Source organism: Ruegeria discodermiae, assembly GCF_030758345.1.
In the GTDB taxonomy this organism is placed as follows: Bacteria; Pseudomonadota; Alphaproteobacteria; order Rhodobacterales; family Rhodobacteraceae; genus Ruegeria_C.
Genome location: NZ_JAVAMO010000008.1, coordinates 1 through 113,198 on the forward strand (window position 1 = coordinate 1; position 113,198 = coordinate 113,198).

Consider the following 113,198-nt stretch of genomic DNA (forward strand, 5'->3'; position numbering starts at 1 on the left):
GATGAGCACTTTGCAGTGGCGAGGCAAAAGAAGCCGGGCGGGTAGCGCAAGCTGGATTTTTGCTGTCATAAATAACGCGGTCGCAGCCAGCAGCGTTTTGCGCCTGCAGTGAACGGACCGCGTTGCACGCATAGCGCTTGGGCCGCATTTGCCCCTTTCCCCGGTTCGTTAGGCGATTCGTTCATAGGTCTCACGACCGAGATGAGTCATGCGGTCGAGAGCTTTGACAGCGACCTTGGTTTCGGTTGTCTGGGTCTCCAATTTTCGGCTGTGCAGCTCTGATCCATTGACTTGTTTGTAAAGCCCAATCTGGGCTTCGCCGCGCGATCTTTGGCCATAGCCAGTGGCCTTCTGCTAGCAATACGAGCGCCCTTGGCGATCATGTCGATATGGGCGTTGCGGGCGGCGCACTCCCCGGGAACGGCGTTCTTCGGAGGCGGAATGATCAGCTCGACATCCGTACCGAAAGCCTGTCAGATCGTTGCGGCGGTTGGTGTACCGTCATAAGCACCGTCTGCGATGAAACGGTGAACAGGACCGGCCACCTCGGCAAGAAGATCAGGCAATGCGCCGGGATCTCCGACATGCTCGGTTGTTAGGCGTGACGCGACGATCTCGCCGCTCTCCGGGTTGAATCCGATATGCAGTTTTCGCCATGTACTGCAAGCCTTTGGCAGCCCACGCTTCTCCCGCATCCAGTCGCGGCCACCGCGGACACGCAACCCGGTGCTGTCCACAACCAGCGTGATCGGGCCACCGGCCATGCGGATGTCAGGCGCGATCAGAAGTGTTTGCGCACGTCGGCAGAGCGTCGAGTAATCCGGCACGGGGAGATCCAGTTCCATGAGCTGCAGCAGACTGCGCGCAAAGCCCCGAGTCTGCCGAAAGGGCAGGCCGAACACCACTCGCAAGGTAAGACGCATCTTGATCGCCAGATCGGATTGTTGCTGCTGACCGCCACGCTAGTCTGAACGCGTTACGCACCATCCAGATACCGCGTTCTCGCCAAACCAGACCGTCATGTTACCACGCTGGCGGGGCGCTTCGTTGCATTCGGCCCAGTTCTTCACACGGTATTTTGCCTTCGCAAACTTATCCCGCCGCGACGCTTTGAATTTGAAAGGCATCCCAGCATCCCGCAGTCAATCCGAAGGACCAGCGACGCATCGGAAACAATTTGGGCAACGCGCTCGGTGCAAGCTCTCAACGGAATGACCGAACTTGGCCGCGCTAAGTTCGAGCGTGTCGGCTGAGCAACTGCATGGGTAATGGCGATCTGTGCTTGTTCGCTGGTCCCTGCAACAAGGCCTTTCCATCCAAAAACCTACCAGATGAAAGATCAGGGGATGTCCATTCCATCAGAGCCCAAACGCTATCCAATATGCTCGGCTCCTGAGACATTGATAGCCGCATGCGCTAAGGCACGCGGCATCTACCGAGCCGCCAACCGGGGCGTTGCGCCTGCGGGTGCGGGACATCCTTCGCCAGGTCTGCCGCGAGAATGAGGCCGACATCCTGCGCCGGCTGCTGTCATCAGACCATGTCCATATGTTCGTATCGGTGCCGCCGAAGACCGCCGTCTCGGATCTGGTGCGCAGGATGAAGGGCCGTTCGTCTCATAAGGTGCAAAGGGAGTTTCCCGCGTTGCGCAGGTGCTATTGGGGCCGTCGGTTATGTTCCGAATAGTCTGCACCATATTTACGTTGTTGGCCCTAGCCGTGATCAATCTGTTTTCATCGCCTCAGTCTCGATGTTGATACTGACTTCATCCCCCACCAGTTCGTTTGCCACGGCATAGGTCATGCCGAAGTCGCTACGTTGGATCGTAGCGGTCATCGAAAGGCCCAGAACCTGGTGCTGGTGGCCGAACGGGTAGTCCGCGACCTTGTTCAGCGTCACGTCAAGTGTCACGGGTCGCGTCACGCCGAGGATCGTCAGATCGCCGGTGACCGTGCCCGACATATCGCTGACCGGTGTGCCGCCACTCGCGACGAATGTGATTTGGGGATGTTCCGCAGTATTCAGGAAATCGCGGTTGCGCACATGTCCGTCGCGCGCTTCGTTGAACGTATTGACCGAGGCTGCATTAATTGTCACAGCGACATCGCCCAGTTCCTGGGTGTCGACGTCATACATGAAGCTGCCGTCAAGATCGGTGAAGATACCGAGCGTCTTGGCGAAGCCAATATGATCCACGGTGAAGTAGATGGCAGTGTGTTCGGGATCGAGCTTATAGCGCGCCATGTCGGCCTGCGCGGTTGCGGTGAAGGTGGCGAAGAAAGCCATCGTGGCGAGGAGGGTACGCATCATGTCATCTATCCTGTTCCGCGCGCGCCCAGAGCCTGGGCGGTCGAAAACACCGCTTTAGGGTGTTTGTGATTAAACTTCTGTATCGTGTCATATAGGGCGCCTAGGAAACAAGGCAGGTTTGAACGGATGCCGGCTGAGCAGTTGAGATGCGCAACTTGGAACGTCCACCGTGCAAAGGGAAGCGATGGCCGCGTCGATCCCGGGCGGGTTGTAGAGGCAATGGATCATGCGCTGACGCCTCTGGATTTGGATGTTCTTGCCCTGCAGGAGGCCGACGAGGAGCGCCCGCCTCACGCAGGTATCCTTGATGTGCGCGAGATAGCCGCGCGCACGAAGCTCACATACATCGACGATCCCGCTCTACGATGGGGGCCCGATAGCGACGGATTTTTGGGAACCATCCTGTTTATTTCACCGTCGCTGCGACGCATGCAGGCCGATGTGATCGATCTGCCGGGCCATTGTCATCGTGGCGCAGTGTCTTTCGAGGTAACCTCCGATAAACGCCCGGTACGGCTCATCAGCACGCATCTGTCCCTGTCGCAGCCATTGCGCATCATTCAGATGAGGGTCATTGGGCAGTATCTGCGCCGACGCCCTCCCATGCAAACCATCCTGCTGGGAGACCTGAACGAATGGCGACCCTGGGGCGGGCTGATGCTCAATCGCAGGCTGTTAGGCACAGCGCTCCGCGGTCCTGTTTGCCGCAGCTTTCCCAGCACGCGACCGATCTTGCCGCTGGATCGTATCCTGACCGACGCGCCGGGCGAGGTTAGGCAGCTGCGCGCCGTGGCATCGGCCGAGGTGGCCCGCGCCTCCGATCATCTGCCGCTGGCGGCGACGGTCACAGTTCCGTGATATGGTTGCATAGCCCGGTTGGCCATGGGCTATCCGAGGTGTCGAACGCCGCGTAGTGAGCTAGGTTAGAAAAAGAATTGAGTGAAAATGCACATGTTTCGCAATGCACCACACCTTGTCGCGCAGACGCCTGAGACCCGCAAACCGCTGGTCGATTTGCTGGGTGTTGCCGCTGTTCTGGGCGCGGTGCTGGCGCTGGCGGCGCATCTAACACTCGGCGCGGCTGTGGTGCCCCTTCTGGTGTTCGTCGGCGCCGTGACTCTGGTGGGCTATGCTATGGCGGTCAGCTATCCACACCCGGTTCTGGGCGCGTGCAACGCTATTACTCTGATGCGCATGACCATGGTCGCTTTTCTGGCCGGAGCTCTTGTTTCGCCTAGCGTATCCGTCTGGGTGGTGTTTGGCGTGGCAAGTGTGGCCTTTGCGCTGGACGGCGCTGATGGCTGGCTGGCCCGGCGGGCTGGCCTCGTGTCAGATTTCGGTGGGCGGTTCGATATGGAGACGGATGCCGCTTTGGGTGCGGCCATCTCCTTGTGGCTTCTGACCAGCGGAACCACCGGACCTGAAATCCTGATCCTCGGCTTCATGCGCTACGCCTTTGTCGGCGCATCTTTCGTCTGGCCAGCATTGCAAGCGCCCCTTCCGCAATCCTTCCGCCGCAAGACGATCTGTGTGATTCAGATCGCGACGCTGATCATGTTGATCTTTCCTCTGACGCCTCAGGCTGCCGTCACCCCAGTCATTGTGATCACAACCCTGTTGCTGAGTTGGTCGTTCTTGGTGGACATCTTTTGGCTCGCAAGGCGCGCTGCATGAGACGCGTCGCGGCACTTGCGATGGCGGCGGGGCTGATCTTTGCCGTTCTTGTCCTGCCGAACCATCCCGACGCTATGGGGTGGAATACACTGAAGCGCTGGCCGCTGGAACTGCCGCTGCTACTGCTGGGGATGGTGGCCATTGGGCGGCGCTGGGGCGCGAGTTACATCTTCGCGCTTTTGCTGCTGGTGGCCGTTGTCATCAAAGTCGCCGACTTCGCGATGTTCAGCGCCTTTGACCGGACGTTCAATCTTGTCCTCGATACCTTCCTGATAGGGGCGGGCCTGTCCCTGCTGCGCGATAGCATCGGGGGCGTGCTGACCGTGCTGGCGGTTATCGGCACTGCGGGACTGCTTGTTCTCCTCTTCCTGGCGCTTGAGCGCAGTCTGCGCGTCTGGGCCAGCCTCGCGCCCCCCCGACCGTTGCGCGCATCGGCGGCGGTGCTGGCGGTCATGGGGGCAGGCTGGGCGGCAGCGGATGTGGGGCACCACCTGGAATACTGGCGCTTTGACAAAAGCCCGCCGGGCAGCGCGTGGACCACACGCCTGACGCTCAAACGCGGGATCGAGGTAGAACAGACCGCCACCGAACTCGCCCGATTTACCGCCGAGGCGCAGGGCGATCCCTACGCTGACACCACAGGCTTTTTGAACGCGCTTGAAGGGCGGGACGTTCTACTGATCTGGATCGAAAGCTATGGACGGGCCAGTTTTGACAATCCGCTCTATGCGCCGACTCATCTGGAAACACTGCGCGAGGCCGAGGCCGAGATCGCGTGGTCAGGCATGGCGATGAAAAGCGGTTGGCTGACCTCACCCACCTCGGGCGGTCAGAGCTGGCTCGCGCATGGAACGTTAGCCAGCGGGCTTTGGACATCGGATAACGGGCGCTACAACGCAATGCTGGCCAGCGACCACAAGTGGCTGTTTCACTTCGCTCAGGATGCGGGCTATCGCACAACCGCGATCATGCCGGCGATCACGATGGCATGGCCGGAAAGCCGTGTTATGGGCTTTGATAAGATTATCCCTGCAGCGGATATCCCATATAGGGGCGCGCGCTTTCGCTGGGTCACGATGCCCGACCAGTTCACGCTGGCCACCTACCCAGCACTTCTGCCCACCGACGCGCGCCCTGATTTCGTGCAAATTGCTCTGATCTCTTCGCATGCGCCCTGGACACCGATCCCCGATATGGTCCCGTGGGAGGAGATCGGAGACGGAACGATTTTCAACGAAATGGCAGATCGCGGACCCACACCAAAGGACCTCTGGCGGGATCGGGGCGCCGTGCGCGATGCTTATCGCCAGTCGGTCGATTACACGTTGCGGGCCACGTTCTCGCATGTGGCGCGCCTTGGCGATGATGCGCCGCTGGTGATCGTCATGGGCGATCACCAGCCTGCAGGCTTTGTGGCAGGCAGCGACAACAAGGATATCGCCGCGCATATGATTGGCCCCCCCGGCCTGCTAGGCCTGATTGACCACTGGGGCTGGACCGATGGGCTCGTTCCAGCCGCCGACGGTCCGGTGCGGCGCATGGACAGTTTCCGGAATGACTTTCTCGACGCGTTCACACATGCGCGGGTTTCAAATGTGGTAAGCCAATGAAGACCCGCGTGATCAAGCTTTTGGTTTCTGTTGGCTGCCTGGCCGCGTTGCTATGGTGGACCGATGCGGCAGAGGTGCTGGCGCGGCTGCGCGGCGCAGATATCAGCTGGATCGCATTGTCCCTGCTGGCCGTCACGGCTGCCACCTTCTCGATGGCAAGCCGCTGGAAAATCACCGCCGACACATTCGGCATGCAGTTCAGCTATGCGTTTGCCCTGCGCGAATACTATCTCGCACAGTTGATCAACACGGTTCTGCCGGGCGGCGTGGCAGGTGATGTGGCGCGTGCGGTCCGGGCCCGCGGCACGGCGGACTTGGTCAGCGCCGCGCAGTCTGTGATGGCCGAACGGCTGCTTGGCCAGATCGCCATTCTCGGGCTAATGTTCGCGGGCTTTGCCATGGCGCTCTTAATGCCCAGTGGGCCTGACTGGGCTGGGTTGGGCTGGATAGTGTTGGCGGTACTTACAGGATGCGCTTTGGTGGTATGGGCCGTTTCACGGCGCGATCATGCGACAGGGCGCTTTGTCCAGATGATCCTCGGGCTGATCCACCGACCTGTCTTTCTTTTCCATGGTACAATCACAACGCTGTGCCTGATCTTCGGCTTCTATGCCTGCGCGCGCGCGACTGGCACCGTCCTCCCGGCCGAGACCTGGGCGACACTGATCCCGCTGGTTCTGTGCGCGATGATGGTCCCGCTATCGGTCGGTGGCTGGGGTTGGCGTGAAGGGGCCGCTGCGGCGCTCTTTCCGATCATCGGCGCGCCCGCTAGCGCGGGCATCGCAACCGGGATCACCTATGGTGTTGTGCTCTTCATCGCGGCACTGCCCGCCGCTGCCATCCTGTTCGCCCAGAGCTTTTCCGAAAACCTCTCAACCAAGGGGAAACCAGACTTACCATGACCCAGCCAGTTCATCTTACACGCCGCTTCTTTTTGCAAACCAGCGCTGCGGGAGTGGCCACCACGGCTGCAGGCGTGCCCGCTTTCGCGGCCACATCGGTCAATTTTCAGCTTTCGTGGCTGCATTCAGTACAATTCGGCGGCAGCTATATCGCGGTGCAAAAGGGATACTGGACAGATCAGAACCTTGATGTCTCGCTCAGTCAGGGCGGGCCCAACGCTCCGGTAGAGCCGCCGGTGGTCTCTGGCGCGGCGCTGGTCGGAATCTCTGCCGCCGACTATACCGCTGCTGCCGTCGCCGAAGGTGCTCCGTTTAAGATCATCGCCGTGGCCATGCAGAAGAACCCCTTCGCCATCGCATCGCTGGCGGACAACCCGGTGAACTCGCCCGCCGATCTTGTGGGCAGGCGGATTGGCATGGCGGTCGCCAATACTCCGGTGTTGGATGCGCTGTGCACGCTGAACAATGTCGATATCAACGATATTGAGATCGTGCCGACACAATACGACCCCGCCCCGCTGGTCAGCGGGCAGGTTGATTGCCTGCTCTGCTGGGAAACGGATCTGCCCGTTGCGATGACGGTGCAGGGGGTCGACAACACGACCATGCTTATGGCGGATCACGGCTATGCCCTTCATTCCCAAACCTATATCGCGACCGAGGACGCTCTCGCCAACCGGCGTGCCGATCTGGTTGCGCTGCTTAGAGGTGAGGTGAGGGGTTGGAATGACTATCTGGCCGACACGGATGCTGCTGCGGCGCTGACAGTCGAGATGTTCCCCGATGCGGGTCTTGACCCGCAGACGCAGAAGCTGCAGGCGGCGCGGCAAGTCCCGCTGATGTTCTCGGATCTGACAGCCGAAAAAGGCTTTGGTTGGTTCACCGAGGACACGGTGGCGGCGAACATCGAAACACTGGCCTTGCTCGGGCGCGAGGTGTCGGCGGACCTCTGGGATCGTTCGATCCTGGAAGAGGTGCATGGCTGACCCAGCGCGAGGATTGCTGCGGCATGGCCTGCGTGGACATTCATTGCGATAACATCACCAAACGATTTGGCGCAACGGAGGTGGTTGCGCCGTTTTCTGTGACGCTCGCCGCAGGGCACACCACGGCCCTCGTGGGTCCCTCGGGGTGCGGAAAGTCCACCATATTGCGGATCATTGCCGGGCTCGACACGCCTGATGGCGGGACGGTCGCGCTGGGGGGTGACCCGCCCAAGACCCTGGCCAAACGGGGCGCATTGGCCATGGCTTTTCAGGATCCGTCGCTGCTGCCCTGGCGCAGCGTGCGTGCAAACATCGCGCTTGGCGCCGAGTTGGCGCGCAAGCCGGCGGGCGATGTCGACGCGTTGATCGATCTTGTAGGGCTCAGTAGCTTTGCAGATCACCGCCCCGCAGAGCTTTCTGGCGGTATGCGCCAGCGCGCTGCAATTGCGCGCAGCCTGATCTCGGCACCCGAGGTTTTGTTACTGGACGAACCTTTCGGCGCGGTTGATGCGATGACGCGCCGACGGCTGAACGAAGAACTGCCGCCTCTTTGGCGGTCCCGGGGTGCGACTGTCGTGCTGGTCACACATTCGGTACAGGAGGCGGTGCTCTTGTCCGATCGCGTGTTGGTTCTGTCACCGCGTCCTGCCCGCCTCGTGGCGGACATACCCGTAGATCTGAGCGGCCCGCGCGAGAACACCCTTGCTCAGACGGACAAATTCGCCGCCTTGTCGCGGCGGGTCTTTGCGGCATTGGAGGAGTGCGCATGACCATGCTGCGCCCCCTGCTGTGGATGGTAGCTGTTCTGGCAGTGTGGGAATGTGCTTTGCGCGTGGCACCAGACAACCTGCTGATCAGCAGCCCGTCGGCAATTGCGGGATATGTGTCAAACAATGCCGCGTTGCTGGCCCGTGCCACGTTGGAAACCTCTGTCAACGCTGCATGGGGCTTTGTCTGGGGGAACCTTGTGGCGGTGATACTGGGCACGACGATCATCGTCTTTCCCCGGAGCGAGCGGACGCTGTCTGCCCTTTCCCTGCTTGTGTTTTGCGTGCCGCTGATCGCGAGCGGCCCCATCCTGCGTGTGTTGTTCGGACCCGGTTCAGGGCCGCAGATCACGCTCGCCGCTCTGGCAGTGTACTATACGACCCTGCTTGCGCTGCTTGTCGGCTTGCGCGCGGTGTCGCAATCGTGGACGGATCTGATGCGTATCTATGATCGGGGGCCGGTATCGACCCTTATCCGTGTACGGGCGCGGGCCAGTCTGCCCTATCTCTTTGTTGGCCTACAGATTAGCGCGCCCGCCGCATTCCTAGGCGCTATGATCGGCGAATTCACGGGCGCAGAACGCGGGCTGGGTGTGCTGACCTTGCGCGCCATGCGGGGGCTGGATACGGATGCCACTTGGGCGCTTGCGTTTTTTTCGGCGATGATCGCGATGGCCGCCTATGGCTTGATGGGTTGGCTTGGCCGGCGTTTGGTTGGATACAGGCCGGTCATTTTGTTATCCGCGCCTGCAGCACCCACACACCGGAGCGCCTGCATGCGTGTGAGCGAGATAGGGTTCATCATCGCCCTTGTGCTGATCCTGTGGCAGCTGTCGATGGACGCGTTCGACCTCAACCGCTATTTTGCGAAACGCCCCGGCGATGTATGGATCTTCCTGACGGATGCAGCAAACCGGAACACGCTTCTGTCGGCCTTAGCTGAAACTATGTCTTTTGCCGCGCCCGGATACCTTGCAGGCCTCGCCCTGGGTGCCGGGCTGGCCGCAATGCTGGTTTTGTGGCCTGCATTGAACCGAGCGGCAATGCCCGTCGCTGTTGCCCTGCGCGCCGTGCCGATCATCACGACAGCCCCTCTGCTGGTGCTCGCCTTCGGGCGCGGTCTGATCGGGACAACGGTCGTCGTTGCCGTGATGATCTTCTTCCCTACATTTGTCGCCTGCCATCAGGGTCTGCGTCAGACGCCCGGTCAGATTGTCGACCTTTTCAGAAGCTATGATGCCGGTCGCTGGCACCTGCTGCGCGCGGCGCAATTCCCAGCGATGCTGCCGGCCCTCTTCGCCTCGGCCCGCATGGCGGTTCCAGCGGCTTTGCTGGCAGTCACCACGGTGGAATGGCTTGCCACCGGCAAGGGGGTCGGCGTTCTGATGGCCATGACCGCAAGCACATCCAACTACAACATGCTGTGGTCCTGCGTCGCCATCCTCGCGGTTGTGGCCATGGCCGTCTATTCCGCCGTTGCAGCGTTGGAGCGAGCGGTTCTGCGCGTTTATGCCAGCGAGCAGCTCTCATGACCCAAGCCGTTTTCGCCATTCCCGGAGATAAGGATCGCCGCACCGGAGGTTTCATCTACGAAGCCCGCGTGCTGCGTGAACTGAACGAGATGGGCTGCACAACGATGCACCTGCAATTGCCCGACAGCTTTCCCGATCCGACAACAGCGGATATGGCAAAGGCGCTGGATGCATTGTGTTCTGTTCCGTCGGATCAGCCGATCATTCTAGATGGTCTTGTCTTCGGCGCAATTGATCCCGAGGGTCTCGCCAGGGTCCGCGCGCCAGTCATCGCGATGATCCACCATCCCCTTGGACTTGAAACCGGACTGCCCAAAGCGCGTTCAGCCTTTTTGCTGCAAAACGAAGCCGCCGCTTTGTGCCACGTCGATCACATTCTTGTTCCAAGCCCTGAAACAGCGCGTGTTCTGTGCCGCGACTTCGGCGCTGATGCACACCGGATCACCGTCGCGCCGCCCGGTTTTGACAGGCCGGTTGTTAACCGTCAGCCCGCTGACCCGCCGCTGATTCTTTCGGTCGGGCTATTGGCACCACGCAAAGGCCACGATGTCTTACTCAGCGCTTTGGGACAACTCAGCGCGCTGCGCTGGCGGGCCGAAATCGTCGGCAGAGCACACGACCCAGACTATGCCGCCGCCTTACACGAGCAAGCCCGCGCGCTGGACATCGACGAACGGGTAACTTTCTCGGGTGAGATCGAGACTGACGCCCTCACGGCCCGTTTCAACGCGGCATCGGTGTTTGCCTTGGCCACGCGCTACGAGGGCTACGGCATGGTGTTGAGCGAAGCGATGATGTACGCGCTGCCAATCGTCTCTTGCCGCGTCGGAGCCGTACCAACAACGGTTGGCAAGGCAGCGATCCTTGTTCCACCCGACAATCCCAATGCGTTGGCAGATGCCTTGCGGCGGATCATCCAGAACCCGCGCGCGGCAGAAAGACTCTCTCAATTATCAGCCCGACGGTCTGGCACGCTGCCCCGATGGCGAGACACGGCTCAGTTGTTTTTATCAACGATTGAGAGGATACGCCGCGCAGGCGTGGCCACGAAATTGTCGTAGAGTGGGCTGCTCCACTTACGAGGACATCTGACAAAGAAGATGTTACTGCCGAGGCTAAAGAACACAGCTTTTTATTCGGAAATGCACGGCGGTCAACTCATTCAATCGCCGTTGTCAAAGACGCCATTTGCCGCTGCGGCGAATGTCTTGTGTGGATGGCTCCTGCATAGCAAGACTTTTTTGAGTTGATTTGTGCGTTTGTCAGAAACAGTCGTGGGTCCGGCCTGTTTGCGCGGTGTCGACCGCGGGCCCTAATGGGTTCCGCAAACCAGGTCCCTAACGGCTTAGCGAGCTGTAACGCCCGAGACATTCGGCGGGGTGTCCTGGTTTTAGCGGCTGACTTATGCACCATCATTTCGCTGGTCTTGCTAACTCGTGTTTATTCTCTCATCAGGCCATATATGGGTTGTAAGGTGTGTTGCGTTTGAGAACGGCCCAAACGATCCGGGCCGTCTTGTTGGCCATAGCGACCGTCGCGACGCGCGCTGGTTTGCGTTCGAGCAGAAACGTTAGCCATTTGCTGGCGCGTTCAGGGTGTGATCGGGTTTGTCTGACCAGCGACTTCATCCCGACAACAAGCAGTTGTCTGATATACTGGTCTCCCATCTTGGTGATCCGCCCAAGCTTCTCCTTGCCGCCGCTGGACTTGTTCGCCGGTGTCAGCCCCAACTACGCAGCAAACTCGCGGCCATTCCTGAACTGATGCCCGTCTCCGATACTGGCGATGATGGCGGAGGCTGTGACCGCCCCGACGCCTGGGATGGTTCGTAACAACCGCACCCGCTCGTCCTCCTTAGCGACCTGCTTCAAGCGCTCTTCATACCAACGGATCCTAGTGTGGAGCGCCATGAGCTGCTCAGATAGATTACAGATCACCGCGTTGGCGACGTCAGGTAAAGTGGCGCAGCTGCTTCGGGTCGAGGGCTGGCGTGTCAACCACAAGAAGGTAGAAAGGCTATGGCGGGAGGAAGGTCTGCAGCTCCCGCAGCGGCACAAGAAGAAGCGTCGCCTCTACCACAAGGACAGCTCGATCATTCGGCTCCGACCGACGCATCCCAACCATGTCTGGAGCGTCGATTTCGTTCACGACAAGCTGAGCAATGGGCGGAGCTACAAGATGCTCACGGTTCTGGATTAATACACCCGCCAGGCGCTTGCAGTGGAAGTTCGGACCCGCATGGGCTCTGAAGATGTGCTGGAGGTTCTCTATGGGCTGTTCCTGCGCCACGGAAAGCCTGATTTCGTTCGAAGCGATAACGGCCCAGAGTTCTCTTCGCGGGCAACCCAGAGTTGGCTCGAAAAGGTCGGTGTGAACCCGATCCGGATCTACCCGGGCTCTCCCTGGGAGAACGGATACAACGAGAGGTTCAACGGAACGCTCCGCCGCGAGGTTCTCAATTCCGAATGGTTCACAACGACCAAGCAGGCACAGATCGTGATCAATTGTTGGCTCAGGCAATACAACCACACCCGACCCCATCAGGCCCTCAACATGCGCCCACCAGTCCCCGAAACTCTAGTCCGAAATGGCCCAGAACATGGGGGCTAAACAGAATGGCAAAACTTGCGTGCGCCGCAGTGGCTTGTTGAAGATGACACTTTCATCCTCGCCAATTCCGTGGACCTGAAACACGTTCTTCGCCAGATCAACGCCGATTGTTGTAACTTGCATGGGGTGGCTCCTCTCATAAGCAGATTTTGCTACCTGCACTATGGCGCATTGCGACGCCGGTTGGAGCAGGAGCCATCCACCCCATCGGCTTTGTGGGCTGCGACCGCAGCATTTCGGTTGGCTGCTGGATGTCAGCTCTGGGCCGTCCTCACTACGATGAATGCCGGTTTGTTGGCAAGATGTCGAGGATTCACAGAGGTGAGATGTGAGCCTATTCTAACCGATACTGCTTTTCAGAACCAATTTTGACACTTCATTGTGCCCATTTGGGTTGATCTCGAGCCTGGGTGGGCAGTGGCGGCATCGACCGACCGTGGTCGCCCGGCGCCAAGCAGGAAACGTATTCCATTGCGATTGTCCGGGATTCGACGTCTCCGCCCGAACACAAAGACGTGGCGGCTCGCACTCATTTTGCTGCGAGCTCTGAGTCCGGCTTTCGTCCCATGACCTGCGCAGCCATCGAGGCGCTGATGACATAGTCCCTAACGGGTCTTGCAAGCTCGAAAACGATCTCGTCTATCTCCTTCTCAGTCGCAATTTCCAAATCAATGAGGTTTTGCTTCATCTCATTTGAAAGGGCAATTTGAAGCATATTGACGACTTTCTGCTGGCCCTCGAGTGGCCAATAGGCTGATGCCTGAATGTCTGCGAAACCAGCGTCCAGCATATCCGTCGCCAGTTGACTGACGCCGTAATTTGCGTCGCCTCCGCCGACCTCGATCAGCCTCGCAAACCAAGATGACATCTGTTCGTACCATTCCGTTCGACCGTGCCTGATGTAGATTTGAGCAATCTCCTCTCCCAGAAAGATGCCTGAAGGTTTCAAAGCGTTGAGAGTTTTGCGCAGAATGTCGCCTGCATCAGATAGTTAGGATAGGACGTAACGCGTGTGGGCAAAGTCATACCGATCTGATGGGAAGGGAAAATCCTGAACCTTGGCGCAAACAAACGTGACATTTTTTAAGTCCAGTTCGGCGGCACGACGATTGGCAATTTCGATAAGGTCTGGAGATTGGTCGAAAGCTGTCACATGGCCATCCGGGACAAGGGCTTCCGCAAAGTAGCAGGCGGTATCGCCAATGCCGCAGCCTATCTCCAAGATTTCCATATCCGGGTTTGTCGGAAAGTCGGAGAGGCATCGCTTTGTTCCCGGCAAATAGACCTCGTTGAACAGTCGATAGCGTAGAAGAGTGCCAGCCTCGCTACCCAGCAGATAGGTAATTGTTTCGCTCTTCTGGGTCATCATTTTTCTGTCCTAGATCATGGCAGTAAAACTGGCTTGGACTCTATCCGGGGTCAGGACACATATCCAACAGACCAAGTTCACCGCGCGTGCAATGACGGAAAGAAACACATTCGCTAAAGCAAGTGTTGAATCCGACCCTTCTTTATAGCGGGTCGAGTGTCGATTTGTCCTGCGCTGTTTGAGTTCACGTTACTTCCGAGTGGGTATGTGCAGCGAAGGCCAGCAAAGAGGGTTGCAATTGCAGCATTTAGGTAAAGTGTCGAGTGACCGGAATGGGCCGTTGGAACTCAGTGAGATGGAGATGGATCTGCCGACAAGATGTTGCGCAAGCTCCGATGTCCGCCGTGAGCCCAGTTCCATATATCGGGTACTTAGCCAACGACCGTAAGACGCCGTTCTTGGCCCAGTTATTCTTCGATTTTGGGCGGTGCTCTGTGTAAACTATGCGCTCTAGCTGCCAACCCAACTACAACTGGAGGATTGAATGAATGATAAGAGCAGTCCAACTGAGGGAATGATAGATTATGCAGGAAATTCCCTCCCGCAGAAGCATTCGATTCAATCCCGCGCAGACGACGTTCGGGAGATGGCCGACAAGGTTTTGGCCTCATCAGACGACATTCACATTGCTGACTATGGATGTGGGACTGGGTCGAATGCGATATTGTCTGTTAATCCTGCGGTAAAATCCTTTGCAGACCGCTATCCAGATCGCTCCATCTACGTCCACCACGTCGACCAAGCGGAAAACGATTGGAATACTTTATTCGACTGTGCTGCTGGCCAAGACGGCTACGCTAACATCTCTGCAGGTGTTCGCCCTGTCGCAAGTGTGGGTAGTTTTTTCTCGATGGTCGCACCGGCATCTTCCATTGACGTTGGAACTTCGTTTGGTGCAAGCCATTGGCTCAGCAAACAGCCCGTTATCTCTTCAGCAGGCACGCTTTGGTTCGCAGATTTGCAGGGTGAAGCTCGCTTGACGCTGAAAAGGCAAGCGCAGCGAGATTGGGAAACCTTTTTGGCTTTGCGACTTCGGGAGTTACGGAGCGGCGGCAGGCTTATGGTCTCGACGCTGGGTGCCATCCCGGATGAGAGCGAAGTCAACGGAATTTGCAGCTCTGGTCGACATACCTATCGCGCGATGTACAAGGTCGCCGAAACGATGGTGAGTGACGGATTGATATCAGAGCACGCGCTTCGGGACTTCGTTATCCCAATCTGGTTTATGTCCAGGGAAGAGGCGCTTGAACCATTTCAACGCAACAAGGAATTGGAAGATGGCTTTGTGCTGGAAAGAGCGGAGGTTGCTCCGGCTCTGCAAAACCCGGAAGACATCTTCTCAGACAAAATCAAAGCACCACAAGACTACGCGGCAAGCTACAAGGGTTTTGTTCGTTCCTTTACCGAATCCACATTCAGGCAATCTTTGTTATGCGGTGAATCTGCTCATTCGGCCGAAACTCTTCTGAACGAGTTTTACGACCGTTTTGAAGCGTTCATCAAAGACGGAGAAGGCAAATACGCCTTTGAAATTTGGTTGTTGACGATTGAGCTTAGAAAACAATGAAGGGATATCGATGCCGCTCTGCTTTGAACTTACTCTTTCGCAACACTTATCTAACCAATTCGTTCAGCCCTTCTTGATATAGGAGTGTCAAAATGCGTTTTCTTGCCATACAGCACGATAGAGTTACACTCATTCACCGCGAACCTTGAGATAGGTCTCATCCATACGCCAGGATTCAGCGGCGCTGGTCTTCCTTTTCTGCGCCGCGCGAGCGGCAAAGGGTGAACACTTCACGACCCAGCGGTTCAGTGTTGCATAGTCAACCGATACGCCGCGTTCCGCCATGATCTCTTACAGATCGCGGTATGAGACACCGTAGCGCACATAGAAGTAGACCGCGTATAGGATCACCGACTTTGGCTAGCGCGCGTCTTTGAAATCGATCATCGGGCAGTCCCAAATAGTATTACAGACCAAGCACCAGCTTGATTAAACCGGGCGAAGACGCAACAGGCCGACCAAAGTTTGAGACAGAACCGACAAGCTCCAACTCCGCCATATTGCTAACCTCCCGATGGCTTCCATTCCAAAAACCGACCAGATGAAAGATCAGAGGATGTCCATTCCATCACAACCTTTTGGTGCGAAGTTGGAAAGGATCAAAGGCCCGCAATTGGGTTGGTCCGGCCGAGCCCGGAGACCGGCCTCGGTCGATTTGGCCGAATTACTCAGCTTTTAATTTCATGTCGGCCGGATCAAATGTAGTGACCTGTACGTACATTAGACCATCGCGAGTTACGTAAGCATCCGCACCTTTGTAGGGTTCTTCGAGCCAATCTGCTTCAACACGCCAGGACACATTCACGGTGTCGCCAATGGTCTTCACTTTCTCAGCAATGAAGGTCGCTCCGATAAAGCCTCCATCTTCGCGGGGCGTGCAAAACCCAGCGAACACGTCGCCAATGGCGGAACGTCCCTCAACCCAAACGCCGTTTGGGAGAATGATCAAGACTTCTTCTGGGTACTGTGCCATAAGGCGGCCCCAGTCGCATGCATTCAATGCGTCAATGTGTTCGAACGTCACCCGCTCTGCGTTTGGCTGCATAACCAGCGGCGGCAGTTCTTTTGTGTGACCGTCAGCCAAAACAGATGTGCCCAAAGCCACAACTAGAGCAGCCGACCCAAGTGCAGTCAATTTCATGGTTTCCTCCCATTTTACTCATGAGTTTACCAAAACATGAACGCCTCCAACGACAAGCACTGTAGATTGCCGTATATCACCTCAGGTCTCATTATTCAGCGATGGCGTCGCTCGCGGAGGAAGCAAGCATTCGTTCAAAGTGCAGCATCCACCAACTTGTTTCTATCCCGATCTATGCAACACGGTCGCGTCGAAGTGTTAACCCAACCGAACGTGAATTCCGAACGTTGTCATGATCTTAAATTGCGGCGATGAAGGAGGTTACCGTGATCTTACCGAAGCCAGGACGCGACGTAAGAGTTCGACAATTCGCCGCGATCTAACCAACCAACAAGAAACCTTGCAACAGATTCGCCGCCGGCATGTTTGATACGTCGTCCTCAAGGATGCCTTTTGTGCGCTGACTAGGCACCCGGGCAACGCTTGATCATCTGCGGCCCGGGGACTGCTCTGGTGGATGTACATCCCCTGCACTCCTCTCTGGTGGATTTTGGGGGTGGAAATCATCTTTGCCCAGAAAAACAGACCGGAGGTTACATCACGTCACTCTCTGTGACGGGGAATCCTTGAAGCGTGGCGCAGGCTTGAACGGTCCGCTGCGCGTGTTCCGCGCTTGAGGCCAACTAAAATGTCGCTGGGAGGAAAATATGCGATTTAACTACCTGACATCTATATCCGTGGCCGCGCTCTTGGCTGCCGGGGCTGCCCAAGCTGAACCGCTTAAGGTCGGCGTCCTCGCAACGCTCGAAGGCACATATACGGTTCTTGGCGAAGATGGCGTTCGCGGCTTGAAAACAGCACTGGCGGAGTGGAAAGACACCGCTGGAGGGCGCGAGATCGAACTGGTGATCGGCTCGACCGATGCCAGCCCTGACAGCGCGGTTCGAGCGGCGCGCAAGCTGGTGGAACAGGATGGCGTTGAAATTGTGATCGGGCCGCTGTCAGGCTCGGAAGGCATCGCAATCCGGGACTATTCCAAGACGCAACCCGGTGTCACCTTCTTGAACGGGATTTCCGGCGCACAGGAAACGACCTATGTGACCCCATCGGACAATTTCTTCCGCTTCAATACGGATGGCGCGCAGTGGTCGACCGGTCTGGGTGACTATGTCTTTAACGAAAAAGGCTATGAAACCGTCGCCACGGTGGGTGAGGACTATTCCTTTATCTACACGCAGGTCTTTGGCTTTGCGCTGGAATATTGCGCTGCAGGTGGTGAGATTACAGAGCGCTTTTGGGTTCCGCTGGGAACCAAAGACTTTGGTTCAATCATCGCGGCATTGCCGGACGATGTGGATGCGATCTATCTTGGCCTTGGCGGCGGCGATGCCGTCAACTTCCTGAACCAGTATCAGCAGGCTGGTGGTGAAGCGAACCTGATCGGCGGGTCGATCATGGTGGATGGCACCGTTCTTTCGTCAAAAGGGTCGGCAAAAGACGCGCTGATTGGCGTCCCTTCATCAGGTCCGCAAGCAGATACATGGGACGACGAGAAGTGGCAGACCTATGTAAAATCCTATCAAGACACCTTCCCGCCGGATCAGCGTTTTCCCAGCCCATCGCTACTAGCGACCGGGTACTACAACGCGACCACTGCGGCGATGTCCTGCCTTGAACAGGTGGAGGGCGATCTGAGCGATGGTCAGGCGGCTTTCCGCAGTTGCCTAACCGACCTGACGCTTGAAGCGCCCAATGGGACGATCAAGCTGGATCAAAACCGGCAGGCAATCGGGTCGAACTTTGTCACCGAAGTTGTCGAACTGGATGATGGGACACTGGCCAACAAGCTGGTCAAAAAGGTCGATGACGTGAACCAAACTCTCGGCATCGAACCCGAGAAATTTGCATCGATCGGGCTGCCCAGTCGCGACGTTCCGGTCTGCAAGAAGTCATATTGAGCAGATTTGAATCTGGGTTCGAGCCTTGGTTGGCCCGGACCCTCTGCTTTTAACTATCCTCATGCACACCTCAATCCCGGGGAGGGACAGTCATTGGCTCTGATCGACTACCTGAACCGGGTGCATTTTGCCGATAACATTCTGGAAGATGCATTATGGGCCGAACTGGATCAGCGGCGTGCCACGAGACTGTGTCTTCTTTCCAACGACGAAAGCCACGAAGGTGAATTGGGCGAGCGCATCCGTGCGGGTCTGCCGCAAGGGTTGCGCATCAGTGAGTTTCGTACCAGTGGCACGGTCCCGACCGAGGCCGAAGCGCAGCAGGTCGCGGCATTTTATGAAAACGAAAACTGTGGTCTGATACTAGCTTACGGGCGTGGGTACTGCATCAATCTGGCCAAAGCGGTGCGCATTCTTGTGAGCCATGATCGGCCCTTAGCCAAGTTTGCCGACTCATTAGGTGGCGCCGTAGGTATCAAGTGCACCCTGCCTGATCTGATCGCTGTCCCTGCTCTGCAAGGCTTTTCAACGGGATTCAACGGCTTGCTTTCTGTCTTTTTGAACGAAGGCGCAATGATCGACATAGCCAGTCGCAGCCTGCTGCCGACGGTTACGATAGGCGATCCGACCATCGCACTTCAGGATCCGATTGAGGTACAGGCAAGCGCCGGGATCAGCGCGGTGACCTTATGTGTCGAGGCACTGCTTTCGCCCAACTACAACCCGCCCGCACATGGCATTGCTCTTGATGGCCTGACCCGCGGCTTGCAGGCACTGCAATCCGTTTCAGACACAGCCGATCTCGAAATCTGCCGCGAGTTGATGGCGGCCTGTATGAACGCTGCTATGGTCCAGTTGAAGGGATTGGGGCTTGCCCACGCGATCACCAGTTCCCTCTGCGCGACCTCGCAACTTCCGCTGGACAAAGGCGCGATTAAGGGCTTGCTGCTGCCGGAAATCCTGTGTGCGTACAATAGGATTGATCCGGCCGCTTGTTTGCCCTTGGGAAAAGCCCTTGGGGTAGCGCGCGCAGGCGATGTGGTGGACACCATCGCCTCAGCCTTCGAAGGTTTTCCATTTCCCTCTCGATTGTCCGAAATGGGAATAACTGCTGAACATGTCGGCGAATGCGCGGAGCGAGCGTCACGACACCGCGCCATGGCCAACAGCCCATGCCATCTTGCAGCCGCAGATATCCTCAAGATCCTGAATTCCATCTACTAGTCACCGGAGACATCCATGAAACCCCTACTCATCGACGGCGAGTGGATCACGACGAGCGCCAGCATCGAAAACATCAACCCATCTGATTTGGGCGATGTTGTGGATGTTTATGCCGAGGCCGGTGTCGCGGAAACGCAGGCCGCGACAGATGCAGCCAAACGGGCGCTCCCAAACTGGGCGCATTCCACGCCCCAACAACGCCACGATATCCTGAAGGCCACATCGGACGAAATACTGGCCCGAAAGGCGGAATTGGGAGAATTGCTGGCGCGTGAAGAGGGCAAAACCCTGCCAGAGGGGATCGGTGAAACCGTGCGCGCGGCGCAAATCTTTGACTTCTTCGCAGGCGAGGCCTTGCGCTTGGCTGGAGAAACGCTCCCGTCCGTTCGCCCTAGCGTTGGTGTCGATGTTACGCGCGAGCCAGTGGGCGTGGTGGGCATCATTGCGCCTTGGAACTTCCCCATCGCGATACCCGCATGGAAGATTGCTCCGGCGCTTTGTTACGGCAACACAGTAGTGTTCAAACCGGCGGAGCTGGTGCCCGGCTGTTCCTGGGCACTGGCCGAAATTCTCGATCGTGCTGGCGTTCCGGCAGGTGTCTTCAATCTGGTCATTGGTCCCGGACGGGTGGTGGGCCAAGCCATGTTGGACAGCCCTGACATTGACGCGATTACCTTTACCGGCTCGGTTGCTACCGGTCATCACGTTGCCAATGCCTGCATCGCGCAAATGCGTAAATTCCAACTGGAAATGGGCGGCAAAAACCCATTGGTGGTGCTGGATGATACGGACCTGGAAGTAGCGCTGGATTGTGCCCTGAACGGAGCGTTTTATTCCACCGGCCAGCGCTGTACTGCTTCGTCTCGCCTGATCGTGACTGAGGGTATTCACAACCGTTTCGTCGAGGAATTGGCCGAACGCACCCGCAATTTGCAGGTCGGACACGCGCTGCGGGAAGATACTCAGATCGGTCCGGTGGTGGATGAGACACAACTCAAACAAGATCTCGATTACATCCAGATCGGTATTTCACAGGGCGGAAATCTGCGTGCGGGTGGCGGTCTGGTTGAACGGGATACCAAAGGTCACTTCATTCAACCGGCATTGATAACTGACACAACCAACGACATGCGGATCAATCGGGAAGAGGTGTTCGGGCCGGTCGCCTCCGTGATCAGAGTAAAGGATTACGACGAAGCTCTTCACGTGGCAAACGACACCGAATTTGGTTTGTCATCAGGCATTTGCACGACATCGCTGAAACATGCCACGCATTTCAAGCGCAACGCTCAGGCTGGTATGGTCATGGTCAATCTGCCAACGGCAGGGGTCGACTATCACGTCCCGTTTGGTGGCACCAAAAGCTCTTCTTACGGGGCTCGTGAACAGGGCAGTTACGCGCGCGAATTCTTCACCACGGTGAAGACCGCGTACACGCTCGCCTAGGGCACGAGAACGATACCGAAATTAATGCATACATAACCGACAGTCTCTTTATTGGGGCCGGAGTCTTGCTTTTTGACGACTTCGTTTCCGATAATCGCTTCCCACGGGCGCATGTGCCGAAAGAGCCATGCCTCGTTATCTTTGGGAGGAGATAGCATGAGTGAAGCCGTTGCGGTTCACCATGGTGCGTTTGGGAGGGCGGCCCTTTATGAATTGGATCGTCCGTTCGTCACCCATGCACATCGTGAAGGCCACCTGATTTTTTACGTCGATGGGAGCAGGGCCAAGGTCCAGGTGGGCGACACCTTGATGCGGATAGACGACGCCCATGCTGCGGCTGTCAGCCCTTGGGAACCGCATAATTTCGACGGCGTAGCCTGTGACAATCCGTGCTTGTGCCTGGTGATGTATATCAAGCCAATGTGGTTTCTTGAAAACTGCAAAACCGCGCAAGGCGTACTGGATTTTGGTCATCCGGTCGTAAAGGTGAACGACGAGATCAGGCTCTGGATTTTGCGGCTTACCTCGCTGTTGCTTGAACCAGAAGATACGGAGGCGATGGACGGGTATCTGTTTGAAATGACACGTATCTGCTATGATCAAAGCTGGGCGAGAAGCAAAAGTAGTACGCCGCTTGTGCGCCTGAAATCCCGATTCAGTGACTTTCGTGTTCGCCGTAGCTTGCGCCTGATGCAAGAGAATTTTGCCGAAGAAATGCAGATGGATGACCTTGCCCGGAAGGTCGGCCTGTCGCGCCCGCATTTCTTTAAGCTGTTCAAAAGGCAGATGGGTATCACACCGAACCTGTTTCTAAATACACTTCGCGCGGAACACGCAATCTCCGAGCTCTTGACGACCGAGAAAACTGTAACTGATATCGGTCATGATCTGGGCTTTTCGTCGCAAGCCAGCTTTACCCGGTTCTTTGCATCCAATGTCGGCATCCCGCCAAGTGAGTATCGACGGGTGGCCCACAAAACGTGACCGCGTTTTCCGATGCGGGGTGAAGTGAGGAGACTGAGGGGTATGCCGATTCGCTGACCGCTCTTCTAGCCTTCTTAAAGGATGAAACCGGGCAAATACGATCCGGACATCCGCTGGGAGGGCACCAGGAATGGCAACTTACTGCTGTGCAGACGATGTGGAACTGCACGTGCCGGTGGCGCGATGAGGCAATTCGTTGACAGACATCCGATCTGGTCAATCGTTCTGTTTGTGGTTGCAGCGATCCTATTGTGGATGATCTTTGCGGTCTGGCCCGATTGGCTGAAGGACCTTATCGGTCGCAAGAAAGTATTTTTGAACGCCTTGTTCAACGGCATAACACTGGGAGGCCTCTACTTTCTGGTTGCCAGCGGCTTTACCCTGATTTTCGGCCTGATGCGCAATGTGAATCTGGCGCATGGATCTCTTTATTTGCTGGGCGGTTATATCGGTTTCATGACCGCCGAAATCACTGGGTTCTGGCTTTTGGCCTTTCCAGTGGCGTTCATCGTTGTCGGAGCATTGGGCGTGCTGTTGCAGATTTTTGTGTTCCGCCGGATGGAGGGGCAGGATCTGCGTCAGACGCTGGTCACGATCGGCATTTCGATCGTAATGGCGGATCTGATGCTCTGGGCCTGGGGTGGCGACTTCTACAACATCACGCCACCAGATTGGCTGAGCGGCCCGATGAGCACCTTCTTTGTGACCTCGGTCAAACGATCAGGCGAGTTGGTCTATCTGAAGTACCCCTTTGTGCGCATCGTGATCTTTGCAGCCTCGATTGTAGTTGGTGTCGGCATGTGGTTGCTGCTCAACCGCACCCGGATCGGAATGCTGATCCGTGCGGGCGTGGATGATCGCGACATGCTGTCGGCCACCGGTGCGCGCATTCAATTGGTCTTTGTCGCGGTCTTCGCTTTTGGAGCAGGGCTTGCAGGCGTCGCTGGCGTAGTTGGCGGCACGTTTCAATCGGTTGCGCCGGGTGAAGACGTGCGGTTTCTGCTGGCTTCACTCGTGGTTGTGATTGTTGGCGGCATGGGCTCGATCTCTGGCGCTGCGATTGGTGCTCTGCTGATCGGCCTCGCCGAGCAATTTGGCTCGGTCTACTTTCCGACATATGCCGTCGTCCTGACATTCCTCATCATGGTGGTCGTGCTTGCCTTTCGCCCCCAAGGCCTGATGGGGAGAAGCTGAGCAATGGCGGTGATCGAGGATAAGATAGGGGCCGTGGCAATCGAACCAAAAACGTGGTTCGAACGGATACCGGCCGCCTATTGGCTGGTCGGGTTTGTCTTGCTTGTCATGCCCACCTTCGCCTCGAACTTCGTGCTGTTCCAGATTTTCGGTTGGACCTTCATTCTGGGAATCATTGCTCTCAGTTTGATGTTTCTGGGCGGCTATGGCGGTATGGTCAGCATGGCGCAGATGACCATCGCAGGCTGCGCGGGCTATATGATCGCCATCTTCGGGTCCAGCGCGATCACCGGCATTTCGATGGGTTGGCCATGGTTTGTGGCGATTCCCTTCGCGTTGATCATTGCCGTCTTGCTGGGCACGCTGATCGGTTGGTTGGCGGTGCGCACCGAAGGCATCTACACCATCATGATCACGCTGGCGATTGCCGCCGCCTTTTTCTACTTCACCCGGCAAAACTATGTTATTTTCAACGGGTTTTCCGGTTTCAACGGTGTACTGCCGCCGCAGCTTTTCGGCGTCGACTGGCGTGGTCCGATTGCGTTCTACTACCTGACATTGTTCTGGGCCGCTCTGTGCTACTTCGCGGTGCTTTACATCTCGCGGGCCCCCTTTGGCCTCGCGCTGCAAGGCGTGCGCGACAACCAGCGCCGCATGTCCGCTCTGGGCTACAATGCGACGGCGCATCGGGTGGCCGCCTATGCCTTTGCCGCGCTGCTCGCTGGGATCGGGGGCATTCTTCTCACTTGGCAATCGGCCCAGATTTCGCCCGGCACTGCAGGCATCGGGCCAGCCATCGACATTCTGGTTGTGGCGGTGATCGGCGGGATGCGCCACCCGATCGGGGCCTTCATCGGAGCCTTCATCTACGTAATCCTTAAGACTTTTGCACTCGATGCGCTGGTCGCTTTGGGCCTGTCGGGTGAGCGGTTTCAGTTGCTGATCGGTCTTGGCTTTCTGGTCATCGTGTTCTGGTCTCCCGATGGCATCCTCGGCCTGTGGGAAAAGTGGAAGGAAAGCCGAAACAAAGACCCGCTGGTCGATCGCGGAGGGGATGCGCCATGAATGCGCCTGTCTCTGTTTCGGAACGGCTCAACGCGACCGGCACGGCCAATGCGCTGGAGTTGCGCGGCGTTTCGAAACTATTTGGTGCGCTGGCGGCCCTGCAGGACATCAACATTTCTGTTAAGCCCGGCGAACGCCGCGCGGTTCTGGGCTCGAACGGGGCGGGAAAGACAACCCTCTTTAACTGCATCACCGGGGATTTTCTGGCGACCTCCGGCAGCATTCGGTTTTTTGGCGAGGATATCTCGGCCTTTCCACCGCATGAGCGCATCCGGCGGGGTCTGCGCCGTACCTATCAGATTTCGCTTTTGTTCACCGGGCTCAGCGTGCGCGACAACATTTATCTTTCCTGTGTGGGCGTATCGCGCAGCCGTTTTTCCTTCTTGCGTCCTCGGCGCAACGACGCGCTGGTCGCTGCCGCCGATAACCTGGTGGACATGGTCCACCTCTCGGATGAGCGCGACACGATTGTCTCGAACCTGTCCTATGGCCAGCAGCGACAGCTTGAAATTGCCGTGGCACTGGCCGGAGCACCCCGCTTCATCCTGTTTGACGAACCTGCCGCCGGATTGTCGCCCACCGAACGGCGCGAACTGGTCGAGATTCTGAACGGTCTACCCGGCCATATGGGGTACATCATCATCGAACATGACATGGATGTTGCCCTGCGCGTCGCCGAAAGCGTGACGATGATGCATAACGGACAGATCTTCAAAGAAGGCAAACCCGCCGAGATCGAAGAAGACCCCGAAGTTCAGGCGCTTTACCTGGGAGGAGTTGATGGCTGAGCGCGGCGGCCCTCCGGCGCTGGAAGTGCGCGATCTGAATGTCTATTACGGGCATTCCCATGCGCTTCAGGGGGTTGATCTGCGGCTGGGGCGCGGTGTTCTGTCCGTGGTCGGACGCAACGGGATGGGCAAGACCACCTTGTGTCAGGCGATCATGGGGCTAGTCCCGGTCGCATCAGGCGACATTTCGTTTGGCGGTCAGTCGCTCGTGGGAAAGACCCCGGCTGAAATTGCCCGTCTCGGGGTCGGATATGTTCCACAAGGTCGGCGGTTGTGGCGGTCTTTGACGGTTGATGAGCATTTAAGACTTGTCGCCAAACGGGATGCCGCCTGGAGCGTTGAGCGCATCTATTCGACCTTCCCGCGTCTGGCAGAACGCAAATCCAATGGCGGCGCGCAATTGTCTGGTGGTGAACAGCAGATGCTGGCGATTGCCCGTGCACTGCTGCTGAACCCGAAGCTGCTGGTGATGGATGAGCCGACCGAGGGGCTCGCCCCAGTAATCGTGCAACAAGTCGAAGATATGCTGGTCCGGCTGGGTCAGGAAGGCGACATCGAAGTTCTGGTGATCGAACAGAATATCGGCGTCGCCTGCGCCGTGGCCGAAAGCGTCGGCATCATGGTCAACGGTCAGATCGACCGTATCATGGATAGCGGGGTTCTCGCTGCTGACCGCGACTTGCAGCAGGCAATGCTTGGCGTTGGCCGACATGCCCATGATGAGACACCCGACGCCACGCCGCAACGCGAGGCGAAGGGGGAAGAGCAGCACCGCGGCGCAGTCACCCGCATATACATGTCCAACCCATCGACGCCAACGCGCTGGTCGCGGCATGTGCCCGTGCGAATTATCGAAGGTACCGCTAGGACGGTGACGCCCGCCCCTGCTGCCGTCTCCTCTGCAGGAGCCACCATTTCTGTTCAGCCTCGTCAGCGGGGCGCTGGCACGATCCTCGTCTGCGGGACACTCGACACCAAAGGCCCCGAGCTGCGCTTCATGCGTGACATTATTCGGGCCGAGGGGCTGGCGGTACGGCTGGTCGATCTGTCTACCTCGGGGAAACCGTCCGGGGCTGAAGTGCCACCTCATACCGTTGCCGGGTTTCACCCGCGCGGGGTCAGTGGGGTCTTTACCGGAGATCGCGGCACGGCGGTGGCCGGGATGACGCTGGCCTTCGAACGCTGGATGGCACACCAGCATGATGTGGCCGGTGTGATCGGCGCGGGTGGTTCGGGCGGAACAGCTTTGGTCGCGCCTGCTTTTCGTAGCCTGCCTGTCGGTATCCCCAAGATGCTGATCTCGACCGTCGCCAGCGGCAATACCGAGCAATATGTCGGACCGTCGGACATCACCATGATGCACTCGGTTGCCGATGTGCAGGGCATCAACTCGATCACGCGTGAGGTGCTTGGCAACGGTGCACATGCGTTGGCTGGCATGGTCAAGGGGCGGCGGTTGGTGCAGCCCCATCATATCGACAAACCAGCGGTCGGGATGACCATGTTCGGGGTGACGACACCTTGCGTGCAGATGGTCTCGCAAGCGATCGAAGAAGACTATGACTGTCTGGTCTTCCATGCCACCGGAACCGGTGGGCGGTCGATGGAAAAGCTACTGGATAGCGGCATGCTGAGCGCCGTTCTCGACCTGACCACAACCGAGATCTGCGACATGGTGGCAGGCGGCGTATTTGCAGCGAACGAAGATCGCTTTGGTGCCTCGATCCGCGCAGGGCTGCCTTATATCGGTGCCTGCGGCGCGCTCGACATGGTGAATTTCAACGCCCCCGAAACCGTGCCCGCCCGATACCGGGACCGGCTGTTCTATGAACACAACCCCCAGATCACCCTGATGCGCACCACGGCCGAGGAAAACACCCGGATGGGGCGCTGGATCGGAGAGAGACTAAACGAGATGTCCGGGCCTGTGCGCTTTTTCCTGCCCGAGGGCGGCGTGTCGCTGCTAGATGCCCCTGGTCAGGCGTTCTGGGACCCCGAGGCCAATGCCGCGCTTTTCAGAGCGCTGGAAGAAACCGTGCGCCAGAATTCCACCCGTCAGTTGGTGCGGGTGCCCCATAACATCAACGATCCCGAATTTGCGGATCTTGTCGTTCAAACCTTCCGGACATTCCACGGCGGTGCCCGGCGCAAAACCTCAGGAGAGTAAGCCATGTATGACCGCTCTGAACTGATGGCGAAATATCGCAAGATGGTGGCCGAGGGTGAGCCGATCATCGGCGGTGGTGCCGGTACGGGCCTGTCCGCAAAATGCGAAGAGGCAGGCGGCATTGATCTGATCGTAATCTACAATTCCGGTCGCTATCGCATGGCCGGGCGCGGATCTCTGGCCGGGCTGATGCCTTATGGCGATGCCAATGGCGTGGTGATGGAAATGGCGGGCGAGGTTCTGCCCGTGGTCAAGAACACACCGGTTCTTGCCGGTGTCTGCGCCACCGACCCGTTTCGCCTGATGGACAAGTTTCTGGACGACGTGAAAGCCGCCGGCTTTTCGGGCGTGCAGAACTTTCCGACCGTAGGGCTGATCGACGGCAATTTCCGGTCCAATCTGGAAGAAACCGGCATGGGGTATGACCATGAGATCAACATGATCGCCATGGCCCATCAAAAGGACCTGCTGACGACGCCCTATGTGTTTTCCGAAGAAGATGCTGAAGCGATGGCGAAGGCCGGTGCCGACATCATCGTCGTGCATCTTGGCCTGACGACCGGGGGCAGCATCGGGGCAGAAACGGCCGTCACATTGGACCAGGCCCCGGCGCTGACAGATGCCTGGGCCGCGGCGGCTTTGGCGGTAAATTCGAATGCCATCGTGTTGGTGCATGGCGGACCGGTCGCCACCCCCGAGGACGCCGATTACGTCCTGAAAAATTCCAAAAACTGCCACGGCTTCTATGGCGCCTCCTCGATGGAGCGTCTGCCGACCGAGGTCGCTTTGACCGCCAAGACAGCGGAATTCAAGAGGATCGGCCGCTAAGGCCGAAAGGAGGAACACAAGATGACCGGGCAAATCATCGGACAATTGATCCTGTGGCTGATCGTTGCAGTGATCGTGATCTTTATCCTCTACTGGGTGATGCATTGGCTCTACCGTCGTTCGACCAAAGAGGTTGCCTTTGTCCGGACAGGTTTTCTTGGTGAAAAAGTTGTCATTGATGGTGGCGCCTTTGTCTGGCCGATCATTCACGACATCACGCCGGTCAACATGAACTCGATGCAACTGGCGGTAACGCGGGACCGTGATGATGCGCTGATCACCAAGGACCGGATGCGCGTTGATGTGGATGCTGAATTTTATGTCCGCGTCGCCCAGACTGCGGATGCCGTTAGCCTCGCTGCTGCTACGCTGGGTCGCCGCGCGCTGGAACCGGAGCGGCTGCATGCCTTGCTCGAAGGTAAATTCGTCAGCGCAATGCGCACGGTCGCCAGCGAAATGACGATGGAAGAGCTGCACGAGAACCGAAACGACTATGTTGCCCGCGTTCTGGATGCCGCGCAGAGTGGGTTGGACAAGAACGGTCTGGAACTGGAAAGCGTCGCCGTCACCGATATCGACCAGACGGATATCGAGTATTTCAACCCGTCCAATACCTTTGATGCCCAAGGCCTGACCAAAGTCATCGAGTCAATCGAAGAGCGCCGCAAACTGCGCAACGACATCGAGCAAGATGCGATGATCCGCATCCGCGAGCGCAATCTTGAAGCTGAAAAGCAATCGCTGGATATCGAGAAGGAAAGCGAACAGGCCCGGCTGGAACAGGAACGCGAGATCGAATTCCGCCGCGCTCAGCAAAAGGCGGAATTGGCCCGTGAGCGCTCGGAACGCGAGAAGGAGGCGGAACAGGCGACGCTGTCGTCACGTGAGGCCATCGAGACAGCGCGGATTTCCAACGAACATCAGATCGCCGAAGCCCGTATTGCCTCCGAACGTGACATCCGTCAGCAAGAGATCGAGCGTCAGAAAGTCGTGGATGAGGCTGAAATCTCGACCCGCGAAGCCATCGAAAAAGCCCGAATAGGCCAGGAAAAAACACTGACCTCGGAGCGGATCAAAACCAAGAAAGAAACCGACGCGGCCGAGATCGCAGCAAATGAGGCCATCGAAAAGGCCCGTATCGCGCAGGAAAAGGCCGTCACCGAAGCGCGAATTTCCAAGGATCGTGAAACTCAGGCGCAGGAAATCGAGCGTCAGCGCATCGTGGACGAGGCCGATATCTCTGCCCGCGAGGTGGTCGAACGTGCCCGGATCGCGCAGGAAAAGGTCATTACAGAAGAACGGATCGCCCTTGATCAGGCGACCAAAGAACGTGAAATCGCGCGCAATCTGGCTGTGCAGGAATCCGAAATCGCCAGCCGCGAGGCTGCCGAGAAATTGCGGATCGCTCAAGAGAAGACCGTAAATGCGGAACGCATCGCCTCAGATCGCGATACACGCGCGCTTGAGATCGAGCGCCAGAAGGTGCTGGAAGAAGCAGAGATAGCCTCGCAGCAAGCCACCGAGGCCGCCCGTATTGCGCGTGAAAAGACGCTCAGCGCCGAACGGATATCAGCCGAGCAGGCCACCCGTGCGTTAGAAATCGAACGGCAGAAAACACTGGATGAAGCGCAGATCGCCGCCGCGGAGGAAACCTCAAAATCACGGATCGCGCAGGAAGAGCGTGTGCGCGCGCTTGAGATTGCCCGCAATCAGGCGGTGGACGAGGCCGAGATTGCCAGCCGTGAAGCGGTGGAAAAAGCCCGCATCGCGCAAGACAAGCAGGTCGCCTTTGACCGCATCGCTGCCTCGGAAGCCACCGAAGAGCGCGAGGTGCAAAAAGCCGCTGCATTGGATGCCGCCCAGATCGCCGCAAAAGAAGCGACCGAGGCCAAGCGCATCGCACAGGAAAAGGCCACCACGGCCGAGCGGATTGCCTATGAAAAAGAAACCCGTGAGTTGGAGATCGCACGCAACCGTGCTGTGGAAGAGGCTGAGGTTGCCTCGACCGAGGCCGTTGATGCGGCGCGCATCGCCAAAGAGGCCAAGCTCGCCCTGAAGCGGATCGAAAGCGAAGAGCGTACCCGCGAGCGGGACGTCGCCCGCGCGAAAGCGGTGGAAGAGGCCGAGATTGCCAAGGCCGAAGCCACCGAAGCTGCACGTATCGCCAAGGAAAAGAAGGTTGCAGCAGAGCGTATCGCTTATGAGCAGGACCTGCGTGAACGCGAGATTGCCCGCAACCGCGCCGTTGATGTCGCCAACATCTCGGCTCAGGAGGAGGTCAGCGCCGCCCGCATTTCAGAAGAGATCAGAACGCGGGCTGCCGAAATCGCCAAGGATACCGAGGTTCGGTCACGCGAGATCGAAAAGGATGAGGCAATTGAAGCGGCCGAGATCAGTTCGCGCCGTCTGGTCGAAAGTCAACGCATTGAGAAAGAGGCAGATACCAGCGTCGACAAGATCGCGCGGGACAAAAAGATCCGCAGCCTCGAAATCGAACGCAACAAGGCGCTGGACGCCGCCCAGATCGCTGCGGACGAAGCCATCGAAGCCGCCAAGGTTGCCAAGGAGAAAACGGTCGACGCCGAACGCATCCTTGCCGAGCAAGAGCTCGACGCAAAAAAGCTGGAACGCAAAAAGATGTTGGAGCAGTTGGAGATTGCCCGAGTTCAGGCGCTGCGCGAGGCCGAGATTGCCAGCCAGGAAGAGGTCGAGCGCGCTCAGATCGCCTCGGAACGCGGATTGGACGATGCCCGGATCGGACACCAAACCGAACGCCGCAAGCTGGAGATCGAGCGCGAAAAGACAGTCGAAGAAGCGGCGATGGACAAGGCCATCACGCTCTATCAGAAGTCGCTTGAGGAAAGTGCGGCAGCAGCAGAGGCCGATGTTGCCCGCGCCCGAGCGGCCGAGGCTGCTGAAAAGGTTGTCACCGCCAAAGAGACAGAAGAGGCCGCGCGCCGCAAATCAGTCGATGTGGTCTTGGCCGAGAAGGAAGCAGCAGAGAAACGCATCGCCGCCGAGGCCGAACAAGTTCGCGCTGCTGTCGAGGCCGAGGCCCAGAAGCTTATCAATGAAGCCGAGAACGTGCTTACCGACGCGGCCCGCCACTCACTATTCAAGCGCAAGATGCTGGAACATGTCGAGGGTATCGTCGCCGCGAGCGTCAAGCCGCTGGAGAAGATCGACGAGATCAAGATCATGCAATTGGGCGGCAACGGCACAGCCGGTCTGGGCATGGGCAATGGCGGGTCAGGAGGATCCGGCAGCGGTGCTGGCGACGGCGGCAGCCCTACCGACGAGGTGATCAACTCGGCCCTGCGCTATCGCGTTCAGGCCCCGATGATCGACAGCTTACTGTCGGATATCGGCGTCAATGGCTCGAACCTGGCGAAATCCAGCGTTTTGCGGGATGCGCAGGATCTGGCCCGCGCCGGGAATGAGGCCAAACGGTTGAAAGGCCAGGGTGACGGTAAGTCAAACGAGGGGAAGAAATAGATGCCGCGTGTCTACGTATCCTCTGTGATTGACGCCAGCGCTGCAAAGGTCTGGGAACGGGTTCGCGACTTTAACGCCCTGCCTCGCTGGCATCCGCGCATTCGGGAGAGTCGGATCGAAGATGCGCTGCCCTCGGACAAGGTTGGCTGCATTCGCAACTTCAACCTGCAGAACGGCGACAATATCCGCGAACAACTGGTTGGTCTCTCCGATTATGACATGTTCTGCAGCTACTCGATGCTAGAGGGGCCAATGCCGTTGTCGGAGTATGTGGCCACGCTGCGTCTGACGCCCATCAGCGATGGGGACCGCTGTTTCATCGAATGGTCTGCCGAGTTCGAATGCGACCCTTCAAACGAAGAGGATCTCGTAAACGGCATCTCAACCAATGTGTTTCAGGGCGGCTTTGACGCGTTGAAGCGGCATTTCGGGGGTTGAGATGGTCCGGGTGGTTCGTAGCACCGTTCTGGACGCCCCAGTCGAGGCGGTTTGGCAGGTCATTCGCGACTTCAACGGGCATGACCAGTGGCATCCTGCCGTGGCCAGCAGCCACATCGAACGGGGCAATGCCGCTGACCGCGTCGGCTGTGTGCGCTGCTTCCGTCTGGAAGACGGCTCGGAACTTCGCGAGCAGCTTTTGACGCTTTCGGATATAGAGCAAAGCTTCAGCTACTGTCTGCTCGACACCCCGATCCCGCTGTTCAACTACGTTGCCCATTGCTGCCTTTTCCCGGTCACCGACGGGGATCGCACGTTTTGGGAGTGGGAAAGCCGTTTCGACACTCCTGCCGGACAGCAAGAGGAACTGGCGACCATGGTTGGCGACAATATCTACAGCGCCGGATTCAACGCGATCCGCAGCCATATGGGTCTGGAGGCAGCATGAGCATCACGGTCGAAACCTACGCAACCCTTGCCGAAGCGACGTCAGCCATGCGGGACAAAACGCAGTTCCTGGGGGGTGGAACGATGGTTGTGCGCGGCATCAACTACGGCGCGCAGGATTACAACCGCGTGGTGCGCAGTACCGATGCCGCTCTGCGGGGCATCCGCAACGAAGGCAACCAGATCAGCATCGGTGCAGGCGTCACGATGTCTCAGATCATGGCGTCCTCCAGCACCGATTTTCTGGCCCCGGTGGCGCGGTTGGTCGGCGGCCCGGCAATTCGCAATATGGCGACCGCTGGGGGCAACTTGTTCGTTCGTCCACCTTACGGCGATTTCGGAACTGCCCTGCTGGCGCTGGATGCCAATGTACAAATGTCGGACGGCCAGAGTCTTCCGATTGAGAGGTTTTACGCCCAGCGAGACAGCCAGCGCGGCATCGTTGCGGCCATTCTGCTGCCTCGGCCCGCGCATGGGGTATTCCGGTTTCGCAAGGTCACCCGAACCAAACCCAAAGGAGCATCCGTGTTGTCAATCGCCGCTACCTTGCCAGGTGGCAGCCGCATCACCGAAGCGCGCATTGCGTTTGGCGCTATGGGGCCAACACCGCTGCGCGCCAAGGAGGCCGAACAGGCGCTAGAGGGCGCAAGCCTGGATGCAACCGGCATCCAGCGCGCGTTGGATACCTGTCTGAACGGGCTGGACCCGAGCGACGACTCCCTTGCGTCGGGCTGGTATCGGCGCGCGGTCGCGCCTGTGCATTTGCGCAGGCTTTTGCTGGGTAAGGAGAGTTGAGATGACCAAATCCCCGGTCCAATTCACCCTGAACGGCACCGAAACCGGCGTTTTCGTTAATGGCGGCGCCAACCTGCTAGACGTAATCCGGCGCGAGGCTGGCGATCTGGCGCCGAAACTGGGCTGTGCCCAGGGCGGGTGTGGAGCCTGCACCGTCATGATTGACGGTGAAACCCATCTGGCATGTCTGACTTTGGCGGAAACCGTGGAGGGCAAACGTGTGGAGACCGCGACCAGCCTTGCAAATGGCCCGCAACTGCACCCGCTACAAAAGGCCTTTGTCGAAGGGTTTGCTGCCCAATGCGGGTTCTGCACACCCGGCATGCTGATGGCCGCCAAGGCCCTGCTGGACGCAAACCCGTCGCCCACGCGTGAACAGGTGACGGAGGCAATCGCAGGCAATATCTGCCGCTGCACCGGATATGAACCGATCATCAACGCCATCCTGACCGCCGCCGCCGAACTGCGCGGGAGGATCAGCGCATGAGCAGTATCGAGTTCCGAAAAGACCTGTTCGCAGATGAGCGTGACGACGATCTGAACGAGATCGGCAAACCGACAATCCGGCAGGATATCATCGGCCATGTCACGGGACGGACCAGATTTTACGACGATTATCTGTTCGACGGTCTGTTGCACATGCGTTGTGTCCGGTCGCCCCATCACCATGCCCGTATCCGTTCAGTGGATTTTTCGGCGGCAGAGCGTATGCCCGGAGTGCGCCGGATCATCCGGCCGCAGGACGTGCCGCACAATATAAATACATTGTTGTCGCTGATCAATTTCGGGCGCGATGATGAACAGTTACTGAGTACCGACAAGGTTTCTTATATGGGCGAGCCGATATTGGCGATTGTAGCCGAGACCGAGCGTCAGGCCCGTGATGCGGTGCACGCTGTGCGCGTGGACTGGGAAGAGCTGCCCCACGTGCTGGATGTCGAAGAGGCACTGATACCGGATGCGCCGGTCGTGAATCCAGAATATCCGAACAACACCTTCGACTATCACGCCCTCTACGACCACCAGAAACTGCGCTTTGGCGATGTGGAAGCTGCAATCGAAAAGGCAGACTTCGTCGTCGAGGGTGAATACCAGATGTCACCCATCGAACAGGCTCCGGTGGAAACTTGTGGGGCCATCGCTGCACCGGAACAGAATGGCCGTTTCGTCTGCCACACCTCGACGCAGGCGCTGTTCTTTTCTCTTGGAACCACGGCCAAGCAGTTGGACATGCCGTCATCCCGCCTGCACTTCATCGGCGGCACAGTCGGTGGTGGTTTTGGCGGCAAGGTCGACAGCCATCACGAACCGCTGGCGGTTCTGGGCGCTGTCTTGACCGGATCCCCGGTGAAATACACTTGGGATCGAACGGAAGAGATGCGGGTTGGTGCCCCACGGGGCGCCGAGCGGTGGCGGCTGCGCGATGGGGTGATGCGGGACGGGCGGATCGTCGCGCGTGAATTCACCGGCTTCTTTGACAGCGGCGCCTACACCCGGCTGTCTTCTTACGCCATCATCAAGGGTTCCGGCCACTTGCCCGGACCATACACAATCCCAAATGTCGCCTCGAACGTCTATTGCGTCTACACCAACCGCACGCCCGCCACAGCGATGCGCGGCTTTGGCATTACCGGCGTCGATTTTGCGATCGAATGCCATATGGACAAGGTGGCCGAAACGGTTGGGATGAACCCGATCGAATTGCGCATTCTGAACGCCTATCGCGACGGGGATATGAAGGCCCACCGCCGGTTGGCCAAGAACACTGCCTTGATCGAATGCTGTCAGGTTGCGGCGCAAAAAGCCGGGGTACCACTGTCCGCAGAGGCATCAGCCGCCAAAAGCAGCGAAGGCGGCGGGATAGGAGAACGCGCCGATATCCCCGAGACCATCACCGACGATATGGGCCGTATTGGCGACCGGCGGCAGCGAGAGATACCAACCGAGCCTTTTGGTGGGGCGACCAATCGCGGTCGCGTTCCCGCGGGCACGCGCGGCGAAGCCGTGGTCGCAGCCGAGGTGCAGGATCCCGAAATGCAGATCGATCCGACCCGGATCGGTCATTCGGTTTCGCAAGCCGCCGGGACAGCCGCGCCGGTTGAGCCGCCGCGCCCTGTACAACCGACTCCACCGCCAATACCTACGCCGCAACCGTTGACACCCCCTCCCGCGCCTGTCCCGGCCGCCCCGCAACCAACGCGACCACAATCGGCTTTTGCCGACCCAACGGAAGCGTCGCCCGCTCAGTCTACACCGTATCGCCCGGACAAACCCTTTCAACGCGGTGTGAAACGGCCCGGTGTATCCAGTTTCATCTCCGGCACGAGGAGGCGTTGAGATGACCGTTCACAAAGGTCGCGGCTTTGCCTGCATCAACTACCCTATCGGCATGAATCTGGGCGGCGACCCAAGCCAGGCGCTGGTTCACGCGACGCCGGATGGAAAGTTCATGGTGACGCTCTCGGCCATCGATCTGGGCCAGGGCATGAAATCCGTCACCCGTCAGATCGCAGCCGAGGCGCTTGGGGTGCCCATCGCGGATGTCTATGTCGACACCGCCGACAGCGATACCGGGCCGCATGATATGGGCAGCTTTGCCTCGCGCGGCACGCATCGGATGGGCAATGCAGTGATCCGCGCCGCAACCGAAGCGCGACGCGCCATGCTGGATGCCGCCGCCGATGAGCTTGAGGTCAATGCCAGCGACCTGGAAACCGACGGTCACGGCAATATCCAAGTCAAAGGCGCGCCCAGCCGCGCTATCACCATTGAGGACACGGCCATTGCCGCCCAATTCAAACAGGGACGCACTTTGTCGGGCCGCGGCATCTTTCTCATTCCTCCGTCCGAAGCCGATCCAAACACCGGCGAGATGTCCCCGGTAACCTGCTTTGCACATGCCGCACTGGTGGTTGATCTTGAGGTAGATGACGAGACCGGAGAGGTCACCGTGATCGAGATCAACTCAGCCTATGAAGTGGGCCGCGCACTGAATGAGAAGCTGGTCGAACAGCAGTTGATTGGCGGGGCTTGGATGGGGATCAGCCACGCGCTCTATGAAACCACAGAGCCTTACTACCCGGACCGCAGCCACGCTCCCGGCGATTTCGTCGAATACCTGCAACCTAGCCCCGGCGATGTCGCTACGCACAACATCGCGGTTCTGGAGCGCCCGGCCGAGGATGCCCCCTATGGCGGCAAGGGACCGGGTGAGATGTGTGCCAATCCGGTTCTCCCCGCGGTTGCCAACGCGATCTACGACGCCGTGGGTGTGCGCTGTGACAGGCTGCCGATCACGCCCGAAAAAATCCTGCGAGGCATTCAGAACAATGGCGGGGCGCAGCCCAAAGGGGCGCTCTGATCCATGCCCGTCCGCCCCTCGATATCCGGCATTTCCAGCCCAGCAGAGTTGCAGCACGCCCTGCAAGGCGCGCAATACTTGGCTGATGAGGGCCTCGCCACTGCCGCCTATCTGGCCTTGGCGCTGGGGAAACCTCTGCTGCTGGAGGGCGCGCCAGGTGTGGGCAAGACCGAAGCCGCCAAGGCCATCGCCGCCGTTGTGTCACGTGCGGTCACAAGGTTGCAGTGTTTCGAGGGGATCGACGCAGCCTCAGCCATTTGTGAATGGAACTATCCGCGTCAAATGCTGGCGATCCGGCAGGCGGGTGACAACTATCTCAATATTTACAGTGACGAGTTCCTTCTGGAACGCCCATTGCTGGCCGCTCTGCGCAGTCCGACAGATACGCTGCTGCTGATTGATGAAATCGACCGCTCGGACCATGAGTTCGAAGCCTTTCTGCTGGAATTCCTGTCCGATTTCTCGATTTCGATCCCCGAGACTGGAACCATCCGCGCCCAGCAGCATCCCATCGTTGTGCTGACCTCGAACCGAACCCGGGACCTGCACGAGGCTTTGCGGCGGCGCTGCGTTTATCACTGGATCGACTATCCCGACCCCGCGTTGGAAGCCGAGATCGTCATGGCGCGCGCGTCGAGCGTTGCGCAGGCCACCGCAGCAGCCGTGGTCTATGCGGTTGGCCGCCTGCGGCAGGAACCGCTGGCAAAGCCACCCGGTGTTGCGGAAGCCATCGAATGGGCCGAGGCCGCTACGCTGTTGCACAGTCAGGGCACCCCTTGGCCACAGGCCTTTCTGCGGTCTATCGGCGTGGCGCTCAAGGATCACGATGATCTGGTCTATATGCAACCCAACCTGGGCAGTGTTCTGCCGGGAGAAGCCGCGTGACCCTGCCCCAAGCCACATATCCCTTCGTCGAATTTCCTGCGATCCTGCGCCAGCACGGCTTTGCCGTGGCGCCGGACCAGACCATCGGCTTTATCGAGGCGGTCGGGCTGCTGGGTCCGCGCGGAATTTCTGATATTCACGCCGCTGGGCTAGCCATGTTGGCGATCCCACGCGAACGAATGGCCGAATACGACGCGTTGTTCCGTGCTTATTTTCTAGGGCAGGCCGTCAGCGCACCGGCATCGGGCGAGGACGACGAGGTTCTGGCCTATGAATCCGAGGGCGGTACGCAGGAGATCGACGTGCCTGAAGACGACGGCGACGTTGGCGGTAACGCGGTTGCAACCGAACGCCTGTTCCAGCGCCAATTCAATGAACAGGATGAGGATGCGGTGCTGCTCGGCTTTGTCCGACAGGCCCCGCATAGATTGCCACGGCGTCGATCCTATCGGTGGACACCATCGCGTCACGGGAACCGGCTGAATATGCGCCAAACCCTTCGCGAAGCCGTTCGACGCGATGGCGAGGTGTTCACACTGCCTCAGACGCGTCGCAAGACAAGGCAGCGCAGGATTGTCCTGCTGATCGACGTCTCTGGCTCGATGCAGGACCGGACCGACACTACCTTGCGCTTCGCCCATACGCTGGCTCAATCCGCTGACCGGTTCGAGGCGTTTACGCTGGGCACGCGCCTGACTCGCATCACGCCCGCGCTGAAGCTGTCACAGCAAAGCGAAGCTCTGGCTCGGATCAGCCGTATTGTGGCGGATTTCGATGGCGGCACCCGGCTCGGGGATGCGTTTGAAGCATACCTTTCGGTGCCCCGCTTTGCCGGATTCGCGCGTGGCGCAACGGTAATCGTTCTGTCCGACGGGCTTGAACGGGGCGCACCAGACGCAATGATCCGCGCGGTTCAGAAACTGTCCCGTCTGGCCTGGCGGCTGGAGTGGCTGAGCCCGTTGGCCAACGATCCAAACTACGAACCACGAACCGAGGCGTTGCAGGCCGTTCTTCCATGGCTTGACGGGTTTGGTGATGGCGCAGGGTTATCCGCGATTACCTCTCATGTCCTCAATCTTGAGGCCACGCCATGATCGACGCCCATCACCATATCTGGAAACAAAACGACCTGCCGTGGCTGCTGGGTCCAGAACAGCCGCGTATCTTCGGGCCTTACGCCGCGATCAAGCGGGACTATCTGATCGACGAGTTTCTGGCAGACATCAAGGGCACCGGGATCACCAAATCGGTCTATGTGCAGGCCAATTGGGCTCCTGACCAATTCGCAGATGAGGTAGCCTGGGTTCAGTCGGTGGCCGATCAACATGGCTGGCCGCACGGAATTGTTGGGTATGCGGATTTCACCGTCGAGGATGTGCGACCACAACTGGAGCGGCTGAAGAGCTTTCCGCTGATGCGGGGGATAAGGCAACAGTTTCACTGGCACGAGAACCCGCTGTATAGGTTCGCGTCGCGCCGCGACCTGCCTGCGGATGCCACAGTGCAGAATAACATCGCCAGTCTTGCTGACTATGGTTGGAGTTTCGATTTGCAGGTCTTTTCCGGGCAGATGGAGGACGCAAGCAAACTGGCCCGCGCCTGCCCGGATGTGACCTTTGTCCTGCAACATGCCGGGATGCTTGAAGACACCTCGGTTTTGGGCTGGGCCGCGTGGCGGGATGGTATGCGGCGTTTGGCCGAATGCGAGAACGTCGTCTCGAAACTCTCGGCTTTCGGAACGTTTATCCACCGTAACGACGCCGCTTTCATCAAAGAGATGATCATCGAAACCGAACAGATTTTTGGCGCGAGACGCTGTCTGTTCGGGTCGAACTATCCAATTGAGAAGCTTTGGACCAGCTATGGCGATCTATTCGCAGCCTTCCAATCCGGGGCCGCGCAGCTTTCGAATGCGGCGCAGAAGGCGATTTTTCACGACACCGCCCAGCGGGTGTACAGGCTTTAACCAACGTTGGGCCACGCGCCCGTGACATCAGGGAGTAGACAAAGATGGCATTGACAATTCATGTGCTCGATTACGGCGATATCGAGCTTGAAACCTCGTTTCTGGTGTTGGGCCACGAATGCGGTCGCGTTCGTCGCGTTCCGGTATATGGGTTCTTGATCCTCGGGGGCACGCACCCTGTTCTGGTGGATACCGGCTATCGTGACAATGCGATCATGGAAAGCCTCGGTATGCGCGGGCTGCAATTTCATGACAACATGATCGAAAACCAACTGGCCAAGCACGGGCTGAAACTGGGCGATATCCGCTATATCCTGCATACCCATTTGCACATTGACCACGCAGGCAAGGACGATTTGTTCCCGATGAACACGACGGTCTGCCTGAACCGGCGAGAAATGGAGTTTTCGGTCTCGGGCATCATGTATCCGCAATACCCCAAACCGGACATCAAGCATCTTGTTGACCGGATTTACGAGCCCGAGGCGATGCGGTTCCTTGATCTGGAAATCACTGGCGCCGAAGAGATCATTCCGGGTGTCTGGTGCGAACTGGCCGGAGCCCATACCGAAGGGTCAATGAACGTCATCGTGGAAACCGCCGAAGGGTTGGCGTGCATCTGTGGGGACGTGATTTATGACTTCAACGATCAGATCGTGAACCATGTGATGACCAACAACTTCATGGAACCGCGCGTCACGGGCAACCACTCAGGCAGCAAGCGCGAGGAAAAGGGCGCGATCAAGAAGCTGCTGAACAACTACACGTTCCTGCTGCCGGTGCATGACCGCCCGGCCAAGATCGAGAACCAGCAGGTTGTTGGCCGCCTTGGCATGTCCGTGCCGGGGCCAATGACCGAAAGCCTGCCCGCGCGGCAGTGGTTCCCCGCATAAACCGAACAGGCATTGAGGCAGGATTACCTCCCTGATCCTGCCGCAACCCCGAGGACAGAAATGATGCCGCACAAAGTCGTTGATCCCAGTTTTGTCTCTCTGATGGATGCGCATGCGCCCGTGAACCAACTCGGGTCGGGATTTACCTTCACGGAAGGCCCGATCTGGCATCCGGTGGAAAAGCACCTGCTGTTCTCGGACATGCCGGCAGATGTACGCCGACGCTGGACACCCGATGGACAGGTCAGCGAGGTCATGCGCCCCTCACACAAGGGCAACGGCATGACCTATGATGCCGATCTGAACCTGCTGGTCTGCGAACATGCCACCAGTTCGGTGACGCGGTTTCGTCACGATGGCAGGCGCGAGGTGCTGACCAGCCATTTCGAAGGCAAGGAACTGAACTCTCCCAATGACATCTGTGTCAACGCCAGGGGAGATGTATATTTTACCGATCCCACCTATGGCCGGATGGCCGGTTTTGGTGTCGAACGCCCGCTGCAACAGGGGTTTCAGGGTGTCTATATGCTGCCCGCCGGGCACAGGCCGGGTGATGAACCGATATTGGTCAGTGATCGCTACATGTTCACCCAGCCAAACGGGCTTTGTTTTTCGCCTTGCGAGCGCTTCATGTGGGTGAATGACACCGAGCAAACCAATATCCGCATGTTCGACGTGGCCCCCGATGGCCGCCTGACCAATGCCCGTATCTTTGCCAGCGGCATAAGCGAGGCCCGCCGCGAAGGTGTGCCGGATGGCATGAAAACCGATGTGAACGGGAACGTGTACGTGACGGCTCCGGGCGGTGTCTGGGTCTATTCCTTCCACGGCATCAAACTTGGCGAGATCGAAGTGCCCCAAAAGGCCGCTAATCTTCACTGGGGTGGCGACAATTGGGACAAGCTGTTCATCTGTGCCAGTACCGGGCTTTATTCCGTCCAGATGAAAACGCGGGGACATGTGGAACCCTTCATGGGACCGAAAGCGGACTTGCCGCAGGATTTGCCCGCTCAGCATGCAGCGGGATTGCGGGTCGACGCCAAGCGCACAGCGCTAATCATCCAGGACATGCAGAACGATGTGATCATCGACGGCGGCGCCTTTGCCGAGACCGGTTCTCCTGATCATGCACGGGAACAGAACGTTGTCGAAAACGCGCGCCGCCTGGCGGATGCCGCCCGCAAGGCGGGTGTGACGGTGATCCATGTCTGGCTGGTCTGCGAACCGGGCTATCCGGCCTTTCCGCAGAACTGCGCCTTGTTCAAAGGTCTGAAAGAGGCCGGTGCCCTGCAAAGGGGCACCTGGGGTGTCGCGCCCGCTGCAGGGCTGGAGGCGCAATCTGGCGATCTGGTCGTCGAAAAGATGAGTATGAGCGCCTGGCCGACCTCGCGGCTAGAGGCTCATCTGGCGAGCGCCGGCATAGATACCATCATCAACACCGGTGCTTGGACAAACATGAGCGTCGAACACACCGCCCGCACCGCCGCAGACAAGGGCTACCGCGTCATCTTGCCCGAAGACGCCTGTTCCACGATGAATGCGGACTGGCACAATGCCTCCATCAACTATGCGATGCAGAATGTCGCGGAGGTGACGGATGTGGACAGCGTAATCGCCGCATTGGGTTGAACGATGGGGAACTAGTAGGTGGCCCGTCCGCCCGACAGGTCGAACACCGCACCGGTTGTGAATGAATTCTCTGGCCCCGCCATCCAAACGATCATGGCGGCAGCTTCTTCCACCTCCAAAAACCGTTCGCGTGGGATCTTCGACAACATGTAGTCGATATGCTCTTGGCTCATCTGGTCGAATATCGGAGTCCTTGCCGCCGCAGGTGTCACGCAGTTCACCGCGATGTTGTGGCCCGCCATCTCTTTGCCTAACGATTTGGTAAACCCGATCACCCCGGCCTTGGACGCGGAATAGGCGCAGGCATTTGGGTTGCCCTCTTTGCCCGCGATGCTGGCGATATTGACGATGCGCCCGTAATTCTGCTTTCGCATGCATGGCAACACCGCCTTGTTCACATTGAACGTGCCCGTCAGATTGATGTCGATGATGTCGCACCACGCGTCGTGATCATACTCTTCAACCGGCGCATTGGGCCCAGCGACACCGGCGCTATTCACGAGCCCATCAATGCGCCCAAAGGCATTGAGCGTGGCGTCTGCGGCGTCTTGCACGTGATGCCGGTCAGCGATGTTGCATTCATAAACCAACACTCCGGCGCGGGCCGCATCTTCGGCCATGGCCGCTTGCGCCTGCCCGACATTCATATCCCAGACCGCGACCTTGGCCCCCTTCGCCAGAAACGCATCCACAACCGCAAGGCCGATGCCTTGCGCACCGCCCGTCACAACAACATGTGACTCCGACATCTGCATCTTTGGACCTACCTTTCGGCACGCTTGGCCAACCCTCGGCGTGTTTCCAAATCTTAGGCAACCCTGGCGCTCGGCACATAACCCAAACTCTTTTTTTCTGAAGGTTTGTCGGATCTGCCCCTCGCGCAAGATATTTGCGCAAATAAACTGTCCCAAACACAACAAATCAGAAGGTGGGCATATGGAACCCTTTTTGACGGCCAAGGAACAGGTCGGGAATTTTCTGGGTCGGGTCTGGAACGCCGATGTGCAGGGGCCCTCCGTGGTCACTCTACGAGAGGGCCGGGTCATTGACATTACGTCTCACTCGGCGCCGACCAGCCGTGATATCTGCGAGATGGAAGACCCGGCCCACTATCTGACATCTGCGACGGGCACTGATCTGGGCTCGTTGGAACAGATATCTTCGGCCCCCATCGGGCACATGTCTCGAACACATTTTCTGGCCCCTAGCGACCTGCAAGCGATCAAGGCCTGTGGTGTTACCTTTGCGCAATCCATGGTCGAACGCGTGATCGAAGAACGTGCGGCGGGCGATCCCAGAGCGGCCGAGGCAATCCGAACGCGCGTCGCAGCGTTGATCGGGGATAGCCTGCGCGATATTCAGGCGGGCTCGGAACAGGCGATGCAGGTCAAGGCAGCCCTGATCGAAGAGGGCCTGTGGTCGCAATACCTTGAGGTTGGGATTGGACCGGACGCAGAGGTATTTTCCAAGGCGCAACCCCTGTCAGCAGTTGGCCCGAATGCCGAGGTGGGCCTGCATCCGATTTCGCAATGGAACAACCCCGAACCCGAGATCGTATTGGTGGTGAACTCCAAAGGAGAAATCGTCGGTGCGACGCTGGGCAACGATGTAAACCTGCGCGATGTCGAGGGGCGCTCGGCGCTGTTGCTGTCCAAGGCCAAGGACAATAACGCCTCATGCGCGATCGGTCCGATGATTCGATTATTCGATACCGCCTTCACTCTGGATGATGCCAGGAAGGCCGAGCTCGATCTGACGGTTTCCGGCCCGGACGGATTTCTCATGAAGGGGCAATCCTCAATGTCCAAGATCAGCCGTGACCCGGCTGATCTTGTGGCGCAGACGATCGGGCGCCATCATCAATATCCTGACGGGCTGATGCTGTTTCTTGGCACATTATTCGCGCCGACGCAGGACCGCGATACGCCGGGCGAGGGTTTCACACACAAGCTTGGAGATGTCGTAACGATCTCATCCGCCGGTCTTGGCACACTGACCAACACCGTGCGGCTGTCGACAGAATGCGAACCCTGGAGCTTTGGCATCAGCCATTTAATGCGCAATCTGGGCCGCCGCGATTTGCTCTGAGCCGGCGCAAAAAGAATGCAACTATCGGGTATGCAAGGACCTTCCCTGTTTGAGCGAGACCGCTAGACTTTAGGCCGTGCTCAACCAGCCGGAGGATCAGAATGAGCGGCGAATTCGAGAAAGCGGTGCAGCATGGCGTATCGGCATCCCGCTGGTTGCTGGCTCCGATGTATCTAGGGCTTGCGCTGCTACTGATCGTTCTGCTGATCCAGTTTGTCCGCGATTTCTTCGACCATCTGCCCGTGCTGTTCCAGACCGATGCGCTGAATGCGCTGCCCATTATCCTTTCGCTCGGCATTGTGCTGCTGGCCGCCAACATCGTTCTGAGCATCCTGCACACAAGCTATGAGCTGTTCATCCCCGGTCTCAGGGCTGAAGAGGGAGCAGAAAATAGGCGCAGCGAGGTGGATTTCACAAGGCTGCGCAATCGGTTTTTGGCAATTGCCGTGGCGCTGTCGCTGCTGCTTCTCCTAAAGGAAATGCTGATCTATGCTGGGCAAGCAGACGATCAGGACACCCGGCAGGTTCTGCATCTTGCGGCAATGACGGGGCTTCTGGTGCTTTTTGCGCTGGTGCTAGCGATAGCGGACTGGTTTCTGACACTGGCTCGTCGGTAACCCTATTTGGACGTGTCACAATCTCTAGTGCCCGGTTGACCGACATATAGAATTTGACGTTTGTTCCCGTCGACTAGTTTTCGAGCAGGTATCAGAATGGGCAAATTGAAAGGCGTTGTCAGGTTTACTCACGATACACACAGATATGCTGGTTCTGGGATTTCAAGCGGCTTGAGTGGCGGCATTCCAGGCGTCAAAGGCCACGAGGGGCGTTGACGGAATGGACCGGTACCGGCGCGAAGATTCTTGCCGACCGAAGAGGTCACGCCGGACTAACGGGTTAAGCAGCTAGTTCGCGCCATCGGCTGGGCCAAGGTCAAGACCGACAAGATCGACGCCACTGTTTTCGCTAAGCTTGATGCCAGTGGCTTTTTACCGGAAGTCTGGATGCCAGACTCAGAAAGCCGCTAGTCGGCAGATGACCCTGTGCGAGATCGCAGTTTACTCGATCGAAGACGGAAAGATCGTCCGCGAAGAGTTCTTCATATTGCCGAAACAGGCGCTGCGCTGGGCAAAGCGGTCGGGCTTACTGGTATCAGAAACGCGTCTTTCACAATTGGCGAGAGGCACTTTGGAGCCGACCCTTGGCATCCACACAGGTCTGGCGCCGGACACCTGAAGCCGGTCCGTCAAAACGTGAGTCTTACGTGCATGTTATCTTTGTAAAAACAATGAGTTATCCGGTTTGACCCTCTTAGAATTATGGCCGAGCTGTGGTATAAGATTCGCTATGCCGCAATCGATGCGGGAGGCGCATGATGACTTCACTGCCCCTGAACAGAAGCGTTCTCCGTAAGCGTGAATGGCTCTCGTTCTTATTCTTTACGCTCGTTGCTCTTCCGGCGATCGCGGTTGCTTTCGTCGCTTCCTATGGCTTTGTCGTTTGGATGAGCCATGAGATCATTGGTCCGCCAACAGTTGTCTTCCAGGACGCAACTGGTGTGGCCACCGGATATAAAAGCCAGTTGCCCATCGTTCCGCCGGCCGATGAGGCAAGCAAATGAGCCTGAAATCAACACTCGCAGTTTTCTGGCGCACATTGTCCAGCCCGCCCGCAACAATTTCTCTGGGCGTACTCACCTTCGGCGGCTTCATCACGGGTATTATCTTCTGGGGCGGCTTTAATACCGCGATGGAATTCACCAATACCGAAGATTTCTGCATCTACTGCCATGAGATGGAGGATAACGTGTACGCGGAGTTGCAGGAAACCGTGCACTGGGAAAACCGCACTGGCGTGCGCGCCACCTGTCCTGATTGTCACGTACCGCACGAATGGACCAACAAGGTCGCGCGCAAAATGCAGGCGTCCAAGGAGGTCTGGGGCAAGGTGTTTGGAACGATCAACACACCTGAGAAATTCGAAGCTAAACGAGATGAATTGGCGCGACACGAATGGGCGCGTCTGGAGGCCAATGGTTCGCTCGAATGCCGAAATTGCCACGATTACGACAGCATGGATTGGGCCGCAATGTCGGACGAAGCCGTGTACTACATGCGGCCAGCGGCCGAGTTGAATACTGGGTGCATCAACTGCCACAAGGGCATCGCGCATCACCTACCGCAGAGTTCGGGCGAAAGCCCGGTGCTGGTGGTTCTGGAAAGCAAGGCGGTCACCGATCTTGAGGAGGGCCAGCAGTATTTTGCAATCGATGCCGTAGAGTTATTCGAGGATGAGGCCCTGACGCAGACCGCCGGTTCTCTGGAGCTCGGCGCACCGGTCGAGGTCTTGGCACGCAGTGGCAATAAGATGCAGATCCGGCTTGCCGCCTGGCGGAAAGAAAAGGGCTTTGGGCGGGTGCTCTACCACGACTTCGGCCTGAACATGCGCAAGGCTGTTCTGAACAAGGACACGGCAACAAACGCGGCGATTGTTCATGCATCGGAAACCCGCAATGACGATAATACCGGGCTCGACTGGAGTGAAGTCACGGTGGACCTTTGGGCTGTATCGCGGGGCTTTGTCAAAGACGAACAGGTGCTTTGGGACGTAGCTGCCGAAAGCTATGCATCGGATTGCAGCACCTGCCACGCCCAACCGGACCCGGAGCATTTCTCGGCCAATGCCTGGCCGGCAATGTTCAACGGTATGGTCGGCTTCACCAATTTCGACGAGGCTGAGAGCAAGCTGGTGCTGACCTACTTGCAGAAACACTCGTCCGACTTCGTCGAAGCGCATTGAGGAGATCGCCATGGCAACCCGCAGGGACGTTCTCAAACGCATAGCCGCAGGAGCAACCACAAGTCTCATCGGCCCCGCGCTTCTGGGTCCCGCAGCAAAGGCACAGGTCACGTCCGAAGGGGTCTGGAAGACAACCGGGTCGCATTGGGGGGCAATAAAGGCTTTGATCAAGGGCGGGCAGGTCGTCGATGTCAGGCCGATAGACGAAGACCCAAATCCCACCGACATGATCAATGGGATAAAGGGGCTGATCTATTCGCCGTCGCGCATACGTTACCCTATGGTTCGCGCCGATTGGTTGGACAACCGCGAGAGAGCCGACCGCACGACCCGCGGCGACAACCGCTATATCCGTATTACCTGGGATCAGGCGCTCGACTTGCTCTACGAAGAACTGGAACGCATTCAGACGACGTATGGTTCCTCAGGACTTTATGCTGGGGCCACCGGCTGGCGCGCCACTGGGCAGTTCCATTCCTGCATCAACCACATGAATCGCGCCGTCACAATGCACGGCCCCTATATAAAGAAGGTGGGGGATTATTCGACAGGTGCCGGCCAGACGATCCTTCCATACGTTCTCGGCTCCACCGAAGTCTATGCCCAGGGCACCTCCTGGCCGCTGATCCTGGAAAACACCAAGACTCTCGTTTTCTGGGCGAGCGACCCTGTCAAGAATCTGCAGGTCGGCTGGCAATGCGAAACCCATGAGAGCTTGGAGTACTTCGACACGTTGCGCGAAAAGATCGCCAAGGGTGAGATCAAGGTGATCTCGATCGATCCAGTTCGGAGCAAAACCCAGAACCATATCAATTGCGAGCAACTTTACATCAATCCGATGACCGATGTTGCGATGATGCTCGCCGTGGCGCATGTGCTTTATACCGAAGAGCTCTATGACAAGGCGTTCATCGACATCTACGCGCTCGGTTTCGACCGGTTCATCGACTACGTGATGGGCCGCGATGACGAGGGCATCGAGCGGACGCCGGAATGGGCGGCTGACATCTGCGGGGTCGCCCCCGACATGATCCGTGACTTTGCGCGGCTCATCGCCTCAGACCGCACGCAGTTCATGTTCGGCTGGTCGGTGCAGCGTCAGCAGCACGGTGAACAGCCCTATTGGATGGGGGCAGTCTTGGCCGCCATGCTGGGTCAGATTGGCCTGCCAGGGGGTGGGATCAGCTATTCGCACCACTATTCGAGCGTGGGCGTTTCCACCTCCGGTGCTACAATGCCTGGAGCCTTCCCGCTCAACCTTGATCTCGGCAAGACACCCGAGCACGATGCGAATTTCGGCGAATTCAGCCCGGTGATCCCGACCACGCGCTGGATCGATGCACTGCTGAACCCTGGTGCCAAGATCCAGTACAACGGCAACGAGGTCACGCTGCCTGACCTGAAGATGGCGGTCTTTGTTGGCAACAATCCTTTTCACCACCATCAGGACCGCAACAAGATGCGGCAGGCGATCCGCAATCTGGAAACCATCGTTGCGGTGGATTATACGTGGTCGGCCACCTGTCGGCACGCCGATCTGGTCCTGCCGGGCTGCACCCAGTTCGAACGCAACGATCTGGACATGTATGGCTCCTACGCAAATTCCGGCGTGCTCGCGATGCACCGACTGGTGGATCCGCTGTTCCAGTCTCGACCCGATTTCGATATTTTCGCTGCCCTGACCGAACGCTTCGGTCGCCGCGAGGAGTATACTCGTGGCATGCGCGAGATGGAATGGATCGAGACCCTCTACAACGAATGCCGCGACGCCAATGCCGGCAAGTTCGAGATGCCCGAATTCGCCGATTTCTGGGACGAGGGGTTGATCCGTTTCCCCCGCGGAGAGCACTGGGTGCGTCACGCCGCTTTCCGCGAGGATCCCGAAATCAATGCGCTGGGCACGCCCTCGGGCTTCATCGAGATTTCCAGCCGGACCATCGAAAAGTTCGGTTACGACGATTGCGGCGCTCACCCGAAATGGATGGAAAAGCTTGAACGCTCGCATGGTGGGCCGGGATCGGAAAAGTATCCGATCTGGCTCCAATCCTGTCACCCCGATCAGCGGCTGCACTCGCAGATGTGCGATTCCGAGCCCTATCGCGCCACCTACTCGGTGCAAGGTCGTGAACCGATCTGGATGTCGCCGCAGGATGCAGAGCAGCGGGGGCTGGGCGATGGCGATCTTGTCCGCGTTTTCAATGACCGTGGTCAGTTGCTTGCCGGCGTCAGACTGTCCGATAACTTCCCGCCCGGGGTTGCGCGCATTCACGAGGGCGCTTGGTACGGGCCAGAGGATGCAACGATCGGGGCGCTGGATACTTATGGCGATCCGAACACACTGACCATGGATATAGGTGCCTCGAAACTCAGCCAGGCGACCAGCGCAAATACTTGTCTGGTCCAGATCGAGGAATTCGAAGGCGATGCGCCTGCAGTGACAGCCTTCGGCGGGCCCACTGAGGTCGTCTTCTGAATGGACGATTGTGTGACGATCCACGATGCCGAGCTGTGCCGTTGGTTCGCAACAGTCTTTGCCGGCGAGCTGACCGAGGGGGCGGTCAATGCTTACATGGCTGGTGCCGCAGTTCCATATTTGAATTCAGTGGCAGAACAGTGTGATATCTCCGCCGAACGTGAAACGCTTGAGGCGGCAATCCGGGACTGGTCTCGACATACCAACGCGACGCGACAGTTGGCGACGGATTTCGCAGCACATTTCCTAATCCCCGGCCAGACTGCTGCTATGCCTTACGCCTCTTATTTCGAGGAGCAAACGCTTTTTGGTCACGCCCATGACCGGATGCGCGCAAGACTGAACAATGCCGGGCTTGGGCTAACCGCCTCCGAGAATGGTCCGGCGGATCACCTCGCTGTCATGTTGGAGTATCTTGCGTATCTATTGGACACCAACCGCTTGGATGCGCATTCCTCGGGTTACGTGGAAAGCGAGGTTCTTCCCCTTGCCACATCTGTTTCGCGCCGTCTGGAGGAGCAAAAACCTTCGACCGGCTTCTATCCGACAGTCGCAAGCATCCTGACGCTGTACCTGCAGGCACTTGCCGATAGAAAGCTGACGGCCCGCGTCTAAGGTTCCAACTGACGATGCTGTCAGGGAACTCCCCACGGCCACGCCGCGCAAGCCGGACCACGATGGAGCATTTCCGGTGGCGGCGCAAAGATTGCCAGTGCAGTTGAAATAAGCGGGCCAACCCAAAGGGTAGCTATCAGGCGGCGTGCCATTTATTTGAATCTGCGCAACGGGAAATCTCGGCGTGCAGATGGTCCAGCATCCTGACGAGCCGTTCAAGACAGATGCCTTCGCCACAGATCCTTGTCGACTGATATGTATTGTGCAAGTTGTGAGCCTATTGAAGTTTCCTATGAACAGACGGATTTAGAATCCCTTGAAGTGGACGGTTGATTTTGAACAAGCGGGACTTGTTGGAAGCAATTGAGCTGCTAGAACGTCTTCGGGCGCTCAAAGTGCTTTGGGTCGACGACGCGGGGGCAGATCCAGTTCTGGAGATGTCTTTGTTTTTGCTTGGACGGCATTTGCAGGGCCTTTCCACGACACCGACCAATCTGGCGCAAGCCACGACTGTTCCGTATACAACCGCCACGCGACGAATTGCTGATATGCAGGTGCGGGGCTTGCTTGATTTGCGACCGCGCACCAAGACGGGTAAATCCTTTTCTGTACATCCTAGCGATAAGCTTATTGCTAAGATGACATCATTTCTTGAGGCAACGCGTGTCGCTATTTCGGGCAGCGGGGCGAACCGCCTGCGCCCGACTAAGCGGAGTTCGGGTCAGACCAGCGTCGCTTCACCATCCATTGCGCCAAGCAAGTTGGGGTTTACAGATGGTGTGCACGTGCTTGTTCTGGACGATCCGGCCTATGCTATCAGCAAACCACTGCAGCGTGAGTTAAGCTATCTTATGGGCGGTCAAGTCCGGTTCTCTGAAACATCCATTGATCAGCTTCGCGAGAATGTTTTGGAAAACGCGGCTCTGCCACGATCTAAATACGATATCGTAGCCGTCGATTTACCCATGATTGCTGAATTTGCTGCCCGAGGTATTCTGACCCCGCTAGATGGCGTTGCAGCCGACAGCAATGTCGACAGTGCAGATTTTGTCCCAGCTGCCTGGCGGGGGGTGGTGGTTGCCGACCGGTACTATGCGATCCCCATTTTGATCAATCCGCAGTTGCTGTTTTATCGGCAGGACCTTTTTGCAGAGCTGCAAACGCCGCCGCCTTCGACGACGCAAGATGTTCTTAGGCTAGCGCGTGTTATGCACAAACCCGGTGAAGAGCAATATGGCGTGTCCTGGACTGGAGGGCGCGGTGCGCCCGTTGGCCAGGCCTTTATCCAGTTTCTTGCGGATTTTGGTCAGCCTGTTTTCGAGCTTCAACGCTCGATCGATGGCCACAACCTGACAGTTTCAAACCAACAGACACTTCGTCCGATGATCGACACCGAAAGAGGTCGCGCGACGGCTCGGTTCATGATTGACCTGCTCAAGGTTTCGGCCCCGCACACATTGACCATGGGGTGGGAAGGGCAGGTAAACCTATTGCGTGAAGGCCGGGTCGCTATGGCGTATGAATGGGCCAGTCGGGCTGCACAACTAAGCGGGTTTGCGTCGGCCCGGACACTTGGATTTTTGCCTCATCCGACAGGCCTTTTCCCGAAAGACAAAGCTCCTCGGGCGAGTGTTGCACCGGTTGGTGGATTTGCATTCGGGATCCCGTCCAACATCGCAACGGATAGCCTGACAAAAGCGTGGCACGCAATCGAGTGGCTGGCCTCTCCTGAGGTGATAAAACTGCTTGTGCAGCATGGTGGCCATGTCACGCCGCGTATCAGTGTTGCGGCGGATCCGGATGTTCAGCAATTGTCGCCTATGATTGCTGCAGTTGATCAGATGGCACGGCGTGGTGAAATCAGGCTTTGGCCCAGGGCACCGGTGCCAAGCTATTCAACCGTGGTCTCCATTCTGGGGGAGGAGATACACGACATGCTCTTGGGTCGCCAAACTGTCGAGCAAGCGTTGAAACGTTCCCAGGATCGTGCTGAGGCGATCTAAAAATGTTCATAATGAACTTTTTCTAACTTGAGTGATCTGCTCTTGCGGTATCGACTGGGCCGCAGAGCAAACGGTGCGAACACTGGGGAGGAGTGTATGATTACCGGTCTTTTGCAAGATGCGGGCTGGAACGCTGATGTGCCGCCAAACGGGTTTATCAATCGCCCTAAGACAATTGAAAGCAATGACAACCCAGACGGACTGTCCTCGTCTCAGGCAGAGATTGAGATTGAGACGACGCCCGAACATATGAATCTGGTTTCGGGCGATCCGTCCTGCGCGGCATGGACCCGGGCTTATGACGATCCCGGAGTCGTAGGCTTGCGCGAACATTTGCGACAGAACAATGGTATCAAAGGGCTGGAACTAGTTTCACCCGGCGAGGTCAAGCGTGCAACCGAGCTGTTTCACCGTGATGGGTTTGTGGCAGTGCGCGATGTGCTGACTCCGGAACAGCTAGAGCGGATGCGCAATGCAGCGCACGAAGCCGTGGCGGACCTGATGGAGGATGATCCCGATTGCTCAGCCGGCGGAGGGGCAGGCGGCTTACCTCATCGTTATTCCTTTGGCGGCGGTTCTGCCTCGCGTCATATGCTGCATAAGACAGAGTGGTGCGAGCTCATCGACCTGCCGACGACCACGCCGATCCTGACGGAAATCTTCGGCTCGCCAGACTACGTGGTTGGTGGCGCCGGTGGCGATATCGCGATGCCGGGCGCCATCGAGTACCAGGGTTTGCATTCCGACAACATGTGGTCCGAGCTCCCGGACCCTTATGGCAATGTCACCATGCGCGATTTGCCGGTTCCGGTTCTGACGATCAATTTTCCCATGATTGACCTGACCTTTGAAAACGGACCGATCCGGCAGATCCCGGGGACACAGCGGTCGCGCGCTCCGATTCCCAGCCTCGCGAATGAGCCTGACTGGATGAAACTGTCGACCGTTTGCCCGGCCCCTGCGGGCACGGCAGTGTTTCGCGATATTCGCGCCTGGCACGGGGGTACGCCGAACCTGTCGCGCGATGTGCGGGCAATGCCAAACGTGGAGTACTACGCGCCATGGTTCCGCAGCGAAGGGATCATGCGCTGCATGCCTTATGAACAATGGGAAAAGCTGTCACCACACGCGCAACGTATCTCGCGCTTTGTGGTTTGTGACAAAGGCGAAGATGTTGTGGGCGCGGGTTTCATGGACCCAAGGCGCAAAAAGCGGGAGGCGTTCAAGCAAGAGCAGTTGGATGCAATGGGTGAGAAAGCGGCACGAGAGTACCTCGCGCGTCTCTGAAGTAAATCCGAGGCTGATGCATACTGCTTGCTGCCATATGATGATGGCGCGCTGACCTGACCTTTCGAAAGGCTGAATTAGATGAGCAAACATCCACGTAAACAAGCCCCGGTTTGGCTAACGAAAGAAATCTGCTCGATAGAGGATTTTCGCGCCCAGGTCGAACTGACTACTGATCCGGGTTCTGTGCCCTTGGCTGCCGAGGTGATCGATAACATTCCGGTCTATGACGGAAAGACCGTTTGCGAAGCTTATACCAATGCCGCCACATCCAGAGCGTTTATGGCCGAATGGAACGAGGTTTTGGCCACTGGCCCCGGCATCGTTGTAGTCAAAAACAGCTATGATGACCTGAACTTGATCGATGACGTGACGCAGGTATTGAACGAAATCATCGAAGAAGAGCGTCAAACCGGTGCCGCTGCCGGTGATCACTTTGCAGCCGCAGGCGCCAACAGCCGCATCTGGAATTCGCATGAGAAGCTGTGCATGGCAGCACCCGAATTGTTTGCGCGTTATAACGCAAACCCGGTCATTGCCATGATCAGTCAAGCCTGGTTGGGTCCACTTTATCAAATCACCATGCAGGTCAATGTGGTGCATCCAGGCGGCAAGGCGCAGGACTGTCATCGCGACTATCATATGGGGTTTCAGTCACCAGATGCGTTGAAGGACTATCCAGCGCGTATCCACGGTTTGTCCGCGATGCTAACGCTGCAGGGCGGGATCGCACATTGCGATGTGCCGTTGGACTCGGGGCCAACCAAGCTGCTGCCGTATTCCCAGACCTATCTTCCGGGATACATCGCTGCACAGTTACCCGACTTCCGAGAGTACTTTGAGGAACATTGCGTCCAATTGCCACTCAATAAAGGAGACATGCTCTACTTCAACCCGGCGGTTTTTCACGCTGCAGGAGAGAACAAGACATCCGACATTGATCGCATGGTTAACCTGATGCAAGTCGGATCAGGGTATGGCCGGTCGATCGAGATTGTCGACAGAACACGGATGAGTGCCGCGCTTTACCCCGTTCTGAAGCGGATGGCAGATGACGGCGCTTTGGATAGCAGCCAAATCCAGTGTGTTATTGCCGCCTGTGCCGAAGGGTATCCGTTCCCGGCCAATCTGGATTTGGATTCACCTTTGTCAGGCATGGCGCCCGATAGCCAGCAACACCTTATGCATCGGGCGCTCGCCAGCAATTGGAGCTCTGACGAATTCGAGAAGGCACTGCGTGATCGGCAAAATCGAGTGCGATCTCATTAGGTCATGTTGACAAACGGCTGAGCCCGTGGCGGGTCGATGTGATGTCGATGCAGCCCAGAAGTTCTCCGGCGTTTTGTTGTATCGTGTCACTACACGCCGGGCATTCTTAAGCTTGAAGCATCGTTCGACGAGATTTCCCAGGTGATATGCTGAGTGATCCATGCCGACCCGATTCTTCCGCGACCCGCGTGTAGGGTTGTCGGCTGCAAGTCATACAGGCCATCATCGAGTGGAAGCAGCGTTTGCCGTCGAAAAGCTACGACAATTTCTTCTTCTCTAGTAAAGACAGCCAAGCATGGCTCCTTTGGACCAGTCTTCCGATCTTCGACTGTGTGCCGCTTCCGCCACTTGGCAACCATTTTGGGATTGATGTCGTATTCTAGACTCAACTCCGCAGTCGAATCTTGCGATAGCAGTCTTGCCGCTCGGACGGCGTCCGTACTCGTGGCGTACCTGTCTCATAATGCGTCCTTCCAATCTATCGAACGGATCGCATCACTAAATCCTGAGATCAAAAACCTAATCGTAGGCATCACGTTTCATTTGGGGTGAAGTTGTGCACTTGCTTGCGAAGACAAATTAAGCACACCCGGAAGGCTCTGCCCCGAGCCCAGGGATAAAGCATACATTTTTTTGATTACTTTTGAGCCGCGAGAATTTCGTTGATCAGAGTGTCCCCGTTTCCTCAATGAATGTCGCCCAGATCGGCTTGGCTGCTTCCTGAAACGCAGCACCGTTGACGTTGCGGTTGATTTCCATGCCGCCCTCGGTGGTCAACCATTCAATGGCCTTTTCTTCCCTGTCACGGTTGCCTTTGCGCTGGAAGGTCACGGCTTCCGCAGCGGCGGCTTCAATAACCGCCCGGCATTTTATCGAACGCGGGTACCGCAAGATTGCCGATGTCGGGGCTCAGCTTGACACCGACCTCTGCGCCGCCCAACGGCTGGAAGGGTTCAGCTCTGTTCTGGCCGAGGCCGGTGTTTCGCTACATCGGGAAACGGATCAGGACCTGCCGCGAACGAGAGAAACAGGGCAGGTGCTGACTCAAAGGTTGCTTGATCGCAACCAACCCGTGGACGCGATCTATTGCCTGAACGATTCCATAGCCGCCGGGTGCCTGTCATATTTGTACTCCCGAGATTTTCGGATCCCGGATGACGTGGCGGTTGCCGGTTTCAACGGAACCTCGAGGGACTATGCGGTCAGGACAAATTTGACCACTCAGGATGTTGACCGGCGCGAAATCGGACGATGTGCGGCGAACCTGATTGTGGATCAGAACGCGTTACGAAACCCGGTCGATCTAGTGCCCGACAAACTGGTTGTGGGGACAACGACCTAGGATCTCTGCGCGGCAGACCGGTTCAGCATGATTGCATAGAGGTTGGTCGAGGCGAGTATGCTAGACCGATGTTTGGCAAGGCCTCCGAAATAGATGTTGGATACGGTGTCAGGGTCGAGAATCCGGCCCAGTGCTCTGCCACCGGGCTAGATACAATGCATCCCGCCGCCTGCCAGGTTCCAGATTTTTATGGAAACGTCAGAGGCGCCGACATCCACAATGAAGAAAGGCGTGCCAATCAACGGCGCGCCGCCGGAAGAATCGTAGTGGCGGATGCATTGTTTCACTTTCGCATCGAACATCCTGCCCGTATCAGCCATGCGAAAGCACATCTTCGACCGGGCAGAACGCGAGTCCGTTCGGGCAGTCCATATCTGTAGCCGTAGCAATCATCTCACCCGTATTCGGATAAACATGACAGACGTCGCAGGGCAGCTCATGTTCTGAAGAAACCTTCCTAATTTGTTGCGATCCCATAATGGGCTGCTGAACCGGTTAGACCCCTCCGATCTGACCAGCGTATCGTTGGGCGAATTGAGCCTCTGTCCCTCAAAGCTGGTGGCAATCACCGTGACCGAGCAATCAAGCTCGGCCCCGGTGGCGCGCCGTGTGCCGTCGTTCCATGGCATCAACCCTGCCTGTTGGTCGCGGGCGGGGCGAATGGTAATCGCATTCATAGGTCACGGGATCGTCGTGATGTCGCTAGCAGCGAACAACATCTGACCTTTGACAAAGCACAAGGCCGGGACAGACAGAAACACCGAGGGGCCTGCCTCGGTCAAATCTCGGGCCAGCGCAAATCCGGTGCCCAGCGAGGATGCGGTGACCAGGATAGTTTTCCCGGTCAGATCAAAATGGTCATAGCTCAGAATTCCACCAAGACCTCGTCGCCTTCGATAACCACAGGATAAGTTTTCAGTGCCACGCAAACCGGCGGTACGGTAGGGTCGCCTGTGCGGTAGTCGAACGCCCCAAAGTGCAGCGGACATTCAATGTCGAACTCATCCACGATTCCCTCAGAAAGGTGCTGTTTTTCGTGGGTACAATAGCCGTCGGTAGCATAGAAGTTTCCGTCCGGACCGTGGATAATTATCAGGCTTTTGTCTTCGTGATCAAAGCGCATGACGTCTTCTTCTTCAATGTCGTCTACGGAGCAGACGCGAATTTTCTTTGCCATATCGGTCCTCAAATCCTGTCAATTTCGGTCATCAGCTTTTCGTATTCGTCCGGTGCCATATGGGGCGTGATGCTGTCCGGTGGAAAGCTGCCATTGGTGGCCGCGTCGCGAAAGGCGCTGACGGCGGCGACACGCGCGGCGTATAGCTAGCGGTGCAATCGGGCCAGATTGCCAAAGGCCTGCACATGGCGCGGCGGGTTTTCGGTTTCGCCGGTCAGGTCGTTCTGAAACAGAAAGTTCACATCTCCGCCCCGCCCGAGCCAAGCGACATACAGATCATTTAGGTGCGGCGGGCGATCTCGGTCATCGTCTCGCCACAAATCACCTCGGATTCCACGGCAAAGGCCCCTGCGTTTTCAAGGCGCTTGAAATCGCGAAAAAGCTCCAGCGCTTCATCGGCAGTCTTGCCCATGGCTCGCATCCCGCCCGTCGCAACCGATTTGCGCGGCACGAGGCCTAGATGTTCCGTGACCGGGATGCCTTCTTTGCTTAGCGTTTCGACCATGTCAAAGCTGCGGGGCGTTATCACCGCATCCGCACCCAGATGCAGCGCATCTAAAGCCGCGCTCAGGATGTCGTCGGTCGTCTTGACCTCGGTCAGTTTGATCGCGGCTGTGCAAAAGGTCGTCTTGTTATGCTGGCGGACATGTCCCATGCTCGCTGCGTCCGACACGATCATGTCAATCCCGACCTCTTCGGCGGCGCGCAATTCATCCGGTGCGTTGGCTGTGACTTGTGTCAATTTGCGGCCCTGTGCTTTGGCCTTGCGCATACAGGGAATCGTGACGGTGCGCCGCGCAGGTTGGGCCCCGAATGTGTAGATGGCCTTCACAGGTTTCACCCCCGACCGATGAAGGGCATGGCGGTGGCCATGACGGTCATGAACTGGACATTTGCCTCAAGCGGTAGATTGGCCATGTGCAACACGGACTGCGCAACGTTCTCCACACTCATCACCGGTTCGGGCTTCAGGGTTCCATCAGCCTGCGGCACGCCGCCGGACATTTTCGAGGTCATCTCGGACGCTGTATTCCCAATATCGATCTGTCCGCATGCGATGTTGAACGGGCGGCCATCCAGCGAAATCGAACGGGTCATGCCCGTGATCGCATGTTTGGAACTGGTATAGGGCACAGACCCCGGGCGCGGCACCGCAGCCGAGATCGAGCCGTTGTTAATTATTCTCCCCCCTTGAGGGTCCTGATCCCGCATCACGTTGAACGCCCCGCGCGCGCACAGAAACGCACCGTAAAGGTTTACGTTTATGACAGTCATAAAATCCTCGGGCGGGATATCCCCGATTGGTGCGGCTGCTACGTTGTTACCTGCATTGTTGAACAGGATATCCAACCGCCCATGCACCTGTTTGATTCGGTCATACAGAGCGTCAACCTGTGCCGCATCCGCCACGTCGCAGGCGATTGCCTGACCGTTACCCATGACTGCAACGGTTTCGTCAAGCGGTTCTTGCCGCCGTCCTGTAACCACAACCGTATATCCATTCTGGGCCAGTTTCAGCGCACAGGCCTTGCCAATGCCAGAGCCACCGCCCGTCACCAAAGCAATCTTGCTCATGTTTCGTTTCCTCCCTTGGGTGCCAGCCGCTTGAGCAGGCGATTATCGTCCTCATACTGCGCTAGATGGGCGTGTATCGCATCCAGACAGGCGGGCAGATCGCGGGCTATGGCCGCATCATAAATCGCCCGATGTTCGCCACGCGTCACATGGGAAAAGCCAAACCCTTCAATTTGCGAGACCGCGTACATCCGAAACGTGTCGAAAACCGACTTGTATGTTCGTATCAGCAAATCCGAATTACATGCCCCCAACAGTGTACTGTGAAACACCCAGTCCTGACGCGACCAGCGTCTGAGAAATGGCGTGACATCCTCGGCCTGCTCCATGCGCGCTTCGATGTAGTCGAGGTTATGGTGTGCCGCGTTCAGCGCCATCTCCCATTCAAAATCACCCTGTTTCAGCGCCAGTTCGGCCGCTTCACGTTCCAGCAACAGTCGCAGATGCGCGGCCTGACGGAACGTATCCTCGGAATGTTCTACGGCGCGGAAACCATGGTTCTTCTCATTTTCGACAAAACCTTCTCCGGCTAGTCGCAGCAATGCCTCGCGCAAGGCTGCCGTGGTGCAGCCAAACTCGGCTTTAAGATGATGTGGTTTCAGTCGTTGGCCGGATTTCCAGCGCCCCCAGATCAACCCGTCACGCAGGCTGTCGTAAATATCGGTCGGGGGTTTAGGGCCAGAGGAAACATCCATCCTAAAGGGCGTAAGGACAGGCTGAGCCTAGGTCAAGGGAATTTTGACGATCATCTATTTATTCGACAAATAGTCTAAGTTTCGAAACTTTTGTTGACGCAGCGAGAACTGACCGCTATCCGAATAAAAGGTCGGAGTCGCCCCTTCGGTCCAGATTGGGGTGAGGAAAGGACACGTCATGGCGAAAAAGCCCAAGATCACAATTGACGAACATGGCCAGGAACGAAACCGCCGCGGTGAGTGGTGGTCGGGCCGTCCCGTCTATCTTGAACCACTGCTGGATGATCCCCTGAATTTCCCGAAAGTGTTCAAATGGCTGACCGGTTTCCCCGGTTTCTTCTTGCCGTGGTTTGCCATCTATATGGTGCTGATCGGGGTGTGTTATGCTTGGTTCACGCCTGAACTGGCGCGGATGGAAGAATTCCGGATCGGTTGGATGGGCGAGATTCTGTTGCGCAATCTGGTCCTGATTTGGGTCTGGACCGGCATTTTTCACTTGTGGTTCTGCGGCTATAAAAAGCAGGGTCGTTTGAAGAAGTACAACGCCAACTGGCAGGCCAAAAACAACTCGACTTTCCTGTTTAGCGACCAGGTCTGGGACAATATCTTCTGGGCGCAGGTCGGCACGCTGGTCTGGACGGGGTATGAGTGTTTCCTTTGGTGGGGCTATGCAAACGGCTGGATGCCCTATCTTGATCCGGCGGAACATCCGATCTTGTTCTGCCTGCTGATGATGGCGGTTCCGTTTTGGCGCAACTTCCACTTCTACTGGATTCACCGCCTGATCCATTGGAAGCCACTTTATGACTGGGTGCACTACCTGCACCACAAGAACGTAAATGTCGGCCCCTGGTCCGGTATGGCCATGCATCCGGTCGAGCATCTGGTCTATTTCTCATGCATGCTGATCCATATGATAGTGCCCAGCCATCCGCTTCACATGATGTTCAATGGGTTCCAAACCGCACTTGGACCGGCGGTCAGTCATTCGGGTTTTGACGAGATAATGTTCGGGGATGAGCTGGCACTGCGCAATGACCGTTATATGCATTACCTGCACCACCGCTATCACAATGTGAATTTCGGTGAAAGCAATGTGCCCCTGGACAAGTGGTTCGGCAGCCTACATGACGGCACGCCCGAGGCCGATGAGCACTTCCGAAAGCTGCACACTGAGCGCACCAAGGCTATGCGCAGCACCCAAGCATGAGCGGTATCGTCATTGTCGGCGCTGGCCATGCGGGTCTGCGCGCGGCGACCTCGGCCCGCAGATCAGGTTTCGAGGGGCCGATAACTTTGATCGACCGGGATGCGGTCTGGCCGCCGCACGAACGCCCGCCCCTCTCGAAATGGCGTGAAGATGGGGTCGAGGCGCGCCACATCATCCCGGCAGAACATGTCGATGCGGCGGAGCTGACGTTCCAGCGTGATCAGGTGGAAGCGATTGATCCCGGCGCGCGGAGTCTGACGCTGTCCGATGGCGCAATACTTGGATTTGACAAATTGCTGCTGGCCACCGGGGCAGGGGCCCGCGCTTTTCGCGATGCCATGACCCTGCGCACCAAAGCCGATGCGGACGCCATACGCGAACGCGCGGCAGACGCGGAATCGGCCATCATCGTCGGAGCTGGTTTCATCGGCTTGGAGCTGGCTTCAAGCTTGCGCACCATGGGTGTCGCCGTGCGCGTGGTCGAAAAGGCAGACCGCATCCTTGCGCGCGGCGCGACTCCGGCGGTTGCAGCCATCGTGCAAAACCGTCATGTCGCGGCGGGCGTGGCGTTCAGTCTGAACCATAGTGTGACGCCGGAGGAACTGGTGCAGGCCGATCTCGTTATTGCCGGTGTCGGTTCAGCCCCGGTCGTCGAATTGGCCGAACAGGCCGGACTGTCGGTCGACAACGGGATTCTGGTGGATCGCCATCTGTGCACGTCACACCCTGACATCTTTGCAGCCGGCGATTGCTGTGCGGTCCCAGTTTTGGGCGAACAGCCAACCCGGCTGGAGGCTTGGACCGCCGCTGGCCAGCAAGGTGATATCGCAGGTCACAACATGACCTGTTCCGATGACCTGCGATCATGTGAATTGACGCCCTGGCTCTGGTTGAATCAGTATGACTATGTGCTACAAAGCGCGGGCCTGCAAAAACCGGACCATCAGATCATTGACCGCGCTTATGGGCCTGACCACCATATTTCCTTTGGCCTTTCAGACGGAAAGTTGTCTTTCGCTGTAGGTGTTGCGCGAGGTGTGAAGATTGCAAAAGATATGCGCTTTGCAATGAAGCTGATAGAAAGCGCGCGCAGTGGACAGCACGGCCCTCGCCGATCCGGTCATTGCACTCAAAAATCTGCTCAAGGTATAGGTCCAGAATGACCAAACCAGATATCCTCGCTGTGGGATCTTATGCGGAATACGACCAGGTGCCCATGGACAACGCCTTTACAGTCTGGTCCATGGATGAAGGCGGCACGCCGGACCATCTGCCCGAAGACGCTTTAGCCTCAATCCGCGCCATCGCTTTTCGCGGTCATTCATTTCTCGGCGATGAGATCATGGACCGGTTTCCCAATTTGGGAATGATTGCCAATCTTGGCGTGGGCTATGACACAATCGATGTGGCCCATGCGGTGAGCCGCGGCATTCTGGTGTCCAACACACCCGATGTCCTGACTGAGGATGTAGCCGATCTGGGCGTTGGCATGATGATCGCATGGTCGCGCGGGATTCCGGGGGCGCAGGGTTGGATACGATCCGGCGACTGGACGCAGCACGGCGAATACCGGCTGCAACGCAAAGTGTCGGGCAAACGCGTGGGGATCGTCGGGCTGGGTCGGATCGGGCGCGCGCTGGCGGAACGGCTGGTGCCGTTCAATATCGATGTCAGTTATTTTTCACGCTCCGAAAAAGACACGCCGAGATGGACCTATTTCAGCGATATCAGCGCGATGGCCGAACATGTCGATGTGCTGTTCGTGTGCATTTCTGGCGGCCCTGCAACGGCAGGTATCGTGGGGGCCGAGACACTCGCGGCGCTGGGGCCTGACGGGCTGCTGGTGAACATCTCACGTGGAACAACGGTTGACGAAGCGGCACTTCTGAATGCACTGGAAAACTGTCAGGTCGCAGGTGCCGCGCTGGATGTATTCCTGAATGAACCCAACATTGATCCGCGCTTTCTGCAACTCGACAACGTGCTACTGCAGCCGCACCAATCTTCAGGTACGATCGAGACGCGGACGGCGATGGGTGCTCTGCAACGCGAGAACCTTGCAGCGTTTTTTGCTGGCCGCTCGCTAGTGACGCCCGTGCCCGAGTGCGCCTAGGTCGTACCTGAGGATTGCAGCGACCTTGCCGGTATGAGCCTTAGACCTTAAGCCATCTACAAGTGCATACGCTCCGGGTTGATGCTTGATCGATGCGCGTGGTCCAGTCAGCTTCGCGGGCACTCCGGATGATCCCACAACCGGGCACATTCCTGGCGCGCGGCAACTCCCGTTTTCACTTCTCCTGGATGAGGAAACGGGGCAATTCCTTGAGGCAGACGAAATTACCAAGATCTTCGATCAACATTCGCCGGACTGGCGGGACAAACCCATAATCACTACTTGTGGATCGGGATACGCAGCAACTGTGACGCTTCTTGCGTTGGAGCAGCTGGGTGTTTCCGCCCGTCTGTTTGATGGCTCATTCTCGGTTTGGAAACGTGATCCAAACCGTCCCATTGAGCAGAGCGAACCTCCACTAGCGAAGTAGTGACGGGCCTTCTTCTTCGTCCTCAAAAATCTCCGGCACCGCGTTCAACCCGTTGATCGCTGAGAGCAGGGCACCTTGGAGCGCCGGCGACGTTCACTTTCAACCGAGTTGAGGCAATACTCAACCTGGCCGCCAACAAGGATGAAGGTCTAGCGCAACTTGCAGAAGTTGAGTTCTCATGTCGATCCTTCGCGTTGGCTCCATCACTATAATGTCGCTCGTCACCTCAATTGAGAGCCGAGTAATCATCGAGAACCACGCTCGGTTGGCGCGTGGCTTGGGCTAACAGCTCCGCGTTTCTGATCCAGCGAAGTCAATTACGAGGGTCACATATCCCGACGCGGAGAGCGTCATTTGCGAAGGCAGCTCTATGAGACCGCCGCCATTATCCTGACCCGAAGCTCAGCCGATTGCGACCTTCGGGCGTGGGATCTCAACCTTTGGGAAAAGATCGGCTTCAAACATGCGGCAACTGCCGCCGCGCGCAAGATGTCAAACATAATGCATGCCACGCTCAAAACCGGCATGCTCTTCAATCAAGTGCCCGTAGGCGCTTGAACAACGAAGAGGTATCCCAGCGACCACCGCCAAGTTTCTGCACGTCTTTATAAAACTGATCGACCAAAGCGGTGACCGGCAGGCTGGCGCCCGTTTCATTGGCCGTTTCCAAGCAGATACCCAGGTCTTTCCGCATCCAGTCAACGGCAAAGCCGTGGTCGAAATGGTCATCAAGCATAGTTTCGTACCTGTTCACCATCTGCCAGCTTCCGGCAGCGCCCTGACTGATGACTTCAACAACCGCCCGGCCATCCAGACCTGCTTTTTGTGCGAAATGAAGCGCCTCGCTTAGGCCCTGGACCAATCCTGCGATCGCAATCTGATTGCTCATCTTGGTCATTTGCCCGGCACCGGTTTCACCCAAGCGTCTGCAGATCTTTGAGTAAACCTGCATGATGGGTTCCGCCGCATCATAGGAGGATTGATCACCTCCGCACATGATAGAGAGGGCGCCATTTTCTGCCCCTGCCTGACCACCCGAGATCGGCGCATCAACAAAGACGAGGCCTTTTTCCTTGGCGGCGTCAGATAGCTCATGTGTGACCTTGGCAGAAACCGTCGTATGATCGACAAGTGTGGCCCCCGCCGACATACCGGCAAATGCCCCATCCGGGCCCAGACAGACGCTGCGCAAGTCATCGTCGTTGCCGACGCAGGTCATCACGAATTCTGCACCCTCGGATGCTTCGCGTGGGGTTTTGCCCATTGAACCGCCGTGTTGTTCGACCCAGGCGCCGGCTTTGCCGGATGTACGGTTAAAGACCGTGACCTCGTGGCCTGCAGCCTGCAGATGGCCAGCCATGGGGTATCCCATTACTCCGAGACCAAGGAATGCGAGTTTTGTCATCTAAATGTCCTCATTTACAGAAGGTCTTGCGGCGTTTTGCCGGCAAAGAATGCGTCTAGGTTGTCTAGGGCGCGAAAACCCATGGCATCCCGAGTTCTGGTGGTGGCGCTGCCGATATGCGGCAGCATGAAGATGTTTTCGTGTGCTGCGAAGGCCGGATTGCCGCCCGGTTCGGTTTTGAAACAGTCCAGGCCGGCCGCGCCGATCTTCCCGGTTTGGATTGCCCTCAGCAATGCATCTTCATCAACAAGTGCACCTCTGGCCGAGTTGATCAAAACAGCACCGTCGGGCAACGCATCCAGACGCTGTTCATTCATCAGATCCATGGTTTCGGGTGTTGCCGGGCAATGAAGCGACAAGAAATCAGCGACGGACAGCAGGCTTTCGATGGTTTCGTGATATGTCGTGCCTTGTTCCTGATCCGAGGGCAGGCGCGTGCGATTGTAATAGTGGACTTCCATATCGAACCCACGTGCTTTGGCCGCAAACGCCCGACCGACGCGCCCCATCCCAACAATGCCGATACGCGCGCCGGTCACCTGCTTGCCGACCATGAAGGACGGGCTCCAACTGTCCCAGGCACCGGTGCGCATAAGACGATCACCTTTGACAGCGTGGCGTGCAGCGCCGAGCATCAGCAATACCGCCAGCTCTGCCGTCGCATCCGAAAGAACATCCGGAGTATTGGTTACCGCGATTCCTTTCGCCTCCAGAGCAGGCAAATCGCAGTGATCAACACCTACCGAGTGGTTCGCGACAATCTTCAAGCGCGGATCGAGCTGTGCCACCACATCTGCCGAGAAGTGCTCGGAATGACAGGGCATCATCGCGTCGACCTTGGAACTCATCGCGATAATCTCATCGGCGGTTCCGGGCGTGTCCGCGTCATTCAGAATTACATCATAGTCATGTTCTGCGCGCGCAATTGTGGCGTCAGAGACGCGTCGCGGCAGCCAAAGGACCGGTTTCTGGGTCATAGATTCAGTCCTTTTTGATTGCTTCTTCCCAGAAGTTGTAAAGAGCCAGGGCAATCACGAAGACTGCGATCAGAAGGAATGGCAATCCTCCCCAAAAGCCGGCAAAACCGGTTGAGATGCTGTGTGCCAGACCCAGAACAAATATGGCCATCAAGCCGGTTCCGATCAGGCCCAAGATGATGTTTGTCTTACGTGACATGTTGATTTCCTTCTGTGTTCTCAGCTGACAGGGCGCGTTGAACCCATGACGCGGTGCGAAACAGGCGGTCATCTTCCTCCGCCCCGCCAATGAGTTGAACGCCAATGGGCAAGTCATTCTGCCCAACCAGCAAAGGCAGTGTCAGACAGGGTAGGCCTGCCAGCGTCCAGGGCAGGCAAAAGACTGAATCGCCCGTATGCCCCGCACTTAGCAATGGGGCCTCGCCAGTTGCGGATGGCGCCATGATGGCGTCGAAGTCATTGAAGTATTCGGCGAAGAAACCCTGGGCGGATGCCATCACGCCCAGCGCATCATCGTACTGCGTTGGCGAGATGTTTTCCGCGCGGGTGATGGCAGATTGCATCTCGTCGCTCAGGTCCGACCAATGAGCCCCAGCGATTTCAGCCATATTCTGGCGGATCTCATAGTCGTAGATTGTTTTGTGTACATTGATCAGATCGGACAGTTGAGGCGATGCCTCAAATCGTTCGACTCTGCCGTCCAGCCCTTCAATGACAGCATTGAGACCTTCGGTCGTGTCGGAATCCAACCGATCATGGAATGGAAAGTCCAGCCAGGCGATATCGGGCGAGACCGGAACATCGGATTGCGCGCCAGCCAGCATTTGCGCGCGCGGTCTTGCAAAGCTGGCAGGATCGTTTTGATCATAGCCTGAGATGACATCTGACAGCAGCGCGACATCTTCCAGCGTGTTTGCAAAGCTGCCGACATGATCCAACGAGACTGAGGTTCTGAACACGCCGCTGCGCGAGACAGTACCGCGCGTGGGTTTGAATCCGTAGACACCACAAAAAGAGGCGGGTCGAATGACGGACCCACCGGTTTGGCTGCCAATGGCAAGCGGCACATGTCGCGCCGCGACAGCCGCAGCGGAGCCGCTGGATGATCCGCCCGGCGTTCTGGTTACGTCGGTGGGGTTGGTCGTATCTGTGGGATGCATGAACGCAAATTCGGTCGTTTTGGTCTTACCCACGATGACCGCGCCCGCCTCGCGCAGGTGTTCGACCAGTCTTGCATCCGCTTCAGGCTGTCGACCTTCGAAGATAGGCGTTCCCCGCCGTGTCGGCATGTCTTTGGTATCGACGATATCTTTCAGACCAACCGGCACTCCGTGCAGAGCACCGGTTGCGCGCCCGGCCTTGCGAACCCTGTCCATTTCGCGAGCCTGATCAATTGCCGCGTCCGCATCCAGATGTGCCCATGCACGAATTGAGCTATCCGTTTTTTCGATCCGGTCCAAATGGCTTTCAACCAGTGCTTCAGACGAAAGGTGCCCTGCTCGAATTGCCTCGGCGGATTGCGCCGCCGAGAGCAGGGACAGGTCGTGTTTTGTCATGGCACCCATACCCCGAACAGGTAGTCAGGCAACCAAAGCGCAATTCCCGGGAACTGGTACATCAACACCATACAAAGGATAACAATGGCCAGATACGGCATCAGACCTTTGAAGATTTCCATCAACTGGATCTGATTTTTTAGAACGCCCTTTAGATAATAGGCTGACATTGCCATGGGAGGCGTCAAGAACGAGGTCTGCAAATTCAGTGCAACTAGCATCGCGAAGAAATACGGGTTTACGCCGAAAGTCTCGAGCATAGGCAGAAAGATCGGAACGAAGATGATCAGAATCTCAGACCATTCCAGAGGCCACCCCAAAAGGAATATGATAAGCTGAGCAAGGACCAGGAACTGCCAGGGTTGCAGGTTCATACCCACCACCCAATGCTCAATCACGTCATGGCCACCCAAGTACGAGAAGATTGAGGCAAAGGTCCACGATCCGACGAACAGCCAACACACCATCGCGGTGGCCTTCGCCGTCAGAAAGACACTTTGCTTGACCTTATCCCAGGTGAGCGATCGATAAAGCACAGCCAGCACCAGCCCCCCAAGCGCGCCCATTGCGGCCGCCTCCGCAGGTGTTGCCAACCCGCCCAGGATCGAGCCAAGCACAAGCATGATCAGCACGGTCAGGGGTACAAACGAGATCAGAAGATCCATATAGACCTGACGTTTCGGCGGGATATCATCTTCCTGAGGTTTTGGCGCCAGAGCAGGGTTAATCCAAACGCGAACCATAACGTAGACAATGTAAAGACCGGCTAGCAGAAGGCCTGGAAACACCGCCGCTGCATAGAGCCGAAGCGGAGAAAGCTCGGCGATGGCGGCGTAAACGATCAGCATAATGGATGGCGGAATGAGAATACCCAGTGTACCGCCCGCACAGATTACCCCTGATGCGAAGCTGCGCTGGTATCCGGCGTTTGCCATAGCTGGATAAGCCAGCAATCCCATAAGTGTTACAACGGCACCGACTATGCCTGATGCGGTCGAAAAGACAGCGCAGGTCAATAGGGCTGCAATCGCCAGCGAACCTGGAAGGTTGCGCGCTGCCATATAGAGCGAAAAGAACAACCGGTCGACGATATTGGCCCGTTCGACCACATACCCCATGAACAAGAATAATGGGATCGCCACAAGTGTGTCGTTCTCCATCACCGAATAGGTGTTCTGGTTCAGCAGGTAGAAGATGTTGTTATTGAAGATGTCCGCGATGCTTTCGGGCGCGGATTGATAGTAAGCATAGTACCCAAATCCGACGCCCATCGCCAACAGCGTAAAGGCAATTGGAAAGCCTAGCAAAACCAAGACGATAAAGAGGCTGAGCATCAAGATGGCGACCTGAGGATCAGTCATCGTTGCGGCCTCCTTGTTGTTGTCCTGTTGATCGGACTCTGTCGATAGATGCTTCCATGAGCATGTCTTCGGTTTCGCGCACATCATCCAGCCGTTCGAGCCAGACACCGGTGCGCATAGCAAGCCAGCACCGGGCCATTTCCGCGATGCCCTGAAGCATCAGCAGAAGTCCGGCGACCGGTATTAGTGTTTTGAAGAAGTAGACCTGAATGCGTGCGGGGCTATTCCAGCTGACCTCTTCGTACCGCCAGCTGTCGGCGGCAATTTCCCATCCGTACCAGAACAACGCGAACATACCGGGAAAGAAGAAGAGGATGTAGAGTATGAAATCAACGCGCGCCTGCCAGCGAACCGAAAACAGCCTGTAAAGCACGTCACCCCGAACATGCGCGTCCTGGGCGAGGGCGTAAGCGCCTGCCATGAGGAACAGCGCGCCATACATCTGAACCATCATATCGAACGCCCAGACTGTTGGCTTGTTCAGCACGTATCGGACGAACACTTCGTAGGACACCGAAAGTGTCAATATTAGGATGCACCATCCGAAGGCTTTGCCTACCCATTGGCTAAGCCCTTCGATGGCGTGGATTGTCTTGATCAACGTCAATTCCTCGCCTGTTCTGCCCGGACATCAAGAAGCCGCGCGCCTTGAACGCGCGACTCCTATCTTTCTGAAAAAATCGTTAGATTCAGCCGAAATAGTGCTTATACGCCAGCTTGTAGTCGGGCTGGTTGAGGTTCAGGTAGTTCATGACCGTCTTCGCATAGTCCTTCTGGCTCTCGATGACCTTGGCAAAGAATGGATCCTCATTCGAGATCCGCTCTACCACGACATCCCAGGCGTCAAGTTGCGCCTGCATCACGCTGTCGGGCGTGCGGTAGACATTTACACCTTGCTCTTCAGCCAGCGTTACCAGATCTTCGGAATAACGCTTTGTGTTGTTCCAATAGAAGTTCGAGTTCTCGGCCTCGGAAGCATATCGAAGTATTGCCTGCAGTTCAGGTGCCAGCGCGTTGAACTTGTCCTTGTTGAAGGTAACTTCGAAGAACTCCTGGCTCTGGTGGAATGAAGCCAGATGGTAATGCTTGGACACGTCTTGCATACCAAAGTCGCGGTCCGAAGTTGGGTTGTTGAATTCCGCCGCATCGATCAGGCCAGACTTCATCGCTGGCTGGATTTCACCACCCGGCAGCTGAACAACCGACATACCCATTTCAAGCAGAACGTCTGCAGCAAGACCAACAGTGCGGTATTTCAGCCCGTTCATCTGATCTGCGTCTGTAATCTGCTGCTTGAACCAGCCAAGAGGCTGAGCAGGCATTGGAGAATTGAAGAACGAGACCACGTTCAGGCCAAGGATGCCCATCAATTCGTCAAACAATTCCTGGCCGCCACCATAATTGACCCAACCCAGAACTTCTTGGCTGGACCAGCCGAAACACGGACCTGTTCCGAACAGAGATGCTGTTTTTGACTTGGAGTACCAATAAGCTGGCACATAGTGAGCGGCATCCAGGACGCCGCGATGGACTGCGTCCTGCATCTGGCTTGTTTTTACAACCGAGTTAACCGGCAGCAATTCAATTGTTAGTTTGCCTCCCGACATCTCATTGACGCGGTTCACGTAGGATTGAGCGTTCTCAAGAAAAATGCCACCGCCCCATGCGGCTTGCATTTTGAGGTTGGTTCCTTCTTGAGCGTGGACAGCAGGCGCAGCGAGCGCACCGGCTCCGACGACAGCAGATCCGCGCAGAAAATTTCTGCGGTTCATAGACTTGTTCATGTTTCCTCCCTTAACTGGGCTTTGCCGATCTGTGAGCGACCAAAGCTCCATTCCGCTCCCAAGCGGATAAGGCAACGATATGTTAGAATCTGAAAATTTTCAAAATTTTTTGGAAACTTTTCCGTTAACTTTTGATGTTGGCATTTAAGTTTTTGTAAAATAACACTTTCTTTTTTTCATTTTTTTCCCTGACCGGACGCGATAAAGTACAGTTTAGCGAATTCGACAACAGGCCGCCGAAAAATGTCAGATGAAAGAACCGCCACGCGCCGCGGGCGTCCACGTACTCAGCTAGGTGAGAGTAAGTCGCTTGCTTCGCCTGTGGTTGCTCTTGATCGGGGTATACGGATCTTGACCATTCTGGCGAATGAAGGCAGCGCAACACTTGCAGAGATAGCAAAGAGCACGGATATTCCTGCGGCCACAGCCCATCGAATTGTTGCAACGCTTGAAGCGCGTGGCATGGTTTCTCAGGATCTTGTCAGCGGGAAATGGCGTGTGGGCCCACAGGCATTTCGAATCGGAAGTGCGTTTGAAGAGGGGTCGAATCTGCTTGAGGTTGCCCCGCCTTTGATGCGCAGACTCTCTAAGGAAACCGGGGAAACGGCCAATCTTGCAGTCGAGCAGGGAAATGAGCTGATTTACCTGATTCAGGTCGAGTCAGAGAATCCCATACGGGCCTCAATTAAGAACGGAACTTCAGCGTATTTTCACACCTCCGGTGTGGGCAAAGCGATTATGGCCTACATGACCCGATCAAAGCTTGTCGATTTACTGGGCACCTTCAGTCTTGTGAGGCAAACAGACAACTCGATTACTGAAGCCGAGAAATTGTTGATTGAGCTGGAAAATATCCATTCACGAGGCTGGGCCCTGGATGACGAAGAACGTTTTCTTGGGATGCGGTGCATTGCAGCTCCTGTTTTTGACAGCTTGGGAAATGTGATTGCCGGTGTCTCAATATCGGGACCAATTTCGCGTTTCCCCGACGACAAATTGGAAACGCTCGCCACAGCTGTTCAAAACGCGGCGGCGTCAATGTCGGAAAACCTCAAGACATCCCAGGCCTGAGCCCTGATTTCCGAAGCTAAGTTCTGAGATCTAACGGCATGGCCGAGGCTGGCTCGAATCGGATTCCAGCCCAAGGTCGATTTGACCGGAAAGTTCTGGGTCAAATCAGAATGCGCCATAAGTGCGCCATGCCAGCTTATGGCAGGAAAAACCCCATTACCCTATGAAACAAAAGCAAAAAACCAGCCTTCGCAACGTTCTTGAATTCACTGTATACAAAGCGCGAGACGGACAGACAGGCGGTAACGCTTGATCCCGGTATCGTTTGACGCGCTGATCGCGCATGCAATGCGCAACATCCAGTTGAGTTCTGAAGACGAAGAGATCCGAGTGGATCAAGCCGAGCGCGCAGAAAAAACACTGCAACCTGTTGTTGCAGCCTTAGCGGGCGACGCCAGCATGAATGCTGATAGGTTTCCGCATGGGGTCATGGTCCGGGAATTTCCATGGACTTTCCCGGTATAAATCCATTCCTTGTGACACGTGAATTGACGGTCGCAAGGGTTCACAACTTGCTGAAACGATACTTTTCGAGGATTTCAAGGATCACAGCTTTTGCATGCAACCTGTGACGACGGTGTCGGGCATGCGCAGTTTCAGGATCTCTGTTTCGAATGGCCTGATACACAGCCCTGTGATCTTCGTTCGATTTCAACGGCAAAGGGCGGACATAGAGCGTTGCGGCACGCGCGCGCGTAACCTGATCACTCATCATCTCTACGATCTTTTCGACGCGGGTGTTTCCGCCAAGGCGAACGAGTTCACGATGAAACGTGTCATCCGCTTCAGCCCAGCTTTCCAGATCTTCCGATTCAATCGCGTTGTCCATACGGTCGATGGATTGGGCAAGAGGCACCAGCTTGTCATCGCCGTAACCTGCTTCGGCTGCTTTCTGCGCCGCGAGGCTTTCGAGTTCGGTCAGTATGTCGTAGATCTCGCACATATCATCCGGCGAAACCGGCAGGATGCGAACGCCTTTGCGCGGGCGCATTTCAAGCAAACCCTTACTTTCAAGCATCAAGGCTGCTTCTCGAACCGGGGTCCGGGACATGCCAAGATGTTCGGCAAGTTCCGATTCCAGATGATCGGTCCCCGCGGCCAGCTGCCCCGACAATATCATGCCGCGCAGATCGTGAACTGCACGTTGGGTATTTGACAGGACCTTCTCGTTTTTGGGCTTCATTTTTTGTCCAGCATGATCTTCTTTCCCGCCTCGTTCGACGCATAGACGGCTTTTTCGGTTCGAAGGACCTCAAGATACTCCTGAGCGACGTTTTCGATTGGCGTCCCTGACAGGAAACCCGAAATCACGTGACTTTGCAAAGCGTGAACGCAATCTCCACCAAACCCATCCCATGTATCTGCTGGTCGGACCACCTGAATCTCCTGTTGTCCGAAAGCACGTAGGCTCACAGAACCGTCGCCCGCAAGGGTCAGTGTCCCTTCTGTTCCTTCAATCAATGCCTCTCCCATTGTACGTCGCAGATTGTCGGCTGCATGGTCCAAACACCTGTTTCCATCGATCAGCGTCGACATGCCGTTTTCATAGTTCAACAAGACATGTCCGGCATCTTCACCGGCGATGACGGGGTTGATCTTTCGCAGATCTGCATAGACCGAGCTTGGCGCGCCAAACATAAACCGAAACGTATCGATGTAGTGAACGCCAGTTTCGTGCACCAGCAGCTTTGGCATCTTCTGAAAATAGGGTTGCCGGTCCAGATAAGCATTTGGCCCCTGGCCGTCGCCGGGCCGGAGACGAAAGGTTGCCTGCAACGGAGTGCCGATCCCACCGCGGTCCAGAACCGACTTAATCGCGCGAAACCACGGCTGAAACCGGAAGTTCTCGTGAATGATTATCGTCGCATTTTCGGCGTCTGCCATAGCGATAAGTTCTTCAGCTTGCTCAAGAGACGGGCAAAAGGGCTTTTGGCAAATTAACCACTTTATCCCATGAGACAGCGCTGTTTTGATCGTCTCCACATGGCCGGTCGGCGGCAAGATCACATCCAGAATGTCGGGTTCACAGGCGGTGAGCATTTCCGACAAATCCGTATAGGCGGACACACCAGTAGCCTTCGCTTTTTCCAATTCAAGGTCGCAAGACGCCAAAAGGTCCACGTCAGCCATGCGCGACCAGCTTTCATAGTGGAACTGGCTAAAGTATCCGGCGCCAACACATGCGACCTTTACCTTGCGCGTGTCAGTCATGCGACCAATACCTCTTGCAGCACAGACGATGCTGCTGCTTCTGTTCCGGCCTCACCTCCCAGGTCACGCGTGAGCGAGTTGCCATCGGAAATCACTTTCTCGACTGCATTCTGAAGCCTCGATCCATCGCTGATCAGGGCGTCGTTGTCATTACGAGATCCCAACCATTCGAGCATCATGGCAGCAGACAGGATCATTGCAAACGGGTTGGCGATGCCTTGGCCTGCGATATCGGGCGCAGACCCGTGGCAAGGCTGAAACACTGCGTGGTTAAGTCCGATATCAGCCGATGGCGCCAGGCCGAGACCGCCCATCAGACCAGCGCCCAGATCTGAGAGGATGTCGCCAAACATGTTTTCCGTCACAAGGACATCGAATTCCCAGGGTTTTTGCACCATCCATAGCGCTGTCGCGTCAACATATGCATGGTTCGCCTCAAGCTGAGGATGTTGTTTGGCTTCTGCATCAAACATGTCGCGGAAAAAGGCAAACGCACGGAAGACGTTGGCCTTGTCGACACAGGTGACATGTCCCTTGCCTTTTCCCTGCTTGCGACGTTCTTCTGCCAGGTCGAATGTGAACTTGAACAGTTTTTCAGAAACGTCACGGGTTATCAGCAATGTTTCACGTGCTTCGTTCTCAAGAACTTCACCACAACCTTGTGTATGAAAGAGCCCTTCGGTGCTCTCACGCACGAGAACAAAGTCGATCTCTTTGCCCGGAGGTAAGGCAAGAGGCGTGGACTGTCCTGCCTGGACCCGCACCGGTCGAACGCCGGCGAATAACCCGAGTTTCTTTCTCAGATCGATCTGAGGGGATATTTCTGTTCCGTCCTCATACCTGACATCCGGCAAGCCCATTGCCGACAGCAATATGGCATCAGCGCTGCGTGCAATTTCCATGGACATGTCGGGGAATGAGTCACCTGTTTGAGCATAATGGGCAGCCCCGGCAGGCGCATTTGTGAACGTCAGATCATAGTCCGGGCTGGCATCCGACATCTGGCGAAGAATCTCAATTGTGGGTGCCATGATCTCTGGGCCGATACCATCACCTTGAAACACAGCGATCTCAAATTTTCCTGTCATCCTGATGTCATGTCCTTTTCGCTCGCTTGGCAATTTGGCGGTAAACGCAAACCGACGCGTTGACAATGCTGAATTTAACGTATACGAAATAAAATGCAACAAAAAGCACATTGTGATTTCTTGGGAGGAACTATGATGAAATCTGGATTTGCAAAGCTGATCGTCTCTGCTTTGCTTGCAGCGGGCGTAAGCAGTACCGCAGGCGCGCAGGACTACCCCTTTCGCGATATCACCACAGCAGTTGTTTGGGGGGCCGGCGGCGGCACCGACACGATCAACCGTATGATCATGGCCGAGATGGAAAAGCATCTGCCAGTGTCGATCAACGTGATCAATCAGACAGGTGGTGTCGCCGGATCGAACGGCATGGTTTACGTCATGAACCAACCCAACGACGGCTACACTCTGGTTGGCTTGTCGGAATCCAATGTCACTGCTGCGGTGCAGGGTGGCTGGGATCAGAAGTTTGATTTCTGGTATCCCTTCATCGTTGGCGGTTCACCCGACCTGATTTCTGTGCCCGCTGACAGCCCTTACAATTCGTTGCAGGATCTGGTCGATGCTGCAAAGGCGGCGCCCGGTACCATCCCCGCGGCTGCATCCGGGGCAGGATCCATCCACCACCTGAACCTGCTGGCCATCGAAAAAGGCTCGGGCGCAGAGTTCAAATTTGTGCCGTACAAAGGCTCGGCACCTGGACAGGAAGCAGCCATCGCAGGCGAAGTTGCGCTTGTTGTGACATCTCTGGCCGAGCAGGCACCGTTGATCGAAGGCGGGCAGCTAAAGCCCCTGGCGATGCTGACACCCGAAGATGCGCAGATCGCCGGAACGACGGTCCCATCCGCATTTGGTATCTATGATGGTTTGGACCAGTATCTGCCCCTTAAGCAGGCAATCGGGTTTGCGGTACACAACTCGGCCGGAGACGATGTCAAAGCCGCTCTTGGAGCAGCGTTTGAAAAAGCGATTGCATCTGACACGGTGGCGGAATGGGCTGCGGCGAACAACTATGATGTTGGCGGTCAGTACGGCCCCGAAGCACAAGAGCTGTTTTCCAACCTCGAAGCGACCTTCGCCTATACACTGCAGGATCTAGGCGCAACTACGGTTGATCCCGCGTCGCTGGGGATCGAAAAGCCCTAAACTGATACCATGGGTCTGGAAAGGGCGCTGACCTGCGCCCTTTCTTGCTGGAGGCAGGCAAATGGAAAAGCCCGATGACGTACTGGTGTTGCGCGCACGCGATTTCTGGGCATCGTTGACGCTGATCGTACTCTCGATTTTCTTTCTTTGGAAAACCTCGTCTATCCCACTATGGGGAGGGAACAGAGCAGGCGTCAGCGGCACAGACTGGTACAATTCCGCGGCGATTGTTCCACTCTTTATCTTCACAGCCATACTCGTATTGGCCTTTGTTTTGTTGATCGTTTCGATCCGCTCGGGTGGTGCACAACATGCTGTGACCTCTGTTGGTCTTGGCTGGGACAAGGCTGAGGCGCTTCGCGTTTCAACGATCAGCCTGATGTTGTTGGCTTATGTTGTCGGCTTAGTGCCCCGTGTTGATTTCATTCTGTGTTCCGGACTGCTGATAACTGGCCTCAGCTTTGGTTTTTTTGGCGGACACGCGTGGCGCGCATCTGTTGCTTGCATGTTCTTGGTGGCGGCCGGGGTTTTTGCTTTCGTCAGTTATCCTGCGCAAGCGGATTGGAACAACCATGCGGATGACTGGGTCACGCTGTTTCTCTGGATCGGTTTGACCGTACTTTTGCTTGTGAAAGGCGCAAACGACAAGGTGCTACGGGTTGTGCCATTGATCGCAATCCTCGCGCCTCTCATCCTGGTCTGTGCCATGGCCTTCGGATTTCGTCAGAACTTGCCCGCGCGCGGGGGACTGATTTTTAAGCAGATCGAATACCACTACTACGTGACGCTTAGGCCTCTTTGGAAAGAATAGCCGAATGGACTTCATCTTTACCCAACTTGCTGGGTTCGGAGCGGCATTTGTGGCTTTGGTCGGGGATCCTCTGACCTATGTCTATCTGATCGTTTCGGTTTTTCTTGGCATCACATTCGGTGCATTGCCGGGCCTTACGGCCACGCTGGCGGTAACGATCCTTACTGGTTTCTTCGGCAATAAAATTCCGCTCGATTATTCACTGATTGCGTTGCTGGGTGCCTATGTCGGGGCGATTTACGGCGGCTCGTACCCTTCGATCTTGTTGAATATTCCCGGCACGGCGGCCAGTGCCGCCACCGCGATGGATGGCTATCCGCTTGCGAAGGCCGGACGTGGCGGCGAAGCATTGGGGCTGACAACAACGGCAAGTTTCATCGGCACTGTGATTGGCACATTCACATTGCTGATTTTTGTTTGGGTTCTGTTGTTGGTCTCAAAAAACATTGCCAGTCCGGAAAAGGCATTGCTTGCTCTTTTCGGGATTCTGCTCTCGGGCACATTGATGAGCGAAGATCTGGTTATCAAAGGCTGGATCGCGGGTCTGATCGGGCTTGCAATGTCGATGGTCGGACTGGATCCCTTGCTGTCCGAGCCTCGCTATACCTTTGGATGGTCATATTTGCTAAGCGGTTTTCAGGTTGTGCCGGTACTGATGGGGGCATTTGCAGTACCGCAAATTATTGACGGGTTACGGCATGTCCAGGCTGGTAAGGTACTTGCTCTGAAAGGGCGCATCCTGCCGAACCTCAAATCCATTCGGCGCTATTTACCCACTATTGGGCGGTCCGGGGTAATAGGAACAGGCGTCGGAGCGCTGCCGGGTGTTGGTGAAGACGTCGCCGGTTGGGTCAGCTATGGGGTTGGGAAAACGGTATCTTCCGAGGGTGATAAGTTTGGGCGTGGTTCGTTCGAAGGCCTGCTCTGCTCTGAAACCGCAAACAACGCCTGCATCGGAGGCGCGCTTATCCCGTTGCTGGTGCTGGGCATTCCCGGTTCACCACCCGCCGCTGCCCTTATGGGCGCATTTAAGATCAACAATGTCATTCCTGGCCCCACGATTGATCCCGAGATCATTTTGCGTGTGGTCGCCATACTGGTGATGGCTTCTTTGACCATGTTCTTGATGGGGCTTTTTACCGCTCGCGTCTTTGTCAAAATTCTGGCTATCCCGCAGACGATATTTTTGCCGGTGGTCATGGTTCTGACAACGATTGGCTCTTTCAGCGTAGGAGGCGGCATAAACGACCTCTATCTTATGTTGGGTGTCGGGGCCGTTGCGTATTTTATGAACCTGATGAAATACCCGATCGCACCGCTTGTGATCGGAGTAATCCTGGGAAGCCTTTTTGACGAGACGTTTCGACGTTCCCTGTTTTTATCAGATGGGGATCTGTCTGTCTTCTTTTCACGCCCCGGAGCAGCCATCTTGCTGTTGCTTAATCTTGGCTTGATCCTGAGCCAGCTTCCCTTTGTGAAACGCGCCTTCCTGCGCATGAAAGGACGAACCGCCTGATGTTTGCCGTCACTGTTGTATTCAATTTGAAGCCGGGTATGCGAGATGCGTTTCTTCCATTAATGACGAAAAACGCAGCGGCCTCGCGGCGTGAAGAAAGCGGCTGCCAGCAGTTTGATGTCTGCGTTGGCGGCGACCCCGAGACCATATTTCTATACGAGGTTTATGATGACAGAGCGGCCTTCGATGCACATCTTGAAACGGCGCATTTCAAGTCATTTAACAAGGCGACGTCAGAAATGATCGCGGACAAGGTTGTGCATTTTTTTACCGGGGTCATCAGATGAGTGAATGGGAAATCCACGCCGTCAAATATGCTGATCGCAATGCGCGCACGCGCGCCGACAGTTTCATCATAGATGACAACCACGATGCCCCACACGCAATGGACTATTTTATCTGGGTCCTTATCAGAGGCGGCGATGTGCTGCTTGTCGATACCGGATATGACACTGAGGAGGGAACCGCGCGTGGCCGTCCCATCGCAATGGACCCGCGCCAGGCGCTTCGACCGCTCAACATTACGCCAGAATCTGTGGATCAGATCATAGTGACCCATCTGCATTATGATCATGCGGGCGGGCTACATCTGTTTCCTAATGCTAAACTGCATATGCAGACTGCGGAGATGGCTTTTGCTACAGGTCCTTGCATGTGTCAGGACCACTTGCGCGCGCCTTTCACGGCTGGACATGTCTGCGAAGCGGTGCAGCGTCTTTATTCTGGCAAAGTGGTCTTTCATGACGGGGATGCTGAAATCGCGGATGGTGTTTCGGTTCACTGCATCGGTGGCCATTCGCGCGGTCTACAGTGTGTTCGAGTCCGAACCAAGGCAGGATGGATGGTTCTGGCTTCTGACGCGTCACATTACTACGAGAACTTTATGGCCCGAAAAGCGTTTCCCATCGTTGTCGATTTACAGAACATGATGGACGGTTTTGAAAGGCTTGAGGTCCTGGCTTCGCATCCGCGGCTGATCGTGCCCGGACATGACCCGCTGGTGCGCGAAATTTTCCCAGCGGGTGTCGCTCCGCACATCAATCGTCTGGATGCAGGTCCGACGGCGGAGGTCATACTATGAAGATAGGCGTGATTGCCGATGATTTCACAGGTGCATCCGATATCGCGCTGACGCTGGCCGAAGCCGGAATGCGGGTGAGCCAGTTTATCGGTATCCCGGAAACCGAGACCGGAAAGGATCTGGACGCAGGAGTTGTGGCCCTAAAGTCCAGAACATGCCCGGTCAGCGAAGCGGTTCAATCCAGCTTGACCGCGTGTGATTGGTTGCTGGCTCAAGGAGCGCAGCAGATAATTTTTAAGGTTTGTTCGACCTTTGACAGCACTGATGCTGGCAATATTGGACCGGTTTTGGACGCGCTGGCACAGCGACTAGATGCCGAAGGGGTAATCGTGTGCCCGGCATTCCCGGAGAACGGACGAAGCGTGTATCAGGGGCATTTGTTTGTACAGGACAAATTGCTGAACGAAAGTGGTATGCAGGATCATCCTTTGACACCGATGCGCGACGCCGATCTCAGACGTGTTCTTTCTGCCCAGTCTGCCAGGCCAATCACCCATATTGATGCCATGACTGTTATGCGCGGGGCACCAGCGATCCGCGCTGCTTTACCAAAAAAGGGCCATGTCATCGCCGACGCTATTCGCGACGATGATCTGGTTGAGATTGGGAAGGCAGCGAATGATACGTCTCTTCTATGTGGCGGTTCAGGTATCGCCATTGGTTTGCCTGCCAATTTCGGATTCCAGGCGGCGGAACCAAAATGGGATGCGGTTCATGGTCCGGGGGTCGTATTGTCAGGGTCTTGCAGTAATATGACACGCCGCCAGGTTGAAACCTACAAATCCCAGGCACCGCATCGTGAAATCTCTGCCCGCGCAGTCATCAATGATGAAATCAATGTTCCAGAAGTGGCCGTGTGGGCCCTTCAGCAAGATAAGTCGCCTTTGATTTACTCTTCGGCAGACCCGGAGATCGTAAAGCAGGCTCAAGCGGAATTTGGCAAAGAGAAAACTGCCACAGCGATTGAGGCGTTCTTTGCACAACTGGCGGCCGAACTGATGGCCGCTGGGTTGGCGAGGATGGTTGTCGCAGGGGGCGAAACGTCAGGTGCAGTGGTAAATGGTTTGAAAGCGCGGGCCTTGCGCATTGGTCCAAGGCTTGCAGCTGGGGTTCCGGTGTTGCGTCTTGACGCTTCGCGCCCTGTGGCGTTGGCCTTGAAGTCTGGAAACTTCGGTTCTGATAATTTCTTTGCAAACGCTCTGACCAAGATGGGAGAGCAAAGATGAGCGAAGAAACAAAGCTGCGTGAAGATATCTGTAAACTCGCGAAGTCCATTTTCGATCGTGGCTTAACCGGTGGTTCATCCGGCAACATCTCGGCCCGTTTGTCCGACGGTACCTTGCTTATGACCCCAACCGGAAGCAGCATGGGGTTTCTCGATCCGGCCCGCATAAGTCATCTGGACACTGACCTGAGACTGCTGAGCGGGGATGAGCCCACCAAGGAAGTCCCTCTGCATTCTGCTTTCTACGAAACCCGCAGCGGAACAGGTGCGGTCGTGCATCTTCATTCTACCCATTCGGTCGCTTGGTCTATGTTGCCAGAGGTCGATTCCGATGACGTCTTACCTCCGCTCACGCCCTATTCGATCATGCGTTTGGGCAAAGTGAAACTGCTGCCGTTTTTCCTGCCCGGAGATGCGGCAATGGGTGATGCAATTCGGGGTCTTGCCGGCAAACGCTCGGCTGTGTTGCTGGCCAATCACGGTCCAGTGGTTGCTGGCCGCGATTTGTGGGCCACGGTATTTGCGATGGAAGAGTTGGAAGAAACTGCAAAGCTGGCGCTGTTGACCAGAGGGTCTGATCCAAAAATGTTGTCAGCATCGGACATTCGCCGGATTGAGCAGGAATTTCCAACGTAAATTCAAAGCTGCCACGGCCAATTTGAAACACGGTCGGCTTAACTCAGTTCATATCGAAACACAGTCACCCGGATGGTGACGCCGAAGTATCCTGAAGAAAGGACCCGAACTCATGCAATACAAACCCCTCGGCAGAACAGGCTTAAAAGTCTCGCAGCTTTGTTTTGGCACGATGTCCTTTGGTGGAGATGCGAGCGTTGAGCAATCCGAAGCAATGTTCAACGCGTGTGTGGATGAAGGGATCAATTTCTTCGATTGTGCTGATGCGTATTCCCTTGGTCGGGCCGAAGAAATTCTGGGTGACCTCATACAGGGCAAGCGCGAGAAGTTAGTCATAACATCCAAGTGCTTTGTCCCTATGAGTGACGAAGTGATTTCGGGTGGCGCCAATCGTCGTCACATTATCTCGGCGGTGGAAGCCAGCTTAAAAAGGCTGAAAACCGACTGGCTTGACGTTCTGTTCATGCACCGTTGGGACAACTTTGTTCCGTTGGAAGAAACCCTCCGCGCGCTTGAAAAACTGGTGTCGGACGGCAAGGTAAACTATCTGGGTGCCAGCAATTATGCTGCTTGGCAGATTGCGAAGGGCTTGGGTATCTCTGAAAAGAACGGCTGGTCGCGGTTTGATGTCATTCAACCCATGTACTCGCTGGTCAAGCGCCAGGCCGAGGTCGAGATCTTTCCTCTGGCACGTGCAGAAAACCTTGGTGTCTTGACCTACTCGCCCGTTGGCGGAGGCCTGCTGAGTGGAAAATACTCCCGAGGTGCCAGGCAGGAAGAAGGCAGGATAACTCAGAACAAAGAGTATGAAAAACGGTATCGCGAAGACTGGGTTTATGAAGTGGCGGAAGAATTTACCGAGATTGCTACTGAAAATGATGTTCACCCGGTTACGCTGGCTGTTTCATGGGTCGCAGCTAACCCGGCCGTCAGTTGCCCGATTATTGGCGCGAGAAACATTGAACAACTTCGCCCATCTCTGGATGCCGCGAAGTGGACTATTTCACCAGAGCTCTATGCCGCTGTTTCCAATATCTCGCGCACACCACCACCGGCGACTGATCGCCTTGAAGAGCAAGGCTGAACTGGTAGACCGCTGCCTAGTCTTGAGAAAACAGAATCGAACGGCTTAGAGAATTCAAATATTGCAAACTTGATCCCCGAATTCAGATATCCTGATATTAGGGGGACATTCTCTCTCGGGATGTTTCGATGTGTTGTCGCATCGCCTGTTTGGCGACTTCGGGGTTTCGCGCCTGAATAGCTTCGACAATCTGCTGATGTTCATCCGTGGCGTCGCGCGCGACGCTGGAATGATAGCGCAGCCGAAAAAGGTGCATATGTGTATGCAGGCGGCTGAGCGAACTGGCGGTCAGAGAGTTACCGCAATGCTGGGCAAGATCGTCTTGAAACTGGCGGTCGATCAATGCGAATCGGCTTTAATTCGTCTTTGGATCCTCTGCGACAAGCTTCACCATGTCATTTGCAAGGTTCGCGAGATGGTCGACCTCATGTTGAGTTGCGTTATGCTGAGTTGCGTTGCGCGCTGCGCCCGCTAGCAGAGTTGCAGCGTTGTCCTACGTGTATTGGGCGGTGTTTGTCCTAACCGTTTTGATCGCCTCGGCCTTCAATTGGACAGAAACACACCTGATCCCTTTGCTGACTGGCAACCCAGGGAACTTGGTGGTCGATTGGGGGAGAATGGCAATCTTCCAGCCTGATCTCATCTCAGCTCCAAGCGCTATTGTGTTTTCCGGCCTTGTCTTCCTGCTAAACGCCTTTGGTTCCTACCTATTTTTGCCGGCCTAATCATCCTCTATACGCTCACGGATGATTTCGTCGGCTTTGCTGAGGGGCCAGACCAAATTGCCACTGAAGAACAGCGAAGGCTTCTTGCAATGGTAGGCAATTCCTTGAGTGTTGGGATATTCCGGTGTTGTTGCTTGGGTCTGATGGGCGTTGTTGCATAACTCACGCTTGAAGCGCGATGGCCTCTTTCCCCCCTGATGTTATGCCACGCGAGTGATTTCGGCGGTGCCGAGAGTATTGAAACGGTTCATGAGAGCGATGCAGATATGGATTTCGGCTGTTTATCTGTTGGGGTCTCTCGCTGCGATGCGCTCGCCGAACGCCTTGAGACAACGCATCTTCGCCTCAATCCGGCTCTGAGCGTGATACCCTGTCCAGCGCTTCCAGAACGTCCGGCCGTAACGCCGGGTATGGCCAAATCGGCCGCAACGCATTTGTACAAGCCGCGACGAACCTTGATCTGCATAAGTCAGGCGGGACTGCAGCCGTCCACGACGTGTGGCGTGAAAGTAGAAGAATACCACATGCAAGATCACCTTATTAGGATAACACACGACGCTGTATGAGATCTTCCTGGTCTGCTGTTGTCTATTTTTTGCACGCCGCTATCGGACCTGCGTTCGAAACGACAGCTGAGGACGGAATCCATTCGTAGGGCCCCGTATTCCATCACCAGCAAATCGCAGAGAACGCTATCCGATCTTACTATTTCCTGATTGATCCATCTCTGACAGGATCCATTTGCGAAAGGCCATCAGTTTGCGCTCATTCTTCCGGGTCTGCGGATAGACAAGCCAGAATGCCTGCCTGTCACTTGCCACCAGATCGAATGGCTGTACCAGCCGTCCCATCTCGAGTTCGGTGCGGAAGAAGGCTGGGGTGAGCATGGCAACGCCTTGTCCTTCAAGCGCCGCGCGCGCCTCGTTGGATTGTGAGCCGAGATGCGATCCGATCCTGTCCGATAAGGCACTCGCATCGACGCCGGCATGTTCCAGCCAGCAGGCCCAATAGGGATCTCCCGGGTCGATGATCTTGTGTATCAGAATATCGGACGGCTGCGCCAGCACGCCTATACGATCAAGAAGGTCGCGGCTGAGCATGGGCGTGAAGGCCGAGGCCATCAGCTTGTGGGCGGTCAACCCAGGCCAGTTGCCGTAGCCATACCGGATCGCAACATCGACCTCGGCGCGGCCGAAATCCGTCTCATCGCAACTGATGGCAACCCGGACGGCAAGGCCGGGGTGGGCCACTTGAAAGTTGCTGAGGCGCGGAGACAGCCAATTCAACGCAAAGGTCGGCGAGGTGTTGATCGACAGGGTTTTTTGTGCTGCCGCATCGACTGCGGCAAAGCCCGAGCGCAAGCGCTGGAACGCGTCGATCGTGGGCATCGCAAGAATGCGGCCCGCCTCGGTCAGTTCCACGCGGCGGGACTGGCGCAGGAACAAGGGTGATCCGACCCGTTTCTCCAAGATTTTGATCTGGTAGCTGACGGCAGACTGCGTCATCCCGAGCTCTTCAGCAGCGCGGGTAAAATTCTCATGCCGCGCGCAGGCCTCAAAGACCCGGATGGCGGCAAAGGGCGGTAGGCGTTGACTGGAATACATAAGCTCAGCTTGTGGCTATTCGTTGAGTTTTGATTGTCCGTGCTGACTATCACTGTGCCAGAGTTGGGCACAGGCATCAATTCGGCCTGTGACTGAGATGGCCTGACACGCCACTGCGGAGGTGGTTCCCTGGCGCAAGGGGCGGGTCGCCGCAAAATTAGATAGCAACGAGTGAGAGAGTTAATATGTCGATTCAAAATAATGGATTTTCAGCTCAGCCCCCGAACGCCCACCCCCTGCGTCCCGCTGATGCTGGGGATGTCTTTCAGTACCAACCGGATGCGATCACCGATGGTGATCCCGACCCGGGCGGGCTGCCGCCATTTGATCCCAGCAGCCCCGCCCGTCTGGAGGAGGGTGACGTTTTTCACTTTCAGCCCGACGGGATTGTGGACGGTGACCCCGATCCCGGCGAACTTCCGCCTTTTGATCCCGTTGGTCCCGATTCAGCCGCGTTGCTGGGCGAATACGGCCTCATCTCTGGCGAAACCCGCCAGGCTCGTGCTGACGACGATACTGACATTCCCGATTGTATAATCTGGGTTATCGATGGTGCGAACGTACTTCCCGATAACGCAGGCGACGACCTGAGTGCACTCGCCTGGGATCTTCTGGGCTGACCTCGCGCCACAGGTGCAGCACCCCTAAGCGCGACGCGATTGAAACCGGAGGCCCGGATGAAGTCCCGGCGCGCGCCAAACGATCTGAAGCTGCGGCCTGAATCGCTTGGGCCTGCAGCGACCCAAAGACAAACCTTCATTTGAAACACGCGCCCCCTGGGCGCGCCAATTGAACTTAAAGGAGTTAGTTCCATGCCAGATGCAGGAGGCATTGGCCTTTACACCAATCTGAACAGCACCAGTGATAACTTTGTCGCAGACGAAGCTTACGCGAGCGTGCTCGCCGACAGTTACTCGGACCTGCTTTGGTCGGGCATCTATGCCAACCCTGGCAACGATCTGATCACGCGCGATCGCAGCGGTACCTACCAGTTGGGGAACCATCACGAGACCAACTTCGATTTCAAGATAGATGGTGGTGCTGGTTTCGATACGGTCAGCTACTCGCTGGCGCCAACCGCCCTGTTTGCTGACCTGCTTTCCGGTGTCGGCCAGATAGATGACTACGGCGGCGAAAACTATCAAGAGGATCACTACGTAAGTGTCGAAGCCATCTGGGCCACGCATTACGACGACACGATTTTCGGAGATCACGGTTACAACGTCATCAAAGGTCTGAACGGGCACGATGTTATCGATGGCCGCGGCGGCGTTGACTATATCGAAGGTGGCAATGGTCTTGACCATATCCTTGGAGGTGACGGCGGAGACGTGATCTTTGGCGGCAACCACAATGACGCCATCTGGGGTGAAGATGGCGTCGATCACATCAACGGCGATGGCGGTGCGGACACGATCCACGGCGGTTCGCAGGGCGACGTGATCGACGGCGGCTCGGGCTCCGACTCGATCAACGGGGATGGCGGCAGTGATGTCATATTCGGCGGCGGTGATGGCGACATCATCAACGGCGGCTGGGGAAATGACACGATCGACGGCGGTGAGGGCAGCGACAATATCGAAGGCGGATGGGGGAATGACGTCATCACCGTGGGTCACGGCGATGATGTTGCCTATGGAGGTGCGGGATACGACACGTTCATCATCGGAGCAGAGTGGGGCGATAACTGGCTTCACGGTGGCGGCAAGGCAGACAAGGTCATCTTCGAAGGAAACCAAAACCTCCATGTCGATCTCCTCAACGGGTTCGCTCTGCGCGACGGCGGCTATGATACGTTGATCAGCATTCGTAATATCGAGACTGAGGGCGGCAGCGATACCGTCTTCGGCACCTCAGGGCGCAACGTGATCAAGACCGGCGATGGCGCAGACTATGTCTACACGATCGGTGGTGATGATCTGGTCGACACCGCCACCGGCAGCGATGTGGTCGTGGGCTATGGTGGCAGTGAAACGATCAACGCTGGCGCCGGTCATGATTACGTTGCCGGGCACGGTGGCGATGACGAGATCGATGGTGGCTATCACAACGACGAACTCTATGGAGGAGCCGGTGATGACACAATCGAAGGCGGTCGCGGCTACGACACGATCGACGGCGGTGACGGCGACGACAGCATCGAGGGTGGATGGCACGCTGATATCATTCGGGGCGGCGCAGGCTTTGACGCCATGAGTGGTGGTGCGGGGGCGGACACCTTCCTCTGGGAGGTCGGAGATCACCATTTGTTCGGCGACACGATCTCGGATTTCAGCGGAAGCAAGGATTTCCTTGCCTTTGGCGAGGGCTTCTTTGGTGTGGGCGACGTGGATCTTTCGGATGTCCTCACCGCCCATGACGGCTGGGGCGGCACCGTACTAATGGCTGACTCGGCCGAAACTGGCTGGCAATTGCTCGCCGTTATTACGAACGCTGGTCAGACGGCGGCCATCCAGCAACGTATCGCGGATGGCTCAATCATCGATGCCGAGGCGAGCCAGGCCTTCGCCGAAGCGCCGGACGCGTTTCAATTCGAACAGGACCTATCCGCCTTCGATCAATTCCTGTTCTGACCACGCATCTCGTGCTGCGGCCTTCACGCGAGGGCCGCGGCGTCCAGCTACTGGCGAGCTTTAGGCTTACGTTCTTTCGAACGGATCATCTGGCTTGAGACGCCCTAACCGGCATTCAGGTCACCAGCGATCTGAGCAAGGTACCACGCGGTGTTGAAGGTATCGCCTGGGAACCCAAGCCTGAAGCCGCCCGCGCGCCGACGGGGCCAGTTCTGCCATGCATTCGCCGATTGCCAGAACGCGCATAGTCTTACAGAAAGTCGTCGCGGCGCGGGGTGAAACTGTCGATCAACGTACCAGGCATCAGACAGAGGCACCCATGCCTTTGCCCGGATGGGATCACAAAGCTGTCGCCGGGGCCGAACTCTTGCTCGGTGTCGCCCAGTGTGAAGCGAAAGCGGCCGCTTTCCACATAGGTCGATTGAACATGCACGTGATCGTGCAGGACACCGATGGCACCCGAGGCCGTGAACCGGAAGGCCACGACCATCAGGTCGGGGTGATCGGAAAGGACCTGACGGGTGACGTGTTCGCCCGCCGTCACAATCGGAAACTGGGACAAGGTAATTGGACCTTTCGCTACGAGAACAACATACCGCCATTGATGTCGATATTTGTGCCTGTGATAAAGGCACTGTCTTCGCAGGCTAGGAAGAGCACCAGATTGGCTGCATCATCGACATGGCCCTGCCGCTTGAGAGGGGCGTTGGCCTCAAACCCGCGACGACCGGCATCGGGCGTATGGATGTTGTGAAAGTCGGTGTCGATCATGCCAGGACAAAGCGCATTGACGCGGATGTCGGGCCCAAGCTCTTTCGCGAGGCCGCGCGTCATGGTCATCACCGCACCCTTGGCCGCAGCGTAGGCGACAGCGCCTGGTCCGCCTCCATCACGACCCGCTTGGCTCGCCAGATTGACGATGGCGCCGGACGTCATCGAGGCGAGGCAAGCCTGCGTCATCAGGAATGTACTGGTGAGGTTGACGCTCATGACTGCTTCCCAGTGGTCGAGTGGCATCTCCGCAATTGTCTTGCGACCGATCAATCCGCCGGCGTTGTTAACCAGAATGTCGATCCTGCCCCAGGCGGCAAAGGTTTGGGCGACCAACGCATCGACGTCCTCTTTCTTGTTGAGATCGCCTTGCAGGGCCATGGCCTCTCCGCCTGCGGCTTTTATCTTGGCGACGGTCTCTTCGGCGCCAGTGGCGCTTGAAAAGTAGTTGATCGCGACGCGCGCGCCCTCGGACGCGAGTTTGATTGCAACCGCGGCACCGATGTCGCGGCCTCCGCCTGTGACGATAGCGACCTTATCTACAAGTTTCATATCGGTCCTTCCTTTCGCAAAGCCCATGCTTCGCCGTTGTTTCAAAGTGAGTGATGCGGTGTGTTTGGGGCGTAAAGGCACGTTGGACTGTCATCGAAATGCGCCCGGCATGAAGGTTTGGGGCAGCCAGAGGATAATGTCGGGAAAGGCCGCCAGCAGCACCAGAATGATCAGCATCGGGGCAAGGATCAGCACGACCTCTCGCAAGACCTGTACCACATTCAGCCCGCCAATGGCGGCCGAGATCAGCAGGCACAGCCCATAGGGTGGGGTGACGAGCCCAAAAGCCAAAGAGACGATCCCGATGATCGCAAAGGCAATCGGGTCCACACCACCGGCTTGAGCGACCGGCATCAAAACCGTTCCAAGGATGATGATCGTCGGGATTGCATCGATGAAGAGGCCGAACAACAGGAAGAGCGCCGCGATCAGCATTGCTGTGCCAAAGGGTCCGAACTCCCATGCGGTCAGGATGCTGACGATGAGGCGCGGCGCGTTGTAGAAGGACAGGAGCCAGCCGAAGGCAGAGGCGGTGCCGATGGCAAAGAGCGAGATCGCCGCGAATCGCGCGGTGTCGTAGAGGATGCGGCCCAGGTCTTTGGGCGTCACGGTCCGGTAGACGAACATGCCAAGGATGAGCGCATATCCCGCCGCGATGATGGCGCTTTCGGTCGGTGTCACAAGGCCGCCGACGATCCCACCGATGACGAAGACAGGGGTGAGAAGAGCCAGAGCCGCACCTTTCCAGGCGGCCCAGAATTCGCCCCAGTTGGGGGTGGCGGTCACGGGATAATTGCGGGCCTTGGCAAAGCCGTAGACCGTGGCCATCAAGGCGAGCCCGATCATCAGCCCCGGGATCGCCCCACCCAGGAAAAGCGCGCCGACAGAGACCTGCATCACGCCGCCCCAGACGATCATGAGGATCGACGGTGGAATGATGACGCCCATGACCGACGAACAAGCAGTGATGGCGACGGCAAAGCGTGTGTCGTAACCCTCTTTCAGCATGGCGGGGATCAGAATTTTCCCAATGCCCGCCGCATCAGCGGTTGAGGATCCAGAGATGCCCGCAAAGAGCATCGAAACGGCAACATTCACATGCCCCAACCCGCCAGGCATCCAGCCTGTCAGCACACGTGCAAGCTCGATCAGCCGGTCGGTGACCTTACCGGAATTCATCAGGTTTGCCGCGAGCAGAAAGAACGGTACCGCGAGCAAGATGAAGGAGTTGTATGACTGGAACATCCGGTCCAGCACGATGAAGGGGGTCAGCCGCAACTCAAGGACGACAACCGGAATGGTGGCGAGTCCAAGGGCAAAGGCGACCGGAATACGGATGAAGATCAGGATCAAAAAGCCCACGATCAACATGGATGCGGCAGTGCCGGTATCAAGGATCATGAGCGTACCGCTTCAGGGTTGAGGAATCGGCGAACGGCCTCGAACAATCTATAACTGGAACAGATTAGCCAGAATGCGCCAGCCACGGGGACGGACACATGCGTGATGGCCAGGTTGGCGCGCATCATGACGGACCGCTGGTTGTTGCCAAAGGCGGTATATTCAAAGCCATAGAAGAGGAAGAACGCGCCGAAGATTATGATCGCGATGTGGACAACACCATTCTGCAGCAAGCGCATTAGCGGGGATGTCGCGTCGCGTGTGATGCGCACATCGAAATGTGTTCCATCCCAGACCGCTACGATGGACCCGATCATGACGATCCAGACGAAGAGGAAGGTCGCGAGCTCTTCTGTCCAGAGAAAGGTGGGGATGAGCCCCGTGTACCGCGAGATCACTTGCATCGCGACCGGGATCGCAAGAGCGCCCATCATGACACCCAAAAGCACCCGCATGGCCGCGCAGACCCGATCCAGTATTCGTCCAAACATGACCTGTTCCGCCAATGAGGATGCGCAGCGCATCCCAAAATTGGTCAACGGGCGGTTTGGGAACCACCCCGCCCGTCAACACTGGGAGATTACATCCCGCGCACGTTCTCAAGAAGCTCGGTTGCACCAAGCTCTTCTGCATAGGCGTCCTGGACCGGCTGCACCAGTTCGAGCATCGTCTCGCGACCGTCGAACTCGTGGATTTCGATCTGACCGGCTTCCGCCATCTCTTTCAGGATCTCGCCGTCAGCACCGCTTTCCAGCGCGCGACCAAAGGCACCAGCCTCGGCCCCGGCCGTCATGATGGCAGCCTGCAGGTCAGCGTCCAGGCTGTCGAAGGTTTTCGCCGACATCACAATCGGGCGGACTGTGATGGTGTGTTGCGTGAGCGAGATATGAGGTGCGACTTCGTAGAACTTGAGGTTCTGAATCGAGGCCGCCTCGTTTTCGAAACCAGCGATTACACCGGTCTGAATGGCGTTGTAGACCTCGTTGTAGGCGATTGCGGAAGGGGCCGCGCCAACAGCGTCGAAGGTCTGCGCCTGGATCGGTGCACCCATCACGCGCATGCGGTGGTCGGTCAGTTCTTCCATGTTGGTGATCGGCTCTGCTGAGGCCAAGTTCCGCACACCGCCGCCGTGGTAGCCAACGATCACGATGCCAGCCGATTCCCGGAGGTCCGCCTCAAGCGGCGCAAAGGCGTCCGAGGACAGCACCGCGTTCCAATGATCGAGATCACGGAAGAGGAACGGCATGTCCATCAGCGGAATGGATTCGGAAAAGACGGCCATGTTGGACGGGGCCAAGATGGTGTAGTCCACCGCAACGCCCTGGTTGAGATATGTAACATAGTCGCTCTCAACGCCGAGCTCGCCATTGAGGCGCAGGTCGAAGGCGACCTCACCGTCATAGTTTTCAGCAACCAGACGTTCGAATTCGCGCAGGGTCTTTGTGAACGAGTGTTCCTCGTCGAACATGCTTGCGCCGCGCAGCGTGGTGTCGGCCTGCGCGATGGATCCGCTGCCAAGAAGAACCGCAGATGCGGCCACCACCTTCAGTGAACAATTGAACATATTATCCTCCCAGATCAGGTTCAGGTCTTGTTGTTTGGCCGGCCCATGTGGGCTGGGTGCCGTGTCTTACTGTCTTACCGGTACAACGCCCGGCCATTCATCGACCCATTGGCGACTGTGCCAAAATCCTCCCGCACATGCGTCGCCAATACGCCAACGTACGGTCGTTAACCAACACGATAACTTGCATACTAGTCAACATATAATTTTCTTGCTATTGGTTGTTTTGTGAGATTTTCGTTTGAAATCAGTGGTCGTGCTGCAACCTAGTATGCGAATTACCCTATCATTTCGTGAAGTTCTCTGACAGGATGCGGGCAAATGGAGGTGAAAGAAGCAAAGGATGGTCGCACTCGGATCCCTGGAGCGCTCGACGAGCAGCGATATTGTTTTTGACAAACTCTTTGGTCAGATCACTCGCCTGGAGTTGTTGCCCGGCACCAAGATCTCTGAGACTGATGTGGCAAAGACCTTTGGGTTTTCGCGGCAGCCTGTGCGTGAAGCATTTAGCCGCCTCGCCAATCTCAACTTGCTATTGGTCCGGCCGCAACGGGCGACGGTTGTTCGGCCCTTCTCTCGCAAACTCATCGCGCATGCGCGCTTTGTTCGCGCCGCCGTTGAACTCGAAGTCGTCCGCTCGGCAGCGCTTGACCGGGACAGATCGGTGGATGCCGCGCTGAAAGCGAATTTGCGGGAACAGGCGCAGGCCGTGTCGGCAGAAGACGTTAGCCGTTTTCATGAGCTGGATTACGACTTCCACAAATTGCTTTGCGCCTCAGCCAAGCAAGAGTTCGCCTTTGAGATCATTGCCGAGAACAAGGCCCAGGTGGACCGGCTTTGCATGCTGGCGTTGACCAGCAAGGAAGCGATGGTTGTTCTTTATGAAGACCACCAAAAGCTGTTGGAGGCTCTGTTTGGCAGTGACGCCGCCAGCGCAGACGAAGTGTTGCGCGTCCACCTCGACCGCCTCACCCCTACGATTGATGCGATATATACCACGCACAACGCGTATTTCGATGACTAGGTTCTGGACCCATTAATTTGGTTGCCGTCATCTCGGCTGCGTGATTCAAACCCCTGAGTTTCAGGGGTATAACATGAGTAGTCTATTCTGGCTGACCGACGAGCAGATGGCGCGGCTTCAGCCTTACTTTCCAAAGAGCCATGGCAAGCCGAGAGTTGATGATCGTCGTGTACTGAGCGGGATTATTTTCATCAATCGCAATGGGTTACGTTGGTCCGATGCGCCACGTGAATATGGACCACCAAAGACACTGTACAACCGTTGGAAGCGGTGGAGCGATATGGGTGTATTCGCTCGGATCATGACCGGGCTGGCTGCTGAAGGCACGGATCACAAGACGATTATGATTGACGCAACATATCTCAAAGCGCGCCGCACGGCCTCCAGCCTGCGGTTGAAAAAGGGGCGCGCGGCAGGCTGATCGGGCGTACCAAGGGTGGCATGAATACGAAACTGCACGCTGTTGCTGACAGCCTCGGACGCCCCATCCGCTTCTTCATATCCGCGGGCTAGGTCAGCGATTACACGGGAGCCAAGGCTCTGGTGAACAGTCTGCCATCGGCGGACTGGCTACTGGGAGATCGAGGCTATGACGCAGACTGGTTCCGCGAAGCCCTTGATGACAGGGGAATTAGGTCCTGCATCCCAGGCCGACATTCACGCGACAAGCCTGTCCGGTACGACAAGCGTCGCTACAAACGCCGCAACCGCATTGAGATCATGTTCGGTCGTCTGAAGGACTGGCGGCGGATTGCCACCCGATATGACAGATGCCCAAAGGTATTCCTTTCGGCCATCGCTCTAGCAGCTACCGTGCTGTTCTGGCCGTAAATCAATGGGTCTAGAGCCTAACCTGCTGGGTGAAGCAGCCGGTAAATCCCATTAGCGGAACTTGGACCCGCCTTGAATATGCTGCGGTGCGGTCGGCCAAAGCGGACGACAACCGTGGCCGCAAAGTTATTTCACACTTTCCGACTCAAAGGCAATTGCGCGGTCTTCTAATGGATCAAGCTGAGTGACGGACGCCTCTTCGTCACTCCAACTTATTTGGCCAGTTTAAGTATGCGATCCGCCCATTTGTCCGCGATGTGCCGGTCGTGAGTGACTAGAACAACTGCGATGTTTTCCTCGGCGGCCACCTTTTCGAGCAGCCTCAACGTGTCCCTTTGTGTGATCGGATCAAGGCGCGAGGTCGGTTCATCCGCCAAAAGCACACTTGGACGTACGGTTAGGGCGCGGGCGATCGAAATCCTTTGCAACTCGCCGCCCGAGACTTCGTCCGGGCGCCGCGACAGTAGCGACGGGCGAACGCCCAGATGCTCCAATGTGCGAAGTACAAAACCCCAGTCCGTCTTGTGCAAACGGGCCACGTCCCGCAGAGACTTTTCCAGCGGAATACGTGTCGGAAAAGCGGCAGGGGGATCCTGATAGAGCTTTTGCACGGCGTGGCGCGACAAACCTTGCGCGCGGGTCACATGCCCGGAGGCAGGAGGCAACAGCCCGGCCAAAGCATCCAGCAGGGTGGTCTTGCCAATGCCGCTGGGCCCAGTCAGTGCAACGCGTTCGCCCTGCTTTAGGGACAGATTGAACCCATCGATCAGGTGCTTGCCGTCTCGTGCAATGGCCAGATCCTGTGCGGTCAGGATAACATCCCCGGCCGAGTGCGGGTTGGAATGCGGCCAGCATTGTGGATCGGCATCCAACAGCGCGCGCGTGTAGCTGTCAGCGGGGGCGCTCAGCACTGTCTTTGCCGGTCCTTGTTCCACCAGTTGCCCGTCGCGCAGGACGACAACATGCCCGCCGAGACGCCGGGTTACAGCGACCTCATGTGTAATGGCCAGCAAAGTTCCGCCAGTTGCGGGCACTTTGGCCAACAGATCGACAACCTTGGCGTGGCGAGCGGCATCAAGCCCCTTGGTCGGCTCGTCGGCGATAAGGATTGGCGCCTTGCCCGCTGTCGCGGCAGCAAAAGCGACCCTTTGCGCCATACCACCCGACAAGGCCCCGGGCAGACGGTCTTCGGCCCCGCTCAGGCCAAGTGCCTGAAAGGCCTCAGCCGTATCTTCCCGTGCCTGCACAGGCGGATGGCCTGCGACAAAGCGATAGGATTCGGTCACCTGCCGGAACGCCCGCATCAGCGGGTCCAGCGCTCGCCAGGGCTCTTGCGGCAGGGTCGCCAATTCGTGACCCCACATAGCGGCACGCTCGGCGACAGGCAGGGTGTCGACCCGACTACCGTTAATGGTGATGTGGCCTTCGGCACGCAATGCACCGGGAAGCGTGCCGAGAATGGCTTGTGCGATCAGGCTCTTGCCCGCGCCGGTTTCGCCCATGATAACCAGAGTGCCGCCCGGCGCGACCGAGAAACTCACCGGCCCCATCAGGCGCGTGGGTCCGGCAAAGACCGACAGCATATCGACTTCGATGGAATGGGTCATGGACGACGAGGTCCTCCGACAGAAAGATGCAGGGCCAGTACGGTCAGGACGAGGCAGGCCACAGGTTGCAGGATCAGGAAAGGAGCCTCGCGCCAATAGGGCAGAAGCTCGGTCATCATGACGCCCCATTCGGCGGTCGGCGGGCGGATGCCCACGCTGACAAAGCCGAGCGCAGCCACAGAAGTCACTGCCGTTGCAGCTCCAAAAGCGGCAATGGTCAGCAGGCCCGGCCCGATCTCGGGGATCAGGTGGCGTCGGATCAGCAGCCACGGGCCGAGGCCCAGCAGCTTTGAGGCCTCAACCGAAGGCTCAGCCAGAACGATCCGCGCGCGCTGGCGGGTATAGCGAAAGTACTCGACCCACAGCGTCAGCGAGATTCCTGCATAAAGCGCCCACCATGAGCCCGGAGAAATGGCAGCCAGCATCAGCACCAACAACAGCCCCGGCAGTGCCAGAACCGCGTCGGCAAAGGCCCCCAGCAGCCGGTCTGCCCAGCCGCCGAACCATGCAGCGGCGATGCCCAGCAGAGTTCCGGGCAGACCGGCGGTGATCACGGACAGAAAGGCCAGCGACAGCGACAATTGTGCGCCGGACAACAGCCGTGCCGCCATGTCGCGACCAAGGTTGTCCGTGCCCAGCGGGTGCGCGGCACTGGGGCCTTCGAGCGTGTGCAGCAGCGATTGCTTGGCCGGGTCACCCCCAATCAGGCCCGGTCCGCCAATTGCGGCAACGGCCAGAAGCGCAAGCAGCGCAAGTCCGGTCATCCGTGACACCGGCAGCGTGGATTGCGCGCCACTTACTCCAGCGTCGATCATCATTTCTGACTGGTTGCTCATGCGGTCCGCCCCCTCGGATCGATGCCACGACAGGCGAGATCGACGCACAGGTTCAGCGCAACATAGGTCAGCCCCAACACAAGCGCTGTACCCTGCACCATGGCGATGTCACGACCGAAAATCGCGTGAACCAACGCGTGACCGATCCCCGGCCAAGCGAAAACGGATTCGACAATCACCACGCCTTCGATCAGATAAGCCAGTTGCACACCGATATAGGTCACGACCGGCAGCGCGGCATTGCGCAAGACATGGCGTGTCAGGGTCAGACGCGCAGACAGACCCTTAGTGCGGGCAAACAGCCGCCAATCGGCACTCATCGCATCGACCACGGCGTCCCGGATCACCCGGTTCGACACTGCCGCCAGCCCGAGGCCCAACGTCAGCGACGGCAGGACGAGGTTGGAAAAGCCCTGAAACCCCGCCACCGGAAACAGCTTTAACTGTACTGCAAACACCAGCACCAGAACGATGCCAAGCGCAAAGGCCGGAATGGAGCGAACAAAGATCGACACGGCCAGGCTCATGCTGTCGAGCAAACCACCGGGGCGCAGACCCGAGGCGATCCCGAGCGGCAACGCAATTAGCAGCGAGGCAACCACCGCCCCCGCTGCCAACAGCAGGGAGTAACCCAGCTGACTGGCGATCTCGTCCGCAACAGAGGTGCCGTAGACCGCCGAGGTGCCCAGATCGAATTGTGCCAGTGTCTTGAGCCACGCCCAAAGTTGCACCAGCGTGGGCTGATCCAGCCCCAACTCGGCCCGCACCGCATCAGCCGAGGCGGCATCCATCATGTCATAGCCATAGCGCCCCGCAGCAATGCGATAGGCCGCATCTCCCGGCAGGGCCTGCATCATGGCGAAGCTCACGATGCCGACAATCACGGCAACGATAATGGCCTGCACCCCCCGCGTCGCGAGGGTTGCAAGCGCCATTCTGGCAAAGGCGTTCATCGGATCACTCGACCCAGTACATCTCACTCAGGCCATAGCTACGCTGAAGCGGATCGATGATCACACCATCCAGACCTTTGTCGATAGAAACTGTGTGTTGATACCAAAGCACTGGAATGACCGGTAATTCCTGGTGCAGGATGCCCGCAACCTCTGCGATGCTTTCAGCGCGTATTTCAGGGTCGGCGGTCGAGGCGATGGTCTGGATCGCACCGGTCACTTCGGGGTTATCCCACCGCATCGCTCCCCAGTCGCCACCACCGTTGGCAAAGTCCTGCATAACGGTGCCAATCGGGTCCGGCGTCAGGCCGTAGTTGCGGGCAAAAAGCGCCACATGTAGCGATCCGTCCTGATGCCCTTTCGGGATTTCGGAATAGCTGGCGACGCTGACCTCAAGCTCGATCCCGATTTCGCGCCAAGTATCTTGCAGGGCCGTAGCGATCAACGGCAGTTCCGGCCGATCTGGGAAGGTGCGCAACGTGATCGAGAACCGTTCCCCGTCGCGGGTCAAGACACCATCTTCGCCCGGCATCCAACCAAGTTCGGCCAGAAGCGCCTTGGCGGCGTCGAGATCGGTTTCCAGCGGTGCCAGATCAGCGGAATGCCAGTTGCTCAGCGCTGGCGGGAAAAGCTGGCCCGCAGCGGATTCGGGAAACCGGGTGATGGCTTTGGCGATCCCGGCGCGCGGGGTGGCAAGGCTCAGCGCCTGACGGGCGCGGGCATCAGCAAAGAACGGGTGCTCGGAATTGACCTTGAGCAGCACCGCACGCGGGATCGGCACAGCCTGCGTCTCAATCGTATCTACATGCTGCAGGTGACTGTAGCCCGACGCATCGAGCGTAAAGACCAGATCAGCATCTCCGCTTTCTGCCAGCAGCGCGCGGGTTTCCGCGCGGCTTGCCGCCAGATAAGTCGCGCTTTCCAGTTTCGGCGCATCGCCCCAATAGCCATCGAACCGCGCCATCGACACACTTTGCGGAGGGGTGAAATCCGTTACAGAAAATGGGCCGGTCCCGATCAGAGCGATGGGGTTGCCGTCGGCGTCAAAGGCGGCGGGTGCCGGAATGATCGTCGTGGAATGGGTCAGGATCGACGGCAGCGCGGTAAAGGGCGTTGCGACGGTGATGACCACCTTGCCGTTCTGTTCGGAAATCCCGGTGATCGGGGCCTTTTGCAGAATGCCGGGCTGCTCCCAGGCGCGGGTCAGCGCATTGACTGCGGCCACCGCATCAAACGCTGAGCCATCGTGGAAGGTAACACCTTCCCGCAATGTGAAGGTCCACGTCAAACCATCTTCGGACACCGTCCAATCCGTCGCTAGCGCTGGGCGCAGCACGCCTTTGGCATCCGCGTCGACAAGCGTCTCCATGATTTGCAGGCTTTGCACAATCGACCCGGAAACGGTCGGGTCGTAGCTGGCGATTTCCCATGGCGAAGCGATGGTCACATCTGTTTTGGGTTCGGCGAGGAGCGGATTGGTGGCAACGGCGAAAGCGATGCAAATTGCCGCGTTTAGAGTTTTCAGCATTGGGGAATCTCCGCGTTGGGCGTCACAAGAGTTGCCGAGGCATTTAGCAAGACCTGGTATGTTATACCATAGCAAATTGATTGAATTCGTGGGTCTTTTTTGGGAACGCAGTTTCTGGTTCACCAAACTTGCCCAAGATTTCTCTTACTTCACTGAACAGTTCGGTAGGTGTGTCCACTAAGTCGCTGGAGCTGGCCGTTCCAGAAGTTTGCGACACATCCTCCTTGGGATACTGCGTGCCTTTGAAAGAGATGATGAGCCGGCTTTTGACTAGTCGGGACCGCAAGCCATCCACACGCTAAACCCAAGCGCGTCAACAGCCAAAACTTTGCTACAGTGCCATAAGAGCGTCCTCAGGCTTCATCTACCGATGGCAAAAGACAATCCAGATACAAGTTGTCGCAACCCAAGAGCGGCGCCGGCAAAGATCGAAACGAAGACGACAGGCGCGCTATACGCCAGCAGTGAGAAAGCCGAGATGCCTTGCCCTACGCTGCATCCGACCGCGATGATTGCGCCCGGTCCCATGATTGCGGCGCCCAGCATTTGACGTTTGAGCTCGCGCGGGTCTTCGCAAGCTTCCCATCGGAAATGGCCCTTGGACCAGGATCCCAGGAAGGCACCGATCAGAACACCTGCGACGGATCCAACCGCGAATGAAAGTGTGGTGCCTGAGGCGGTCATCAGGTAGAAAATCGTGTCTCCGAGCGGTGCAGCGAATGTATGGGTCTGCACGGTTTCCCCTTCAAATCCGTGGGTTGCGACCCAGTTTGTGCCAAGCCAGCCGGAGACGATGGCCAGTCCGACCGCCGCTCCCCAAAGGATTTGCGAGGGTGCATTGCGGAAGCGTTTGTTTGCCAACGCAATGAGGACCAGCGCCGTCCCGATCACAATGCCAATCAACCAGGCCGGAATAGATGTCAGGCGCTCGGCAAGAAAACTGACGCTTTGGGGTTCGCTCAGATCCATTTCCACGGGAAAGACCCAAACCCTCAGATAGGCGAGCGGACCTGACATCGCGACATAGGCCGACAGGCCCAGCATAAGGACGATTACAAATGCCCGTAGATCGCCGCCCCCCAGACGCGCCAGCGCGCCATAGCCGCAGTTGCCACTGATGGCCATGCCATAGCCAAACATCAGCCCGCCCACAATCGACCCAATGGGGCTCCAGGTTTGGGCGATGTAAGGCGATCCTAGCGGATCGAGCCATCCGAGCGCGATGCCCGTATGGCTGCCAATCATCGCAACACCAATTGCAACGACCCACATGCGCAGCCGGCGGTCGTCATTGGCGTAAACGTAGTCCTCGATCGCGCCCAGAGTGCAGAAACGCCCGATGCGGGCGGCGAGGCCAAGAACCATGCCGCCAACCAGCCCGATCAACGCGACGGTGTTGGCGTCTCCTAGAAATTCGAACATTGCCAGTCTCCTCCCAAAGCTGGCGGTGTTGCCGAGGCGCTGCTACGACTCCCGGCAGAATAGATCGTAAACGACTTCGAGGATTTGCGTCGACCGGTCATCCGCCAAGCGGTAGTAGATCGTCTTTCCCTCGCGCCGTGTTTTGACCAACCCTTCAAAGCGCAACCGGGACAATTGCTGCGAGACTGCGGCCTGGCGGGCTGATAGCATTTCCTCCATCTGCATGACGGATTTCTCGCCCGAAGACAGGTAGCAAAGTATCATCAGACGCCCCTCATGGCTGATTGCCTTGAGAAAGCTTGATGCCGTCTGCGCATTCTCCATCATCCGATCCAGATCTTCAGCGCACATGTCCTTTGAGAACACAGGCAGTTTCGAAGGTTTGCCCAACAAGATCGCCTCGCTTTCATAGCTTCATGCATTCATAACAGTTTATGTAATTTGCCGGAACTTAGCCAGAGGTCTCAACCGATACCCCGGCGTCACGAAACAAAGTGCCTAATAAACCCCAGAAAAAATCCTCGCCGGGGTATCCTTCGATCCGACCAACCTCAGCACCGTTGTCCAGCAGAACAAAGGTCGGTGTGTAATAGAGGGACTTTTTCAATGTGATGTCATCGGGGGTGGCCTGGTGGATGTCGATGCGTCTAAGCGGGGCGGTTTGTCCTTCGGTCGTCTTAGGGTAGATTTCCGAGATTTCCGCATCCCAGCGGGCGCACCACATGCAGCCGTCTTCTTCCACCATAAGCAGCGTCATTTCGGCCCGGGCCACGCCCGGCAAGGCCATCAACGCTATGACAAAAAGACTGGCAAGAACAGGGCGCATCACAAGCTCCGATTGACTGTGTTGATATATCTTTATTATTTTGAATATATGAATGATAGCGCGCCGGGACCGTTTTGACCATGCTCGACATTACATTTGCAGGGGCTTTGGTTGCGGGCTTATTGTCGTTTCTTTCGCCCTGTATCCTTCCCATCGTGCCCTTCTACCTCAGCTATCTGGCGGGCGTCGGGATGGAGCAGGTCTCTGCCAAAGCCGAGATCCCCGCCGATACGCGCCGCAGGGCAACGGTATCTGCACTGGCCTTTGCTGCGGGGATCATTACGATTTTCATGGCGCTTGGTGCGACGGCTTCGATATTCGGACAGTTGGTCCGCGAGTATTTCGATATTTTGCGCTGGATCGCTGCGGCGCTCATTATTGCAATGGGGCTGCATTTTCTGGGCGTTGTCCGGATTGGTTTCCTCTATCGTCAGTTCCGCGCAGATATCGGGGACACATCGCGTGTCAGCATCATGGGGGCCTACGTTCTTGGCCTTGCGTTTGCCTTTGGATGGACACCCTGCGTGGGGCCGGTTCTGGCCGCCATTCTGTTCACCGCTGCAGGCACGGATACTGCATGGCGCGGCGCGGCATTGCTGTTTGCCTACGGAGTCGGGATGACGGCACCCTTTGTTCTGGCGGCATATCTTGTTCGACCGTTCATGCAGTGGATGGTGCGTTTCAGGAAACATCTTGGGCTGATCGAGAAGGCGATGGGCGGGTTGCTGATCCTGTTTGGCCTGCTGATCGCAACCAATTCCATAAACCATATCGCCCAATGGATGCTGGTCCACATGCCGTGGCTGGCAAGCATTGGTTAATCTGGGAGGATGTCATGAAACGAATTCTTGTAACTATGCTGGTTTGCTTGCTGGCCGGATCGGGCTTTGCCGCCGAGCTTGGCGATGATGGTCTGCACAAAACGCCTTGGATGCGCGACACGTTCAAAGATCTGCGCGAGGACCTCCAAGAAGCTTCAAGCGAGGGCAAGAGGCTGGTGCTGTTCATCGAACAGCAGGGCTGCATCTATTGCCAAAAGATGCATGAAGAGGTTTTTCCGCAGTCCGACCTGTCCGCCTATATCGAAGAGAACTTCTTTGTGGTGCAGATGGACCTGCACGGCAGCACAACAGCCGTTGATTTCGACGGCGAGGAAAGTGAACAGCGCGTGTTGATGCGCAAATGGGGGATTCTGTTTACGCCAACGCTTGTTTTTCTGCCCGAAGAGGTACCCGAGGACACAACGGCCATCGATGTAGCGGTGTCTGCGATGCCGGGGGCCTTTGCCAAAAGCACAACTCTGGATCTTTTCACCTGGGTAAATGAAAAACGATACGCGCTTGATAATGGGGAAGATTTTCAACGCTATCACGCGCGACGCCTTCAGGAACGCAACAATCTTTCACAGGACTGATCTGGGCTATAATAAATGAAAAAATTCATTATAATGAATTTAATGTTGCGATAACCCCCGTAGGTCGACTACGGTACACCAAAGCTTTGGATCGCAAAGCGCCAGCGGTGCGGTAGCAAATGGGAGGGATCATGAAGCTGAGACAACTAACTCTGGTCTGTGTGATGACAGGCGGGGCAGCCCTTGCGGCAGAGACGGATCCGAGAGACGTTAAGTATGACGACTACGGCGGAATTGAAGCCTCGCTGACCGGTATCGCAGGTGATGCGGCGAACGGTGCGATCATCGTTGGCGATAAATCCAAAGGTAACTGCGTGGCCTGCCACGAGGTTACGGCCTTGGCCGAAATTCCGTTCCATGGCGAGGTTGGCCCCATGTTGGACGGTGCAGGGGATCGCTGGAGCGAAGTAGAGCTGCGCGGATTGGTAGCAAATGCCAAGCTGACCTTCGACGGGACGGTCATGCCAGCGTTCTACAAGGACGAAGGCTATATCCGGCCGGGCGACGCGTATACGGGCAAAGCCCCGATAGCGCCTTTGACACCGATCCTGACCGCGCAGGAAATCGAAGATGTGGTCGCGTTTCTGGCGACCCTGAAAGAGGAATGATCGCGCTGTCAGGCGCGAATCTTCAAGCATTCAAAGGAGTTTGAATATGGAACTTTCACGTCGCGAGACGCTGGCCCTTGGCCTGGGCGCCGCGGTTCTGACTCTGCTGCCGTTCCGTGCAACTGCCGCTGCCGATGATGCGATCTCGGCTTTCACCGGTGGTGCGGACTTGGCGGAAGGCGGTGTCACCCTGACAGCGCCCGAAATCGCCGAAAACGGCAACACGGTTCCAATCGAGGTCAGCGCCCCCGGGGCGGCATCGATCCTGATCGTAGCGGCTGGCAACCCCGAACCCGGCGTTGCCACCTTCAACTTCGGCCCACTGGCTGCCGAGCAGGCGGCCTCGACTCGTATCCGTCTTGCCGGGACACAGGATGTGATTGCGGTGGCGAAGATGGCGGATGGTAGCTTTGCCAAGGCCTCGGCAACCGTAAAAGTGACAATTGGCGGTTGTGGCGGCTGATCGCCCCGCGCCCTGACAAACAGGAGAATAACCAATGGCATCCGGTGTAAAGCCCCGCGTCAAGGTTCCAAAAACAGCCGCCGCTGGCGAAACGATCACAATCAAGACGCTGATCAGCCACAAGATGGAAAGCGGCCAGCGCAAGGACAAAGAAGGCAACGTGATCCCGCGTTCGATCATTAATCGTTTCACCTGTGAGTTTAGCGGTGAGACGGTGGTGGACGTGACCATGGAGCCGGCGATTTCGACAAACCCGTATTTCCAGTTTGACGCAACCGTGCCCGAGGCCGGTGAGTTTGTCTTCACCTGGTACGACGACGATGGCTCTGTCTACGACACAAAAAAATCGATCGAGATCGCCTGACGGCTCGACCACTAAGGCAGATCAGCGCGGGTTGTAACGCTGGCGCTGGTCGACCAAGGGAGGAACGCAATGAATACAAAAGCACTCGCGGTGATCTCGGCTGTTCTGGCTTTACCAATCACAGCTGAGGCCGGGCCGGATGAAGACAAGCTCGTGATCAATGATGAGCTGAATATGACCTCGGTGACGGATGCGCCTGCGCACACGGAAAACCTTGATACGATCTATTCTGGTTGGCATTTCCGGACAGATGAAACACAGGCGCTGCAGCTTGATGATTTTGACAATCCGGCAATGATCTTTGTCGATCAGGCCGCTGATCTTTTTGCAACGGTGGATGGCGCGGCCGGTGAAAGCTGTGCGTCTTGCCATGAGGATGTAGAAAGCTTTCAGGGCTTGCACGCCTCCATGCCCAAGGTCGATGCGGAAAGTGGCAAGCTTGTTGTAATGGAAGATCTGATCAACAAATGCCGGACAGACCGGATGGAGGCGGAGGCCTGGAAATGGTCGGGTGCCGACATGCAGGGAATGGTCGCCCTGATCGGTCTGCAATCACGCGGGATGCCGATGAATATCGCAATCGATGGCGACGCTGCCCCGTACTGGGAGCAGGGCAAGGAAATGTACTATACCCGCTATGGCCAGCTGGAGCTGAGCTGCGCCAATTGCCACGAGGACAACTGGGGCAATATGATCCGCGCTGACCATCTGAGTCAGGGCATGATCAACGGGTTCCCGACCTACCGTCTGAAACAGGCCAAGCTGATCTCGCGCCATAACCGGTTCCGCGGTTGTATTCGTGACACAAGGGCGGAAACCTTCGCTGAAGGTTCAGACGAGTTCCGCGCGTTGGAGCTATATGTGGCCTCGCGCGGCAACGGGCTTTCGGTCGAAACTCCGGCTGTTCGCCAGTAAGGATCGCCCGCGCCGAGGCTGCTTGGCGCGGGTCTTTCGCATCCATAACATTCACACATTTATATGTGAAATGAGAAAGACAGCAGATGATTTCGCGACGTGATTTTCTACAGGTCTCAATGGCGGCCTCGGCACTTTATGGGGCGTCGGGATTTGGCAACTGGGCCAGACTCGCCGCCCAGCAGAGCCTGACTCAGGATCAACTGCTGGAGTTCGAAACCTTCGGCAATATCAGCCTGATCCACGTCACCGACATTCACGCGCAGCTCAAACCGATCTTCTTCCGTGAGCCCGAGGTCAATCTTGGCATCGGTGACGCGCGCGGGCAGATGCCGCATGTCACCGGTACTGCTTTCCGTAAGGCCTATGGCATCGAAGATGGCAGCCCATCCGCCTATGCGCTGACCTACAACGACTTTGCCGCTCTGGCGAAAGCCTATGGCCGGGTCGGTGGGCTGGACCGTGTTTCGACCGTCATCAACGCGATCCGGGCGGACCGTCCCGATGCTCTGCTGCTAGATGGCGGCGATACATGGCACGGGTCCTACACCTGCTATCAGACAGCGGGGCAGGACATGGTCAATGTCATGAACGCGCTGAAACCGGACGCGATGACTTTCCATTGGGAGTTCACTCTGGGCAGCGATCGGGTTAACGAAATCGTTGAAAACCTGCCCTTCGCCGCGTTGGGTCAGAACATATTCGACGCCGAATGGGACGAACCGGCAGAGCTGTTCCAACCGTACAAGTTCTTTGATCGGGGCGGTGCAAAGGTTGCCATCATCGGTCAGGCCTTCCCGTACATGCCGATTGCAAACCCAAGCTGGATGTTCCCGGAATATTCATTCGGAATTCGCGACGAGAATATGCAGGCTATGGTGGATGAGGTGCGCGACGCCGGAGCCGATGTCGTTGTTGTCCTCAGCCATAACGGGTTTGACGTTGACAAGAAAATGGCAGGCCGGGTGCAGGGAATCGACGTGATCCTCAGCGGACACACTCATGATGCGCTGCCCGAGCCGGTGCTGGTGGGCAAGACACACATTATCGCGTCCGGTTCAAATGGCAAATTCGTGAGTCGTGTCGATCTGGATGTCAGGGATGGTCAGATGATGGGGCTGAAGCACAAGCTGATCCCGATCTTTTCGGATGTGATTGCGCCTGATCCCGCGATTTCCGCTCTAATCGACGAACAACGCGTGCCGTATGAGACCGCACTGAGCGAGGTAATTGGCAAGACAGACACGCTGCTCTATCGGCGGGGTAATTTCAACGGCACATGGGATGATCTGATCTGCGACGCCCTACTCAGTGAGCGAGAGGCCGACATCGCCATGTCGCCTGGCGTGCGCTGGGGCCCGTCGATCCTGCCGGGGCAGGACATCACGCGCGAGGATATCTGGAACGTCACCTCGATGAGTTATCCAAACGCCTATCGCACTGAAATGACGGGCGAATTCATCCACGTCATCCTCGAAGACGTCGGTGACAACCTGTTCAATCCCGACCCCTACTACCAGCAGGGCGGCGATATGGTCCGCGTCGGGGGCCTCGGCTACCGCATCGACTTGACCAAACCGCAGGGGCAGCGGATCAGCGACATGACGTTGCTCAAAACGGATGAGGCAATTGATCCGGCCAAGTCCTACGTGGTGGCCGGTTGGGCCAGCGTCAACGAAGGCACTGAAGGCCCGCCCATCTGGGATGTCGTTGAAACCCATATTCGCAATCGCGGCACCGTCACTGTCCTGCCGAATACGTCCGTTGAGGTGATCGGGGTCTGATGCTGCGACCTAAGCGTGAAACACGAAAAACAGTTTTGCTGATCGATTAACGGAGGCAATCCAAATGAATGACAACTCCAAAGGAAAGGCACCCTCGCGTCGCCAGTTTCTAAGCGGTGCGGCCGCTATTGGAGTAGGCGCAGTGGGCGCCGGAACGGCCCGGGCTGCGGGACCCGATCCCCTGATCACTCAGGTTCAGGAATGGGCGCAAGCAACCGGGGAAGGTGTGGATGCAACCCCGTATGGGCTGCCAATTGAGTTTGAAAAAGACGTTGTCCGGCGCAATGTCGAATGGCTGACGGCGGATACGATCAGCTCGATCAACTTCACGCCAATCCATGCGCTGGACGGAACGATCACGCCGCAAGGCTGTGCGTTTGAACGGCATCATTCAGGTGCAATCGAACTGAGCAAGTCGGATTACCGTCTGATGATTAACGGTCTGGTCGATACGCCGCTGGTTTTCACCTATGAAGACCTTGAACGCTTTCCACGCGAAAACCGGATTTATTTCTGCGAATGCGCTGCCAATACCGGCATGGAATGGGCCGGGGCGCAGTTGAACGGCGCGCAGTTCACCCATGGCATGATCCACAACATGGAATATTCTGGCGTTCCCCTGCGGACCTTGCTGGAAGAGGCCGGGGTTAAGCCCGAAGGGAAATGGGTCTATGTCGAAGGGGCTGACGCCTCGTCCAACGGTCGCTCGATACCGCTGGAAAAAGCCATGGATGACGTGCTGGTCGCCTTTAAAGCCAATGGTGAGGCCTTGCGCAAGGAACACGGCTATCCGGTTCGCCTGGTGGTCCCCGGCTGGGAAGGCAACATGTGGGTCAAGTGGTTGCGCCGGGTGGAAATCACCGAGATGGCGATTGAGAGCCGGGAAGAGACCTCGAAATACACAGATACGCTTGAGGATGGCACCTCGCGCAAATGGACATGGGTGATGGATGCCAAATCGGTTGTCACCTCCCCCAGCCCTCAGGCACCGATCACCCATGGTCCGGGGCCGCTGGTGATCACCGGTCTGGCCTGGTCGGGCAGGGGTGCGATCACCGGTGTCGACGTATCGGTCGATGGCGGCAAGAACTGGCTTCCGGCCCGTCTGGCCGCACCCGGAACCGACAAGGCGCTGACGCGGTTCTATCTCGATCATAACTGGGACGGGTCCGAGATGCTTTTGCAGGCCCGCGCCAAAGACTCGTCGGGTTACGTCCAGCCGAGCAAAGCCCAGCTGCGCGAAGTTCGCGGCGAGAACTCGATTTATCACAACAATTGCATCCAGACCTGGTGGATCAAGGAAAACGGTGAGGCGGAAAATGTCGAAGTATCGTAAGCTGTTGGCTGCATCGGCCCTTGGCGCATCTCTGGCTGTTCCGGCCTATGCGGAGAAACTCGGCTTGGGCCGACCCGCCCTGCCGGAAGAAATCGCGGCGTGGGATCTGGACGTGGCACCGGACGGGACCGGGCTGCCGGAAGGTTCAGGAGATGTATTCGCCGGCGAAGAGGTTTTTGCCGAGTATTGCGCAATCTGCCACGGAGATTTTGCCGAAGGCGTGGATAACTGGCCTAAGCTGGCTGGCGGCGATGGAACGCTTGCCGATAAAGACCCCTTGAAAACAGTGGGGTCTTACTGGCCCTATCTTTCAACGGTCTGGGATTATGTGAACCGCTCGATGCCCTTTGGGAATGCCCAATCGCTGGAACCGGATGAGGTTTATGCGATGGTGGCATATATCCTCTATTCCAACGATATCGTTGATGATGAGTTCACGCTGTCGCATAAGAATTTTCTGGATGTGGAAATGCCCAACGCGGAAGGGTTTATCGTGGATGACCGGGAAGCGACCGAGGCGCATTTTTGGACCGAAGAACCCTGCATGACGGATTGCAAAGAAAGCGTCGAAATCACCATGCGTGCGGCTGTTCTGGACGTCACGCCGGACGAAGGCAAGGCCGAGGACGTCGAACCGCAACCCGCCGTTCAGGCTGCTGTCGAGGTTGAAGAAGTGGCCGAGGACACAGCCGCACTTGATCCCGAGATGATTGAAAGCGGCAAAAAGGTCTTTAAGAAATGCAAAGCCTGCCACCAGGTGGGCGAAGGGGCCAAGCATCGCACTGGCCCGGCTTTGAACGGGATCATCGGGGCCAATGCCGGTGCAGTTGATGGGTTCAAATACTCCAAGGCTATGAAGGCCGCTTCTGATGGTGGACTTGTCTGGACCGATGCGGAAATGGCCGCCTTTCTGGCTAAGCCCAAGGCGTATATGAAAGGCACGCGGATGTCGTTCGCGGGTCTCAAAAAGTCGGAAGATATCGCGGCGGTTATTGTCTACCTCAAGTCGTTCGGAAGCTGATCGTGCGCTGGCCGAAATCTCTGATCTGCGCTGTGCTTGCCGGGGGCCTTACTCCGGTGGCCAGCACAGCTGAGGAGATCGGCGATGCCATAGCCGGGAAAGCAGTGTTCACCCAATGCAAGGGCTGCCACGAAGTTGGCGAAGGAGCCGAAAACAAGAGCGGGCCACATCTGAACGGGATATTCGGGCGAAGCGCTGCGGGGCTGGAAGGCTTCAAATATTCCAAGAGCCTTGTGCGGGCAGGTAATTCGGGTCTTGAATGGCACGCTGATACGCTGTCGGCTTACATCGAAAACCCGCGCGCCTTTGCGTCGGGCACAAGGATGAGCTTTCGCGGGCTGAAAGACCCCGAGGATCGGGCCAACGTGATCGCCTATCTGCGCGGCTTCTCTGACAACCCGCGCGATATTCCCGAAGCGGACCCGACCGCAAAGGCCACAGATCATTCGGTCGACCCCAATATCCTCGCCATTCAGGGAGACCCTGAATATGGCGCCTATCTCAGCAGCGAATGCACGACCTGCCATCAGATCGAAGGTGGCGATGAGGGCATCCCGTCAATCGTGTATTGGCCCTACGAAGATTTTGTTGTTGCCATGCACGCCTACAAGAAAAAACAGCGGCCACATCCAGTTATGCAGATGGTCGCCGGTCGCCTCAGCAACGATGAGATCGCGGCCCTGGCCGCCTTTTTCAACAAACCGAACTAACAGAGCGTGAGGGGAGGAAACGCCATGACATTCAACAGACGCACATTCCTTGGAACTGCCGGGGTGCTTGCCACCGGGTTGGCGGCACCGATGGTTCTGGCGCAAGGCAAACCCCGGGTGGTTGTAGTTGGCGGCGGCGCAGGTGGCGCAACCGCCGCGCGCTACATCGCCAAGGATAGCAAGGGTGAGATTGACGTGACGCTGATCGAACCCTCGCGAACTTACTACACTTGTTTCTTCTCTAACCTCTATCTGGGAGGGTTTCAGGAGCTTTCGGATATCGCTCACAGCTACGGCACGCTGGCCGCAGACTATGGCATCAACGTCGTGCACGATTGGGCGGTGGGCGTGGATCGCGGCGCCAAAACCGTTTCTCTGGCAGGCGGTGGGTCTGTTCCCTATGACAAGCTGATCCTGAGCCCCGGCATCGATTTTGTTGATGGTGCCGTCGATGGTTGGGATATTTCTGCGCAAAACAAGATGCCGCACGCCTACAAGGCCGGGTCGCAAACCGAGCTGCTGAAAGCGCAGATCAGTGCGATGCCCGAAGGCGGAACCTTTGCGATGGTGGCTCCGCCGAACCCGTTCCGCTGCCCGCCCGGTCCGTATGAGCGGGTGTCGATGGTGGCGCATGTTCTGAAGGTCAATAATCCGACGGCAAAGATCATCGTGGCTGATCCCAAGCCCAAATTCTCGAAGATGTCGCTGTTTCAGGAAGGCTGGGCAAATCACTACGAAGGCATGGTCGACTGGATCGGAGAGGATTTTGGCGGCGGCAACGTCTCGGTGAACCCTGATGCCATGACCGTAACCATCGATGGTGAAGAGACCCAGGTGGATGTGTGCAACGTGATACCCGCCATGAAGGCAGGGCGCATTGCGGAAATGGCCGGGGTGACCGAGGGCAACTGGGCGCCGGTCAACGCGGCTGACATGTCTTCGAAAGCGGACCCGGATATCTATGTGCTTGGGGATGCCAGCCAGCAGGGTGATATGCCGAAATCCGGGTTCTCGGCCAACAGTCAAGCCAAGGTCTGCGCAAATGCGGTGCGTGGAGCGCTGACGGGCTCCAAAGTGTTCCCGGCCAAGTTCTCGAACACCTGCTGGTCGCTGATCGACACCGATGATGGCGTCAAGGTTGGCGCGACCTATGAGGCGACGCCCGAGAAAATCGCCAAGGTGGACGGGTTTATCAGCCAAACCGGCGAAAGTGCCGATCTGCGGAAAGCGACCTATGAAGAGTCTCTGGGTTGGTATGCGGGTATAACTTCCGACATGTTTGGCTAAGAAAAACAGAGGGTTCGGCGGATACTGAACCCTGACAGGCAGTTCAGGGAAGCGCGGTTCAAAAGGAGGAATAGGACCATGAAACACAACATCGCTGCGGTCGCGTTTTCAGCCTTACTAACAGGTCAGGCGCTGGCCGATGAGATCATCGCCGTGCCTTTTGACGGCAGCTTTGACGACGCCACATTTGCTGTGGAATCCGCAATCGTAGGGCAGGGGCTGGTTATCGACTATGTCAGCCATGTCGGCGACATGCTGAACCGGACGGGGGCGGATGTCGGAAGCGACAAGCAGATATTTAAGGCAGCGGACATCTTTGTGTTCTGCTCGGCAAAGGTTTCGCGCGAAGTGATGGAGGCGGACCCAATGAACATCGGTTACTGTCCTTACACTGTCTTCGTGGCTGAGGATCAGAAGGGCGTTCAGATCGGCTATCGTGGCTACCCGGACGGCCCGATGCAGAAAGTCGAAACCCTGCTGTCGGATATCGTTGAAGAAGCCGCCGGAAGCTGAAATGAATTATCAGCAGTTTTTTCGGGACCAACTGACGCAGCTGTCGGAAGAGGGGAACTACCGGATCTTCGCTGAGCTGGAGCGTCAGTGCGGGGCCTTCCCCACAGCGCGTAATCACACACTTACAGGCCCCGAAAAGGTCACTGTCTGGTGTTCGAACGATTATCTTGGGATGGGCCAGCATCCCAAGGTTCTTGCGGCAATGCGTGATGCCATTGATCGCTGCGGAGCGGGGGCCGGTGGCACCCGCAATATCTCAGGCACCACACACGCGCATGTTCTGCTGGAGCAGGAGCTTGCAGATCTTCACGGTAAGAACGCGGCGCTGCTGTTTACGTCGGGATATGTGTCGAACTGGGCGGCTTTGGGAACCTTGGCATCGCACATACCTGGGATCACGGTCTTATCCGACGAATTGAACCATGCCTCGATGATCGAAGGTATCCGCCATAGCCGATGCGAGAAGCGGATCTGGAAACACAACGATCTGACGGATCTGGAACAGCAGCTTGCGGAACTGCCCGCCAATTCGCCCAAACTGATTGCCTTTGAGAGCGTCTATTCGATGGATGGCGACATCGCGCCAATTGCCGGGATTTGCGATCTGGCGGATCGGTATAACGCAATGACCTATCTGGATGAGGTCCATGCCGTTGGCCTTTATGGTCTACGCGGGGGCGGCATTGCCGAACGCGAAGGACTGATGGATCGCCTTACGGTGATCGAGGGGACACTGGGCAAAGCCTTTGGCGTTGTGGGTGGCTATATTGCGGCATCGCACGCGCTTGTTGATTTTGTCCGATCCTTCGCCAGCGGATTCATCTTTACCACTGCGCTGCCACCCTCTGTGGCGGCAGGTGCTGTAGCATCGGTCCGTCATCTCAAGCAGAGCAATGATGAGCGGGTTCAGCATCAGCAGCGCGTGCGCGAGGTCAGGGACCGGCTGGATGCTTTGGGCATTCCGCACACGCCCAACCCAAGCCATATCATCCCGGTAATGGTCGGCGATCCAGTGAAATGTCGTTTCATCTCTGACATTCTCATGCGGGATTATGGCATCTATATCCAGCCCATCAATTATCCAACCGTTCCGAAAGGCACCGAACGCCTGCGGATTACTCCATCGCCGGTCCATTCATCCGAAGACGTGGATCGGTTGGTGACTGCACTGGGCGAGCTCTGGACCCAATGCCAACTGGCACGCAGGCCAATGGCCGCTCAGTGAGAACTTGACGAAAGACAAAGACGAACACGCTGCGAGGTGAGAGTTTCTGTCCATGGAGAAGCTCATCGATCTGCTGGGGGATACAGGGACTTTGGCATTGTCCGGGGTGCTTGTTGGTATCCTGTTCGGAGCGACAGCCCAGAAATCGCATTTCTGTCTGCGCGCGTCGACTGTCGAGGTCGCCGAGGGTGAGTTCGGCCCCCGGCTGGCGGTCTGGCTGGTCGCCTTCACCTCGGCGCTGACACTGGTTCAGGGGTTTGTCTGGCTCGAATGGCTCGACCTATCCGACACACGCGCAATTGCATCAACAGGCAGCCTGAGCGGCGCGTTGATCGGAGGGCTGATGTTCGGTGTTGGCATGGTGCTAGCGCGTGGTTGCGCATCGCGCCTTCTGGTACTCGCATCCTGTGGCAACTTGCGTGCGCTGGTCACCGGGCTGGTGCTGACACTGGTGGCCCAGGCCGCCTATACGGGTGTGCTCAGCCCCGTGCGAGAGGTGATTTCGGGGCTATGGACCGTCTCCGGCGGATCGGGGCGTGATCTTTCGGCCATACTTGGTTTATCGCCGCTAGCTTATACGGTGCTGGCCGCATTGGGTTGGGTTTTGGCGCTTATGTTCGCCAGCCACCGAGATGTCTCTGCGATCAATAGCGCCTCAGCCGCCGGGGTCGGGGTGGCCGTCGCCCTTGGCTGGCTGATGACATTTGCCATCGCGCAGTCATCATTCGAAGTGGTGCCGGTGTCGTCCGTCACCTTTACCGGCCCTGCGACGGACACTCTGATGGCCTTAGTGGCCGAACGAAACGTGGCACTTTCCTTTGGTCTGGGTCTGGTTCCCGGCGTGGCAATCGGAGCCGCCACATCGGCCCTGCTGTTACGCGAGTGGAAGATCGAACGGTTCGGGCAAGATACCCCGATGGAACGGTATCTGGTCGGCGCGGTCATGATGGGCTTTGGCGCGATGCTGGCCGGGGGATGCGCGGTTGGCGCCGGGTTGTCCGGCGGCGCGGCACTGTCCCTGACGGCGTGGCTTGCGGTTTTCTCGATGTGGGTCGGGGCCGTCAGCGCGCATCGGCTGATAGTGCGCATTCCGGCCCTGCAACGATCCTAGCTATTCAAATTCCATCTGTTCAAAGACACGCCCGGCATTCTTCGTGGCAAGTTCTTCAAACGTGTCGAGATGCGCGTAAGGGGACTGATCGACATAATAAGCCTCGGCCAGATCACCGCCGGCGTCCATATGGTCCTGTATCTTGCCGCGCAGGTAGACAAGGTAGTCGCGCGTATAGCGACGCACCTGCTCCATATTTGTCGGATGACCGTGTCCGGGAATGACATAAGTGGC

109 protein-coding genes and 10 pseudogenes (1 of these 119 running past the window's edge) are annotated in these 113,198 nt (G+C 57.2%); 77 read left to right on the plus strand and 42 right to left on the minus strand.

Features of this window, described 5'->3' with window-relative positions; all coding sequences use genetic code 11:
• Positions 1 to 473: 473 nt before the first annotated feature.
• Positions 474 to 950 (minus strand): annotated as a pseudogene (locus Q5Y75_RS16670) (transposase); the annotation flags it as partial.
• Between the two features lie 511 nt (positions 951 to 1,461).
• Between Q5Y75_RS16670 and tnpA the strand changes: the two are divergent.
• Positions 1,462 to 1,671: pseudogene (gene tnpA, locus Q5Y75_RS16675) on the plus strand (IS200/IS605 family transposase); the annotation flags it as partial.
• Between the two features lie 51 nt (positions 1,672 to 1,722).
• Here the strand turns inward: tnpA and Q5Y75_RS16680 are convergent.
• Positions 1,723 to 2,310, minus strand: a complete 588-nt coding sequence (locus tag Q5Y75_RS16680) for a YceI family protein (protein WP_306199504.1) — start codon at positions 2,308 to 2,310, stop codon at positions 1,723 to 1,725.
• A gap of 126 nt (positions 2,311 to 2,436) precedes the next feature.
• Here Q5Y75_RS16680 and Q5Y75_RS16685 point away from each other — a divergent pair, with 126 nt between their 5' ends.
• The 8 genes from Q5Y75_RS16685 (at position 2,437) to Q5Y75_RS16720 (ending at position 10,842) form a co-directional block, all read left to right on the plus strand.
• On the plus strand, positions 2,437 to 3,168 hold the full coding sequence (locus Q5Y75_RS16685; protein WP_306199506.1) for an endonuclease/exonuclease/phosphatase family protein: 732 nt from the start codon (positions 2,437 to 2,439) through the stop codon (positions 3,166 to 3,168).
• Positions 3,169 to 3,261: 93 nt separating this feature from the next.
• The gene (locus Q5Y75_RS16690; RefSeq protein ID WP_306199508.1) at positions 3,262 to 3,984 is read left to right on the plus strand and encodes a CDP-alcohol phosphatidyltransferase family protein; all 723 of its coding nucleotides are present in this window, start codon (positions 3,262 to 3,264) and stop codon (positions 3,982 to 3,984) included.
• Positions 3,981 to 5,594, plus strand: a complete 1,614-nt coding sequence (locus Q5Y75_RS16695; protein ID WP_306199510.1) for a sulfatase-like hydrolase/transferase — start codon at positions 3,981 to 3,983, stop codon at positions 5,592 to 5,594. Before Q5Y75_RS16690 ends, Q5Y75_RS16695 begins: the two co-directional genes overlap by 4 nt.
• Positions 5,591 to 6,496, plus strand: a complete 906-nt coding sequence (locus Q5Y75_RS16700) for a lysylphosphatidylglycerol synthase transmembrane domain-containing protein (RefSeq protein WP_306199512.1) — start codon at positions 5,591 to 5,593, stop codon at positions 6,494 to 6,496. Before Q5Y75_RS16695 ends, Q5Y75_RS16700 begins: the two co-directional genes overlap by 4 nt.
• Positions 6,493 to 7,482 carry an ABC transporter substrate-binding protein gene (locus Q5Y75_RS16705; RefSeq protein ID WP_306199514.1) on the plus strand — a complete coding sequence of 330 codons (990 nt, stop codon included), beginning with the start codon at positions 6,493 to 6,495 and terminating at the stop codon, positions 7,480 to 7,482. The genes Q5Y75_RS16700 and Q5Y75_RS16705 overlap by 4 nt, the downstream gene beginning before the upstream one ends.
• Positions 7,483 to 7,505: 23 nt before the next feature.
• Positions 7,506 to 8,252, plus strand: coding sequence for an ABC transporter ATP-binding protein (locus Q5Y75_RS16710; protein WP_306199516.1), 747 nt, complete (start codon positions 7,506 to 7,508; stop codon positions 8,250 to 8,252).
• A complete protein-coding gene (locus Q5Y75_RS16715) occupies positions 8,249 to 9,781 on the plus strand; it encodes an ABC transporter permease (protein WP_306199517.1) in 1,533 nt (510 codons plus the stop codon). Before Q5Y75_RS16710 ends, Q5Y75_RS16715 begins: the two co-directional genes overlap by 4 nt.
• Positions 9,778 to 10,842, plus strand: coding sequence for a glycosyltransferase family 4 protein (locus tag Q5Y75_RS16720; protein ID WP_306199519.1), 1,065 nt, complete (start codon positions 9,778 to 9,780; stop codon positions 10,840 to 10,842). The genes Q5Y75_RS16715 and Q5Y75_RS16720 overlap by 4 nt, the downstream gene beginning before the upstream one ends.
• 390 nt (positions 10,843 to 11,232) lie before the next feature.
• On the opposite strand, the pseudogene Q5Y75_RS16725 reads toward Q5Y75_RS16720, so the two are convergent.
• A pseudogene (locus tag Q5Y75_RS16725) lies at positions 11,233 to 11,592 on the minus strand (transposase); the annotation flags it as partial.
• Between the two features lie 97 nt (positions 11,593 to 11,689).
• On the opposite strand from Q5Y75_RS16725, the gene Q5Y75_RS16730 reads away from it, so the two are divergent.
• Positions 11,690 to 11,980, plus strand: coding sequence for an IS3 family transposase (locus Q5Y75_RS16730; protein ID WP_306199520.1), 291 nt, complete (start codon positions 11,690 to 11,692; stop codon positions 11,978 to 11,980).
• Between the two features lie 12 nt (positions 11,981 to 11,992).
• Positions 11,993 to 12,391 (plus strand): annotated as a pseudogene (locus Q5Y75_RS16735) (integrase core domain-containing protein); the annotation flags it as partial.
• A 3-nt stretch (positions 12,392 to 12,394) separates the two neighbouring features.
• On the opposite strand, the pseudogene Q5Y75_RS28650 reads toward Q5Y75_RS16735, so the two are convergent.
• The 3 genes and pseudogenes from Q5Y75_RS28650 to Q5Y75_RS16750 form a co-directional block, all read right to left on the minus strand.
• A pseudogene (locus Q5Y75_RS28650) lies at positions 12,395 to 12,514 on the minus strand (IS110 family transposase); the annotation flags it as partial.
• 406 nt (positions 12,515 to 12,920) lie between these two features.
• Entirely contained in the window at positions 12,921 to 13,259 is a 339-nt protein-coding gene (locus Q5Y75_RS16745; RefSeq protein ID WP_306199521.1) for a hypothetical protein, read from the minus strand.
• A 123-nt stretch (positions 13,260 to 13,382) separates the two neighbouring features.
• The gene (locus tag Q5Y75_RS16750; RefSeq protein ID WP_306199523.1) at positions 13,383 to 13,760 is read right to left on the minus strand and encodes a class I SAM-dependent methyltransferase; all 378 of its coding nucleotides are present in this window, start codon (positions 13,758 to 13,760) and stop codon (positions 13,383 to 13,385) included.
• A gap of 484 nt (positions 13,761 to 14,244) precedes the next feature.
• Between Q5Y75_RS16750 and Q5Y75_RS16755 the strand changes: the two genes are divergently transcribed.
• Complete coding sequence (locus Q5Y75_RS16755; protein ID WP_306199525.1) at positions 14,245 to 15,327, plus strand: class I SAM-dependent methyltransferase; 1,083 nt, start codon at positions 14,245 to 14,247, stop codon at positions 15,325 to 15,327.
• Positions 15,328 to 15,462: 135 nt separating this feature from the next.
• Here the strand turns inward: Q5Y75_RS16755 and Q5Y75_RS16760 are convergent.
• Both Q5Y75_RS16760 and Q5Y75_RS16765 read right to left on the minus strand, forming a co-directional pair.
• Positions 15,463 to 15,678: pseudogene (locus Q5Y75_RS16760) on the minus strand (IS6 family transposase); the annotation flags it as partial.
• Positions 15,679 to 15,991: 313 nt separating this feature from the next.
• Positions 15,992 to 16,468 (minus strand): nuclear transport factor 2 family protein, encoded by a 477-nt coding sequence (locus Q5Y75_RS16765; RefSeq protein WP_306199527.1) that lies wholly within the window; start codon positions 16,466 to 16,468, stop codon positions 15,992 to 15,994.
• Between the two features lie 647 nt (positions 16,469 to 17,115).
• Here Q5Y75_RS16765 and Q5Y75_RS16770 point away from each other — a divergent pair.
• The 21 genes from Q5Y75_RS16770 to Q5Y75_RS16870 all read left to right on the plus strand — a co-directional run bounded on the left by Q5Y75_RS16770 (position 17,116) and on the right by Q5Y75_RS16870 (position 41,971).
• The gene (locus Q5Y75_RS16770) at positions 17,116 to 18,366 is read left to right on the plus strand and encodes an ABC transporter substrate-binding protein (RefSeq protein WP_306199529.1); all 1,251 of its coding nucleotides are present in this window, start codon (positions 17,116 to 17,118) and stop codon (positions 18,364 to 18,366) included.
• 93 nt (positions 18,367 to 18,459) lie between these two features.
• Positions 18,460 to 19,590, plus strand: coding sequence for an iron-containing alcohol dehydrogenase (locus Q5Y75_RS16775; RefSeq protein WP_306199532.1), 1,131 nt, complete (start codon positions 18,460 to 18,462; stop codon positions 19,588 to 19,590).
• A 15-nt stretch (positions 19,591 to 19,605) separates the two neighbouring features.
• Positions 19,606 to 21,036 (plus strand): aldehyde dehydrogenase family protein, encoded by a 1,431-nt coding sequence (locus Q5Y75_RS16780; protein WP_306199533.1) that lies wholly within the window; start codon positions 19,606 to 19,608, stop codon positions 21,034 to 21,036.
• 156 nt (positions 21,037 to 21,192) lie between these two features.
• Positions 21,193 to 22,020 (plus strand): helix-turn-helix transcriptional regulator, encoded by an 828-nt coding sequence (locus Q5Y75_RS16785; protein WP_306199535.1) that lies wholly within the window; start codon positions 21,193 to 21,195, stop codon positions 22,018 to 22,020.
• Positions 22,021 to 22,203: 183 nt separating this feature from the next.
• On the plus strand, positions 22,204 to 23,214 hold the full coding sequence (locus Q5Y75_RS16790) for a branched-chain amino acid ABC transporter permease (RefSeq protein WP_306199537.1): 1,011 nt from the start codon (positions 22,204 to 22,206) through the stop codon (positions 23,212 to 23,214).
• A 3-nt stretch (positions 23,215 to 23,217) separates the two neighbouring features.
• The gene (locus tag Q5Y75_RS16795) at positions 23,218 to 24,279 is read left to right on the plus strand and encodes a branched-chain amino acid ABC transporter permease (RefSeq protein WP_306199538.1); all 1,062 of its coding nucleotides are present in this window, start codon (positions 23,218 to 23,220) and stop codon (positions 24,277 to 24,279) included.
• Positions 24,276 to 25,067, plus strand: coding sequence for an ABC transporter ATP-binding protein (locus tag Q5Y75_RS16800; RefSeq protein ID WP_306199540.1), 792 nt, complete (start codon positions 24,276 to 24,278; stop codon positions 25,065 to 25,067). Before Q5Y75_RS16795 ends, Q5Y75_RS16800 begins: the two co-directional genes overlap by 4 nt.
• Positions 25,060 to 27,234: an ABC transporter permease gene (locus Q5Y75_RS16805; RefSeq protein WP_306199542.1), complete on the plus strand. Its 2,175-nt coding sequence runs from the start codon at positions 25,060 to 25,062 to the stop codon at positions 27,232 to 27,234. The genes Q5Y75_RS16800 and Q5Y75_RS16805 overlap by 8 nt, the downstream gene beginning before the upstream one ends.
• Positions 27,235 to 27,237: 3 nt before the next feature.
• The gene (locus Q5Y75_RS16810; protein WP_306199544.1) at positions 27,238 to 28,062 is read left to right on the plus strand and encodes a phosphoenolpyruvate hydrolase family protein; all 825 of its coding nucleotides are present in this window, start codon (positions 27,238 to 27,240) and stop codon (positions 28,060 to 28,062) included.
• 21 nt (positions 28,063 to 28,083) lie between these two features.
• A complete protein-coding gene (locus Q5Y75_RS16815; RefSeq protein WP_306199545.1) occupies positions 28,084 to 31,557 on the plus strand; it encodes a flotillin family protein in 3,474 nt (1,157 codons plus the stop codon).
• The gene (locus Q5Y75_RS16820) at positions 31,558 to 31,995 is read left to right on the plus strand and encodes an SRPBCC family protein (protein WP_306199547.1); all 438 of its coding nucleotides are present in this window, start codon (positions 31,558 to 31,560) and stop codon (positions 31,993 to 31,995) included.
• A 1-nt stretch (position 31,996) separates the two neighbouring features.
• Positions 31,997 to 32,443 carry an SRPBCC family protein gene (locus tag Q5Y75_RS16825; protein WP_306199549.1) on the plus strand — a complete coding sequence of 149 codons (447 nt, stop codon included), beginning with the start codon at positions 31,997 to 31,999 and terminating at the stop codon, positions 32,441 to 32,443.
• The gene (locus tag Q5Y75_RS16830) at positions 32,440 to 33,237 is read left to right on the plus strand and encodes an FAD binding domain-containing protein (RefSeq protein ID WP_306199550.1); all 798 of its coding nucleotides are present in this window, start codon (positions 32,440 to 32,442) and stop codon (positions 33,235 to 33,237) included. Before Q5Y75_RS16825 ends, Q5Y75_RS16830 begins: the two co-directional genes overlap by 4 nt.
• 1 nt (position 33,238) lies before the next feature.
• A complete protein-coding gene (locus tag Q5Y75_RS16835; RefSeq protein WP_306199551.1) occupies positions 33,239 to 33,724 on the plus strand; it encodes a (2Fe-2S)-binding protein in 486 nt (161 codons plus the stop codon).
• On the plus strand, positions 33,721 to 35,574 hold the full coding sequence (locus Q5Y75_RS16840) for a xanthine dehydrogenase family protein molybdopterin-binding subunit (RefSeq protein WP_306199553.1): 1,854 nt from the start codon (positions 33,721 to 33,723) through the stop codon (positions 35,572 to 35,574). The genes Q5Y75_RS16835 and Q5Y75_RS16840 overlap by 4 nt, the downstream gene beginning before the upstream one ends.
• A 1-nt stretch (position 35,575) precedes the next feature.
• Positions 35,576 to 36,598, plus strand: a complete 1,023-nt coding sequence (locus Q5Y75_RS16845) for a xanthine dehydrogenase family protein molybdopterin-binding subunit (RefSeq protein WP_306199555.1) — start codon at positions 35,576 to 35,578, stop codon at positions 36,596 to 36,598.
• Positions 36,599 to 36,601: 3 nt separating this feature from the next.
• Complete coding sequence (locus Q5Y75_RS16850; RefSeq protein WP_306199557.1) at positions 36,602 to 37,483, plus strand: AAA family ATPase; 882 nt, start codon at positions 36,602 to 36,604, stop codon at positions 37,481 to 37,483.
• Complete coding sequence (locus Q5Y75_RS16855; RefSeq protein ID WP_306199559.1) at positions 37,480 to 38,577, plus strand: vWA domain-containing protein; 1,098 nt, start codon at positions 37,480 to 37,482, stop codon at positions 38,575 to 38,577. The genes Q5Y75_RS16850 and Q5Y75_RS16855 overlap by 4 nt, the downstream gene beginning before the upstream one ends.
• Complete coding sequence (locus Q5Y75_RS16860) at positions 38,574 to 39,449, plus strand: amidohydrolase family protein (RefSeq protein ID WP_306199561.1); 876 nt, start codon at positions 38,574 to 38,576, stop codon at positions 39,447 to 39,449. Before Q5Y75_RS16855 ends, Q5Y75_RS16860 begins: the two co-directional genes overlap by 4 nt.
• A 44-nt stretch (positions 39,450 to 39,493) precedes the next feature.
• The gene (locus tag Q5Y75_RS16865; protein ID WP_306199563.1) at positions 39,494 to 40,342 is read left to right on the plus strand and encodes an N-acyl homoserine lactonase family protein; all 849 of its coding nucleotides are present in this window, start codon (positions 39,494 to 39,496) and stop codon (positions 40,340 to 40,342) included.
• A 63-nt stretch (positions 40,343 to 40,405) separates the two neighbouring features.
• Positions 40,406 to 41,971 (plus strand): isochorismatase family protein, encoded by a 1,566-nt coding sequence (locus tag Q5Y75_RS16870; RefSeq protein ID WP_306199565.1) that lies wholly within the window; start codon positions 40,406 to 40,408, stop codon positions 41,969 to 41,971.
• An 11-nt stretch (positions 41,972 to 41,982) separates the two neighbouring features.
• On the opposite strand, the gene Q5Y75_RS16875 is transcribed toward Q5Y75_RS16870, so the two are convergent.
• The gene (locus tag Q5Y75_RS16875; RefSeq protein ID WP_306199567.1) at positions 41,983 to 42,726 is read right to left on the minus strand and encodes an SDR family NAD(P)-dependent oxidoreductase; all 744 of its coding nucleotides are present in this window, start codon (positions 42,724 to 42,726) and stop codon (positions 41,983 to 41,985) included.
• 181 nt (positions 42,727 to 42,907) lie between these two features.
• Between Q5Y75_RS16875 and Q5Y75_RS16880 the strand changes: the two genes are divergently transcribed.
• From Q5Y75_RS16880 to Q5Y75_RS16920, 9 genes are all read left to right on the plus strand, one after another.
• On the plus strand, positions 42,908 to 44,059 hold the full coding sequence (locus Q5Y75_RS16880) for a fumarylacetoacetate hydrolase family protein (protein ID WP_306199568.1): 1,152 nt from the start codon (positions 42,908 to 42,910) through the stop codon (positions 44,057 to 44,059).
• Positions 44,060 to 44,160: 101 nt separating this feature from the next.
• Positions 44,161 to 44,676: a YqhA family protein gene (locus tag Q5Y75_RS16885; protein ID WP_306199569.1), complete on the plus strand. Its 516-nt coding sequence runs from the start codon at positions 44,161 to 44,163 to the stop codon at positions 44,674 to 44,676.
• A gap of 758 nt (positions 44,677 to 45,434) precedes the next feature.
• Positions 45,435 to 45,680 (plus strand): periplasmic nitrate reductase, NapE protein, encoded by a 246-nt coding sequence (locus Q5Y75_RS16890; RefSeq protein ID WP_306199571.1) that lies wholly within the window; start codon positions 45,435 to 45,437, stop codon positions 45,678 to 45,680.
• The gene (torC, locus tag Q5Y75_RS16895) at positions 45,677 to 46,858 is read left to right on the plus strand and encodes a pentaheme c-type cytochrome TorC (protein WP_306199573.1); all 1,182 of its coding nucleotides are present in this window, start codon (positions 45,677 to 45,679) and stop codon (positions 46,856 to 46,858) included. The genes Q5Y75_RS16890 and torC overlap by 4 nt, the downstream gene beginning before the upstream one ends.
• Positions 46,859 to 46,868: 10 nt before the next feature.
• A complete protein-coding gene (gene torA / locus Q5Y75_RS16900) occupies positions 46,869 to 49,331 on the plus strand; it encodes a trimethylamine-N-oxide reductase TorA (protein WP_306199575.1) in 2,463 nt (820 codons plus the stop codon).
• Positions 49,332 to 49,946 (plus strand): molecular chaperone TorD family protein, encoded by a 615-nt coding sequence (locus tag Q5Y75_RS16905; protein WP_306199577.1) that lies wholly within the window; start codon positions 49,332 to 49,334, stop codon positions 49,944 to 49,946.
• Between the two features lie 335 nt (positions 49,947 to 50,281).
• Positions 50,282 to 51,949: an extracellular solute-binding protein gene (locus Q5Y75_RS16910; protein ID WP_306199579.1), complete on the plus strand. Its 1,668-nt coding sequence runs from the start codon at positions 50,282 to 50,284 to the stop codon at positions 51,947 to 51,949.
• Between the two features lie 96 nt (positions 51,950 to 52,045).
• Positions 52,046 to 53,236, plus strand: coding sequence for a phytanoyl-CoA dioxygenase family protein (locus tag Q5Y75_RS16915; RefSeq protein ID WP_306199580.1), 1,191 nt, complete (start codon positions 52,046 to 52,048; stop codon positions 53,234 to 53,236).
• 81 nt (positions 53,237 to 53,317) lie between these two features.
• The gene (locus tag Q5Y75_RS16920; protein ID WP_306199582.1) at positions 53,318 to 54,505 is read left to right on the plus strand and encodes a phytanoyl-CoA dioxygenase family protein; all 1,188 of its coding nucleotides are present in this window, start codon (positions 53,318 to 53,320) and stop codon (positions 54,503 to 54,505) included.
• 1 nt (position 54,506) lies between these two features.
• On the opposite strand, the pseudogene Q5Y75_RS28540 reads toward Q5Y75_RS16920, so the two are convergent.
• Together Q5Y75_RS28540 and Q5Y75_RS16930 are read right to left on the minus strand one after the other, a co-directional pair.
• A pseudogene (locus tag Q5Y75_RS28540) lies at positions 54,507 to 54,700 on the minus strand (IS5/IS1182 family transposase); the annotation flags it as partial.
• Between the two features lie 471 nt (positions 54,701 to 55,171).
• Complete coding sequence (locus Q5Y75_RS16930; RefSeq protein WP_306199584.1) at positions 55,172 to 55,336, minus strand: hypothetical protein; 165 nt, start codon at positions 55,334 to 55,336, stop codon at positions 55,172 to 55,174.
• Between Q5Y75_RS16930 and Q5Y75_RS16935 the strand changes: the two genes are divergently transcribed.
• A complete protein-coding gene (locus Q5Y75_RS16935; protein ID WP_306199586.1) occupies positions 55,320 to 55,847 on the plus strand; it encodes a substrate-binding domain-containing protein in 528 nt (175 codons plus the stop codon). The two genes, Q5Y75_RS16930 and Q5Y75_RS16935, sit on opposite strands and share 17 nt — an antisense overlap.
• Before the next feature lie 146 nt (positions 55,848 to 55,993).
• Here Q5Y75_RS16935 and Q5Y75_RS16940 read toward each other — a convergent pair whose 3' ends face one another.
• Positions 55,994 to 56,167, minus strand: a complete 174-nt coding sequence (locus Q5Y75_RS16940) for a hypothetical protein (RefSeq protein ID WP_306199587.1) — start codon at positions 56,165 to 56,167, stop codon at positions 55,994 to 55,996.
• A 142-nt stretch (positions 56,168 to 56,309) separates the two neighbouring features.
• Between Q5Y75_RS16940 and Q5Y75_RS16945 the strand changes: the two genes are divergently transcribed.
• Positions 56,310 to 56,570: a hypothetical protein gene (locus tag Q5Y75_RS16945; RefSeq protein WP_306199589.1), complete on the plus strand. Its 261-nt coding sequence runs from the start codon at positions 56,310 to 56,312 to the stop codon at positions 56,568 to 56,570.
• Between the two features lie 142 nt (positions 56,571 to 56,712).
• Here Q5Y75_RS16945 and Q5Y75_RS16950 read toward each other — a convergent pair whose 3' ends face one another.
• From Q5Y75_RS16950 to Q5Y75_RS16965, 4 genes are all read right to left on the minus strand, one after another.
• Positions 56,713 to 57,024 (minus strand): Rieske 2Fe-2S domain-containing protein, encoded by a 312-nt coding sequence (locus tag Q5Y75_RS16950; RefSeq protein WP_306199590.1) that lies wholly within the window; start codon positions 57,022 to 57,024, stop codon positions 56,713 to 56,715.
• Positions 57,025 to 57,304: 280 nt separating this feature from the next.
• Positions 57,305 to 57,856, minus strand: coding sequence for a 3-methyl-2-oxobutanoate hydroxymethyltransferase (locus Q5Y75_RS16955; RefSeq protein ID WP_306199592.1), 552 nt, complete (start codon positions 57,854 to 57,856; stop codon positions 57,305 to 57,307).
• 5 nt (positions 57,857 to 57,861) lie between these two features.
• A complete protein-coding gene (locus Q5Y75_RS16960; protein WP_306199594.1) occupies positions 57,862 to 58,599 on the minus strand; it encodes an SDR family oxidoreductase in 738 nt (245 codons plus the stop codon).
• Entirely contained in the window at positions 58,596 to 59,294 is a 699-nt protein-coding gene (locus Q5Y75_RS16965) for a GntR family transcriptional regulator (protein ID WP_306199596.1), read from the minus strand. The genes Q5Y75_RS16960 and Q5Y75_RS16965 overlap by 4 nt, the downstream gene beginning before the upstream one ends.
• A gap of 178 nt (positions 59,295 to 59,472) precedes the next feature.
• On the opposite strand from Q5Y75_RS16965, the gene Q5Y75_RS16970 reads away from it, so the two are divergent.
• The 4 genes from Q5Y75_RS16970 (at position 59,473) to Q5Y75_RS28545 (ending at position 63,047) form a co-directional block, all read left to right on the plus strand.
• The gene (locus tag Q5Y75_RS16970) at positions 59,473 to 60,504 is read left to right on the plus strand and encodes a sterol desaturase family protein (protein WP_306199598.1); all 1,032 of its coding nucleotides are present in this window, start codon (positions 59,473 to 59,475) and stop codon (positions 60,502 to 60,504) included.
• The gene (locus Q5Y75_RS16975) at positions 60,501 to 61,667 is read left to right on the plus strand and encodes an NAD(P)/FAD-dependent oxidoreductase (RefSeq protein ID WP_306199600.1); all 1,167 of its coding nucleotides are present in this window, start codon (positions 60,501 to 60,503) and stop codon (positions 61,665 to 61,667) included. Before Q5Y75_RS16970 ends, Q5Y75_RS16975 begins: the two co-directional genes overlap by 4 nt.
• Entirely contained in the window at positions 61,664 to 62,617 is a 954-nt protein-coding gene (locus Q5Y75_RS16980; RefSeq protein WP_306199602.1) for a 2-hydroxyacid dehydrogenase, read from the plus strand. Before Q5Y75_RS16975 ends, Q5Y75_RS16980 begins: the two co-directional genes overlap by 4 nt.
• An 85-nt stretch (positions 62,618 to 62,702) precedes the next feature.
• Positions 62,703 to 63,047 carry a sulfurtransferase gene (locus Q5Y75_RS28545; RefSeq protein ID WP_371933282.1) on the plus strand — a complete coding sequence of 115 codons (345 nt, stop codon included), beginning with the start codon at positions 62,703 to 62,705 and terminating at the stop codon, positions 63,045 to 63,047.
• Between the two features lie 532 nt (positions 63,048 to 63,579).
• Here the strand turns inward: Q5Y75_RS28545 and Q5Y75_RS16985 are convergent.
• From Q5Y75_RS16985 to Q5Y75_RS17015, 7 genes are all read right to left on the minus strand, one after another.
• Complete coding sequence (locus Q5Y75_RS16985; protein WP_306199603.1) at positions 63,580 to 64,452, minus strand: NAD(P)-dependent oxidoreductase; 873 nt, start codon at positions 64,450 to 64,452, stop codon at positions 63,580 to 63,582.
• Positions 64,453 to 64,466: 14 nt separating this feature from the next.
• Positions 64,467 to 65,429: a 2-hydroxyacid dehydrogenase gene (locus Q5Y75_RS16990; protein WP_306199605.1), complete on the minus strand. Its 963-nt coding sequence runs from the start codon at positions 65,427 to 65,429 to the stop codon at positions 64,467 to 64,469.
• A 4-nt stretch (positions 65,430 to 65,433) separates the two neighbouring features.
• Entirely contained in the window at positions 65,434 to 65,628 is a 195-nt protein-coding gene (locus Q5Y75_RS16995) for a hypothetical protein (protein ID WP_306199607.1), read from the minus strand.
• A complete protein-coding gene (locus Q5Y75_RS17000; protein ID WP_306199609.1) occupies positions 65,618 to 66,985 on the minus strand; it encodes an amidase in 1,368 nt (455 codons plus the stop codon). The genes Q5Y75_RS16995 and Q5Y75_RS17000 overlap by 11 nt, the downstream gene beginning before the upstream one ends.
• Complete coding sequence (locus Q5Y75_RS17005) at positions 66,982 to 68,346, minus strand: TRAP transporter large permease (RefSeq protein WP_306199611.1); 1,365 nt, start codon at positions 68,344 to 68,346, stop codon at positions 66,982 to 66,984. The genes Q5Y75_RS17000 and Q5Y75_RS17005 overlap by 4 nt, the downstream gene beginning before the upstream one ends.
• Positions 68,339 to 68,947, minus strand: coding sequence for a TRAP transporter small permease subunit (locus Q5Y75_RS17010; RefSeq protein WP_306199613.1), 609 nt, complete (start codon positions 68,945 to 68,947; stop codon positions 68,339 to 68,341). The genes Q5Y75_RS17005 and Q5Y75_RS17010 overlap by 8 nt, the downstream gene beginning before the upstream one ends.
• Positions 68,948 to 69,035: 88 nt before the next feature.
• Complete coding sequence (locus tag Q5Y75_RS17015) at positions 69,036 to 70,130, minus strand: TRAP transporter substrate-binding protein (protein ID WP_306199615.1); 1,095 nt, start codon at positions 70,128 to 70,130, stop codon at positions 69,036 to 69,038.
• Between the two features lie 243 nt (positions 70,131 to 70,373).
• On the opposite strand from Q5Y75_RS17015, the gene Q5Y75_RS17020 reads away from it, so the two are divergent.
• Together Q5Y75_RS17020 and Q5Y75_RS17025 are read left to right on the plus strand one after the other, a co-directional pair.
• Positions 70,374 to 71,201, plus strand: a complete 828-nt coding sequence (locus tag Q5Y75_RS17020; protein ID WP_306199617.1) for an IclR family transcriptional regulator — start codon at positions 70,374 to 70,376, stop codon at positions 71,199 to 71,201.
• A 249-nt stretch (positions 71,202 to 71,450) separates the two neighbouring features.
• Entirely contained in the window at positions 71,451 to 71,666 is a 216-nt protein-coding gene (locus Q5Y75_RS17025; protein WP_306199619.1) for a hypothetical protein, read from the plus strand.
• Between the two features lie 40 nt (positions 71,667 to 71,706).
• On the opposite strand, the gene Q5Y75_RS17030 is transcribed toward Q5Y75_RS17025, so the two are convergent.
• From Q5Y75_RS17030 to Q5Y75_RS17040, 3 genes are read right to left on the minus strand one after another with little or no spacing between them, the layout of a single operon-like run.
• Positions 71,707 to 72,384 (minus strand): GntR family transcriptional regulator, encoded by a 678-nt coding sequence (locus Q5Y75_RS17030; protein ID WP_306199621.1) that lies wholly within the window; start codon positions 72,382 to 72,384, stop codon positions 71,707 to 71,709.
• Positions 72,381 to 73,412, minus strand: coding sequence for a Gfo/Idh/MocA family protein (locus Q5Y75_RS17035; RefSeq protein WP_306199623.1), 1,032 nt, complete (start codon positions 73,410 to 73,412; stop codon positions 72,381 to 72,383). The genes Q5Y75_RS17030 and Q5Y75_RS17035 overlap by 4 nt, the downstream gene beginning before the upstream one ends.
• Positions 73,409 to 74,500, minus strand: coding sequence for an isocitrate/isopropylmalate dehydrogenase family protein (locus Q5Y75_RS17040; protein WP_306199624.1), 1,092 nt, complete (start codon positions 74,498 to 74,500; stop codon positions 73,409 to 73,411). Before Q5Y75_RS17040 ends, Q5Y75_RS17035 begins: the two co-directional genes overlap by 4 nt.
• A 135-nt stretch (positions 74,501 to 74,635) precedes the next feature.
• On the opposite strand from Q5Y75_RS17040, the gene Q5Y75_RS17045 reads away from it, so the two are divergent.
• From Q5Y75_RS17045 to Q5Y75_RS17080, 8 genes are all read left to right on the plus strand, one after another.
• A complete protein-coding gene (locus Q5Y75_RS17045) occupies positions 74,636 to 75,643 on the plus strand; it encodes a Bug family tripartite tricarboxylate transporter substrate binding protein (protein WP_306199627.1) in 1,008 nt (335 codons plus the stop codon).
• A 61-nt stretch (positions 75,644 to 75,704) separates the two neighbouring features.
• On the plus strand, positions 75,705 to 76,454 hold the full coding sequence (locus tag Q5Y75_RS17050) for a hypothetical protein (protein ID WP_306199629.1): 750 nt from the start codon (positions 75,705 to 75,707) through the stop codon (positions 76,452 to 76,454).
• A gap of 4 nt (positions 76,455 to 76,458) precedes the next feature.
• Positions 76,459 to 77,970 carry a tripartite tricarboxylate transporter permease gene (locus tag Q5Y75_RS17055; protein WP_306199631.1) on the plus strand — a complete coding sequence of 504 codons (1,512 nt, stop codon included), beginning with the start codon at positions 76,459 to 76,461 and terminating at the stop codon, positions 77,968 to 77,970.
• Positions 77,970 to 78,257: a putative quinol monooxygenase gene (locus tag Q5Y75_RS17060; protein WP_306199632.1), complete on the plus strand. Its 288-nt coding sequence runs from the start codon at positions 77,970 to 77,972 to the stop codon at positions 78,255 to 78,257. The genes Q5Y75_RS17055 and Q5Y75_RS17060 overlap by 1 nt, the downstream gene beginning before the upstream one ends.
• Complete coding sequence (locus tag Q5Y75_RS17065; protein ID WP_306199633.1) at positions 78,254 to 79,051, plus strand: N-acyl homoserine lactonase family protein; 798 nt, start codon at positions 78,254 to 78,256, stop codon at positions 79,049 to 79,051. Before Q5Y75_RS17060 ends, Q5Y75_RS17065 begins: the two co-directional genes overlap by 4 nt.
• The gene (otnK, locus tag Q5Y75_RS17070) at positions 79,048 to 80,277 is read left to right on the plus strand and encodes a 3-oxo-tetronate kinase (protein ID WP_306199635.1); all 1,230 of its coding nucleotides are present in this window, start codon (positions 79,048 to 79,050) and stop codon (positions 80,275 to 80,277) included. Before Q5Y75_RS17065 ends, otnK begins: the two co-directional genes overlap by 4 nt.
• Positions 80,274 to 80,912 (plus strand): 3-oxo-tetronate 4-phosphate decarboxylase, encoded by a 639-nt coding sequence (gene otnC / locus Q5Y75_RS17075; protein ID WP_306199637.1) that lies wholly within the window; start codon positions 80,274 to 80,276, stop codon positions 80,910 to 80,912. The genes otnK and otnC overlap by 4 nt, the downstream gene beginning before the upstream one ends.
• Positions 80,913 to 81,024: 112 nt before the next feature.
• Positions 81,025 to 81,996, plus strand: coding sequence for an aldo/keto reductase (locus Q5Y75_RS17080; protein ID WP_306199640.1), 972 nt, complete (start codon positions 81,025 to 81,027; stop codon positions 81,994 to 81,996).
• A gap of 97 nt (positions 81,997 to 82,093) precedes the next feature.
• On the opposite strand, the gene Q5Y75_RS17085 is transcribed toward Q5Y75_RS17080, so the two are convergent.
• On the minus strand, positions 82,094 to 82,339 hold the full coding sequence (locus tag Q5Y75_RS17085) for an FCD domain-containing protein (protein WP_306199642.1): 246 nt from the start codon (positions 82,337 to 82,339) through the stop codon (positions 82,094 to 82,096).
• Positions 82,340 to 82,451: 112 nt separating this feature from the next.
• Between Q5Y75_RS17085 and Q5Y75_RS28685 the strand changes: the two are divergent.
• Positions 82,452 to 82,882 (plus strand): annotated as a pseudogene (locus tag Q5Y75_RS28685) (hypothetical protein).
• Between the two features lie 39 nt (positions 82,883 to 82,921).
• Here Q5Y75_RS28685 and Q5Y75_RS17090 read toward each other — a convergent pair.
• A pseudogene (locus Q5Y75_RS17090) lies at positions 82,922 to 83,131 on the minus strand (IS5/IS1182 family transposase); the annotation flags it as partial.
• A 282-nt stretch (positions 83,132 to 83,413) separates the two neighbouring features.
• Positions 83,414 to 84,325, minus strand: a complete 912-nt coding sequence (gene gcvA, locus Q5Y75_RS17095; RefSeq protein ID WP_306199645.1) for a transcriptional regulator GcvA — start codon at positions 84,323 to 84,325, stop codon at positions 83,414 to 83,416.
• A gap of 185 nt (positions 84,326 to 84,510) precedes the next feature.
• Here gcvA and Q5Y75_RS17100 point away from each other — a divergent pair, with 185 nt between their 5' ends.
• Positions 84,511 to 84,945: a hypothetical protein gene (locus Q5Y75_RS17100; protein ID WP_306199647.1), complete on the plus strand. Its 435-nt coding sequence runs from the start codon at positions 84,511 to 84,513 to the stop codon at positions 84,943 to 84,945.
• 192 nt (positions 84,946 to 85,137) lie between these two features.
• Positions 85,138 to 86,898 (plus strand): calcium-binding protein, encoded by a 1,761-nt coding sequence (locus Q5Y75_RS17105; RefSeq protein ID WP_306199649.1) that lies wholly within the window; start codon positions 85,138 to 85,140, stop codon positions 86,896 to 86,898.
• A gap of 250 nt (positions 86,899 to 87,148) precedes the next feature.
• Here Q5Y75_RS17105 and Q5Y75_RS17110 read toward each other — a convergent pair whose 3' ends face one another.
• The 5 genes from Q5Y75_RS17110 to Q5Y75_RS17130 form a co-directional block, all read right to left on the minus strand.
• Complete coding sequence (locus tag Q5Y75_RS17110) at positions 87,149 to 87,460, minus strand: cupin domain-containing protein (RefSeq protein ID WP_306199651.1); 312 nt, start codon at positions 87,458 to 87,460, stop codon at positions 87,149 to 87,151.
• A gap of 17 nt (positions 87,461 to 87,477) precedes the next feature.
• Entirely contained in the window at positions 87,478 to 88,221 is a 744-nt protein-coding gene (locus Q5Y75_RS17115) for an SDR family NAD(P)-dependent oxidoreductase (protein ID WP_306199653.1), read from the minus strand.
• A 90-nt stretch (positions 88,222 to 88,311) separates the two neighbouring features.
• Positions 88,312 to 89,622 carry a TRAP transporter large permease gene (locus tag Q5Y75_RS17120; protein WP_306199656.1) on the minus strand — a complete coding sequence of 437 codons (1,311 nt, stop codon included), beginning with the start codon at positions 89,620 to 89,622 and terminating at the stop codon, positions 88,312 to 88,314.
• Positions 89,619 to 90,113, minus strand: a complete 495-nt coding sequence (locus tag Q5Y75_RS17125) for a TRAP transporter small permease (protein WP_306199658.1) — start codon at positions 90,111 to 90,113, stop codon at positions 89,619 to 89,621. Before Q5Y75_RS17125 ends, Q5Y75_RS17120 begins: the two co-directional genes overlap by 4 nt.
• An 89-nt stretch (positions 90,114 to 90,202) precedes the next feature.
• The gene (locus Q5Y75_RS17130) at positions 90,203 to 91,186 is read right to left on the minus strand and encodes a TRAP transporter substrate-binding protein (RefSeq protein ID WP_306199660.1); all 984 of its coding nucleotides are present in this window, start codon (positions 91,184 to 91,186) and stop codon (positions 90,203 to 90,205) included.
• A 343-nt stretch (positions 91,187 to 91,529) separates the two neighbouring features.
• Here Q5Y75_RS17130 and Q5Y75_RS17135 point away from each other — a divergent pair, with 343 nt between their 5' ends.
• Positions 91,530 to 92,210, plus strand: a complete 681-nt coding sequence (locus Q5Y75_RS17135; RefSeq protein ID WP_306199662.1) for a GntR family transcriptional regulator — start codon at positions 91,530 to 91,532, stop codon at positions 92,208 to 92,210.
• 73 nt (positions 92,211 to 92,283) lie between these two features.
• A pseudogene (locus tag Q5Y75_RS17140) lies at positions 92,284 to 93,041 on the plus strand (IS5 family transposase).
• 212 nt (positions 93,042 to 93,253) lie between these two features.
• On the opposite strand, the gene Q5Y75_RS17145 reads toward Q5Y75_RS17140, so the two are convergent.
• From Q5Y75_RS17145 to Q5Y75_RS17175, 7 genes are all read right to left on the minus strand, one after another.
• Entirely contained in the window at positions 93,254 to 94,648 is a 1,395-nt protein-coding gene (locus tag Q5Y75_RS17145) for an ABC transporter ATP-binding protein (protein ID WP_306199665.1), read from the minus strand.
• Complete coding sequence (locus Q5Y75_RS17150; protein ID WP_306199667.1) at positions 94,645 to 95,484, minus strand: ABC transporter permease; 840 nt, start codon at positions 95,482 to 95,484, stop codon at positions 94,645 to 94,647. The genes Q5Y75_RS17145 and Q5Y75_RS17150 overlap by 4 nt, the downstream gene beginning before the upstream one ends.
• Positions 95,481 to 96,437: an ABC transporter permease gene (locus Q5Y75_RS17155; RefSeq protein WP_306199669.1), complete on the minus strand. Its 957-nt coding sequence runs from the start codon at positions 96,435 to 96,437 to the stop codon at positions 95,481 to 95,483. The genes Q5Y75_RS17150 and Q5Y75_RS17155 overlap by 4 nt, the downstream gene beginning before the upstream one ends.
• Before the next feature lie 4 nt (positions 96,438 to 96,441).
• Positions 96,442 to 97,965: an ABC transporter substrate-binding protein gene (locus Q5Y75_RS17160; RefSeq protein WP_306199671.1), complete on the minus strand. Its 1,524-nt coding sequence runs from the start codon at positions 97,963 to 97,965 to the stop codon at positions 96,442 to 96,444.
• 360 nt (positions 97,966 to 98,325) lie between these two features.
• Positions 98,326 to 99,387: a YeeE/YedE family protein gene (locus tag Q5Y75_RS17165; protein WP_306199673.1), complete on the minus strand. Its 1,062-nt coding sequence runs from the start codon at positions 99,385 to 99,387 to the stop codon at positions 98,326 to 98,328.
• A 42-nt stretch (positions 99,388 to 99,429) separates the two neighbouring features.
• Positions 99,430 to 99,738, minus strand: a complete 309-nt coding sequence (locus tag Q5Y75_RS17170; protein WP_306199893.1) for an ArsR/SmtB family transcription factor — start codon at positions 99,736 to 99,738, stop codon at positions 99,430 to 99,432.
• Between the two features lie 100 nt (positions 99,739 to 99,838).
• Positions 99,839 to 100,213, minus strand: a complete 375-nt coding sequence (locus tag Q5Y75_RS17175) for a thioredoxin domain-containing protein (RefSeq protein ID WP_306199675.1) — start codon at positions 100,211 to 100,213, stop codon at positions 99,839 to 99,841.
• Between the two features lie 80 nt (positions 100,214 to 100,293).
• Here Q5Y75_RS17175 and Q5Y75_RS17180 point away from each other — a divergent pair, with 80 nt between their 5' ends.
• The 14 genes from Q5Y75_RS17180 (at position 100,294) to Q5Y75_RS17245 (ending at position 112,964) form a co-directional block, all read left to right on the plus strand.
• The gene (locus tag Q5Y75_RS17180) at positions 100,294 to 101,034 is read left to right on the plus strand and encodes a cytochrome c biogenesis CcdA family protein (RefSeq protein WP_306199677.1); all 741 of its coding nucleotides are present in this window, start codon (positions 100,294 to 100,296) and stop codon (positions 101,032 to 101,034) included.
• A gap of 14 nt (positions 101,035 to 101,048) precedes the next feature.
• Positions 101,049 to 101,627, plus strand: coding sequence for a thioredoxin family protein (locus Q5Y75_RS17185; RefSeq protein ID WP_306199679.1), 579 nt, complete (start codon positions 101,049 to 101,051; stop codon positions 101,625 to 101,627).
• Positions 101,628 to 101,758: 131 nt separating this feature from the next.
• Complete coding sequence (soxX, locus tag Q5Y75_RS17190; RefSeq protein WP_306199681.1) at positions 101,759 to 102,235, plus strand: sulfur oxidation c-type cytochrome SoxX; 477 nt, start codon at positions 101,759 to 101,761, stop codon at positions 102,233 to 102,235.
• Positions 102,236 to 102,281: 46 nt separating this feature from the next.
• Complete coding sequence (gene soxY / locus Q5Y75_RS17195) at positions 102,282 to 102,698, plus strand: thiosulfate oxidation carrier protein SoxY (protein WP_306199683.1); 417 nt, start codon at positions 102,282 to 102,284, stop codon at positions 102,696 to 102,698.
• 34 nt (positions 102,699 to 102,732) lie between these two features.
• Entirely contained in the window at positions 102,733 to 103,062 is a 330-nt protein-coding gene (soxZ, locus tag Q5Y75_RS17200) for a thiosulfate oxidation carrier complex protein SoxZ (RefSeq protein ID WP_306199685.1), read from the plus strand.
• A 69-nt stretch (positions 103,063 to 103,131) separates the two neighbouring features.
• Complete coding sequence (gene soxA, locus Q5Y75_RS17205; protein WP_306199687.1) at positions 103,132 to 103,977, plus strand: sulfur oxidation c-type cytochrome SoxA; 846 nt, start codon at positions 103,132 to 103,134, stop codon at positions 103,975 to 103,977.
• 86 nt (positions 103,978 to 104,063) lie between these two features.
• Positions 104,064 to 105,761 (plus strand): thiosulfohydrolase SoxB, encoded by a 1,698-nt coding sequence (gene soxB, locus Q5Y75_RS17210; protein ID WP_306199688.1) that lies wholly within the window; start codon positions 104,064 to 104,066, stop codon positions 105,759 to 105,761.
• A 64-nt stretch (positions 105,762 to 105,825) separates the two neighbouring features.
• Positions 105,826 to 107,097, plus strand: coding sequence for a sulfite dehydrogenase (gene soxC, locus Q5Y75_RS17215; RefSeq protein WP_306199690.1), 1,272 nt, complete (start codon positions 105,826 to 105,828; stop codon positions 107,095 to 107,097).
• The gene (locus tag Q5Y75_RS17220) at positions 107,081 to 108,118 is read left to right on the plus strand and encodes a c-type cytochrome (protein ID WP_306199692.1); all 1,038 of its coding nucleotides are present in this window, start codon (positions 107,081 to 107,083) and stop codon (positions 108,116 to 108,118) included. Before soxC ends, Q5Y75_RS17220 begins: the two co-directional genes overlap by 17 nt.
• Before the next feature lie 2 nt (positions 108,119 to 108,120).
• Positions 108,121 to 108,828, plus strand: a complete 708-nt coding sequence (locus Q5Y75_RS17225; protein ID WP_371933283.1) for a c-type cytochrome — start codon at positions 108,121 to 108,123, stop codon at positions 108,826 to 108,828.
• A gap of 24 nt (positions 108,829 to 108,852) precedes the next feature.
• Positions 108,853 to 110,115 (plus strand): NAD(P)/FAD-dependent oxidoreductase, encoded by a 1,263-nt coding sequence (locus tag Q5Y75_RS17230; protein ID WP_306199694.1) that lies wholly within the window; start codon positions 108,853 to 108,855, stop codon positions 110,113 to 110,115.
• Between the two features lie 78 nt (positions 110,116 to 110,193).
• The gene (locus tag Q5Y75_RS17235; protein ID WP_306199696.1) at positions 110,194 to 110,628 is read left to right on the plus strand and encodes a DUF302 domain-containing protein; all 435 of its coding nucleotides are present in this window, start codon (positions 110,194 to 110,196) and stop codon (positions 110,626 to 110,628) included.
• A gap of 1 nt (position 110,629) precedes the next feature.
• Positions 110,630 to 111,853, plus strand: coding sequence for a 5-aminolevulinate synthase (hemA, locus tag Q5Y75_RS17240; protein WP_306199698.1), 1,224 nt, complete (start codon positions 110,630 to 110,632; stop codon positions 111,851 to 111,853).
• A gap of 52 nt (positions 111,854 to 111,905) precedes the next feature.
• Positions 111,906 to 112,964, plus strand: coding sequence for a YeeE/YedE family protein (locus Q5Y75_RS17245; RefSeq protein ID WP_306199700.1), 1,059 nt, complete (start codon positions 111,906 to 111,908; stop codon positions 112,962 to 112,964).
• Here the strand turns inward: Q5Y75_RS17245 and Q5Y75_RS17250 are convergent, their stop codons facing one another.
• Positions 112,965 to 113,198, minus strand: partial view of an MBL fold metallo-hydrolase gene (locus Q5Y75_RS17250; RefSeq protein ID WP_306199703.1) — the 3' end only. 711 nt of this gene lie beyond the right edge of the window; the window shows 234 of its 945 coding nt (coding positions 712-945); the start codon falls outside the window, past its right edge — the gene reads right to left on this strand; its stop codon occupies positions 112,965 to 112,967. It lies immediately after the preceding gene.

Bases quoted from the DNA above. Each gene is read 5' to 3' on its own strand.
- Q5Y75_RS16680 (WP_306199504.1), bottom strand. From the start codon at position 2,310: ATGATGCGTACCCTCCTCGCCACGATGGCTTTCTTCGCCACCTTCACC.
- Q5Y75_RS16685 (WP_306199506.1), top strand. From the start codon at position 2,437: ATGCCGGCTGAGCAGTTGAGATGCGCAACTTGGAACGTCCACCGTGCA.
- Q5Y75_RS16690 (WP_306199508.1), top strand. From the start codon at position 3,262: ATGTTTCGCAATGCACCACACCTTGTCGCGCAGACGCCTGAGACCCGC.
- Q5Y75_RS16695 (WP_306199510.1), top strand. From the start codon at position 3,981: ATGAGACGCGTCGCGGCACTTGCGATGGCGGCGGGGCTGATCTTTGCC.
- Q5Y75_RS16700 (WP_306199512.1), top strand. From the start codon at position 5,591: ATGAAGACCCGCGTGATCAAGCTTTTGGTTTCTGTTGGCTGCCTGGCC.
- Q5Y75_RS16705 (WP_306199514.1), top strand. From the start codon at position 6,493: ATGACCCAGCCAGTTCATCTTACACGCCGCTTCTTTTTGCAAACCAGC.
- Q5Y75_RS16710 (WP_306199516.1), top strand. From the start codon at position 7,506: ATGGCCTGCGTGGACATTCATTGCGATAACATCACCAAACGATTTGGC.
- Q5Y75_RS16715 (WP_306199517.1), top strand. From the start codon at position 8,249: ATGACCATGCTGCGCCCCCTGCTGTGGATGGTAGCTGTTCTGGCAGTG.
- Q5Y75_RS16720 (WP_306199519.1), top strand. From the start codon at position 9,778: ATGACCCAAGCCGTTTTCGCCATTCCCGGAGATAAGGATCGCCGCACC.
- Q5Y75_RS16730 (WP_306199520.1), top strand. From the start codon at position 11,690: ATGAGCTGCTCAGATAGATTACAGATCACCGCGTTGGCGACGTCAGGT.
- Q5Y75_RS16745 (WP_306199521.1), bottom strand. From the start codon at position 13,259: ATGTCATCTTGGTTTGCGAGGCTGATCGAGGTCGGCGGAGGCGACGCA.
- Q5Y75_RS16750 (WP_306199523.1), bottom strand. From the start codon at position 13,760: ATGATGACCCAGAAGAGCGAAACAATTACCTATCTGCTGGGTAGCGAG.
- Q5Y75_RS16755 (WP_306199525.1), top strand. From the start codon at position 14,245: ATGAATGATAAGAGCAGTCCAACTGAGGGAATGATAGATTATGCAGGA.
- Q5Y75_RS16765 (WP_306199527.1), bottom strand. From the start codon at position 16,468: ATGAAATTGACTGCACTTGGGTCGGCTGCTCTAGTTGTGGCTTTGGGC.
- Q5Y75_RS16770 (WP_306199529.1), top strand. From the start codon at position 17,116: ATGCGATTTAACTACCTGACATCTATATCCGTGGCCGCGCTCTTGGCT.
- Q5Y75_RS16780 (WP_306199533.1), top strand. From the start codon at position 19,606: ATGAAACCCCTACTCATCGACGGCGAGTGGATCACGACGAGCGCCAGC.
- Q5Y75_RS16785 (WP_306199535.1), top strand. From the start codon at position 21,193: ATGAGTGAAGCCGTTGCGGTTCACCATGGTGCGTTTGGGAGGGCGGCC.
- Q5Y75_RS16790 (WP_306199537.1), top strand. From the start codon at position 22,204: ATGAGGCAATTCGTTGACAGACATCCGATCTGGTCAATCGTTCTGTTT.
- Q5Y75_RS16795 (WP_306199538.1), top strand. From the start codon at position 23,218: ATGGCGGTGATCGAGGATAAGATAGGGGCCGTGGCAATCGAACCAAAA.
- Q5Y75_RS16800 (WP_306199540.1), top strand. From the start codon at position 24,276: ATGAATGCGCCTGTCTCTGTTTCGGAACGGCTCAACGCGACCGGCACG.
- Q5Y75_RS16805 (WP_306199542.1), top strand. From the start codon at position 25,060: ATGGCTGAGCGCGGCGGCCCTCCGGCGCTGGAAGTGCGCGATCTGAAT.
- Q5Y75_RS16810 (WP_306199544.1), top strand. From the start codon at position 27,238: ATGTATGACCGCTCTGAACTGATGGCGAAATATCGCAAGATGGTGGCC.
- Q5Y75_RS16815 (WP_306199545.1), top strand. From the start codon at position 28,084: ATGACCGGGCAAATCATCGGACAATTGATCCTGTGGCTGATCGTTGCA.
- Q5Y75_RS16820 (WP_306199547.1), top strand. From the start codon at position 31,558: ATGCCGCGTGTCTACGTATCCTCTGTGATTGACGCCAGCGCTGCAAAG.
- Q5Y75_RS16825 (WP_306199549.1), top strand. From the start codon at position 31,997: ATGGTCCGGGTGGTTCGTAGCACCGTTCTGGACGCCCCAGTCGAGGCG.
- Q5Y75_RS16830 (WP_306199550.1), top strand. From the start codon at position 32,440: ATGAGCATCACGGTCGAAACCTACGCAACCCTTGCCGAAGCGACGTCA.
- Q5Y75_RS16835 (WP_306199551.1), top strand. From the start codon at position 33,239: ATGACCAAATCCCCGGTCCAATTCACCCTGAACGGCACCGAAACCGGC.
- Q5Y75_RS16840 (WP_306199553.1), top strand. From the start codon at position 33,721: ATGAGCAGTATCGAGTTCCGAAAAGACCTGTTCGCAGATGAGCGTGAC.
- Q5Y75_RS16845 (WP_306199555.1), top strand. From the start codon at position 35,576: ATGACCGTTCACAAAGGTCGCGGCTTTGCCTGCATCAACTACCCTATC.
- Q5Y75_RS16850 (WP_306199557.1), top strand. From the start codon at position 36,602: ATGCCCGTCCGCCCCTCGATATCCGGCATTTCCAGCCCAGCAGAGTTG.
- Q5Y75_RS16860 (WP_306199561.1), top strand. From the start codon at position 38,574: ATGATCGACGCCCATCACCATATCTGGAAACAAAACGACCTGCCGTGG.
- Q5Y75_RS16865 (WP_306199563.1), top strand. From the start codon at position 39,494: ATGGCATTGACAATTCATGTGCTCGATTACGGCGATATCGAGCTTGAA.
- Q5Y75_RS16870 (WP_306199565.1), top strand. From the start codon at position 40,406: ATGCCGCACAAAGTCGTTGATCCCAGTTTTGTCTCTCTGATGGATGCG.
- Q5Y75_RS16875 (WP_306199567.1), bottom strand. From the start codon at position 42,726: ATGCAGATGTCGGAGTCACATGTTGTTGTGACGGGCGGTGCGCAAGGC.
- Q5Y75_RS16880 (WP_306199568.1), top strand. From the start codon at position 42,908: ATGGAACCCTTTTTGACGGCCAAGGAACAGGTCGGGAATTTTCTGGGT.
- Q5Y75_RS16885 (WP_306199569.1), top strand. From the start codon at position 44,161: ATGAGCGGCGAATTCGAGAAAGCGGTGCAGCATGGCGTATCGGCATCC.
- Q5Y75_RS16890 (WP_306199571.1), top strand. From the start codon at position 45,435: ATGACTTCACTGCCCCTGAACAGAAGCGTTCTCCGTAAGCGTGAATGG.
- torC (WP_306199573.1), top strand. From the start codon at position 45,677: ATGAGCCTGAAATCAACACTCGCAGTTTTCTGGCGCACATTGTCCAGC.
- torA (WP_306199575.1), top strand. From the start codon at position 46,869: ATGGCAACCCGCAGGGACGTTCTCAAACGCATAGCCGCAGGAGCAACC.
- Q5Y75_RS16905 (WP_306199577.1), top strand. From the start codon at position 49,332: ATGGACGATTGTGTGACGATCCACGATGCCGAGCTGTGCCGTTGGTTC.
- Q5Y75_RS16915 (WP_306199580.1), top strand. From the start codon at position 52,046: ATGATTACCGGTCTTTTGCAAGATGCGGGCTGGAACGCTGATGTGCCG.
- Q5Y75_RS16920 (WP_306199582.1), top strand. From the start codon at position 53,318: ATGAGCAAACATCCACGTAAACAAGCCCCGGTTTGGCTAACGAAAGAA.
- Q5Y75_RS16940 (WP_306199587.1), bottom strand. From the start codon at position 56,167: ATGGCTGATACGGGCAGGATGTTCGATGCGAAAGTGAAACAATGCATC.
- Q5Y75_RS16950 (WP_306199590.1), bottom strand. From the start codon at position 57,024: ATGGCAAAGAAAATTCGCGTCTGCTCCGTAGACGACATTGAAGAAGAA.
- Q5Y75_RS16960 (WP_306199594.1), bottom strand. From the start codon at position 58,599: ATGAGCAAGATTGCTTTGGTGACGGGCGGTGGCTCTGGCATTGGCAAG.
- Q5Y75_RS16965 (WP_306199596.1), bottom strand. From the start codon at position 59,294: ATGGATGTTTCCTCTGGCCCTAAACCCCCGACCGATATTTACGACAGC.
- Q5Y75_RS16970 (WP_306199598.1), top strand. From the start codon at position 59,473: ATGGCGAAAAAGCCCAAGATCACAATTGACGAACATGGCCAGGAACGA.
- Q5Y75_RS16975 (WP_306199600.1), top strand. From the start codon at position 60,501: ATGAGCGGTATCGTCATTGTCGGCGCTGGCCATGCGGGTCTGCGCGCG.
- Q5Y75_RS16980 (WP_306199602.1), top strand. From the start codon at position 61,664: ATGACCAAACCAGATATCCTCGCTGTGGGATCTTATGCGGAATACGAC.
- Q5Y75_RS16985 (WP_306199603.1), bottom strand. From the start codon at position 64,452: ATGACAAAACTCGCATTCCTTGGTCTCGGAGTAATGGGATACCCCATG.
- Q5Y75_RS16990 (WP_306199605.1), bottom strand. From the start codon at position 65,429: ATGACCCAGAAACCGGTCCTTTGGCTGCCGCGACGCGTCTCTGACGCC.
- Q5Y75_RS16995 (WP_306199607.1), bottom strand. From the start codon at position 65,628: ATGTCACGTAAGACAAACATCATCTTGGGCCTGATCGGAACCGGCTTG.
- Q5Y75_RS17000 (WP_306199609.1), bottom strand. From the start codon at position 66,985: ATGACAAAACACGACCTGTCCCTGCTCTCGGCGGCGCAATCCGCCGAG.
- Q5Y75_RS17005 (WP_306199611.1), bottom strand. From the start codon at position 68,346: ATGACTGATCCTCAGGTCGCCATCTTGATGCTCAGCCTCTTTATCGTC.
- Q5Y75_RS17015 (WP_306199615.1), bottom strand. From the start codon at position 70,130: ATGAACAAGTCTATGAACCGCAGAAATTTTCTGCGCGGATCTGCTGTC.
- Q5Y75_RS17020 (WP_306199617.1), top strand. From the start codon at position 70,374: ATGTCAGATGAAAGAACCGCCACGCGCCGCGGGCGTCCACGTACTCAG.
- Q5Y75_RS17030 (WP_306199621.1), bottom strand. From the start codon at position 72,384: ATGAAGCCCAAAAACGAGAAGGTCCTGTCAAATACCCAACGTGCAGTT.
- Q5Y75_RS17035 (WP_306199623.1), bottom strand. From the start codon at position 73,412: ATGACTGACACGCGCAAGGTAAAGGTCGCATGTGTTGGCGCCGGATAC.
- Q5Y75_RS17040 (WP_306199624.1), bottom strand. From the start codon at position 74,500: ATGACAGGAAAATTTGAGATCGCTGTGTTTCAAGGTGATGGTATCGGC.
- Q5Y75_RS17045 (WP_306199627.1), top strand. From the start codon at position 74,636: ATGAAATCTGGATTTGCAAAGCTGATCGTCTCTGCTTTGCTTGCAGCG.
- Q5Y75_RS17050 (WP_306199629.1), top strand. From the start codon at position 75,705: ATGGAAAAGCCCGATGACGTACTGGTGTTGCGCGCACGCGATTTCTGG.
- Q5Y75_RS17055 (WP_306199631.1), top strand. From the start codon at position 76,459: ATGGACTTCATCTTTACCCAACTTGCTGGGTTCGGAGCGGCATTTGTG.
- Q5Y75_RS17060 (WP_306199632.1), top strand. From the start codon at position 77,970: ATGTTTGCCGTCACTGTTGTATTCAATTTGAAGCCGGGTATGCGAGAT.
- Q5Y75_RS17065 (WP_306199633.1), top strand. From the start codon at position 78,254: ATGAGTGAATGGGAAATCCACGCCGTCAAATATGCTGATCGCAATGCG.
- otnK (WP_306199635.1), top strand. From the start codon at position 79,048: ATGAAGATAGGCGTGATTGCCGATGATTTCACAGGTGCATCCGATATC.
- otnC (WP_306199637.1), top strand. From the start codon at position 80,274: ATGAGCGAAGAAACAAAGCTGCGTGAAGATATCTGTAAACTCGCGAAG.
- Q5Y75_RS17080 (WP_306199640.1), top strand. From the start codon at position 81,025: ATGCAATACAAACCCCTCGGCAGAACAGGCTTAAAAGTCTCGCAGCTT.
- gcvA (WP_306199645.1), bottom strand. From the start codon at position 84,325: ATGTATTCCAGTCAACGCCTACCGCCCTTTGCCGCCATCCGGGTCTTT.
- Q5Y75_RS17100 (WP_306199647.1), top strand. From the start codon at position 84,511: ATGTCGATTCAAAATAATGGATTTTCAGCTCAGCCCCCGAACGCCCAC.
- Q5Y75_RS17105 (WP_306199649.1), top strand. From the start codon at position 85,138: ATGCCAGATGCAGGAGGCATTGGCCTTTACACCAATCTGAACAGCACC.
- Q5Y75_RS17115 (WP_306199653.1), bottom strand. From the start codon at position 88,221: ATGAAACTTGTAGATAAGGTCGCTATCGTCACAGGCGGAGGCCGCGAC.
- Q5Y75_RS17120 (WP_306199656.1), bottom strand. From the start codon at position 89,622: ATGATCCTTGATACCGGCACTGCCGCATCCATGTTGATCGTGGGCTTT.
- Q5Y75_RS17125 (WP_306199658.1), bottom strand. From the start codon at position 90,113: ATGTTTGGACGAATACTGGATCGGGTCTGCGCGGCCATGCGGGTGCTT.
- Q5Y75_RS17130 (WP_306199660.1), bottom strand. From the start codon at position 91,186: ATGTTCAATTGTTCACTGAAGGTGGTGGCCGCATCTGCGGTTCTTCTT.
- Q5Y75_RS17135 (WP_306199662.1), top strand. From the start codon at position 91,530: ATGGTCGCACTCGGATCCCTGGAGCGCTCGACGAGCAGCGATATTGTT.
- Q5Y75_RS17145 (WP_306199665.1), bottom strand. From the start codon at position 94,648: ATGACCCATTCCATCGAAGTCGATATGCTGTCGGTCTTTGCCGGACCC.
- Q5Y75_RS17150 (WP_306199667.1), bottom strand. From the start codon at position 95,484: ATGAGCAACCAGTCAGAAATGATGATCGACGCTGGAGTAAGTGGCGCG.
- Q5Y75_RS17155 (WP_306199669.1), bottom strand. From the start codon at position 96,437: ATGAACGCCTTTGCCAGAATGGCGCTTGCAACCCTCGCGACGCGGGGG.
- Q5Y75_RS17160 (WP_306199671.1), bottom strand. From the start codon at position 97,965: ATGCTGAAAACTCTAAACGCGGCAATTTGCATCGCTTTCGCCGTTGCC.
- Q5Y75_RS17165 (WP_306199673.1), bottom strand. From the start codon at position 99,387: ATGTTCGAATTTCTAGGAGACGCCAACACCGTCGCGTTGATCGGGCTG.
- Q5Y75_RS17170 (WP_306199893.1), bottom strand. From the start codon at position 99,738: ATGTGCGCTGAAGATCTGGATCGGATGATGGAGAATGCGCAGACGGCA.
- Q5Y75_RS17175 (WP_306199675.1), bottom strand. From the start codon at position 100,213: ATGCGCCCTGTTCTTGCCAGTCTTTTTGTCATAGCGTTGATGGCCTTG.
- Q5Y75_RS17180 (WP_306199677.1), top strand. From the start codon at position 100,294: ATGCTCGACATTACATTTGCAGGGGCTTTGGTTGCGGGCTTATTGTCG.
- Q5Y75_RS17185 (WP_306199679.1), top strand. From the start codon at position 101,049: ATGAAACGAATTCTTGTAACTATGCTGGTTTGCTTGCTGGCCGGATCG.
- soxX (WP_306199681.1), top strand. From the start codon at position 101,759: ATGAAGCTGAGACAACTAACTCTGGTCTGTGTGATGACAGGCGGGGCA.
- soxY (WP_306199683.1), top strand. From the start codon at position 102,282: ATGGAACTTTCACGTCGCGAGACGCTGGCCCTTGGCCTGGGCGCCGCG.
- soxZ (WP_306199685.1), top strand. From the start codon at position 102,733: ATGGCATCCGGTGTAAAGCCCCGCGTCAAGGTTCCAAAAACAGCCGCC.
- soxA (WP_306199687.1), top strand. From the start codon at position 103,132: ATGAATACAAAAGCACTCGCGGTGATCTCGGCTGTTCTGGCTTTACCA.
- soxB (WP_306199688.1), top strand. From the start codon at position 104,064: ATGATTTCGCGACGTGATTTTCTACAGGTCTCAATGGCGGCCTCGGCA.
- soxC (WP_306199690.1), top strand. From the start codon at position 105,826: ATGAATGACAACTCCAAAGGAAAGGCACCCTCGCGTCGCCAGTTTCTA.
- Q5Y75_RS17220 (WP_306199692.1), top strand. From the start codon at position 107,081: ATGTCGAAGTATCGTAAGCTGTTGGCTGCATCGGCCCTTGGCGCATCT.
- Q5Y75_RS17230 (WP_306199694.1), top strand. From the start codon at position 108,853: ATGACATTCAACAGACGCACATTCCTTGGAACTGCCGGGGTGCTTGCC.
- Q5Y75_RS17235 (WP_306199696.1), top strand. From the start codon at position 110,194: ATGAAACACAACATCGCTGCGGTCGCGTTTTCAGCCTTACTAACAGGT.
- hemA (WP_306199698.1), top strand. From the start codon at position 110,630: ATGAATTATCAGCAGTTTTTTCGGGACCAACTGACGCAGCTGTCGGAA.
- Q5Y75_RS17245 (WP_306199700.1), top strand. From the start codon at position 111,906: ATGGAGAAGCTCATCGATCTGCTGGGGGATACAGGGACTTTGGCATTG.